The organism is Ruegeria sp. BHSC276 (genome assembly GCF_059612945.1).
The window spans coordinates 1-110,629 of the sequence record NZ_JBXWRP010000011.1 but is presented as its reverse complement, the minus strand read 5'-3'; the positions used below and the strand labels follow the sequence as shown (position 1 = coordinate 110,629).

118 protein-coding genes, 1 tRNA gene and 1 other RNA gene (1 of these 120 cut by a window edge) are annotated in these 110,629 nt (G+C 62.2%); 48 read left to right on the top strand and 72 right to left on the bottom strand.

What is annotated here, in order from left to right:
- Positions 1–221, bottom strand: the 5' end (the start) of a protein-coding gene (locus AC2FMD_RS17000; protein WP_496795269.1) for a phosphotransferase. 817 nt of this gene lie to the left of the window's left edge; the window shows 221 of its 1,038 coding nt (coding positions 1–221); it begins with the start codon at positions 219–221; the stop codon falls past the left edge of the window.
- A 24-nt stretch (positions 222–245) separates the two neighbouring features.
- Positions 246–1,064 carry an SDR family NAD(P)-dependent oxidoreductase gene (locus AC2FMD_RS16995; RefSeq protein ID WP_496795268.1) on the bottom strand — a complete coding sequence of 273 codons (819 nt, stop codon included), beginning with the start codon at positions 1,062–1,064 and terminating at the stop codon, positions 246–248.
- Between the two features lie 151 nt (positions 1,065–1,215).
- On the opposite strand from AC2FMD_RS16995, the gene AC2FMD_RS16990 reads away from it, so the two are divergent.
- The 3 genes from AC2FMD_RS16990 to AC2FMD_RS16980 all read left to right on the top strand — a co-directional run bounded on the left by AC2FMD_RS16990 (position 1,216) and on the right by AC2FMD_RS16980 (position 3,542).
- Complete coding sequence (locus AC2FMD_RS16990; RefSeq protein ID WP_496741168.1) at positions 1,216–2,217, top strand: NADPH:quinone oxidoreductase family protein; 1,002 nt, start codon at positions 1,216–1,218, stop codon at positions 2,215–2,217.
- Positions 2,218–2,343: 126 nt separating this feature from the next.
- Entirely contained in the window at positions 2,344–2,793 is a 450-nt protein-coding gene (gene aroQ, locus AC2FMD_RS16985; protein ID WP_496741170.1) for a type II 3-dehydroquinate dehydratase, read from the top strand.
- Positions 2,790–3,542, top strand: a complete 753-nt coding sequence (locus AC2FMD_RS16980) for a helix-turn-helix transcriptional regulator (RefSeq protein WP_496741172.1) — start codon at positions 2,790–2,792, stop codon at positions 3,540–3,542. The genes aroQ and AC2FMD_RS16980 overlap by 4 nt, the downstream gene beginning before the upstream one ends.
- Positions 3,543–3,887: 345 nt before the next feature.
- Here the strand turns inward: AC2FMD_RS16980 and tsf are convergent, their stop codons facing one another.
- The 5 genes from tsf to AC2FMD_RS16955 all read right to left on the bottom strand — a co-directional run bounded on the left by tsf (position 3,888) and on the right by AC2FMD_RS16955 (position 7,676).
- Positions 3,888–4,763: a translation elongation factor Ts gene (gene tsf / locus AC2FMD_RS16975; protein ID WP_496682959.1), complete on the bottom strand. Its 876-nt coding sequence runs from the start codon at positions 4,761–4,763 to the stop codon at positions 3,888–3,890.
- Positions 4,764–4,840: 77 nt separating this feature from the next.
- The gene (rpsB, locus tag AC2FMD_RS16970) at positions 4,841–5,620 is read right to left on the bottom strand and encodes a 30S ribosomal protein S2 (RefSeq protein WP_496741174.1); all 780 of its coding nucleotides are present in this window, start codon (positions 5,618–5,620) and stop codon (positions 4,841–4,843) included.
- 168 nt (positions 5,621–5,788) lie between these two features.
- A complete protein-coding gene (gene olsA, locus AC2FMD_RS16965; RefSeq protein ID WP_496795267.1) occupies positions 5,789–6,643 on the bottom strand; it encodes a lyso-ornithine lipid O-acyltransferase in 855 nt (284 codons plus the stop codon).
- On the bottom strand, positions 6,630–7,385 hold the full coding sequence (gene olsB / locus AC2FMD_RS16960; RefSeq protein WP_496741178.1) for an L-ornithine N(alpha)-acyltransferase: 756 nt from the start codon (positions 7,383–7,385) through the stop codon (positions 6,630–6,632). Before olsB ends, olsA begins: the two co-directional genes overlap by 14 nt.
- A gap of 108 nt (positions 7,386–7,493) precedes the next feature.
- Entirely contained in the window at positions 7,494–7,676 is a 183-nt protein-coding gene (locus tag AC2FMD_RS16955) for a DUF3553 domain-containing protein (protein WP_496682951.1), read from the bottom strand.
- 46 nt (positions 7,677–7,722) lie between these two features.
- On the opposite strand from AC2FMD_RS16955, the gene AC2FMD_RS16950 reads away from it, so the two are divergent.
- A complete protein-coding gene (locus tag AC2FMD_RS16950; protein WP_496741180.1) occupies positions 7,723–8,319 on the top strand; it encodes a histidine phosphotransferase family protein in 597 nt (198 codons plus the stop codon).
- Positions 8,320–8,328: 9 nt separating this feature from the next.
- On the opposite strand, the gene AC2FMD_RS16945 is transcribed toward AC2FMD_RS16950, so the two are convergent.
- The 9 genes from AC2FMD_RS16945 to AC2FMD_RS16905 form a co-directional block, all read right to left on the bottom strand.
- Entirely contained in the window at positions 8,329–9,591 is a 1,263-nt protein-coding gene (locus AC2FMD_RS16945; RefSeq protein WP_496741182.1) for a glutamate-5-semialdehyde dehydrogenase, read from the bottom strand.
- Between the two features lie 51 nt (positions 9,592–9,642).
- Positions 9,643–10,749, bottom strand: a complete 1,107-nt coding sequence (gene proB / locus AC2FMD_RS16940; protein WP_496741184.1) for a glutamate 5-kinase — start codon at positions 10,747–10,749, stop codon at positions 9,643–9,645.
- On the bottom strand, positions 10,737–11,771 hold the full coding sequence (obgE, locus tag AC2FMD_RS16935) for a GTPase ObgE (RefSeq protein WP_005983058.1): 1,035 nt from the start codon (positions 11,769–11,771) through the stop codon (positions 10,737–10,739). Before obgE ends, proB begins: the two co-directional genes overlap by 13 nt.
- A gap of 37 nt (positions 11,772–11,808) precedes the next feature.
- The gene (locus tag AC2FMD_RS16930) at positions 11,809–12,345 is read right to left on the bottom strand and encodes a GNAT family N-acetyltransferase (RefSeq protein WP_496741186.1); all 537 of its coding nucleotides are present in this window, start codon (positions 12,343–12,345) and stop codon (positions 11,809–11,811) included.
- Positions 12,342–12,950 carry a LysE family translocator gene (locus AC2FMD_RS16925; RefSeq protein WP_093962047.1) on the bottom strand — a complete coding sequence of 203 codons (609 nt, stop codon included), beginning with the start codon at positions 12,948–12,950 and terminating at the stop codon, positions 12,342–12,344. The genes AC2FMD_RS16930 and AC2FMD_RS16925 overlap by 4 nt, the downstream gene beginning before the upstream one ends.
- Positions 12,951–13,045: 95 nt before the next feature.
- Positions 13,046–13,315, bottom strand: coding sequence for a 50S ribosomal protein L27 (gene rpmA, locus AC2FMD_RS16920; protein ID WP_005983052.1), 270 nt, complete (start codon positions 13,313–13,315; stop codon positions 13,046–13,048).
- A gap of 11 nt (positions 13,316–13,326) precedes the next feature.
- Positions 13,327–13,938, bottom strand: coding sequence for a 50S ribosomal protein L21 (locus AC2FMD_RS16915; RefSeq protein WP_496682937.1), 612 nt, complete (start codon positions 13,936–13,938; stop codon positions 13,327–13,329).
- A gap of 209 nt (positions 13,939–14,147) precedes the next feature.
- Entirely contained in the window at positions 14,148–14,957 is an 810-nt protein-coding gene (locus AC2FMD_RS16910) for a DUF2059 domain-containing protein (protein ID WP_496682934.1), read from the bottom strand.
- Positions 14,957–15,799, bottom strand: a complete 843-nt coding sequence (locus AC2FMD_RS16905) for a DUF2059 domain-containing protein (protein WP_496741189.1) — start codon at positions 15,797–15,799, stop codon at positions 14,957–14,959. Before AC2FMD_RS16905 ends, AC2FMD_RS16910 begins: the two co-directional genes overlap by 1 nt.
- 123 nt (positions 15,800–15,922) lie before the next feature.
- Here AC2FMD_RS16905 and AC2FMD_RS16900 point away from each other — a divergent pair.
- The 10 genes from AC2FMD_RS16900 (at position 15,923) to AC2FMD_RS16855 (ending at position 24,671) form a co-directional block, all read left to right on the top strand.
- Positions 15,923–16,012: transfer RNA gene (locus AC2FMD_RS16900), tRNA-Ser, on the top strand.
- A 35-nt stretch (positions 16,013–16,047) separates the two neighbouring features.
- Positions 16,048–16,179, top strand: a complete 132-nt coding sequence (locus AC2FMD_RS16895) for a hypothetical protein (RefSeq protein ID WP_496795266.1) — start codon at positions 16,048–16,050, stop codon at positions 16,177–16,179.
- A 44-nt stretch (positions 16,180–16,223) separates the two neighbouring features.
- Positions 16,224–16,742, top strand: a complete 519-nt coding sequence (locus tag AC2FMD_RS16890) for a hypothetical protein (RefSeq protein WP_496741191.1) — start codon at positions 16,224–16,226, stop codon at positions 16,740–16,742.
- Between the two features lie 228 nt (positions 16,743–16,970).
- The gene (locus AC2FMD_RS16885; protein ID WP_496741193.1) at positions 16,971–17,999 is read left to right on the top strand and encodes a zinc-binding dehydrogenase; all 1,029 of its coding nucleotides are present in this window, start codon (positions 16,971–16,973) and stop codon (positions 17,997–17,999) included.
- Between the two features lie 79 nt (positions 18,000–18,078).
- Entirely contained in the window at positions 18,079–18,954 is an 876-nt protein-coding gene (locus AC2FMD_RS16880; RefSeq protein WP_170450009.1) for a branched-chain amino acid ABC transporter permease, read from the top strand.
- A 4-nt stretch (positions 18,955–18,958) separates the two neighbouring features.
- On the top strand, positions 18,959–20,056 hold the full coding sequence (locus AC2FMD_RS16875; RefSeq protein ID WP_496741195.1) for a branched-chain amino acid ABC transporter permease: 1,098 nt from the start codon (positions 18,959–18,961) through the stop codon (positions 20,054–20,056).
- A complete protein-coding gene (locus AC2FMD_RS16870) occupies positions 20,053–20,817 on the top strand; it encodes an ABC transporter ATP-binding protein (RefSeq protein WP_496741197.1) in 765 nt (254 codons plus the stop codon). The genes AC2FMD_RS16875 and AC2FMD_RS16870 overlap by 4 nt, the downstream gene beginning before the upstream one ends.
- Positions 20,814–21,587, top strand: a complete 774-nt coding sequence (locus AC2FMD_RS16865) for an ABC transporter ATP-binding protein (RefSeq protein WP_170418921.1) — start codon at positions 20,814–20,816, stop codon at positions 21,585–21,587. Before AC2FMD_RS16870 ends, AC2FMD_RS16865 begins: the two co-directional genes overlap by 4 nt.
- Before the next feature lie 5 nt (positions 21,588–21,592).
- Positions 21,593–23,479, top strand: a complete 1,887-nt coding sequence (locus AC2FMD_RS16860) for an AMP-dependent synthetase/ligase (protein ID WP_496795265.1) — start codon at positions 21,593–21,595, stop codon at positions 23,477–23,479.
- Between the two features lie 31 nt (positions 23,480–23,510).
- Positions 23,511–24,671 carry an ABC transporter substrate-binding protein gene (locus tag AC2FMD_RS16855; protein ID WP_496741201.1) on the top strand — a complete coding sequence of 387 codons (1,161 nt, stop codon included), beginning with the start codon at positions 23,511–23,513 and terminating at the stop codon, positions 24,669–24,671.
- Positions 24,672–24,741: 70 nt separating this feature from the next.
- On the opposite strand, the gene rpsI is transcribed toward AC2FMD_RS16855, so the two are convergent.
- The 3 genes from rpsI to AC2FMD_RS16840 form a co-directional block, all read right to left on the bottom strand.
- A complete protein-coding gene (rpsI, locus tag AC2FMD_RS16850; RefSeq protein ID WP_149775125.1) occupies positions 24,742–25,227 on the bottom strand; it encodes a 30S ribosomal protein S9 in 486 nt (161 codons plus the stop codon).
- Positions 25,228–25,233: 6 nt separating this feature from the next.
- Complete coding sequence (gene rplM / locus AC2FMD_RS16845; protein ID WP_068344207.1) at positions 25,234–25,692, bottom strand: 50S ribosomal protein L13; 459 nt, start codon at positions 25,690–25,692, stop codon at positions 25,234–25,236.
- 165 nt (positions 25,693–25,857) lie between these two features.
- The gene (locus tag AC2FMD_RS16840) at positions 25,858–27,261 is read right to left on the bottom strand and encodes an aminotransferase-like domain-containing protein (RefSeq protein ID WP_496741203.1); all 1,404 of its coding nucleotides are present in this window, start codon (positions 27,259–27,261) and stop codon (positions 25,858–25,860) included.
- 98 nt (positions 27,262–27,359) lie between these two features.
- On the opposite strand from AC2FMD_RS16840, the gene AC2FMD_RS16835 reads away from it, so the two are divergent.
- Positions 27,360–27,587: a DUF1127 domain-containing protein gene (locus AC2FMD_RS16835; protein WP_496682912.1), complete on the top strand. Its 228-nt coding sequence runs from the start codon at positions 27,360–27,362 to the stop codon at positions 27,585–27,587.
- A 61-nt stretch (positions 27,588–27,648) separates the two neighbouring features.
- On the opposite strand, the gene AC2FMD_RS16830 is transcribed toward AC2FMD_RS16835, so the two are convergent.
- Positions 27,649–28,092 carry a PaaI family thioesterase gene (locus AC2FMD_RS16830; protein WP_496741205.1) on the bottom strand — a complete coding sequence of 148 codons (444 nt, stop codon included), beginning with the start codon at positions 28,090–28,092 and terminating at the stop codon, positions 27,649–27,651.
- Between the two features lie 58 nt (positions 28,093–28,150).
- Here AC2FMD_RS16830 and AC2FMD_RS16825 point away from each other — a divergent pair, with 58 nt between their 5' ends.
- From AC2FMD_RS16825 to gluQRS, 4 genes are all read left to right on the top strand, one after another.
- On the top strand, positions 28,151–28,936 hold the full coding sequence (locus AC2FMD_RS16825) for an enoyl-CoA hydratase (protein WP_496711116.1): 786 nt from the start codon (positions 28,151–28,153) through the stop codon (positions 28,934–28,936).
- Between the two features lie 272 nt (positions 28,937–29,208).
- Complete coding sequence (gene trmFO / locus AC2FMD_RS16820; RefSeq protein ID WP_496741207.1) at positions 29,209–30,576, top strand: methylenetetrahydrofolate--tRNA-(uracil(54)-C(5))-methyltransferase (FADH(2)-oxidizing) TrmFO; 1,368 nt, start codon at positions 29,209–29,211, stop codon at positions 30,574–30,576.
- A gap of 9 nt (positions 30,577–30,585) precedes the next feature.
- Positions 30,586–31,200, top strand: coding sequence for a class I SAM-dependent DNA methyltransferase (locus AC2FMD_RS16815; protein WP_496689247.1), 615 nt, complete (start codon positions 30,586–30,588; stop codon positions 31,198–31,200).
- Positions 31,197–32,102, top strand: a complete 906-nt coding sequence (gluQRS, locus tag AC2FMD_RS16810; protein ID WP_496795264.1) for a tRNA glutamyl-Q(34) synthetase GluQRS — start codon at positions 31,197–31,199, stop codon at positions 32,100–32,102. The genes AC2FMD_RS16815 and gluQRS overlap by 4 nt, the downstream gene beginning before the upstream one ends.
- Positions 32,103–32,112: 10 nt before the next feature.
- On the opposite strand, the gene hisI is transcribed toward gluQRS, so the two are convergent.
- Positions 32,113–32,502, bottom strand: a complete 390-nt coding sequence (hisI, locus tag AC2FMD_RS16805; RefSeq protein WP_496741209.1) for a phosphoribosyl-AMP cyclohydrolase — start codon at positions 32,500–32,502, stop codon at positions 32,113–32,115.
- Positions 32,503–32,550: 48 nt separating this feature from the next.
- Here hisI and AC2FMD_RS16800 point away from each other — a divergent pair, with 48 nt between their 5' ends.
- Together AC2FMD_RS16800 and AC2FMD_RS16795 are read left to right on the top strand one after the other, a co-directional pair.
- The gene (locus AC2FMD_RS16800; RefSeq protein ID WP_496741211.1) at positions 32,551–33,003 is read left to right on the top strand and encodes an iron-sulfur cluster assembly scaffold protein; all 453 of its coding nucleotides are present in this window, start codon (positions 32,551–32,553) and stop codon (positions 33,001–33,003) included.
- Between the two features lie 57 nt (positions 33,004–33,060).
- Positions 33,061–33,699: a MarC family protein gene (locus AC2FMD_RS16795; RefSeq protein WP_496682892.1), complete on the top strand. Its 639-nt coding sequence runs from the start codon at positions 33,061–33,063 to the stop codon at positions 33,697–33,699.
- Positions 33,700–33,880: 181 nt separating this feature from the next.
- On the opposite strand, the gene AC2FMD_RS16790 is transcribed toward AC2FMD_RS16795, so the two are convergent.
- From AC2FMD_RS16790 to sciP, 5 genes are all read right to left on the bottom strand, one after another.
- A complete protein-coding gene (locus tag AC2FMD_RS16790; RefSeq protein WP_496741212.1) occupies positions 33,881–34,003 on the bottom strand; it encodes a hypothetical protein in 123 nt (40 codons plus the stop codon).
- Between the two features lie 112 nt (positions 34,004–34,115).
- The gene (recG, locus tag AC2FMD_RS16785) at positions 34,116–36,206 is read right to left on the bottom strand and encodes an ATP-dependent DNA helicase RecG (protein ID WP_496741388.1); all 2,091 of its coding nucleotides are present in this window, start codon (positions 36,204–36,206) and stop codon (positions 34,116–34,118) included.
- The gene (ligA, locus tag AC2FMD_RS16780) at positions 36,203–38,329 is read right to left on the bottom strand and encodes an NAD-dependent DNA ligase LigA (protein WP_496795263.1); all 2,127 of its coding nucleotides are present in this window, start codon (positions 38,327–38,329) and stop codon (positions 36,203–36,205) included. Before ligA ends, recG begins: the two co-directional genes overlap by 4 nt.
- A gap of 121 nt (positions 38,330–38,450) precedes the next feature.
- Entirely contained in the window at positions 38,451–39,167 is a 717-nt protein-coding gene (ctrA, locus tag AC2FMD_RS16775) for a response regulator transcription factor CtrA (protein WP_149775137.1), read from the bottom strand.
- 70 nt (positions 39,168–39,237) lie between these two features.
- The gene (gene sciP / locus AC2FMD_RS16770; RefSeq protein WP_496795262.1) at positions 39,238–39,546 is read right to left on the bottom strand and encodes a CtrA inhibitor SciP; all 309 of its coding nucleotides are present in this window, start codon (positions 39,544–39,546) and stop codon (positions 39,238–39,240) included.
- 130 nt (positions 39,547–39,676) lie between these two features.
- On the opposite strand from sciP, the gene mnmA reads away from it, so the two are divergent.
- Positions 39,677–40,822 (top strand): tRNA 2-thiouridine(34) synthase MnmA, encoded by a 1,146-nt coding sequence (gene mnmA, locus AC2FMD_RS16765; protein WP_496741216.1) that lies wholly within the window; start codon positions 39,677–39,679, stop codon positions 40,820–40,822.
- On the opposite strand, the gene AC2FMD_RS16760 is transcribed toward mnmA, so the two are convergent.
- From AC2FMD_RS16760 to AC2FMD_RS16675, 18 genes are all read right to left on the bottom strand, one after another.
- Complete coding sequence (locus AC2FMD_RS16760) at positions 40,816–41,400, bottom strand: hypothetical protein (RefSeq protein ID WP_496679958.1); 585 nt, start codon at positions 41,398–41,400, stop codon at positions 40,816–40,818. The genes mnmA and AC2FMD_RS16760 overlap by 7 nt on opposite strands.
- The gene (gene lpxB / locus AC2FMD_RS16755; RefSeq protein ID WP_496795261.1) at positions 41,400–42,557 is read right to left on the bottom strand and encodes a lipid-A-disaccharide synthase; all 1,158 of its coding nucleotides are present in this window, start codon (positions 42,555–42,557) and stop codon (positions 41,400–41,402) included. The genes AC2FMD_RS16760 and lpxB overlap by 1 nt, the downstream gene beginning before the upstream one ends.
- Positions 42,557–43,351, bottom strand: a complete 795-nt coding sequence (locus tag AC2FMD_RS16750) for an LpxI family protein (protein WP_496795260.1) — start codon at positions 43,349–43,351, stop codon at positions 42,557–42,559. The genes lpxB and AC2FMD_RS16750 overlap by 1 nt, the downstream gene beginning before the upstream one ends.
- Positions 43,352–43,355: 4 nt before the next feature.
- Positions 43,356–44,141 carry an acyl-ACP--UDP-N-acetylglucosamine O-acyltransferase gene (lpxA, locus tag AC2FMD_RS16745; protein ID WP_496679955.1) on the bottom strand — a complete coding sequence of 262 codons (786 nt, stop codon included), beginning with the start codon at positions 44,139–44,141 and terminating at the stop codon, positions 43,356–43,358.
- Positions 44,138–44,611 (bottom strand): 3-hydroxyacyl-ACP dehydratase FabZ, encoded by a 474-nt coding sequence (gene fabZ, locus AC2FMD_RS16740; RefSeq protein WP_496679954.1) that lies wholly within the window; start codon positions 44,609–44,611, stop codon positions 44,138–44,140. Before fabZ ends, lpxA begins: the two co-directional genes overlap by 4 nt.
- 72 nt (positions 44,612–44,683) lie before the next feature.
- Positions 44,684–45,268: an OmpH/Skp family outer membrane protein gene (locus AC2FMD_RS16735; RefSeq protein WP_496679953.1), complete on the bottom strand. Its 585-nt coding sequence runs from the start codon at positions 45,266–45,268 to the stop codon at positions 44,684–44,686.
- A gap of 5 nt (positions 45,269–45,273) precedes the next feature.
- The gene (bamA, locus tag AC2FMD_RS16730) at positions 45,274–47,634 is read right to left on the bottom strand and encodes an outer membrane protein assembly factor BamA (RefSeq protein ID WP_496711129.1); all 2,361 of its coding nucleotides are present in this window, start codon (positions 47,632–47,634) and stop codon (positions 45,274–45,276) included.
- Positions 47,635–47,758: 124 nt separating this feature from the next.
- Positions 47,759–47,887 (bottom strand): hypothetical protein, encoded by a 129-nt coding sequence (locus tag AC2FMD_RS16725; RefSeq protein ID WP_496688350.1) that lies wholly within the window; start codon positions 47,885–47,887, stop codon positions 47,759–47,761.
- Positions 47,888–47,975: 88 nt separating this feature from the next.
- Positions 47,976–49,328: an RIP metalloprotease RseP gene (rseP, locus tag AC2FMD_RS16720; protein WP_496795259.1), complete on the bottom strand. Its 1,353-nt coding sequence runs from the start codon at positions 49,326–49,328 to the stop codon at positions 47,976–47,978.
- A 4-nt stretch (positions 49,329–49,332) separates the two neighbouring features.
- Positions 49,333–50,505 (bottom strand): 1-deoxy-D-xylulose-5-phosphate reductoisomerase, encoded by a 1,173-nt coding sequence (dxr, locus tag AC2FMD_RS16715; protein WP_496688346.1) that lies wholly within the window; start codon positions 50,503–50,505, stop codon positions 49,333–49,335.
- Complete coding sequence (locus tag AC2FMD_RS16710) at positions 50,505–51,287, bottom strand: phosphatidate cytidylyltransferase (RefSeq protein WP_496741228.1); 783 nt, start codon at positions 51,285–51,287, stop codon at positions 50,505–50,507. Before AC2FMD_RS16710 ends, dxr begins: the two co-directional genes overlap by 1 nt.
- Entirely contained in the window at positions 51,284–52,015 is a 732-nt protein-coding gene (gene uppS / locus AC2FMD_RS16705) for a polyprenyl diphosphate synthase (RefSeq protein ID WP_496688342.1), read from the bottom strand. Before uppS ends, AC2FMD_RS16710 begins: the two co-directional genes overlap by 4 nt.
- 9 nt (positions 52,016–52,024) lie before the next feature.
- Positions 52,025–52,588 carry a ribosome recycling factor gene (gene frr / locus AC2FMD_RS16700; protein WP_496688340.1) on the bottom strand — a complete coding sequence of 188 codons (564 nt, stop codon included), beginning with the start codon at positions 52,586–52,588 and terminating at the stop codon, positions 52,025–52,027.
- Between the two features lie 180 nt (positions 52,589–52,768).
- Positions 52,769–53,764, bottom strand: a complete 996-nt coding sequence (gene acuI / locus AC2FMD_RS16695; RefSeq protein WP_496741230.1) for an acryloyl-CoA reductase — start codon at positions 53,762–53,764, stop codon at positions 52,769–52,771.
- 102 nt (positions 53,765–53,866) lie between these two features.
- Positions 53,867–54,970 carry a dimethylsulfoniopropionate demethylase gene (locus tag AC2FMD_RS16690; RefSeq protein ID WP_496679940.1) on the bottom strand — a complete coding sequence of 368 codons (1,104 nt, stop codon included), beginning with the start codon at positions 54,968–54,970 and terminating at the stop codon, positions 53,867–53,869.
- Entirely contained in the window at positions 54,971–55,498 is a 528-nt protein-coding gene (locus AC2FMD_RS16685; protein WP_496795258.1) for a DinB family protein, read from the bottom strand.
- Positions 55,498–56,127 (bottom strand): DUF1326 domain-containing protein, encoded by a 630-nt coding sequence (locus AC2FMD_RS16680; protein WP_005983316.1) that lies wholly within the window; start codon positions 56,125–56,127, stop codon positions 55,498–55,500. The genes AC2FMD_RS16685 and AC2FMD_RS16680 overlap by 1 nt, the downstream gene beginning before the upstream one ends.
- 17 nt (positions 56,128–56,144) lie before the next feature.
- On the bottom strand, positions 56,145–56,882 hold the full coding sequence (locus tag AC2FMD_RS16675) for a DUF2182 domain-containing protein (RefSeq protein WP_496795257.1): 738 nt from the start codon (positions 56,880–56,882) through the stop codon (positions 56,145–56,147).
- A 111-nt stretch (positions 56,883–56,993) separates the two neighbouring features.
- Between AC2FMD_RS16675 and AC2FMD_RS16670 the strand changes: the two genes are divergently transcribed.
- The 8 genes from AC2FMD_RS16670 (at position 56,994) to AC2FMD_RS16635 (ending at position 63,314) form a co-directional block, all read left to right on the top strand.
- On the top strand, positions 56,994–57,725 hold the full coding sequence (locus AC2FMD_RS16670; protein WP_496688332.1) for a FadR/GntR family transcriptional regulator: 732 nt from the start codon (positions 56,994–56,996) through the stop codon (positions 57,723–57,725).
- 127 nt (positions 57,726–57,852) lie between these two features.
- Positions 57,853–59,253, top strand: a complete 1,401-nt coding sequence (locus AC2FMD_RS16665) for a selenium-binding protein SBP56-related protein (RefSeq protein ID WP_496795256.1) — start codon at positions 57,853–57,855, stop codon at positions 59,251–59,253.
- Positions 59,254–59,266: 13 nt separating this feature from the next.
- Positions 59,267–59,917: a hypothetical protein gene (locus AC2FMD_RS16660; protein ID WP_496679931.1), complete on the top strand. Its 651-nt coding sequence runs from the start codon at positions 59,267–59,269 to the stop codon at positions 59,915–59,917.
- Positions 59,918–59,981: 64 nt separating this feature from the next.
- On the top strand, positions 59,982–60,344 hold the full coding sequence (locus tag AC2FMD_RS16655) for a DUF4345 family protein (RefSeq protein ID WP_496711138.1): 363 nt from the start codon (positions 59,982–59,984) through the stop codon (positions 60,342–60,344).
- A gap of 35 nt (positions 60,345–60,379) precedes the next feature.
- Positions 60,380–60,727: a transfer-messenger RNA gene (gene ssrA, locus AC2FMD_RS16650) on the top strand.
- A gap of 102 nt (positions 60,728–60,829) precedes the next feature.
- Positions 60,830–61,261, top strand: a complete 432-nt coding sequence (locus AC2FMD_RS16645) for an ester cyclase (protein WP_496688325.1) — start codon at positions 60,830–60,832, stop codon at positions 61,259–61,261.
- Positions 61,262–61,513: 252 nt separating this feature from the next.
- Positions 61,514–62,767 (top strand): chromate efflux transporter, encoded by a 1,254-nt coding sequence (gene chrA, locus AC2FMD_RS16640; RefSeq protein WP_496741239.1) that lies wholly within the window; start codon positions 61,514–61,516, stop codon positions 62,765–62,767.
- Between the two features lie 76 nt (positions 62,768–62,843).
- The gene (locus AC2FMD_RS16635) at positions 62,844–63,314 is read left to right on the top strand and encodes an SspB family protein (protein WP_496679924.1); all 471 of its coding nucleotides are present in this window, start codon (positions 62,844–62,846) and stop codon (positions 63,312–63,314) included.
- A 24-nt stretch (positions 63,315–63,338) separates the two neighbouring features.
- Here AC2FMD_RS16635 and AC2FMD_RS16630 read toward each other — a convergent pair whose 3' ends face one another.
- Positions 63,339–63,899, bottom strand: a complete 561-nt coding sequence (locus AC2FMD_RS16630) for a hypothetical protein (protein ID WP_496711141.1) — start codon at positions 63,897–63,899, stop codon at positions 63,339–63,341.
- A gap of 210 nt (positions 63,900–64,109) precedes the next feature.
- Between AC2FMD_RS16630 and fumC the strand changes: the two genes are divergently transcribed.
- From fumC to AC2FMD_RS16610, 4 genes are read left to right on the top strand one after another with little or no spacing between them, the layout of a single operon-like run.
- Positions 64,110–65,504: a class II fumarate hydratase gene (gene fumC, locus AC2FMD_RS16625; protein ID WP_496741241.1), complete on the top strand. Its 1,395-nt coding sequence runs from the start codon at positions 64,110–64,112 to the stop codon at positions 65,502–65,504.
- The gene (locus AC2FMD_RS16620; RefSeq protein ID WP_496741243.1) at positions 65,504–65,680 is read left to right on the top strand and encodes a DUF4169 family protein; all 177 of its coding nucleotides are present in this window, start codon (positions 65,504–65,506) and stop codon (positions 65,678–65,680) included. The genes fumC and AC2FMD_RS16620 overlap by 1 nt, the downstream gene beginning before the upstream one ends.
- A complete protein-coding gene (locus AC2FMD_RS16615; RefSeq protein ID WP_496711143.1) occupies positions 65,677–65,907 on the top strand; it encodes a ribbon-helix-helix domain-containing protein in 231 nt (76 codons plus the stop codon). The genes AC2FMD_RS16620 and AC2FMD_RS16615 overlap by 4 nt, the downstream gene beginning before the upstream one ends.
- A gap of 51 nt (positions 65,908–65,958) precedes the next feature.
- Positions 65,959–66,561 carry a DNA-3-methyladenine glycosylase I gene (locus AC2FMD_RS16610; protein ID WP_496741245.1) on the top strand — a complete coding sequence of 201 codons (603 nt, stop codon included), beginning with the start codon at positions 65,959–65,961 and terminating at the stop codon, positions 66,559–66,561.
- 2 nt (positions 66,562–66,563) lie between these two features.
- On the opposite strand, the gene AC2FMD_RS16605 is transcribed toward AC2FMD_RS16610, so the two are convergent.
- From AC2FMD_RS16605 to AC2FMD_RS16590, 4 genes are all read right to left on the bottom strand, one after another.
- Positions 66,564–67,445 (bottom strand): fructose bisphosphate aldolase, encoded by an 882-nt coding sequence (locus tag AC2FMD_RS16605; RefSeq protein WP_496741247.1) that lies wholly within the window; start codon positions 67,443–67,445, stop codon positions 66,564–66,566.
- A 72-nt stretch (positions 67,446–67,517) separates the two neighbouring features.
- The gene (locus AC2FMD_RS16600) at positions 67,518–68,867 is read right to left on the bottom strand and encodes a cytochrome P450 (protein WP_496795255.1); all 1,350 of its coding nucleotides are present in this window, start codon (positions 68,865–68,867) and stop codon (positions 67,518–67,520) included.
- On the bottom strand, positions 68,864–70,078 hold the full coding sequence (locus tag AC2FMD_RS16595; RefSeq protein WP_496795254.1) for a hypothetical protein: 1,215 nt from the start codon (positions 70,076–70,078) through the stop codon (positions 68,864–68,866). The genes AC2FMD_RS16600 and AC2FMD_RS16595 overlap by 4 nt, the downstream gene beginning before the upstream one ends.
- 78 nt (positions 70,079–70,156) lie before the next feature.
- Positions 70,157–70,909 carry a cytochrome c biogenesis CcdA family protein gene (locus AC2FMD_RS16590; RefSeq protein WP_496679909.1) on the bottom strand — a complete coding sequence of 251 codons (753 nt, stop codon included), beginning with the start codon at positions 70,907–70,909 and terminating at the stop codon, positions 70,157–70,159.
- A gap of 105 nt (positions 70,910–71,014) precedes the next feature.
- On the opposite strand from AC2FMD_RS16590, the gene AC2FMD_RS16585 reads away from it, so the two are divergent.
- Positions 71,015–71,248 carry a sulfurtransferase TusA family protein gene (locus tag AC2FMD_RS16585; RefSeq protein ID WP_496679907.1) on the top strand — a complete coding sequence of 78 codons (234 nt, stop codon included), beginning with the start codon at positions 71,015–71,017 and terminating at the stop codon, positions 71,246–71,248.
- A 44-nt stretch (positions 71,249–71,292) separates the two neighbouring features.
- On the opposite strand, the gene AC2FMD_RS16580 is transcribed toward AC2FMD_RS16585, so the two are convergent.
- The 6 genes from AC2FMD_RS16580 to purC all read right to left on the bottom strand — a co-directional run bounded on the left by AC2FMD_RS16580 (position 71,293) and on the right by purC (position 79,486).
- Positions 71,293–74,049, bottom strand: a complete 2,757-nt coding sequence (locus AC2FMD_RS16580) for an Rne/Rng family ribonuclease (protein ID WP_496741253.1) — start codon at positions 74,047–74,049, stop codon at positions 71,293–71,295.
- A gap of 502 nt (positions 74,050–74,551) precedes the next feature.
- Entirely contained in the window at positions 74,552–75,886 is a 1,335-nt protein-coding gene (locus AC2FMD_RS16575) for a sigma-54-dependent transcriptional regulator (protein ID WP_093961984.1), read from the bottom strand.
- A 13-nt stretch (positions 75,887–75,899) separates the two neighbouring features.
- Positions 75,900–77,672 (bottom strand): sensor histidine kinase, encoded by a 1,773-nt coding sequence (locus AC2FMD_RS16570; protein WP_496741255.1) that lies wholly within the window; start codon positions 77,670–77,672, stop codon positions 75,900–75,902.
- Between the two features lie 36 nt (positions 77,673–77,708).
- A complete protein-coding gene (purQ, locus tag AC2FMD_RS16565) occupies positions 77,709–78,377 on the bottom strand; it encodes a phosphoribosylformylglycinamidine synthase subunit PurQ (RefSeq protein WP_496688308.1) in 669 nt (222 codons plus the stop codon).
- 33 nt (positions 78,378–78,410) lie between these two features.
- The gene (purS, locus tag AC2FMD_RS16560) at positions 78,411–78,641 is read right to left on the bottom strand and encodes a phosphoribosylformylglycinamidine synthase subunit PurS (RefSeq protein ID WP_149775174.1); all 231 of its coding nucleotides are present in this window, start codon (positions 78,639–78,641) and stop codon (positions 78,411–78,413) included.
- An 89-nt stretch (positions 78,642–78,730) separates the two neighbouring features.
- Entirely contained in the window at positions 78,731–79,486 is a 756-nt protein-coding gene (purC, locus tag AC2FMD_RS16555; protein ID WP_496741257.1) for a phosphoribosylaminoimidazolesuccinocarboxamide synthase, read from the bottom strand.
- Positions 79,487–79,674: 188 nt separating this feature from the next.
- Between purC and AC2FMD_RS16550 the strand changes: the two genes are divergently transcribed.
- Positions 79,675–79,992: a DUF1476 domain-containing protein gene (locus AC2FMD_RS16550; RefSeq protein WP_496679965.1), complete on the top strand. Its 318-nt coding sequence runs from the start codon at positions 79,675–79,677 to the stop codon at positions 79,990–79,992.
- Between the two features lie 118 nt (positions 79,993–80,110).
- A complete protein-coding gene (gene bmt, locus AC2FMD_RS16545) occupies positions 80,111–81,124 on the top strand; it encodes a betaine--homocysteine S-methyltransferase (protein WP_496679895.1) in 1,014 nt (337 codons plus the stop codon).
- 3 nt (positions 81,125–81,127) lie between these two features.
- On the opposite strand, the gene AC2FMD_RS16540 is transcribed toward bmt, so the two are convergent.
- From AC2FMD_RS16540 to AC2FMD_RS16495, 10 genes are all read right to left on the bottom strand, one after another.
- Positions 81,128–81,904: an enoyl-CoA hydratase-related protein gene (locus tag AC2FMD_RS16540; RefSeq protein ID WP_496679892.1), complete on the bottom strand. Its 777-nt coding sequence runs from the start codon at positions 81,902–81,904 to the stop codon at positions 81,128–81,130.
- Positions 81,905–81,976: 72 nt separating this feature from the next.
- Complete coding sequence (locus tag AC2FMD_RS16535; RefSeq protein WP_496741259.1) at positions 81,977–82,432, bottom strand: cytochrome c-type biogenesis protein; 456 nt, start codon at positions 82,430–82,432, stop codon at positions 81,977–81,979.
- Entirely contained in the window at positions 82,429–84,393 is a 1,965-nt protein-coding gene (locus tag AC2FMD_RS16530) for a heme lyase CcmF/NrfE family subunit (RefSeq protein ID WP_496741261.1), read from the bottom strand. Before AC2FMD_RS16530 ends, AC2FMD_RS16535 begins: the two co-directional genes overlap by 4 nt.
- A gap of 74 nt (positions 84,394–84,467) precedes the next feature.
- Positions 84,468–85,043: a holin family protein gene (locus AC2FMD_RS16525; protein ID WP_496688301.1), complete on the bottom strand. Its 576-nt coding sequence runs from the start codon at positions 85,041–85,043 to the stop codon at positions 84,468–84,470.
- Entirely contained in the window at positions 85,034–85,645 is a 612-nt protein-coding gene (locus AC2FMD_RS16520; protein ID WP_496741263.1) for a holin-associated N-acetylmuramidase, read from the bottom strand. The genes AC2FMD_RS16525 and AC2FMD_RS16520 overlap by 10 nt, the downstream gene beginning before the upstream one ends.
- A gap of 130 nt (positions 85,646–85,775) precedes the next feature.
- On the bottom strand, positions 85,776–86,222 hold the full coding sequence (ccmE, locus tag AC2FMD_RS16515; RefSeq protein WP_496679880.1) for a cytochrome c maturation protein CcmE: 447 nt from the start codon (positions 86,220–86,222) through the stop codon (positions 85,776–85,778).
- A 7-nt stretch (positions 86,223–86,229) separates the two neighbouring features.
- The gene (argC, locus tag AC2FMD_RS16510) at positions 86,230–87,258 is read right to left on the bottom strand and encodes an N-acetyl-gamma-glutamyl-phosphate reductase (protein WP_496795253.1); all 1,029 of its coding nucleotides are present in this window, start codon (positions 87,256–87,258) and stop codon (positions 86,230–86,232) included.
- Positions 87,259–87,353: 95 nt separating this feature from the next.
- A complete protein-coding gene (locus AC2FMD_RS16505; protein ID WP_496711155.1) occupies positions 87,354–88,163 on the bottom strand; it encodes a glutamate racemase in 810 nt (269 codons plus the stop codon).
- Positions 88,164–88,171: 8 nt separating this feature from the next.
- On the bottom strand, positions 88,172–89,050 hold the full coding sequence (locus tag AC2FMD_RS16500) for a lysophospholipid acyltransferase family protein (protein ID WP_496741267.1): 879 nt from the start codon (positions 89,048–89,050) through the stop codon (positions 88,172–88,174).
- 76 nt (positions 89,051–89,126) lie between these two features.
- Positions 89,127–92,546 carry an indolepyruvate ferredoxin oxidoreductase family protein gene (locus AC2FMD_RS16495; protein ID WP_496795252.1) on the bottom strand — a complete coding sequence of 1,140 codons (3,420 nt, stop codon included), beginning with the start codon at positions 92,544–92,546 and terminating at the stop codon, positions 89,127–89,129.
- A 169-nt stretch (positions 92,547–92,715) separates the two neighbouring features.
- Between AC2FMD_RS16495 and AC2FMD_RS16490 the strand changes: the two genes are divergently transcribed.
- The 6 genes from AC2FMD_RS16490 to grxD all read left to right on the top strand — a co-directional run bounded on the left by AC2FMD_RS16490 (position 92,716) and on the right by grxD (position 100,505).
- Entirely contained in the window at positions 92,716–93,624 is a 909-nt protein-coding gene (locus AC2FMD_RS16490; protein WP_496741271.1) for a LysR family transcriptional regulator, read from the top strand.
- A gap of 260 nt (positions 93,625–93,884) precedes the next feature.
- Entirely contained in the window at positions 93,885–96,158 is a 2,274-nt protein-coding gene (locus AC2FMD_RS16485; RefSeq protein WP_496741273.1) for a mechanosensitive ion channel domain-containing protein, read from the top strand.
- Positions 96,159–96,242: 84 nt separating this feature from the next.
- The gene (locus tag AC2FMD_RS16480; protein WP_496711158.1) at positions 96,243–97,316 is read left to right on the top strand and encodes a BamA/TamA family outer membrane protein; all 1,074 of its coding nucleotides are present in this window, start codon (positions 96,243–96,245) and stop codon (positions 97,314–97,316) included.
- 88 nt (positions 97,317–97,404) lie between these two features.
- Positions 97,405–99,564: a phosphoribosylformylglycinamidine synthase subunit PurL gene (gene purL / locus AC2FMD_RS16475; RefSeq protein WP_496741275.1), complete on the top strand. Its 2,160-nt coding sequence runs from the start codon at positions 97,405–97,407 to the stop codon at positions 99,562–99,564.
- 139 nt (positions 99,565–99,703) lie between these two features.
- Positions 99,704–99,940, top strand: a complete 237-nt coding sequence (locus tag AC2FMD_RS16470; protein WP_149775191.1) for a BolA/IbaG family iron-sulfur metabolism protein — start codon at positions 99,704–99,706, stop codon at positions 99,938–99,940.
- A gap of 202 nt (positions 99,941–100,142) precedes the next feature.
- Entirely contained in the window at positions 100,143–100,505 is a 363-nt protein-coding gene (gene grxD, locus AC2FMD_RS16465; protein ID WP_496741277.1) for a Grx4 family monothiol glutaredoxin, read from the top strand.
- A gap of 9 nt (positions 100,506–100,514) precedes the next feature.
- Here the strand turns inward: grxD and AC2FMD_RS16460 are convergent, their stop codons facing one another.
- Genes AC2FMD_RS16460 through AC2FMD_RS16450 form a run of 3 tightly spaced genes read right to left on the bottom strand, consistent with a single transcriptional unit; the run spans position 100,515 to position 102,042 of the window.
- Positions 100,515–100,856: an MliC family protein gene (locus tag AC2FMD_RS16460; protein ID WP_496795251.1), complete on the bottom strand. Its 342-nt coding sequence runs from the start codon at positions 100,854–100,856 to the stop codon at positions 100,515–100,517.
- Positions 100,857–100,858: 2 nt separating this feature from the next.
- Positions 100,859–101,254: a cell division protein ZapA gene (locus AC2FMD_RS16455; protein ID WP_496679855.1), complete on the bottom strand. Its 396-nt coding sequence runs from the start codon at positions 101,252–101,254 to the stop codon at positions 100,859–100,861.
- Positions 101,254–102,042 (bottom strand): hypothetical protein, encoded by a 789-nt coding sequence (locus AC2FMD_RS16450; RefSeq protein ID WP_496741281.1) that lies wholly within the window; start codon positions 102,040–102,042, stop codon positions 101,254–101,256. Before AC2FMD_RS16450 ends, AC2FMD_RS16455 begins: the two co-directional genes overlap by 1 nt.
- 235 nt (positions 102,043–102,277) lie before the next feature.
- Here AC2FMD_RS16450 and tkt point away from each other — a divergent pair, with 235 nt between their 5' ends.
- Positions 102,278–104,299, top strand: coding sequence for a transketolase (tkt, locus tag AC2FMD_RS16445; RefSeq protein ID WP_496741283.1), 2,022 nt, complete (start codon positions 102,278–102,280; stop codon positions 104,297–104,299).
- 57 nt (positions 104,300–104,356) lie between these two features.
- Here tkt and AC2FMD_RS16440 read toward each other — a convergent pair whose 3' ends face one another.
- Complete coding sequence (locus tag AC2FMD_RS16440; RefSeq protein WP_496679849.1) at positions 104,357–105,328, bottom strand: DUF808 domain-containing protein; 972 nt, start codon at positions 105,326–105,328, stop codon at positions 104,357–104,359.
- 182 nt (positions 105,329–105,510) lie between these two features.
- On the opposite strand from AC2FMD_RS16440, the gene gap (AC2FMD_RS16435) reads away from it, so the two are divergent.
- From gap (AC2FMD_RS16435) to gap (AC2FMD_RS16425), 3 genes are all read left to right on the top strand, one after another.
- The gene (gap, locus tag AC2FMD_RS16435; RefSeq protein ID WP_496679847.1) at positions 105,511–106,512 is read left to right on the top strand and encodes a type I glyceraldehyde-3-phosphate dehydrogenase; all 1,002 of its coding nucleotides are present in this window, start codon (positions 105,511–105,513) and stop codon (positions 106,510–106,512) included.
- Positions 106,513–106,583: 71 nt separating this feature from the next.
- Positions 106,584–106,727 carry a hypothetical protein gene (locus AC2FMD_RS16430; protein WP_005983416.1) on the top strand — a complete coding sequence of 48 codons (144 nt, stop codon included), beginning with the start codon at positions 106,584–106,586 and terminating at the stop codon, positions 106,725–106,727.
- A gap of 92 nt (positions 106,728–106,819) precedes the next feature.
- Positions 106,820–107,824 carry a type I glyceraldehyde-3-phosphate dehydrogenase gene (gap, locus tag AC2FMD_RS16425; protein ID WP_496711164.1) on the top strand — a complete coding sequence of 335 codons (1,005 nt, stop codon included), beginning with the start codon at positions 106,820–106,822 and terminating at the stop codon, positions 107,822–107,824.
- On the opposite strand, the gene coaD is transcribed toward gap (AC2FMD_RS16425), so the two are convergent.
- From coaD to AC2FMD_RS16410, 3 genes are all read right to left on the bottom strand, one after another.
- Complete coding sequence (gene coaD / locus AC2FMD_RS16420; RefSeq protein ID WP_496679842.1) at positions 107,816–108,307, bottom strand: pantetheine-phosphate adenylyltransferase; 492 nt, start codon at positions 108,305–108,307, stop codon at positions 107,816–107,818. The genes gap (AC2FMD_RS16425) and coaD overlap by 9 nt on opposite strands.
- An 83-nt stretch (positions 108,308–108,390) precedes the next feature.
- Positions 108,391–108,828, bottom strand: coding sequence for a CBS domain-containing protein (locus tag AC2FMD_RS16415; RefSeq protein WP_496679841.1), 438 nt, complete (start codon positions 108,826–108,828; stop codon positions 108,391–108,393).
- Between the two features lie 62 nt (positions 108,829–108,890).
- Positions 108,891–109,793 (bottom strand): LysR family transcriptional regulator, encoded by a 903-nt coding sequence (locus AC2FMD_RS16410; RefSeq protein WP_496688282.1) that lies wholly within the window; start codon positions 109,791–109,793, stop codon positions 108,891–108,893.
- Between the two features lie 102 nt (positions 109,794–109,895).
- On the opposite strand from AC2FMD_RS16410, the gene AC2FMD_RS16405 reads away from it, so the two are divergent.
- Positions 109,896–110,629 (top strand): aldehyde dehydrogenase family protein (locus AC2FMD_RS16405; RefSeq protein ID WP_496795250.1); only part of this gene is annotated, 734 nt, incomplete at its 3' end.

The window sequence follows — 110,629 nt, the reverse complement described above, 5'->3', positions numbered from 1 at the left end:
ACCCGGTATTCGCGGTCAACGGCGTGGGCGGATTTCAGCAACGCGCCCGGCGGTTTGCGCCGCAGGACATAGCGCCGTTCCGGTGTCCGCAATTCGTAGGTCGGGTTGGATTGCCCGACCGCGAATTTGGTGGCGTCGAGCGGGCCGCGATAGCCCGGCAGATGCGCGCCGAGATAGGCATCGACCGCAGCGAGGTCCAGTTCGTTGGAGTCTTGGGTCATGTCACCCGTCCTGTTCCGCGACCGTTACATGGCTTCGGCAAAGATGTTCCCCCCGGTCAGAACGTTGATACCGCCCGAGACGGGAATCACGGCGCCTGTCACATAGCTGCCGCCGCGCCCGCACAGAAACAGCATCGATCCCGCGATGTCCTCATCACGACCCACACGGCCCAGCGGCACCGATTTCCCGACCTTCTCGCGTTTGTCCTCGTCCGCCGTAGCAAAGGCGGTCATCCGCGATACGAACGGCCCCGGTGCCAACGCATTGACGGTGACGCGGTGGGGCGACAGCTCTTTGGCGAGGATCTTGGTCAGGTGGATCACCGCCGCTTTCGAGGCCGAATAGCTGTAGGCGCCATCGCCCATCGGAACCTCGCCCATGACCGAGCCGACATTGACCACCCGGGCCGGGTCATCATCGGACCCGGACTTGATCAACAGCGGCAGCAGTTTCTGCGTCAGGTGAAACACACCGGTCACGTTCACCGACATGACCTTGTCCCACGCGTCATAGGGGAACTGCCCCAAAGGTGCGCCCCAGGATACGCCCGCGTTGTTCATCAGGATATCAAGACGTTGCGTTCGGGTGTTGACCTCGGATACCAGCGCGTCGATCCCGGCCTCGCAGCCGACGTCCCCGGCAAACCCTTCGGCGCGACCCGGCGCATCCAGCGCGTTGAGTTCATCGGCCACGGCCGCGCAGTCCGCGCCCTTGCGCGAGGCAATCAGCACGCGCGCGCCGGCGCGCACCAAAGCCTCGGCGGCCATGCGCCCGATTCCCGTGGCACCTCCGGTAACCAGCGCCATTTTTCCGTTCAGAGAAAACAGGTTGTCTGGTGTCATGGATCTCCTCCCCAATCCGAATTTTTCGATCCGTCCTGCCGATCGGCCGCGATCCGTTTCACTGTGCAGAATTGCATTTCACAACTTCCTTGACAACATCGCGCCGCAATCGGACCTTCAAGCCAACAGATGACGAGGATCGGAATACCAAATGCAAGCTTTACTCAGCGTCGCCCCGGGCGGTCCGGAAACCCTGAAACTGACCATCCTGCCCGATCCCGCGCCGAAAAAGGGTCAGATTGCTGTCCGCATCCGCGCCGCCGGCGTTAACTTTCCCGACACGCTGATCATCCGCGATCTGTACCAGATGAAGCCGCCCCGCCCATTTGCCCCCGGCGGCGAGATCGCGGGCGACGTGATCGCGTTGGGCGATGGCGTGTCGGATCTGGAGGTCGGCGACCGTGTGCTGGCCCTGACCGGGCATGGCGGCTTTGCCGAACAGATCTGCGTTTCGGCCGCCAGCGCCGTCAGGTTTCCCGATTCTATGTCCTACGAAGACGCCGCAGGCTTCATCTTCACCTATGGCACCTCGTATCATGGGCTCAAGGACCGCGCGGCGTTGCGGCCTGGCCAGACCCTGCTGGTGCTGGGCGCCGCGGGCGGCGTCGGTTCGGCGGCGGTGGAACTGGGCAAAGCCATGGGCGCACGGGTGATTGCAGCGGTGTCCTCGCAAGACAAGGCCGATTTCTGCCGCGACCTGGGCGCAGACGAAACCCTGGTCTATCCCCGCGACATGGATCGCGAAGCCCAAAAAGCCCTGTCTGCCGAGATCAAGAAACTTGCGGGTGGTGAAGGCGTCGATATCGTCTATGACGCGGTCGGCGGCGACTATGCCGAACCCGCCTTGCGGGCGATGGCGTGGAAAGGCCGGTATCTTGTGGTCGGGTTCCCGGCCGGCATTCCCAATATTCCCCTCAACCTGCCCCTTTTGAAGGGCTGCGAAATCGTCGGCGTGTTCTGGGGCGCGTCGGTGTTTCGTGACCCCAAGGGCCATGCGGAAAACGTCAACGAGCTGTTCGGACTGTACCTGGCAGGCAAGATCCGACCGCGTATAACCGCGAAATTTCCGCTCGAAGAGGCGGGCAAGGCGCTTGAACTGATCGAGGATCGTTCGGTGCTCGGGAAAGTTGTGGTCACGATGGAGACAGCCTGAACGCCTACGCGGCCATACCGAAAAACAAAAATGCCAGTGCGATTCTCCTTGTTCGCCTCATGCGAGCAAGCTTTGTAGACGCATGCGCGATTCAAGGTTATGAAAAGGCATGGGGACAGGATGATAATGCACAGTATTCTTGTATTGAACGGGCCGAATTTGAATCTGCTGGGCAGCCGGCAACCCGAGGTCTATGGCCATACGACCCTGCAGATGCTGGAAGACCGCTGCGTTGCGCATGGCAAAGCCATCGGCGTGACGGTCGAAACCTTTCAGTCCAACCACGAGGGCGCCCTGATCGATGCCATTCATGCCGCAAGCGGTGTCCATGACGGCATCATCCTGAACGCCGGCGCCTACACACACAGCTCGATCGCGTTGATGGATGCGATCTCATCCGTCCAGTTACCGGTGGTCGAAGTGCACATGTCCAACATCCATGCACGCGAATCCTTTCGGCACAGATCCTTCATCGCGCCGGTCGCGCTCGGGCAGATCTGCGGTTTCGGCGCACAGAGCTATGTTCTGGCTTTGGACGCCCTTGCCGGTCATTTGCAGGACACGGGGGGCGCATGAACCTAAGCGAGTATCTGAATTTCCTGAGCTATGTGAAAACCCTAGAAGAGCTCTGGGCCGCTCATACCGACCAGATGGAGCGATACGGGTTCGACCGGCTTCTGTATGGCCATACCCAATATCGCACGCCTACGTCGCTGGGAGATCCCGAAGATTTCGTGATCCTGACCAACCACTGCAAGGAATACATGGACGGGTTCCTGCGCGATGGGCTGTATTTCCACGCGCCGATGCTGAAATGGGCCCTGAATCACGAAGGTGCGGCCAGTTGGCGCATGATCCAGGATATGATGTCCAGCGGCACCATGACGGCCGAGGAGCGCAAGGTCTACGATTTCAACAAATCCAAGGGAATAACAGTCGGTTACACGGTCAGCTTTACCTCGGTGTCGGTTCGCTCGAAGGGTGCGATCTCGCTGGCCTCGCTGAGCCGCACGCAGGACGAATTGGACGCGATCTGGGCCGAGCATGGTGCCGATATCCTGCTCATGAACAATGTCGCGCATCTCAAGATCCTCACCCTGCCCTATGTTCCGCCGAACCGCGCGCTAACCAAACGGCAACGAGAGGCGCTGGAGTGGGTCGGAGACGGCAAGACGACGCAGGACATCGCGCTGCTGATGGGGCTGACCTCGGCCACGGTCGAAAAACACCTGCGTCTCGCGCGCGAGGCGCTATCGGTCGAAACCACGGCCCAGGCCGTGCTGAAGGCGTCGCTGCACAATCAGATATTCGTCATGGAAGCCTAACCTGCACACCCGCGCCCAACTTCAAGTTGACGCTGGGTAAGGAATACATGACTTTCCCGAACGCCCCCAAAATCGCACAGTGATATCGTTCCGTGAGTGGTGGCTTTGGCCAGGGAACATTGGGTCGGATCCTTGTATTTCCAAGGCAGTTCGACCACCGTCTGGCGACGGGCGCTTATTCGTCCGCGATCCGTTGTTGGTAATCACGGGGGGCCTCGTCCATCCCCATTAGTAGCGAGGCCTCCCGACATTCTTCTTCCGACTTTCGCACTAAAAAAACCGGCTGCGCGGGGCGCAACCGGTTCGGTCTGGTTGGCCCGGCACAATTGCCGGGCGCTGGCCGGGTCAGCCTTGCGCGGCCTTGGCGACCTCGGCGGCAAAGTCTTCTTTCTCGACCACGATGCCTTCGCCCACTTCCAGGCGCACGAAACCGGTGATGGTTGCGCCGGCTTCCTTGGCCGCGGCTTCGACGGTCAGGTCCGGGTTCACCACGAACTGCTGGTTCAGCAGGGTCGACTCGGCCACGAACTTCTTCATGCGGCCTTCGATCATCTTTTCGATCACCTGCTCGGGCTTGCCGGATTCGCGGGCGATGTCCATCTGAACCTGCTTTTCCTTCTCGACCACGGCCGGATCCAGATCGGCTTCAGACAGAGCAGCCGGGTTCACGGCGGCGATGTGCATAGCAATCTGTTTGCCGATTGCTTCATCACCACCCGACAGAGCAACCAGAACACCGATCTTGCCCATGCCGGGGTTTGCGGCGTTGTGCACATAGGACACCACGCTGTCGCCTTCGATCTTGGCCATCCGGCGCAGCGACATGTTCTCGCCGATCTTGGCGATCTTGTCGGTCAGGATGTCGGCAACGGTCTTGCCGCCCAGATCGGCGGCCTTCAGCGCTTCGACATCGTCGACATTCAGCGCCGCTTTTGCGATCTCGCCGACCATTTCCTGGAACTCGGCATTCTTGGCGACGAAGTCGGTTTCGGCGTTGACTTCGACGGCAACACCCTTGCCCCCATCGACGATGACGGCCACCAGGCCTTCGGCCGCGGTGCGGCCCGATTTTTTGGCCGCTTTGGCCAGACCCTTGGTGCGCAGCCAGTCGACGGCGGCCTCCATGTCACCATTGGTTTCGGTCAGCGCCTTCTTGGCGTCCATCATGCCTGCGCCCGTCGCGTCGCGCAGTTCTTTCACCAGTGCTGCTGTGATTGCCATGGTTCGGCTCTCCTCAATTCAAATGGGATTGGGGCAGGTCATACCCTGCCCCATATGTCAGTCATGTGACAGGCAGCTTACGCCTCGGCGGGGGCTTCGCTGGTTTCGGCCACGGCTTCTTCTGCCTGAGCTTCCTCCAATGCGCCCAGATCGACGCCAGCGGCACCCAGCTGCGCCGACATGCCGTCCAGCGCCGCGCGCGCAGCAAGGTCGCAGTACAGCGCGATCGCGCGGGCTGCGTCGTCGTTGCCCGGGATCACATAGTCCACGCCATCGGGCGAGCAGTTGGTGTCAACCACGGCCACGACCGGGATGCCCAGCTTGTTGGCTTCGGCAATGGCCAGGGCTTCTTTCTTGACGTCGATGACGAACAGCAGATCCGGAACGCCGCCCATCTCGCGGATACCGCCCAGCGAGGCCTGCAGCTTGGCCTGGTCACGCTCCATGCCCAGACGCTCTTTTTTGGTCAGGCCTTCGGCGCCCGATTCCATGGCTTCGTCGATCTGGTTCAAACGCTGGATCGACTGGGAAACGGTTTTCCAGTTGGTCAGCGTGCCGCCCAGCCAGCGGTGGTTCATGTAGTATTGGGCCGACTTCTCGGCGGCTTCGGCGATCGGGCCAGCAGCCTGACGCTTGGTGCCCACGAACAGAACACGCCCGCCCTTGGCGACGGTGTCACGAACGGCTTGCAGCGCCTGGTCCAGCATCGGAACGGTCTGGGTCAGGTCGATGATGTGGATACCGTTGCGCGCGCCGTAGATGTACGGAGCCATGCGCGGGTTCCAACGTTGGGTCTGGTGGCCGAAGTGAACGCCAGCTTCCAGCAGCTGACGCATGGTGAACTCGGGAAGAGCCATGCTGTGTTTTCCTTTTCCGGTTTACGCCTTGGCGGGGGTGAAAGAAGCGGTTGCTCCAACCGGCGGCCGTAATGAGGATGTCTCCCTCAAAACGGCCAAACCCCGCCTGCGGGTTTGAATGGCGCGCGTATACGGCAGGATATCGGGCAACGCAAGGGGTAAACGCCCCTATTTTTCAGGGCGCGCCCAGGCGTGCGCATGGCGGATGGCCTCTTCGCAATGGGCCGCCAGCGCCTTCCGGTCGGGAAAATCGCTGACCTTGGCCGGCGCGTGATAGATCAGTTCGACCCGCCCCTGACGCCGCGCGCCCAGTGTCTTGAGCAGATGCGGCCCGAAATCCATGTCGCCCCACCAGCCATAGAACCTGACCGGTTGCCCGGCTGGTGCATGATAGATCACCGTCACCGGCTGAACATACATGAAGTCACGCAGTTCCTCGGCGAAGAACGCCGCAAAAAGCGTTGTTTTGAAAGGCAGAACCCGCAACCCGTCGGTCGAGGTGCCTTCTGGGAAGAACAGCAGCTTGTGCCCGGCTTTCAGGCGCTCTTCGAACAGCTTGGTCTGCGCGTGGGCCTTTCTGCGGTCACGTTCGATGAACACGGTCCCGGCGGCGCGGGCTAGAAAGCCGATGCCGGGCCATTTGGCCACCTCGGCCTTGGACACGAAATACACCCGCTTTCGGGCATTGAGCGCGAAGATGTCCAGCCACGATGAATGGTTGGCCACAACCGCGCCGTGCTGTCGCATCAACGCGCCCGAGGTCTGGAAACCGATGCCCAGGATACGAAATGCGTTGCGCGACACGAATTGCGGGACATAGGCCGAAACCGGGCGGCGTATCCCGCATAGGGGGCGTTCGAACAGGCGGATGGTCAGCAGAACGATCAGCCCAACGAACACCAACAGCGCCAACGGCAGCCCGCGCACCAGCACCAGAACCCAGCCCAGCGGGCCCAGCCGGACCGGATCGGGGGCGTCGTCGCTGTACCAAAGCACCTGGTTCATCACGTCACGCTCCGCCATAGATGCGCCTCTGCCGGTCGTTCATGCGCGCGGTGTCAAGGATCAGGCAGACATCGGTGGTGTTGAAGGCGTGGTCGATGAAGGCCCCCTCCCCAACGAACCCGCCCAGCCGCAGATAGGCCTTGATCAGCGCGGGCACCTGCAACATCGCCGCGCGGCGGTCCAGCTTGTCGGGGGCGACCAGGTCCATGCTTTGAAACACGTCTGGTTGCGCCCGCACGCGCAGTTCTGGCGGGGCCAGGTGCTTGTGGTGCAGCATCGACAAGGGCTGCGCCAGCGCCTGCACGTCGGTTCCGTGGAAACTGGCGACTCCGAACAGAACCTCGATGTCCCGCTCGGCCACATAGCGTGCCAGCCCGTTCCACAGATGATACATCGCGGTTCCGCCGCGATAGTCGGGATGCAGACAGGACCGGCCCAGCTCCAGCAGCTTGCGCCCGCTGCGCTTCAGGTCCGTCAGGTCATATTCGTCTTCGGAATAGAACTGGCCCAGTTCGGCCGCCCGGTCTCCGGGCAGCAGGCGATAGACGCCGACAACCGCACCGGTCGAGTCGTCATAGGCCAGCATGTGATCGAAATACGGATCGAACCGGTCGCGCTCAAGGCGTTCGGCGTGATCGACCATCTCACCACCGCCGCCCAGTTCTCGCACGAAGACGTCATAACGCAGTCGCTGCGCCGCGCGCAGTTCGTCATCGGTTTCGGCAAGTTTGACTTTGAATGAAAGGCCTGCGTCCGGCATTTGGCAAGGTCGGTTTCCAGTTGCGATCTCAGCGCTGATACCGCAGCCGCACGGCGAATGGCAACACGAACCGGGTGGCGAGCACCGTTAACCTTTCCTAAACCAGTTTCAGGGATCAAGAACCGGCATCAAGGCGATGCGTGTTCCGTCAATCACCACTTTGCCCTGGTCGCGAAAGTTCACGGTGATCTTGCCCGCGATGTTGGACTGGACCTGTCCAACACCCCAATCGGGGAAATCGGGGTGGCGGACATACATGCCCGGTGCAAGAATGGCATTCATATCTGTCATGCGGCGGCTCCGGGTCGTGCATGGGCGGATATTTCAGGAGGTACGCATGGGCGACACTAACGTCAACCTGGCCGAGTTGATCGGCTCTCGGATCTGCCACGATCTGATCAGCCCGATCGGCGCGATCACCAATGGGCTGGAGCTGTTGGAAATGGTTGGCGGCACCCAAGGCCCCGAGATGGAGCTGATCACAGGCAGCGTCGGCAGCGCCGGGGCGCGAATCCGGTTCTTCCGCGTGGCCTTTGGCGCGGCCAGCGATCAGCCGCTGGGCCGCAGCGAAGTGACGGACCTGCTGCGTGATGTCGAGCGTGCGGGCCGTGTCCGGGTGCATTGGAACGTCACCGAGCCGATGCCGCGCAATCAGATCAAACTGGCCTTTCTGGCCATCATGTGCTGCGAAAGCGCCATGCCGATGGGCGGCGAGGTCAAGATCGACAGCGTGGGCGACAAATGGACGGTCACTGGTACGGCCGACCGCATGAATGTTGATCCGGACCTGTGGAAAAGCCTTCCGACCGGCACATTCGCCAACAAGGTTACGCCGGCGCAGGTGCAATTCGCCCTGCTGCCGCAGACGGCGGCCGCACAGGGCCGACGGGTCACGGCCGAGACGGGCGCGACCCGCGTGGTGCTGCGGTTTTGACGCGGCGACTCAGGCGCGCGTCGTGCCGTTGCCGCGCACCAGGTATTTGAAGCTGGTCAGCTGCGCCGCCCCCACCGGGCCGCGTGCGTGCATCTTGCCCGTGGCGATCCCGATCTCGGCGCCCATTCCGAACTCACCTCCGTCGGCAAACTGGGTCGAGGCGTTGTGCATCAAGATCGCACTGTCGAGCCGTTCAAAGAAGCGGTAGGCGGCTGACTGATCCTCGGTCATGATGCAATCGGTGTGGTTCGATCCGTATTGGCGGATATGCGCGATTGCCGCGTCGATATCGGCCACCGGTTTTGCGGCGATGATGCTGTCCAGAAACTCCTTGCCCCAATCGTCATCGCTGGCCGGCACAGTGCCTTCGGTGGCCAGCGCACCTGCGGCATGCACCTCGACGCCCGCGGCCAGCAGCGCCGCGATCACGTCGCGCCCCAGCGTTTCCGCGATATCCTGATGCACCAGCAGGCATTCTGCCGCACCGCAGATGCCGGTACGGCGGGTCTTGGCGTTCAGCACCACGTCCAGCGTTTTCTGCGGATCCGCTGCCTTGTCGATGTAGATGTGCACGATCCCTTCAAGATGGGCAAAAACCGGCACCCGCGCCTCGCGCTGAACCAGCCCGACCAGCCCCTTGCCGCCGCGCGGAACGATGACGTCGACATAGTCGGTCATGGTCAGCAATTCCTGCACCGCCGCCCGGTCACGGGTCGGGACCAGCTGGATCGCATCCTCGGGCAGGTTTGCGGCCTTCAGACCCTCGACCAGACAGGCGTGGATCGCGGTCGAGGAATGAAAGCTCTCGGATCCGCCGCGCAGGATCACGGCGTTGCCCGATTTCAGGCACAGCGCCCCGGCATCCGCGGTCACGTTCGGGCGGCTTTCATAGATCACGCCGATCACGCCAAGCGGGGTGCGTACCCGGCGGATGTTCAGCTCCGAGGGCATGTCCCAATCGGCCAGAACCTCACCCACCGGATCGGTCTGTTCGGCCACGGTGCGCAACCCGTCGACCATGCCCTGAATGCGCGCCTCGTCCAGCATCAGACGGTCCATCATGGCCGGGCTCAGACCCTTTTCGCGGCCATAGTCCAGGTCTTTCTTGTTGGCCTCGATGATCTGTGCGCGCTTCTTCCACACGGCTTCGGCGGCGGCCATCAACGCCGCGTGTTTGCGTTCGGCCGAGGCGAAGGCCAGGTCCCGAGACGCATCCTTGGCGCGCTTGCCAAGATCGGCCATCAGGGCGGGAATGCTGTCAAAGTCCTTCATGTCATCTGCCTTTCCGGTCGTCGGACCAGCCAAATCTATCAGTTTTCGCGGCTACAAAGCCAGATCGTCACGGTGGATCATCACCGCACGGCCGGGATAGCCGAGGGTGTCCTCGATCTCGGAGGATTTGCGACCCTTGATGGCGTCGGCCTCGTACGCGGTGTAGCGGCTGAGCCCCAATCCCATGCGTCGGCCCTCGTGGTCCTTGATGGCCACCGGGTCGCCCCGTCCGAAATCGCCCGTCACCTCGACGATGCCGGCAGGCAACAGGCTTTTGCCATTCTCCAGCGCGCGCGCGGCCCCTGCATCGACCGTGATCTCGCCCCGCGGCTTCATCGCCGAGATCCAGCGTTTGCGCGCCGCATGCGGGTCCAGCTTGGCCTTGAACCAAGTGCTGTTCGCGCCATTGTTCAGCAGTTTCAGCGGGTTCAAAGGCGATCCTTCCGTAATCGCCATGTCGCAGCCCGCCGCCGTCGCCATCTGCGCGGCCATCAGCTTGGTCTTCATGCCGCCCTTGGACAGCCCCGAACCGGCGTCACCGGCCATCGCTTCGATCTCGGGCGTGATCGCGTCGATCACGTCAAACCGGGTGGCAGAAGGGTCCTCGGCAGGGTTGCCGGTGTAGAATCCATCGACATCGGACAGCAGAATCAATTGGTCCGCACCGACGGTCACGGCGATCTGCGCGGCTAGGCGATCATTGTCGCCGTAACGGATTTCATCCGTGGCCACCGTATCGTTCTCGTTCACGATGGGCACAACACCCAACCCCAGCAGAGTTTCCAGCGTCGCGCGCGAATTCAAGTACCGGCGGCGGTTCTCGCTGTCTTCGAGCGTCACCAGAACCTGCGCCGTGGTGATGTTGTGCGGTGCCAACGCCTCTTCATAGGCCCGCGCCAGCCGGATCTGCCCGACGGCGGCAGCGGCTTGAGATTGCTCCAGCGACAGTGCGGTTGCGGGCAGGCCCAGAACACCGCGCCCCAGGGCGATCGAACCGGAAGAGACCAGAACCACATCCGTCCCCTGCCCTTTGAGCCACGCCACGTCCTGCGCCAGCGAATGCAACCAGTCCGAACGCAGCTTGCCGGTCGCACGATCGACCAGCAACGCCGAGCCGATCTTGACCACCAGGCGCTTTGCGTCGGTCAGGGCTGCCACGTCTCGCGCTCCTCGGTGGGTTTCTGGCGCAGGCGGTTCTCGTCGATCTGGGCGCGCAGGGCTCGCAGAACTTCGGTCACGCCCTGCCGGGCGACGCCCGACATGGTCATGACAGGGCCACCCACGGCCTCTTCCAGCTCGGCCTTGGCCAGTTCAAGCTGTTCTTCGTCCAACGCGTCAATCTTGTTCAGCACGGTGATACGGGGCTTGTCGGCCAGCGCGCCGCCATAGGCCTCAAGCTCGTGGATGATGGTGTGATAGTCCTGCGCGATGGTCTCAGACGTGCCATCGACCAGATGCAGCAACACCGCGCAGCGTTCGACATGGCCCAGGAAACGGTCGCCGATGCCGCGGCCTTCATGCGCGCCTTCGATCAGGCCGGGAATGTCGGCCACCACGAACTCTACGTTGTCCACGCCGACGACGCCCAGATTGGGGTGCAGCGTGGTAAAGGGATAATCGGCGATCTTGGGCCGGGCGTTCGAGGTGGCGGCCAGAAAGGTCGATTTGCCCGCATTCGGCAGGCCCAGCAGCCCCACATCGGCAATCAATTTCAGACGCAACCAGATTGTACGGTCTACGCCCGGCTGCCCCGGATTGGCCCGGCGCGGCGCCTGGTTTGTGGCCGATTTGAAATGCAGGTTGCCAAAACCACCATTGCCACCCCGCGCCAGCAGGACACGTTGCCCCACCTCGGTCAGGTCGGCGATCACCGTCTCCTGATCCTCGTCCAAGATCTCGGTTCCGACGGGCACACGCAGGATGATGTCGTCGCCATCCTTGCCGGTGCGTTGCTGGCCCCGGCCGGGCTGGCCGTTCTTGGCAAAGAAATGCTGCTGATAACGGAAGTCGATCAGGGTGTTCAGCCCGTCCACGACCTCGGCCCAGACGGACCCGCCCTTGCCGCCGTCCCCGCCATCGGGGCCGCCGTATTCGATGTACTTTTCGCGTCGGAAGCTGACGCACCCGCTACCGCCGGCCCCGGACCGGATGTAGACCTTTGCAAGATCGAGAAATTTCATGTCAGTCCCCTACTGCAAAGGCCCCATCGGCCACAAGTCAGAGTTTTTTGCTGTACGTCCAGGTGGGCACATTTGCGTCGCGCGCCACCGAGAAGCTTTCGGCATCGCCAAGATACTGGAACCCGCAATGGGTCAGAACACGCGCCGAGGCGGGATTGTCCTGAAACACGCTGGCAAACATCGTGGCGTTTTCCAGCGGGTTCGCCTGAACCAGCGCTTCCACCGCCAGCGAGGCGATGCCCGTGTTCCAGTACAAGGGCGCGACCCAATAGCCCACTTCGGACTGGTTGCGATCAAGCCGCTTGAGCGAGATCACCCCGATCAACTCGGGCCCGCCATCCTTGGTGGCGTCCATGGCCCAGACGTCCTCGTCCCGATCCTCGGCCATGGCGCGGGTTACGAAAGCCTCGATCGAACCGGGCGGCAAAGGGTGCGGGATCGACGTGGTCATGCGCGCCACGCGCTCGTCCCCTGCGTAATGCTCGATCAGGCCCATGTCCGACCGGCGCAGCGGGCGCAGGTCGAACCGCTCGGTATCAATGACCGGCTGATTTATGATTGCCTCAAGTTTCATTGGTGTGTTCCTCCTCCGAACAACACGAAAAGTACGGATGCAACAGTCAGACCCGCGAGAGTCCACATCAGATATTTTTCCGCCGGCCTTCCCGCAACCACGCGGGCAATTCTATCCCCCGCAAAGGTCCAGATCGGATGCAGGACCAACTGGCAAGTCAACAGAACGAGCGCGATCGTGAGCGTCGCACTCAGCACCGATGTCCCCGCCGCTACGAAACCGGTGAACCCCGCGATGATCATCGCCCACGCCTTGGGGTTCAGTGGATGCACCACCAACCCGGCCCAGAATCCGGGAACCGACTCGCCCGCGCCCTGATTGGACAGGCGAAGGTTGGCGATTTTCCACGCAAGCCAGCAAATATAAGCCGCCGAAGCGTATTTCAGAACTGCAAACGCGGTGGGGGCCTGTTCCGCCAGTTGCAGAAGACCAAAGCCCAACGGCCAGATGATCAGCTGCTTGCCCAGAATCACGCCCGCCACGAAAGGCAGTGCCGCGCGGAACCCATAGCGCGCACCCGTTCCCAACAGGACCATGTTGGCCGGTCCCGGCGTGCCGACCTGGCTGGCGGCAAAGATCAGGAAACTGGTGGTCGCAACGGGCATCGGGGTTTTCGATCACATCTGCGTCAAAACGAAAAAGGGACCGGCACTTTGTGCCGGTCCCCCATGAATTTTTCTTAAACCTTCTGGGTTTCGGCTTACTCTGCGGCCTCCGCCACTGGCAGGACCGAAATGAAGGTGCGGTTTTTCAGTCCCTTGTGGAACTTCACGGCGCCATCAACGGTTGCAAAGATGGTATGATCCTTGCCCATGCCAACGCCTTCGCCCGGCCAGAACTTGGTGCCGCGCTGACGCACAATGATGTTGCCTGCAACGGCAGCCTGGCCACCATACAGTTTCACGCCAAGGCGACGACCCGCTGAGTCGCGGCCGTTACGGGAGGAACCGCCAGCTTTTTTATGTGCCATTCTCTCTCTCCTTAGCCTTTGGCCAGCTCTTTGGCCTGCTCAACCCATTCGGGTTTCACTTTGACCGTTTCGATAGCAGCAATCTGCTCGTCCGACAAGGCGGCCAGAGCGGCAAAGCTTTCGATACCGGCTTCGGCCAGTTTCTTGGCAGCTGCGGGACCAACACCGGTGATCTTGGTCAGATCGTCAGCGGCAGCATCGGCCGGGGCCTCTGCCTTGGCAGCGGCTTTTTTGGCGGGTTTCGCTGCTTTCGCAACTTCACCTGCCGGTGCGGAACCGGTGGCGGCCTTTACGCCCGACTTGTCCGCGCCCGAGGGCAGGATGTCCGTGATCTTGACCAGGGTCAGCTTCTGACGGTGGCCAACGGTGCGCTTCGAGCTGTGCTTGCGGCGGCGCTTGACGAATTTGATGACCTTGTCACCTTTGATCTGTTCGATCACTTCTGCCTGAACGGCCGCGCCATCGATGAACGGCGCACCGACAACGGGGGCATCGCCACCCAGCATCAGAACGTCGTTGAATTGGACTTTTTCACCTGCGTCGGCAGCCAGTTTTTCAACGCGGAGCACGTCGCCCGCCTGAACCTTGTACTGCTTGCCGCCAGTCTTGAGGACTGCAAACATGCGTCTTTCCTTTTTCTACCGCGTTCTGTGGTCCCCGTCAGACGGGTGTTTCGGCCAAAGCCACCTCGAACAGCGCGCCCTTTTCGGGCGGATGAACGACCATCAGGGCGCACCCGTCCGGCCAGCAATAACGAGACCCGGCGCGGAGGTTCCGGCCGGGATGCGCGCTTATCCATGGATACCGGCCCAAAGTCAACACCAAACCGCGCCTAAAGATCTGATGCGTTCAGAACCTGCCCCACCGTAAAGCCAACCTGATAGGAAAGATCCTCGTACATGTCGCCAAGCCCCGCAAACAACGCGCGGTTCAGCGCCCGGCCGGCCTCGGTCCGGGAAAAAGCGATGTTTTCGCGCAGCTGCGCCGGATCAAGCGGACCATAGGCCAACATCAGGAACGAATACAGCCATTCGCGCGTGTCATCCTCGGTTTCTCCGGCCTGTTCGAGCAGTTGCGCCAGCATCTGGTCACTGTCCGCGACCACGCCCTGCCCGTCGGCGAGCCCGCGCAAAAACGCGTAATCCGCGCCGAGGGTGCCGGCGACATTCTGGTCCACTAGGTCATTGATCTGGACAAATTCGTCGATCAAGCGAAAGAACTCGGCCTCCTGATCCGCCCCGGCAAGGGCGTCCAAGGCCGCCTGCCGGATCGATTCTTCCGAAAAGGCCCGCCGGGCGGAATTCTCGAGCCGAACGACCGTCCGGCCGGTCTCGCCCTCGAAAAACACGGCCGCCTGTGTCATCTCGGTCGCGGTCATCCCGGCGGCCAGGGACTCGATCAGCCGATCATGCATCCACGCAGGGTCATAGAGGTCCTCGATCTGAGCCCGCAGATACGAGCCGCCCCGGCCCTCCAGCATGGCCGCGTCGATGTCACCGACTTGCTGAACGCCCTCGTTGCTGAGAATCTGCGCCACCTCGCGCAGGTGCAGCGCTGCAGCCAACCGCTCGGCCGTCTCGGACGTTGCCGCGGCGGCCGCCCATCCGGCGCAGATCAGCCACAGGGTCAGAACGACCCGCATCAGATGTCCTGAACCGGGCGCAGCTCGGCCATCCGCGCGGCCAGCGTCTCGAACCGAGTCGCCATGATCTCGTACTGCACCGCATTGAGCAGTTCATAGACCTGCTGCATCAACGGATGCTCGAGCGCGCGGGTGTAGGCCTCGAGATCGGCGTCCGAGAAGGTTTGATAAGTATAAGCGGCATTGGCCAACGCCGACTGCTGCATTGATTGGCGCATCTGGGTCTCGTTCGCCTTCATCATCGCGCGCAGGCCGTCGGCGTCGAGTTGCAGATCGATGACACCGGCCGCACTGGCAGCCAGAAGAAAACGCACCTGGATTTCCTGGACCGCCCGCAGCGCCGTTTCGCTGGCGTCGATCGCCCTGTTCATCCGCTTGAGGATCTCGACCCGCATCGACCCCTCTCGGACCAGATCGGCCACGATCCTGAGACCCTCGGCCTGCTTGGCGTCATCGTCCTCGATCATGTGCGAGGCGTTCTCCGCTTCGACCAGTCGCTGCCCCAGATCCGAGGCATAGAACTCGACCGCATGGGCCAGGGCCTCGTCGCTAAGCGTCTGCTCCAGTATGGACACAGCGGTTTCGCGCATCTTTTCGGTGTCGAACACCTCTTCCGACAACCGTGTCCATTGCGAACCGAACCCCTCGGGGTCGATCCCCACCATCTGAGGCGCCGAAGCGGACGCCAGCGCGATGCTCTCCAGCGCCACGTCGAATCCGGTGGTTTCGAGGAAGGCCTCAATCCGGTCTCGGCTTGCGGCCTGCGCCGCCTGCCCAAGCGCAAACAGCAGACCCAGCGAGAAAATAGCGATACGAGCGATGAAGGTAATGGTGTATTGCATGGGCTTCAGCCTAGGATATTTCATCGCTCAGGCAATGGAAAATCGGCCGGATGCGATATTGACGAATTTTCTGCTTGCACCCTCCGGCGATCATCACTAAATCCCCCCCTCACAGACCCCCGCGGAGAGGTGCCGGAGTGGTCGAACGGGGCGGTCTCGAAAACCGTTGTGGGTGCAAGCCCACCCAGGGTTCGAATCCCTGTCTCTCCGCCACTATCCCCATACATAATCGCATTGCAGTACGCGGCTTGGATGAATTCATCGCGCCGTTTTCCCGCGACGGCGTGATCTTGCCGGCCGAACTGCGTCGATCAGCGCCCGGCGGCTCAAACGCGGATCGGGGAAGGAAAACACGGGTTTTACCTTTTGAACTCAACTAGTTTGAGCACATCTCGATACCATGCATCCAAAGAGGAGACCCGTGATGTCCCGCCTGATCCTTATTGCCGTCATCGCCGTTCTAGGCGTCGGCGCCTACATGTATTTGAACCAACCCGAACCCACTCCGGCCGAGAAACTTGAATCGGCCGCGCAACAGGCCGGAGAGGCCATCGGCGACGCCGCGACCGCCGTGACCGAAGCCGCAGAGCAAGCACTTTCGGAAGCTGGAGATCAAGCCAGCGAAGCTGCGTCTTCAGTCGTCGAGCAGGCCTCGGAAACTGCCGAGCAGGCGGGTCAGGCCGCCACTGACCTTGCCGATCAGACCAGCGATCAGGTGGCTGCGCTGACGGCTCAGGGAAGCGAACTGATCAACGCTTGGGTTCAGGAGGGCATGCTGACCGCGGATCAGTTCGACTATGACAAGATGGTTGACGAGGTGCGCAACAGTCAGCTGAGCCAGGACATCCAGGCCAAGGTCATTGCCATTCTGGACGAGATCAAGGCGGCCCCGGAAACCGCCGCCCTGAAGCTGCAGGAATTACGCAACCTGCTGATCCAATGAGGTTTACCTGGGCCGCCCGGCAGCCTGGCCCAGGATGTCCGGCCATGCCGAGTGGCTTCCGTAACGTAACGGAACGGGTCGATTGACGGACAGGGCCGCATTTGCTTGGCTTGGCTTCAACAGGCTGCCCTGATCGGCTTGGGCCTTGGTTGATCCCAGCGTGCGGGCAATCCACCCGCTTGGGACGGGCCACAAACAATCGGGTAACGACCCAAGAGGAAGAGCAAAGTGACCGAGTTGCCCAAAACCATGTTCGCCGTGGTGCAGAAATTCGAAGGATACGCCAAAACCGCCACCGGACCTGTGATCGAGCAAGCCTCGGACTGGCTGGAAGAGGTCGAAATCCCGGTGCCCGCTGCGGGGCCCGGTCAGGTTTTGATCCGTCTGCGCGCCGCTTCGGTGAACCCGTCCGACATCCACTTCATCAAGGGTGAATATGGCCAGCCACGCGTCAAGGGCGCCCCGGCTGGCTTCGAGGGGTGCGGTGACGTGGTCGCCACCGGAAAAGGGGCCGAGGCGCTGATGGGCCAGCGCGTGGCTTTCGTCGCCTCGGGTTCGGGGGCCTGGGCCGAATATGCGCTGACCCAGGCACAGATGTGCATCCCGTTGCGCGCCGAGATTTCGGATGACGACGGGGCCGCGCAGATCGTGAACCCGCTGACTGCGATGGCGATGGTCGATATCGCCAAATCGGCCGGAGAGTCCTTTGTCGTATCGGCGGCAACCAGCCAGTTGGGCAAGCTGATGTGCGGGTTGGGGCGTGATCTGGGGCTGAAGCCCATCGCCATGGTTCGCCGGGCCGAGGCGGTCGAATTGCTGAAATTCCACGGCGCGGCCGAGGTTCTTGTGACCACCGACAGCGATGTTGTCGAGAAATTCGCGCAGACCAGCGCAACCCTGAAACCGCGCGTGTTTCTGGATGCGGTCTGCGACCAACTGTCCGAGCAGATCTTCTGCGCCATGCCCAACGGCGCGCGCTGGGTCAGCTATGGCAAGCTGAGCACCGAGGCCCCGCGACTGACCCAGATGGGGCAAATGATTTTCATGAGCAAGCGGATCGAAGGGTTCTGGCTGACTCAGTGGATGATGTCCACGCCGCCCGAGGACCAGATGCGCGTGGTGGCCGAAGTGCAGGCCCGGTTTGCCGACGGACGCTGGAAAACCGACGTGTCCGCGCACCTGTCGCTACGGAACATCCTATCGGGCCTGGCCGATGCGCTGAAAAAGAGTGACGGGAAGGTCATCATCACGCCATAGTAGAATAAGCCCCCCGGAGATTGGAGGAGATCCGGGGTGCGCAAAAGACGCCGGGCCAACCGGCAATTGGGAGGAGAATTTGGACAACGCACAGCTGCTGATCAGCGGGCTGGCGAATGGCTGTGTCTACGGCCTGATCGCGCTTGGCTTCGTGCTGATCTACAAGGCGACCGAAGCGGTGAACTTCGCCCAGGGCGATTTCATGATGCTGGGCGCCTTCGTCACCATCGGGTTGACCAATACCGAATATATGGGCCTGCCCTTCTGGCTGGCCCTACCCATCTCGCTGGGGATCATGGGCGCGCTGGGGTATCTGCTGGATCGGCTGATCATCCGCCGCCTGTTCGGAGAAAGCCAGACCGCCGTGGTCATCCTGACCATCGCCCTGGGCTTCGTGATCCGCTTTGTCGCCGGGCTGATCTGGGGCCACGAGCCGCAGACGTTGGAAAATCCGCTGGCCGGCAAGGAGGTCCGCTTTGGCGGCCTGGTTCTGGGGATGGAGGACGTGGCGGTCATCGTCGTGACCGTGCTGCTGACCTGGGCGCTCTACGTGTTTTTCAGCAAGACCAAGCTGGGTCTGGCGATGCAAGGCGCCTCGCAGAACCAGCTGGCGGCCTATTACATGGGGGTGCCGGTCAAGCGTGTGCAGGGTTTCATCTGGGGGCTGGCCGGTGTCGTGGCCGGGATCGCGGGCATCCTGTTTGCCGCCAAGGGCTCGGTCGATCCAACCACCGGGCTGCTGGGGATCAAGGCCTTTGCGGCGGCGGTCATCGGCGGGTTCGGCAGCCTGCCCGGAGCCTTGGCGGGCGGCCTGATCGTCGGCGTGATCGAACCCTTCGCCAGCCGCTACATCGCCGCGGGCTACAGCCAGATCGCGCCTTATGCGCTGTTGTTGGCGGTGCTTATCTTCCGTCCGCACGGCCTGTTCAGCCAAGTCCGGGTCAAGAAGGTCTGAGCGTATGAGGATCGTTTTCAAAACCGACTACATGCAGGACATCCGCCCGTGGAAGGACGGATACCAGTTGTCGCTCTATCTGATCCTGCTGGCGGTAGTCATTGCCGCGCCTTGGTGGCTGGACGCGTTCTATCTGGGAGAGCTGACGAACGTTCTGATCTGGGCCATCGCCGGGCTGGGCTTGATGATCCTGACCGGGCATACCGGCCAGGCCAGCCTGGGCCACGCGGCGTTTCTGGCCTTTGGCTGTTATGCCAACGTGATCCTGATCGAGGCCGGCGTGCCGTTTCTGGTGGCATTTCCGCTGGCCGGCATTCTGACCGGCATCGCCGGGGTCACGGTCGCCATTCCTGCCCTGCGGCTGCACGGCATCTATCTGGCGATCTTCACCCTGGCTCTGTCGATCCTGATGGACGACCTCATCGTTCTTGCCGAACCAATCACCGGCGGCGTGGCGGGCAAGTACATGGGCGGAGTCGAAATATTCGGCCATCTGGTCGATCGTTGGGGCACGCCCGAGCAGTTCTACTGGCTGGTGCTGGCCGTCACGGTTCTGGTCACGCTGGGCTATATCAACCTTTTGCGTACGCCGCTGGGGCGCAGCTTCATCGCGGTGCGCGACTCGGAAGTGTCCGCGCAGGCGATGGGCATCGACATCGCGCGCACCAAGACAGTGTCCTTCGCCCTGTCTTGCGCCGTTACCGGATGGGCGGGTGCGCTGATGGGCCTCTATGCCGGGGCCTTCAACAACGAAACCTTCAGCGTGGTGATCTCGATCCAGCTGCTGATGATGATCGTGATCGGCGGGCTGGGCTCGATCCACGGCGCGTTTCTGGGCGCCATCGTCATCGGGTTTCTGCCGCAGTTCCTGTCGATCGCCAAAGAATATGCAGGCGCCCTGTTCGGTGGCGGAACCGTCGCCATTCCGGGGCTGGAATTCGGCATCTTCGGCATGATCCTGATCGGGTTCATCCTGTTCGAGCCGATGGGCATCTATGGTCGCTGGCTGAAGATCCGCACCTGGTTCGAGCTGTTCCCCTTCTACCGCAAGGACATGTTCAAGCGGCAGAAATCCTATCTCAAGACGGAGCGCCTGAGATGAGCCTGCTGGAATTCGAGAACGTCACCCTGAAATTCGGTGGCCTGACGGCGGTGAACGATCTGTCCTTTTCGGTCGAGGAAGGCGAGGTCTTTGCCATCGTCGGCCCGAACGGGGCGGGCAAATCCACGGTGTTCAACCTGATCTCGCGCTTCTACGACCCATACGCGGGCCAGATCCGGTTCGACGGGCACGATCTGCTGCAGGTCAAGCCCTCGGGCGTGGCCGCCTATGGCGTGGCGCGCACCTTCCAGAACATCGAGCTGTTCGAACATGCCACCGTGTTGCAGAACCTGCTGGTCGGGCGGCACCGCCACCGGCGGACCAATCTGCTGTCCGACGTGTTTTTTACCCCCTCGGCCCGCCGGCAAGAGCTGGAGAACCGCGAGAAGGTCGAAGAGATCATCGATTTCCTCGACCTGCAGGCCTATCGCGACAAGATGATCGCCGGCCTGCCCTACGGCGTCCGCAAGGTGGTCGAGGTCGCGCGCGCGCTGGCCACCGACCCCAAGCTGCTGCTGCTGGATGAACCGGCCTCGGGGCTGTCGGTCGAAGAAACCACCGACATGCGCTGGTGGATCGACGACATCCGGCGGCAGATGGGGATCACAGTGCTGATGGTCGAACATGACATGGGGCTGGTATCGGGCGTGTCCGACCGGGTGCTGGCCATGGCCGATGGGGCGAAACTGGCCCTAGGGACACCGGCGCAGGTGCAATCGCACCCCGCCGTCGTCGAAGCCTATCTGGGGAAAGCCTCATGAGCGCACCGATTCTGAGCATCCGCAACATCGAAAGCTTCTATGGCCCGATCATGGCGATCCGCGGCGTGTCGCTGGACGTGCACCCGGGCCAGATCGTCTCGATCCTGGGCGCCAACGGGGCGGGCAAGACGACGCTGATGAAGACCGTCTCGGGCGTGATGGACCCGGAAAAGGGAACCATCACCTTCGACGGCGAGGAAATCCAAGGGTTAGAGCCGCACAAGATCGTCCAGAAGGGCATCGTGCATGTGCCCGAGGGGCGCGAGGTGTTCCCGCTGCTGACGGTGAACGAAAACCTCAGCCTGGGGGCCTATACCCTGCACGACAAGGCCCAGATCGAGCGCGACCGCGAGTTGGTGTTTTCTTACTTCCCGGTCCTGAAGGAACGCCGCAATCAAGAGGCCGGCACTTTGTCGGGTGGGCAGCAGCAGATGCTGGCCATCGGCCGCGGCCTGATGGCCAACCCGCGCATCATGCTGCTGGACGAACCCTCGCTGGGCCTGTCGCCGCTGCTGGTCCAAGAGATCTTCGGCATCCTCAGACGTTTGAACGACGAGCAAAACATGACCATGATGCTGGTCGAGCAGAACGCCAACGCCGCGCTGGAACTGGCCGATCATGGTTATGTCATGGAGGTCGGGCGCATCGTGATGGACGGCCCCGCCGACGTGCTGATGCGGTCCGAGGACATCCAGAACTTCTATCTGGGCGTGCAGGAGGAAGGCGCGCGGGAAAACCGCCGCTGGAAACGCAAAAAGACGTGGAGGTGAGCCGGATGAACATGACCACCCTGCCCCCGCAGACCAACATCAACGGCGTTCAATTCAACGCCACGCCCGGCCAGCGCCCCGTGAGGGTCGATGGCTGCGTTACCATCCCCGAGCTGTTCCAGAAACGCTGCGCCGCCCTGGGCGACCGCACCGCGCATCGGGAAAAGGATCTGGGCATTTGGAAATCCTATTCCTGGGCCGACTACTGGCAGCACGCCAAATGGATCGGGCTGGCGCTGCGCAATCTGGGACTGCAACGCGGTGAGGTCGTCTCGATCCTGTCCGAGGACCGCAAGGAATGGGCCTGGTTCGATCTGGGCATCCAATGCGTCGGCGGCATCGCCTCGGGCGTCTACACCACCGATTCCGCCAGCCAGCTGAAATACCTGGTCAATGACAGCAACAGCCGCTTTCTGATCGTTGAGGACGAGGAGCAGCTGGACAAGTTTCTGGACATTGAAGACGAGGTGCCCGGCCTGTTGAAGGTCATCATCCTTGAAGACGAAGGCCTGCACGACCTGGCCCATCCCCGCTGCATGATGATCAAGGATCTCTATGCCCTCGGCCGTGAGGCCGAGCGCGAAGAGCCGGGCCGATTCGAAGCCGAAATCGCGCTGGCCACGCCGCAGGACACGGCGCTGCTGATCTATACCTCGGGCACCACTGGTATGCCCAAGGGCGCGATGCTGAGCAACGAAAACATCATGGCCGCGATCGAATGCGGCGCACGCTGCCTGCCCGCGCTGGAGACGGATGAGCAGCTCTGCTTTTTGCCGCTGTGTCATATCCTGGAACGCGATGTTTCGATTTATTTCCCGCTGGCCTCGAAATGCACGGTGAACTTCGCGGAAAGCCCCGAGACGGTCTTTGCCAACCTTCAGGAAGTGTCGCCCTCGACCTTCACCGCCGTTCCGCGCGTGTGGGAGAAGATCTATTCGCACGTGCTGATCATGGCGCAAGAGGCCACCCCGGCCGGGCGTGCCGCGTTTGGCATGGCGCTGAAGGCCGGGATGAAACGGGCCGAGTACATCCTGCAGGGCAAACCGGCGCCGCCGGCGGTGGCCGCGAATTTCTGGCTGTGGGACCGGCTGGTGCTGCGCAACCTGCGCCGGATGCTGGGCATGGACCGGCTGCGGCGCGGCGGGTCGGGCGCGGCCCCGATCTCGCCCGAGCTGCTGAAATGGTACTGGGCCATCGGCGTGCCACTGGTCGAGGGCTTTGGCATGACCGAGACCTCGGGCATCGCCACGCTGAACACGCCCGAGGCCAACCGCATCGGCACCATCGGCAAGCCCGCACCGGGGATCGATCTGCGCATCTCGGACGGGGACGAAATCCAGATCCGCGGCCTGAACGTGTTCCAGGGCTATCGGCGCAACAATGCCAAGACTGCCGAAACCTTCACCGCCGATGGCTGGCTGCGCACCGGCGATATGGGGCACGTGGACGCGGACGGCTATGTAACCATCACCGGCCGCCTCAAGGACATCATCATCACCGCCGGCGGCAAGAACATCACCCCGGCCGAGATCGAAAGCCGGTTGAAGTTCTCGCATTACATCTCGGACGCGGTGATCATCGGCGACCGCCGCAAGTACCTGACGGCGCTGGTGATGATCGATCAGGAAAACGTCGAGAAGTTCGCGCAGGATCGCAAAGTGCCGTTCTCGAACTTCGCTTCGCTCTGCGCTGCAGCCGAGGTGCGCGAATTGATCGGCGCGGAAGTGGCCGCGGTGAACAAGGAATTCGCGCGGGTCGAACAGATCAAGGATTTCCGCCTGATCGACGTGCTGCTGACCGCCGAAGATGACGAACTGACCGCGACGATGAAACTGAAACGCAGCCTGGTGGAAAAGAAACACGCGCATCTCATTGAAGACATGTACAAATAGAACAGGGATCAACCCTAAGGGAGGAAGACACATGACCAAAGCAATCAGACGGCTGGCGGCGGCAACCGCCCTGTCCGCCCTGGCCTCGATGGGCTGGGCCGAAACGCAAGGCGTGACCGACGACGAAATCGTCATCGGGTCGGTCAATGACCTAAGCGGCATTTTTGCCGCCGTCGGGGTTCCGGCCACCAAGGGCGCGAACGTGGTGTTCGACCGGGTCAACGCCAATGGCGGCGTGCATGGCCGCAAGATCCGCTATGTGGTCGAAGACAACGGTTACCAGATGCCGCGCGCGATGCAGGGCTACAACAAGCTGCTGAACCGCGACAAGGTGTTTGCGATGCTGCAATCGCTGGGCACGCCGATGAACCTGGCCGGGTTCAAACTGCTGGACCCAAAAGGCATTCCCAATGTCGCCCCCTTGTCGGCCGCGCGGCAGATGCTGCAGGAACCGATGAAGAACAAGTTCACCTCGTTTTCCAGCTATTATGACCAAGCGCGCGTGGGCGTGAAATATCTGGCGCAGGAATTCGGCGGCGACAAGGTGTGCACGATGTATCTGCCCACCGATTTCGGCAAGGAAATCCTGGAAGGCAGCCAGGAAGGCGCCAATGAATCCGGCATTACCTTTGCCGCGGAAACCACTCACAAACCTGACGAAACTGATTTCGTGGGCTCGCTGAGCAAGCTGAAGGAAGAAGGCTGCAACATCGTCACCATCGCGCTGGGCGTACGGCAGGCCATCACCGTGGTCGGTACCGCCAAGAAGATGGGCCTGACCGACATGAAATTCCTGGGCACCTCGGCCAGCTTCCTGACCGTGGTGGCACAGGTGCCGGGTGGCGTGACCGACGGCTTCTACGCCGCCGCCTCGTGGCAGGATCTGTGGGCCCGCGCGGATGAACCCGCCCCCAAGGCCTTCATTGAGGAATACAAGGCCGCCACCGGCGAAGACCCGGTGGGCTTTTCGATGCTGGGCTATGCCGCGGCCGAAATGATGGTCAAGGCGCTGGAGGCCGCCGGCCCCGAGCTGACACATGACAGCTTTATCGCTGCGATGGAGTCACTGGATTATCAGGATGATCTGGTGGGCAACCACATGACCTTTGGCCCCGACGACCATCAGGGCGCCGATACGGTCTATGTCAGCGTGGTGGAAAACGGGGCGTGGAAGAAGATGCACGAGGAATAACACCAACTTCCGACCACGAAAAAAGGGCTCGCGGATGCGAGCCCTTTCCATTTTGTGCCCTCGGCAGCGATTAACGCTTCGAGAACTGGAACGAACGGCGGGCTTTGCGCTTGCCGTATTTCTTCCGTTCCACGACGCGGCTGTCGCGGGTCAGGAAGCCCGCGGCCTTCAGGGCACCGCGCAGGCTGGGATCGTACAGCTGCAGCGCTTTCGAGATGCCGTGCTTGACCGCACCGGCCTGACCGGTCAGACCACCGCCTTTGACGGTTGCGACCACGTCGAATTCACCTTCGACACCGGCAACCTGGAACGGCTGGCGCAGGATCAGCTGCAGAACGGGCCGTGCGAAATACACGTCCTGGTCTTTGCCGTTCACGGTGACCTTGCCGGAGCCCGGCTTGATCCAAACGCGGGCAACAGCGTCTTTACGCTTGCCGGTTGCATAGGAGCGACCCAGCTCGTCACGCACGGGCTCGCGCACGACGGTTTCTTCGGCCACGGTTTCAACGCCTGCGACGGCGCTCAGCTCTTCGAGAGTATTGATCTGATCAGCCATCGGTCATTAGCTCCGGGTGTTTTTCTTGTTCATGGACTTAACATCCAGAACTTCGGGGGCCTGGGCTTCGTGCGGGTGCTCGGCACCGGCATAGATGCGCAGGTTGGTCATCTGCTTGCGCGACAGACGGTTGCCCGGCAGCATGCGCTTGACGGCCTGGTAGACCACGCGCTCGGGGTGCGCGCCTTCCAGGATCTGCTGCTTGGTGCGCGACTTGATGCCACCCGGATGGCCGGTGTGCCAGTAGAAGTGCTCGTCGCGCTTCTTGCCGGTCATCTGGACCTTGTCGGCGTTGATGACGATGACGTTGTCGCCCATGTCCATGTTCGGGGTGAACGACGGCTTGTGCTTGCCACGCAGGCGCATGGCGACGATCGAGGCAAGACGGCCCAGAACAACGCCCTCGGCGTCGATCAGGATCCACTTCTTGTCGATGTCTGCAGGAGTTGCAGAGAAGGTTTTCATGTCAGGACAATCCTGTTTGATGTGAAAGACCGCCCCTGCCGAGGCGGCCCGAATTCGATGAATGGGTATCTAGACGCAAGGAAACTTCAGGTCAAGCGCAACCAAAGTGTTTTAAGCGTTTATTTTCAATGAGTTGCAAAATAGGTATTTATTTACCCCACAAAGTCAGACGCTGATTTGCTCGGGTGGATTGTCCAGCAGGATACGCAGGCGCAACATTGCTTCTTCGAATTTCCGCAGGGAGACGTGTCCGTTCATCGCGATTCGCACAGCGTTTGGTGCGCGCCCGTCCCGCAGGGCGAATTCATCGGCGGATCGAATCTGAATCCCCTCACGCTCGGCCGCGCGACTGAAAGCAGCGGCGCGCCAGCCTGACGGCAGGTGCAGCCACACAAAGGGAATTTCCGGATCCCAACTCAAATCGAACCCGCCCAGAGCATTTACCGCCACACGCACATACTCCCCCATCTTCACCCGCACATCCCGCGCCAGTCGACGGGCCGCGGGATCGGTAAGCAGCAGACGGGTCAGCTCGGCCAATGGCTGGGCAAGGCCGAAATAGCCGTATTCGGCCGACCGACGTAGATCACTGCCGCGGTCACGCGGAGCGATAGCAAAGCCCACACGCAGGGCCGGTGTCAGGGTCTTGGAAATGGACGAGACATGCCAGCCGCGCTCGGGCGCCAGCGCCCGATAGCTGGGCGCACGCGCCTCGCCCATGCGATAGCAATCGTCCTCGATGATCTGCAGGTCGTGCCGTCGGGCGATCTCGACCACTTCCAAACGCCGCTCCAGTGGCGTGTGGCTGCCGGTCGGGTTCTGCACCTCGGGCGAGACGCAGATCGCCTGCGCCGGAGTCTGGCGCAGGACATGTTCCAGTGCTTCGGGGTCGATGCCCCACTTGTCCATCTTTACCCCGACGACCTCGGCCCGCATCAGTTCACCGGCGCGGCGGAACCCGGCATAGGACAGGTCCTCGACCAGAACCACGGGTTTCGGCCCGCGCAATAGGGTCTGGAACACAACGCACAACCCGCTTTGGCCACCATGGGTCAGCACGACGTCGTCGGCGTTCAAAGCGCCAAGCGGCAGGTCGGAAAGCCAGTCGACCACCGCCTGCCGCACGCCCTGATAAGCGTCGCGGGTGGGATAGTTCATGAACAGGGCCGGATCGCTCTGCGCCACGCGGGCAAGGCAGGACCGGATCAGGGCCACCTGCCCCACATCCGGCAGACGGGGACTGAATAGGCTCACATTCTTTTCGTATTTGTCATCGCGCAAATGCAACTGCCGCGACCATACGTCATCCAGCAGAGGCGTCTTGGGCGGCGCCACGAATGTACCACGTCCGACCTCGGCGCTCAGCAATCCCTCGTCGGTCAGGATTGAATAGGCTCGCGCCACCGTACCGGGTGTGATCTTCAGCCGATAGGCCAGGTCGCGTACCGGCGGTAGTTTCGCTCCAACCTTTAGCGTGTTGTTTTCGATGGCCCTTCGGATCGTGTCAGCCACAAGAGTGTATTTGGGCCCCTTGGATTTTGGCAGCTCCTGCAGCCAAATTGTATCCATTACAATTCTTCCTTTGCCTCAACACAATCCTGTGTGTACTGCGGTGAATGTACCGAACATTTTATTATTGTGTCAATACAATTTGAAAGGATACCCGGATGACACGCGCAATGCACACCTCCGCCCTTCTGCTGCTGAACGACAGCCCGCGGCTGCCGTTGGTCGCCGCATTGGCCGTACGGTTTGCGGCGACTGTCACCAAATGGGAACGCCGGCGCCGCAGCCGCATCAATCTGGGCAAGCTGGATGATCGCCTGCTGCGCGATGTCGGGCTGAACCGTTTCGAGGCGGACCGCGAAAGCCGACGCCATTTCTGGATCGAATAAAGCATCCCCAGTCCCGTTCGCGGGACCTCTTCCTGGGCCGGGGTCAGTCCCCGGCCTTTTTTCATCCAAACGCCGCCGCGGCCGAGCCTTCGGGGGGCAGCGAATAGGTCATGCTGGCCCGGGCGCAGGGGGCATCGGCCCCGTCCGAATACATCAGCACATCTCCCACGGCCAGCGACCGCCCCAGCTTGAGCAACCGGCAATGCGCGATCAGATCGGTGCCGCCTTCGGGCTTGCGCAGGAAATCCATAGAACTGTTGGTGGTCACCGCCAGCGATTGCCGCCCCTTTCGCGCCAAAACCATCGAATAGACGCACACATCGGCCAGGGCGAACATCGAGGGCCCGGACACGGTGCCGCCCGGGCGCAGGTGCCGGTCTTCGACAACCAAGCGCATGGTGATCGTGTCCTCGGTCAGGGCTTCGACCACGAAATCCCTGTGTACCTGCGGAAAGACCTGCGCCAGGTACTGCGACAGTTCTTCCTTGTTCATTGCCAATGACATGCTTCCCCTCCTCGATTTGCCGACCTAGAGTTGGCCCGACAGCCAGCGGGAGGGCAAGATGGCAATTTTGGAACGTAGCGACACCGGGGCGATCGCCCATCTGAAACTGAACGCGCCCGAGCGACTGAACGCCCTGAGCGACGAGATGCTGGCCGCGATGCAAACCGAACTGGACGCTCTGCGCGATGACCGGTCCATCCGCGCGGTGATCCTGTCGGGCGCAGGCAAGGCTTTCTGCGCCGGCCACGACCTGAAACAGATGACGGCGGGCCGTCAGGCCGAGGACGGCGGCAAGGCCTATTTCACCGACCTGTTCAACCGTTGCGCGCGGATGATGATGTCGATCCAGTCACTGCCCCAGCCGGTGATCGCGCAGGTTCACGGGATCGCTACCGCAGCGGGATGCCAGTTGGTGGCGACCTGTGATCTGGCCATCGCGGCAGACAGCACCCGGTTCGGTGTGAACGGCGTGAATATCGGCCTGTTCTGCTCGACGCCGATGGTCGCGCTCAGCCGCAACATCCCGCGCAAACAGGCCTTTGAAATGCTGACCACCGGCGACTTCATCCCGGCCCAACGCGCAGCCGAGTTGGGCCTGATCAATCGCGCGGTCCCCGAAACCGAGTTACAACAGGAAACATGGGCCCTGGCCGAAAAGCTGGCCTCGAAACTGGGGGCTGCCGTCAAGATCGGCAAGCAGGCGTTCTATGAGCAGATCCAGATGCCGCTGGAACAGGCCTATGCCTATACCGGAGAGGTAATGGCACAGAATATGATGCATCGCGACACCGAGGAAGGAATTTCCGCCTTCATCGAAAAACGACCGCCCAATTGGACGCAATGACGCAAAGGTGATGAACAAAATTCTCGAATGTTCGCATTTTTTCACTTTCCAAAAGGGCAACTCTGTGGCAATGCTGGGACAGAGCCGAGGCTCTGACATTCTTTTGGGTCGCCGTGGGCGGAAGGTCCCTCCAGCCGGTCTCTCTCACTGGCGCTAAGATTCCCGCAGCGGCGACCCCAAGATTTTCCCTTTTTTCAATGGCTTGCCGCAGCAGTGCGTGTAACTGTGGCTGACCGTTGCGCAATCGGCCCGCGTGGCTTATGTGAACGCGCATGACACAGAAATTGCATATCGTGGGCGGCGGCATGGCCGGATCCGAGGCCGCATGGCAGGCCGCCGAGATGGGCGTGGACGTCGTGATTTACGAAATGCGCCCCGAAACTGGCACCTTTGCGCACCAGACCGGCAACCTGGCCGAGATGGTGTGTTCGAACTCGTTCCGGTCGGACGATGACGAGCAGAACGCCGTCGGCCTGCTACATTGGGAGATGCGCGCGGCCAACGGGCTGATCATGGCCAGCGCTGATGCCCACCGCCTGCCCGCCGGCGGTGCCTTGGCCGTCGACCGTGAGCCTTTTGCCGAGACCGTCACCGCGCGCCTGAAAGCGCACCCCCGGGTCAGCGTCAGCCATGAAGAGGTGACAGAGCTGCCGGACCAAGGCCACTGGATCTTTGCCACCGGCCCTCTGACCTCTCCCGCCCTGGCTCAGGCAATCCAGCGCGAGACCGGCGCCGAAGCGCTGGCCTTTTTCGACGCGATCGCCCCGATCGTCTATGCCGACACGATCGACATGAGCAAGGCGTGGATGCAGTCGCGCTATGACAAGGGCGAGACCGAGGAAGAACGAACCGCCTATCTGAACTGCCCGATGGACCGCGACCAGTACGAAGCTTTTATCGATGCGCTGCTGGCCGCCGACAAGACCGAGTTCCACGAAGGTGAAACCGCCGGCTATTTCGACGGCTGCCTGCCGATCGAGGTGATGGCCGAACGGGGCCGCGAGACCCTCCGCCATGGGCCGATGAAACCGGTGGGCCTGACCAATCCGCACCAGCCGGACGTCAAACCCTATGCGGTGGTACAACTGCGCCGCGACAACGCTTTGGGCACGCTGTTCAACATCGTGGGATTCCAGACCAAGATGAAATACGGCGCGCAGACCGAGGTGTTCCGGATGATTCCGGGGCTCGAGAATGCCAGCTTTGCCCGGCTGGGCGGCATCCACCGCAACACGTTCATCAACTCGCCCACCCTGCTGGACGCGCAGATGCGGCTCAAAACCAGGCCGAACATCCGGTTCGCCGGACAGATCACAGGGGTCGAAGGCTATGTCGAAAGCGCCGCGATGGGTCTGCTGGCCGGACGTCTGGCGGCTGCCGAGGTTCTGGGCCACTCCCTGCCCCCGGTTCCGCAGGACAGCGCCATGGGCGCGCTGATCCATCACATCACCGGCGGGGCCGAGGCCAAGACCTTTCAGCCGATGAACGTCAACTTCGGCCTATTCCGGCCGGTCGACGGGTTGAAAGGCGGACGGCGTGGCCGCAAGGACCGCTACAAGGCCTATACCGACCGCGCCAAGGCCGCATGGCAGGCGTGGCTGGCCCAAGCCGACTGGACGCAGGACGCCGCGCCCGCCTAGACTGAGCGCATGAGCAAAAAATACCTCGACAAGACCTATGAGCTGAATTCGCCCCAGGAAACGCAGGCGCATTATCAGAAATGGGCCGCGTCCTACGAGGATGAAGTGGCCGAACACGGCTATGCCACTCCGGGCCGCGTGGCCGAGGCGCTGTGGGACAGGTTTCCGCACCCGCAGGAACCCGTACTGGATTACGGATGCGGCACGGGTCTGTCGGGCGTTGCGTTGCACAAGGCCGGATTTCGCGTGATCGACGGTATGGACCCGACCCCGCGCATGTTGGAGGGGGCCGAGGCCAAGGGCGTGTATCGCAGCCTGACCCCCTTCGAGATTACCGACCCCAGCCCCGTGCAAACCGGCGCTTATCGCGCCATCACGGCCATCGGTGTGATCGGCGCAGGCGCAGCGCCGCCCGAAACCTTCGACATGCTGATGAAGGCCTTGCCCAAAGGGGGCCTGCTGGCCTTTTCGTTCAACGATCACACTCTGCAGGACCCGGCCTATACCGTCCGCCTGAGCGAATGGCTGGACATCGGCGCCGCGCGGCTGCTGTTTCGCGAACACGGGCCACACCTTCCGGGTCTGGATTTGAAGTCCGACGTTTATATCGTTGAAAAACTGTGACATTCATCACCCGTTTCGCCCCATCTCCAACCGGCCCCCTGCATCTAGGGCACGCCTATTCCGCGCTGCTGGCCCATGACATGGCCCACGCCAGGGCCGGGACGTTTCTGCTGAGGATCGAGGACATCGACCAGAGCCGCGCCCGCCCCCATTGGGAGGCGCAACTGAAAGACGATCTGGCTTGGCTGGGCCTCAGCTGGCCCGAACCGGTCATGCGGCAATCGGATCGGCTGGACCTGTATCACCGCGCGTTGGACGCAATGTGGGCGCGCGGCCTGCTGTATCCCTGCACCTGCAACCGCCGCGACATCGCCGCGGCCGCCAGCGCGCCACAAGAAGGCCAGCCGATGCTGGGCCCGGACGGGATCGTCTATCCCGGAACGTGCCGCTCACGCTGGACCCCCGAGGCCGCGCGCCAGCCGCGACCGACCGACCTGCCCTTGCGCCTGAACATGGCCGAGGCCTTGAAACAGATCAACTCCGCCCTTCAACCATCTGCTAAAACGACTAATGCAGCGCTGGCATTCATCGAGCAAGGTCACGGTCCCGGCGGAGAGACCGGGGCTATCACCATCGAGGCTGATCAACTGCGCAGTGCCGTCGGTGACGTGGTTCTGTCCCGACGCGGAATGGGCACCTCGTATCACCTGTCGGTGGTTCTGGACGATGCCGCGCAGCAGATCACCCATGTGGTGCGCGGGCAGGATCTGTTCGAGGCCACCTGCATCCACGTTGTGCTGCAACGTCTTCTGGAACTGCCGACGCCGATCTATCACCATCACCGCTTGATCCGCGATGACACGGGCAAGCGGCTGGCCAAACGCGACGACGCCCGCGCAATCGCGAAATATCGGGAGGAAGGCGCCTCGCCGCAGGACATCCGCGCAATGGTCGGGTTGTGAGGCACCGCCGTCAGGCCAACGGCGCCATCAATTCGACCTCATCACCATCGCGGACGGCGGTGTAGAAGCAGCTGCGCCGATTGGTGTGACAGGCCGGGCCGGTCTGATCGACCAGAACCAGCAGGCAGTCGCGGTCGCAATCCACCCGCAGATCGACCAGCTTTTGCACATGGCCCGAGCTTTCGCCCTTGATCCAGAACGCTTGGCGCGAGCGAGACCAATAGGTCACGCGCCCGGTCTCCAGCGTCTTGCGCACGGCCTCGGTATTCATCCAGGCCATCATCAGCACCTCTCCGGTGTCGTGCTGCTGGGCGATGGCGGGGATCAGCCCCGTTTCGTTGAATTTCAGCGTTGACGGGTCAAACGAGACGGCGCGCGACATGGCAAAAACCTTTTGCATCCCAGAACATGGCCACTATGTATGGGGAACACGCAGCGAGGGGAACCCATGTCCGGCGAAACCGATCTGATCAAGCTTTATTCCGGCCGCATTCTCGAACTGGCCGCCGACATCCCGCATCTGCAGCGCCTGGAAAGCCCCGGTGCAACCGTCAAGAAACGCTCGCCCCTGTGCGGGTCGACCGTCACCGTGGACGTCAATGTGAAGGATGGCCGGGTTTCCGAGTTCGGGCAGGATGTGAAAGCCTGCGCGCTTGGCCAGGCCGCGGCCTCGGTGGTCGGCGGTGCCGTGATCGGTGCGACGCGCGCTCAGATCGAGCAGGCGCGCGATCAACTCAAGGCCATGCTCAAACAGGACGGCCCCGCCCCTGACGCGCCTTTTGACGGGCTCGAGGTGCTGATGCCCGCGCGCGACTACAAGAACCGCCACGCCTCGATCATGCTGGCGTTGGACGCCACCGCCGAGGCCATGGCGCAGGCGGAACAGGCCAATTGCGCCTGAACATGGCATTTTCAGCACGTTGCATTTAACCTCCGGCCATATTTGCCGGAGATTTCAATGGAAAACCTGCTCGAACATTTCGTGACCCTGTGGGTCGTCATCGACCCGATCGGCACCATTCCGGTTTTCATCGCCGTAACCGCCGGCATCGATGTCGCCGCGCGCAGACGGACCGCCCTGCAGGCGGCCCTTGTCAGCGCGGGCGTCCTGCTGTTCTTCCTGGTGTTCGGCCAATTGTTGATCGAGGCGCTCGATATCGGCCTGAACTCGTTCCAGGTGGCTGGCGGAATCATCCTGTTTTTGTTCGCCCTGTCGATGATCTTTGGCGAGAGCAAACCCGAGGTCGACCAACGCGTGGCCGAGGAAGACCGGCAGGACCAGCTGCACCAGCACAACCCCGCAATCTTCCCGCTGGCGGTGCCGTCTCTGGCCTCGCCCGGAGCGATGCTGGCCATCGTCATCCTGACCGACAATCACCGCTACAGCTTGGTCGATCAGGGCATCACCGCGCTGATCATGCTGACGGTGCTGGCGGCCGCCTTTGTATTGATGCTGCTGGCCGAGCCGATCATCCGCCTGATCGGCCATTCCGGCGCTGCCATCATCAGCCGCGTGATGGGCATGATCCTCGCCTCGGTTGCGGCCAACTCGGTTCTGTCGGCGCTGCTGGAAATCATCAAGACGGGACAATTATAAAAAACCGCCGCTCCTTCCGGGCGAAAGGGCGGCGGCAGTCATGCGTGTCTCGTGTGGGGTCCGGGTTCCGCGCGGGGCCGAGGCACGGCCCCTTCAAGGGGTTTGGGACAGGCAGGTCACCCTTGACTGAGATGGGGATGAGCGCGCGGTGCTATCGGCACGAGATCGCAGGCAGAAAGGGTCAGAACCCGACAGGCAGATGCAGCGCCACCATCAGCATCACGATCAAGCACGCCGCGCCAGCTGCATCTTGCAGCAGCGTGCTTTGCGAACGGCTGATTGCGGTCTTGATCTGGCTCAGCATGGCGTCTCCTCCGGTCTGGCTTTAATGCTTTGTTGACCTTTTGTTCTCATATTTCTCCGAGTCGGTAAAGAACTTTTTGAGAACATTTGTGAACTATTCGGGGGCTGAGTCCCTAACCCACTGAAATCAAACGGATCGCTTGATCCTGTTTCATCAGCCACAGAAGAACGCGCGCCGCGTTGCCGCGCTCGGTGGTCAGCTTGGGGTCGATGGCCAGCAATGCACGGGCATCCGTCTGGGCGATTTCCATCAATCCTGCCTGCCTCTCCAGGTCGGCGATCTGAAACCGGGGCAAGCCGGATTGCGCCGTCCCGATCAGGTCGCCCGCTCCGCGCATTTCAAGATCGGTCTGCGCGATGCGGAATCCGTCCTCGGTTTCGCGCAGCACTTCCAGCCGTCTGCGACCGCCCTCGCTCAGCGGGGCTTGGTACATCAACAGGCAGGTCGAGGCCCCCTCGCCGCGCCCGACCCGCCCACGCAGCTGGTGCAGTTGCGCCAGGCCAAAGATCTCGGCGCGTTCGATAACCATGATTGTGGCATTGGGCACGTTAACGCCGACCTCGATCACCGTCGTGGCCACCAGCACCTTGGTCTGCCCCGCCTGAAAGGCCGCCATGGCCGCGTCTTTCTCGGACGGAGGCATCTGACCATGCACCAGCCCGACCACGCCCTCGCCAAACTGCGTCCGCAGATGTTTGAACCGCTCCTCGGCGGCGATCAGATCCGAAACCTCGGATTCATCCACCAGAGGGCAGACCCAATAGCACTGCCGCCCCTCGCCGATCGCACGTCGCAGATGGTCCACAACCTCGTTCATGCGTTGCGTGCTGACGATCGCGGTCTTGACCGGTTTGCGCCCGGGCGGCTTTTCATCAAGCACCGACACGTCCATGTCGCCGTATTGCGCCAGCGCCAGGCTGCGGGGGATCGGCGTGGCGGTCATGACCAGAACATCGGCACCCCTGCCCTTTTCCGACAGTTCCATCCGCTGGCGCACCCCGAACCGGTGTTGTTCATCCACGATGGCCAGCCGCAGATCCTTGAACGCGACATCGCTTTGGAACACCGCATGGGTTCCGACCAAAATCTGGATGTCCCCGGCCTGTAAGGCCGCCAGTTTCGCGCGCCGCTCGGCGCCCTTGTCGCGCCCGGTCAGGATCTCGAGCACCACACCGGCATCTTCGGCCAGCGGGCGCAGCCCTTCCAGGTGCTGACGGGCCAGAATCTCGGTCGGCGCCATCATCACACCCTGACCGCCGGCCTCGACGGCGATCAACAAGGCCATGAAGGCCACCAATGTCTTGCCCGCGCCGACATCGCCCTGAAGCAACCGGTTCATCCGCGCGTCCGAGGCCATGTCGGCCGCGATCTCGCGGATTGCGCGCTGTTGTGCCTGCGTCGGTTGATAGGGCAGTTTTTTCAGCACCTTCGACTGCAAAGCGCCGGTGCCGACGCTGACGATCCCGCGCGACTTGCGCTCACGCTGCCGCGCCAGGGCAAGGGTCAGTTGGTGGGCGAAAAGCTCATCATAGGCCAGACGCTCGCGTGCGGGTGCGAATGGGGCAACGTCATCGGCACCGCGTGGATTGTGGGCGTCGCGGATCGCTTCGGGCCATCCCGGCCATCCCCGGCGCTGAACCAAGGCCGGGTCCGCCCATTCTGCAAGATCCGGCACCCGGGCCAGCGCGCTTTGCGCCGCCTTGAAGGCGGTTTTCTGCGTCACCCCCTGGGTCAAGTGATAGATCGGCTCGAATTCCGGGATCGACCCGGCCTGATCGATCGGCACGACATGATCGGGGTGAACCATTTGGGCCGTACCGTCAAACAGTTCCAGCTTTCCCGAAATCACCCGCCGCGCCCCTTCCGGCAGGATTTTCTTCAGGTAGTCGCCGCGCGCATGAAAGAACACGAGTTGGAAATCACTCTGGCTGTCCTGCACAAACACCCGATAGGCGCCGCCCCGGTTGCGCGGCGGACGATGGGCACCCACGGTCACTTCGACGGTCAGGGTCGCCGGCAGGTCAACGCCGTGGATCGTGTCACGTCTGCGCCTGTCGATCACCGCATAAGGCAAGGCGAACAGCAGGTCGCGCGGCGTCTCAAGCCCAATCTGCCCCAACAGACGGGCCGTTTTGGGGCCGACGCCGTCCAGCGTCTCGGGTCCCGCAAACAGCGGGAAGAGCTGCTCGGGGCGCCCGCTCATGCGTCCCCGATCAGGTGCAGCCATTCGTCTTCATCCAGGACCTTGACTCCAAGTTCGGCCGCCTTTCTGGCCTTGGACCCGGCACCCGGACCCGCAACCACGATATCGGTTTTCTTGCTCACCGAGCCGGACACCTTGGCACCCAATGCCTCGGCCCGGGCCTTGGCCTCGGCGCGGGTCATTTTCTCGAGCGTTCCGGTAAACACGATGGTCTTTCCCGCGACCGGGCTGTTGCTTGTATCGGGCCGGACCGCATCCAGCACGTTCAACTGCGCCACCAGGTCGTCAATGGTTTTCCGCTCGGCCTCTTGCGCGAATGTCGAAACCAGGGTGCGGGCCATTACCTCGCCCACGCCATCGATACTTAGCAGTTCCTGCCATTCGGGGCCCTCAAAATCGGCGGCGGCGGTCATCGCTTTTTCAAACGCCTCCCACGAGCCATAGTGGTTGGCCAGCAGGTTCGACGCAGCCTCGCCCACATGGCGGATCCCCAGTGCAAACAGCAGCCGGGCCAGCGCAACGGTGCGCTTTTCGTCGATCGCGGCCCACAATTTGGCGACGCTCTGCCGGCCCCAGCCCTTGCGGTTGGCCAGTTTGTTCAAATTCTTCGCGTCGCGTTGCTGCAGCGTGAAGATGTCCACCGGAGTTTTCACGGGCAGATCAGGATCGTCATAGAACATCTCGATCTGCTTGGCGCCCAAACCTTCGATGTCGAAAGCCTTGCGCGAAACGAAATGTTTTAGCTTTTCCACGGCCTGCGCCGGGCAGATGACCCCACCTGTGCAGCGGCGCACTGCGTCGCCCTCCTCTCGGATGGCATCGCTGCCGCATTCGGGGCACTTGGTCGGAAACTCGAAAGGCACGGCCCAGTCGGGGCGTTTGCTCAGATCGACGTCGGCGATCTTTGGAATCACGTCACCGGCACGATAGACCTGCACCCAGTCGCCGACGCGGATATCCTTTCCATCGCGGATCACGTTACTCTTGGCGTCACGCCCGGCGATATAGTCTTCGTTGTGCAGCGTGGCGTTCGATACAACCACGCCCCCCACGGTCACCGGGTGCAGGCGCGCAACCGGGCTGAGCGCGCCAGTTCGGCCGACCTGAATGTCGATTGCTTCGAGCCCGGTCCAGGCCGTTTCGGCCGGAAACTTGTGCGCGATCGCCCAACGCGGCGTTGTCGAGCGAAAGCCCAACCGCGCCTGCAGCGCCAGGTCGTTCACCTTGTAGACCACGCCATCGATGTCATGGCCCAGTGTCGCGCGCTGCTCTTCGATCACCCGGTAGTGGGCCAGCATCTCATCAACCGAGCGGCACAGTTGCGTCAATTCGTTGGTGGCAAACCCCAAGGCGGCAAGCCGGGACAGGCCATCGACCTGGGTACGCCCCAGCGGTTCGGACAGCTCGCCCCAAGCATAGGCGAAGAACCGAAGTGGGCGCGAACGGGTGACTTCGGGGTCCAACTGGCGCAGCGATCCCGCCGCCGCGTTTCGGGGATTTGCAAACAGCTTGCCCCCGATTTCCGTTTGTTTCTGGTTCAGCCGGGCGAAATCCTCATGCGACATGTAGACCTCGCCCCGGACCTCCAGGATCTCGGGCGCATCGGTGAGAGTTTTCGGAATGTCGCGAACGGTCATCGCGTTGGCAGTGACGTTCTCGCCTACCTCACCATCACCGCGGGTCGCGGCCTGAACCAACGTGCCGTTTTCATAGCGCAGGGACAGGGACAACCCGTCAATTTTCGGCTCGGCGGTAAATTCAGGCACTTTGTCTTCTTGGAGCCCCAGGTATTTCTGGACCGACCGAACGAAGTCCCGCACATCCGCCTCGTCGAAAGCGTTGCCCAGCGACATCATCCGAACCGCGTGACGAACCTTTTCGAACCCGTCCGACGGGCGAGCCCCGACCTGTTCGCTCGGGCTGTCCGGGCGTTTCAGATGCGGAAACCGCGCCTCGATTTCCTGATTTCGGCGCTTCAGCGCATCATATTCCGCGTCGGAAATCTCTGGAGCGTCCTCACCGTGATACAAATCATTCGCCCGCGTCAACTCGGACGCCAGGCGCGCCAGCTCCTCCTTGGCCTGGTCTTCGGTCAGGTCTTGCACGGGAATCGGATTGCTCATGGCCTCGCCCTGTCATGTCTGGTTGGCACCAGTGATAGGGCGAGGCCATGGCCAGGTCCAGACGTGCTGAGCCGTGAGTGGAATTGCCGCCCTGGACCTCCGGCGGCGTGCTCGAGGCCGATCAGGCGCCGACGGCCAGGCGGTTTTCCTCGATACCGTCCTTCTGGGGGTCGCGCAGCACGTATCCCCGCCCCCAGACCGTCTCGATATAGTTGTCGCCACCGGTGGCATTGCTGAGCTTCTTGCGCAGCTTGCAGATGAAGACGTCGATGATCTTCAGTTCCGGCTCGTCCATCCCGCCGTAGAGGTGGTTGAGGAACATCTCCTTGGTCAGGGTCGTACCCTTGCGCAGGCTGAGCAGTTCTAGCATCTGGTATTCCTTGCCGGTCAAATGAACCGCCTGCCCGTCCACCTCGACGGTCTTGGCATCCAGGTTCACCGCGATCTTGCCGGTGCGGATAATCGACTGCGAATGCCCCTTCGACCGTCGGATGATTGCGTGGATCCTGGCCACCAGTTCTTCGCGGTGGAACGGTTTCGTCAGGTAATCATCGGCCCCGAAACCGAACCCTTTGATCTTGCTTTCGGTATCATCGGCCCCCGACAGGATCAGGATCGGCGTTTCAACTCGGGCGATGCGCAGCTGGCGAAGCACTTCATGACCGTTCATATCCGGCAGATTCAGGTCCAGAAGGATCAGATCATAGTCATACAGTTTCGCCAGATCGATCCCTTCCTCGCCCAGATCCGTCGCATAGACGTTCAGGTTGGCGTGTGTCAGCATCAGTTCGATGCTTTTCGACGTTGTGGGATCATCCTCGACAAGAAGTATGCGCATTCTGCTGCTCCAGTTCAGGTCTGTTCATTCCGGTTTGATCAGAGCCTGACCACAAATGGTTAATCTGACGTTACCGTTGATTCATTTTTTCGCTTTCGCCTTTAGGTTGTCTATATTTTTTTAAGGCCGTCACCTTCAGCGCATCGATTCCGTGTTCGGCCACCGCCGCAACCCAGCTGTTGAACTCCTCGTCGCTCAGCCCATAGCGTTTCTTGGCGTCCGACAACGTGATCAGGCCATACAGTACGCCGCGCACCACCATGGCCTTCCTGGAGGCGACCCACCGACTGGTATCGGGCGGCGGCAGATCGGCCCGCGACAGAACCGTTCCATCCGGCAGGGTTATCGACCTTGGTCCCTCAACTTTGTGCAAATACATCCTGCGACCCTTTTTCTTTTGTCACAAAGCTGGCGTCAGTCTACTTAATGCGGCGTGAAACCGCCTCTTGAGAGTGCGTAGAATTTTCTTATATTCTGCCGGTCTTTCTTAACCCGGACTGGAACAGCCCATGGCCCTCGACACCGAGACTCCTCTGAACTCGCTTGGCTTTGCCAAACCCCCGTCGGAAACGCGGGTGGTCGTTGCCATGTCGGGCGGTGTCGACAGCTCGGTTGTGGCGGCTTATCTGGCGGATCAGGGCTATGACGTGGTCGGTGTGACGCTGCAACTGTATGACCACGGGGCGGCGCTGGCCAAAAAGGGCGCTTGTTGCGCCGGGATCGACATCCACGACGCCCGCCGCGTGGCCGAGGAGCGCGGCTTTCCGCACTACGTTCTGGATTATGAAAACATCTTCAAGGACGCCGTGATCGACGAGTTCGCCGACAGCTATCTGGCCGGCGCGACTCCGGTGCCCTGCATCCGCTGCAATGAGCGCGTCAAGTTCAAAGATCTGCTGGAAACGGCCAAGGATCTCGAGGCCGACTGCATGGCCACCGGCCACTACATCCAGCGCAAGATGGGCCCCAATGGCCCCGAATTGCACTGCGCCGAAGATGCCAACCGCGACCAGTCCTATTTCCTGTTCTCGACCACGCCCGAGCAGTTGGAGTTCCTGCGCTTCCCTCTGGGGCACCTGCCCTCGAAGGACGCGACCCGGCAAATGGCTGCGCAATACGGGCTGAGCGTGGCGGACAAGCCCGACAGCCAGGACATCTGCTTCGTGCCCAACGGCAACTATGCCAGCGTGATCGAGAAACTGCGTCCCGGCGCGGCCGAACCCGGCGAGATCGTTCACGCCGACGGCCGCGTTCTGGGTCAGCATGAGGGCGTGATCCACTACACGATCGGCCAGCGACGCGGTCTTGGCATCGGCGGGCTTAGTGAGCCGCTCTATGTCGTCAAGCTGGACGTGGACCGCAAACAGGTCGTCGTCGGCCCCAAAGAGATGCTGGCCACCCGCACCATCCCCGTGCGCGAGATCAACTGGCTAGGCGATGCGCCCTTCACCTCGCAGAAGGAATGGCACGTCTCGGTCAAGGTCCGCTCGACCCGCCCCCCGCGCGAAGCGATTATCCGTCCGCTGACCGAAACCACCGCCGAAGTCGAATTGCTGACGCCAGAGGAAGGTGTTTCTCCCGGGCAGGCCTGCGTGTTTTATGAAACTGGGGGCAGCCGCATTTTTGGCGGTGGCTGGATCTGGCGCGGTTACTGAACCGCGTCGGTCCACGAGTTGCTGAGGATATAAAGCCCGGCGCAGATCATGACATAGGGCACAAAGTATTCCAGACGTTGTGCCAGACGTCCCGTCATGATCTGGGCGCGCCCACCGATCAGCCCCACAACCGCAAGAAAGAGAGCGGCCAGGCCGGCCCCTAGCACACCTGCCAGCCGGAAATCGGGGGTCGAGTCGGCCAGCAAGGGGGCGAGGACCGCAAACGTGTCCATCGAAAGACTCGTGAACACCAGCATGGTCACCAGTGCCGAGGCGCTGCCCGGCACAGCGGGGGCGGCCTGCGCCTTTGCACCGCGAAGCTGTCGAAAGGCTCCGAAAAGCCCCAAGGCCAGAGGGATGGTGCCGAGGTAGCCAGCCCGGTGCGGCACCACATCCTCGACCCCCAGTGCCAGCAGGAAGGCCACGCCGATCACCAGCCCCTGTGCCAGCAGGAACCCCAGAACGGCGCGCTGCGGACCGGTGACGATCATCAGGGCGACCAGAGCCATGAGGTTGTCGAGATTGGTCAGAACCTGTGCCATGAAGGCCGAGGCCGCAAAGACCACATGGTCCAGCATCACGGCTTCATCCGCTCCAACACCGCGCGTGCAGCCCGAAAACCGGGCGCTTCGCCACCGCGGCCTAGACGTTCCATCGTGACGGCCATTGCCTGTTCCTGCGCGCCCGGCGCGGCCGACACGGCGCCAAGTGCGGCGGCGATGGTTTCGGGCGTGCAATCATCCAGCAGGCATTCCGGCACCGTTCGGGTCTCGGATACGAGGTTGACCAGTGTGACCGTATCCAGCTTGACCATGCGCTCGGCGATCTTCTGGGTCAGCCAAGTCAGCTTGTAGGCAATCACCATCGGCGTAGATTGGGCCGCCAGTTCCAGCGAGACCGTGCCGGACGCGGCCAGGGCGATCTCGGCTGCGGCAAAGGCCGCGCGCTTGCTGGCCACCGCCTGATCCGTGTCGATGTTGCGGGGGTCCACCACGACCGGTTGACCCGGCCAGGACCGGACATGGGCGGCCACGGTATCGGCCACATGCGCGACCGCAGGAACCACCACCCGCATGTCGGGGCGGTCTTTCAGGTATAGTTCAAGCGCCGCGCCGAATACGGGCGCCAGCCGATCGACCTCACCACGGCGCGAGCCGGGCAAGGCCAGCAGGATCGGCGCGTCGCCAAGACCGTGATCGGCGCGGAACTGCGCGATCTGCGCGTCGGTTGCAACCGGCTCGCTGGCCACCGGGTGGCCGACGAAGTCGCACTCCATTCCGGCGTTTTCCATATAGGGCGGCTCGAACGGCAGCAGGGCCAGAACATGGTCGATGACCTTGGCCATCTTGTCCGCCCTCTTGGGGCGCCAGGCCCAGACGCTAGGCGCGACATAGTGCACGGTCCGTATATTGCTGCGCGCCTTGACCTGCTTGGCCACGCGCAGCGAAAAGTCGGGGCTGTCGATGGTGATCAGAACGTCGGGCTGGGTGTCCAGAACGGCCTGCGCGGTTTCGGCGATGCGGCGCTTGAGGTGAAAGAACTTGGGCAAAACCTCGACCAGGCCCATCACGCTGAGCTCGGACATCGGAAAGCGGCTGACCAGACCCTGGGCCTTCATCAGCGGCCCGCCGACCCCGTCGAATTCGACATCCGGAACAAGGGTCTTCACCCCCTCCATCAGCGCACCGCCGAGACGGTCGCCCGACGGCTCACCGGCGACCAGAAAGACACGCATCACATTGCCCGCTCGTGCACGTGCAGAAACAGGCCCAGGCGGTCGCATTCCGCGATCACTTGGGGCCGGTCCAACACGATCACCCCGCCCTTTTCGACGACGATACCGGTCAGGCCAGCCGCAACCGCGCCGGTCACCGTGTCTGGCCCGATGGCGGGCAGATCGGCGCGCCGGTCCTGACCGGGTTTGGGCCCCTTGAACAGAATGCCGCCGCCGGCATCGGGGCGCGCAGCCAGCGACTGCAGCATCCACGCCGTACCGAATGCGCCCTCGACCGCCAGAACCTGCCCTTGATGCACCACGCAGGCCTGCCCGATATCGGCGGCCCCCATCGCCCGCAACACGCCGACGGCCCGGTTGGCATCGTCCAGCTCGGCCTCGGTCGGTTGCGCCTGGGTCAGGCATCCCAGAGGGGGCAGCAGGTCGGGCGCGATCTGGTGCGCGGCCTGCACCTGCAGACCGGCATCCTCGAGAACACCGATCACCGCCCGCAACGCGCCATCATCGCCCGACACCAGCGCCTGCTGGATGATCGGAACCAGCGGCGCGGTCTGCGCGTCGATGCGGCCCGGGTCGATTTTTGGGCGGCGCACCGCACCGGCCATGCAGATATTGGTCACGCCGCGCGCCTTCAGCTCGGCAATGAAACTGCCGAGATGCTCCAGGGGAAAGGTGATGTCGGGGCGCAACCTGTCGGGCTCGAACCCCTCAAGGGCGCAGATCAGCGGACGTTCGGCCAGATGCGAGACCAGTTCATCCGGCAAAACGCCCGTTCCCGCGATCAAGGCCAGCATCGGCTCATTTCCTCGGCGTCAGGAACGACCGGTCGGACTCGCCGGTCACGAATTCCACGATCCGGCGGACATAGTCGCTGTCGGTGTCGTCCCCCAGCCGCTTGACGCGGTCCAGGAACGTTCCGTCGCCTTGCGCCATCTCGCGGAACGCGGCACGCAGGGCCGAGATGTCCGCCCGCGGTACCCCGCGCCGCTTGAGGCCCACCAGGTTCAGACCTTCCAACTCGCCCCGCGGAGCTTGAACCAAGCCATAGGGGATGACATCGTTGGGCACCATGGTCAACGCGCCGATGATGGCGCCGCGGCCCACGCGCACCCATTGATGCAAGCCGGAAATGCCACCGATGATCACGTCATCCTCGATGATGCAGTGACCGGCGGCGCCGGAATGGTTCACCATGATCACCCGGTTACCGATCTGTACGTCATGGGCCACATGAACTCCGGCCATCAGCAAGCAGTCATCGCCGATACGGGTCACGCCGCCGCCGCCCTCGGTGCCGGTGTTGATCGTCACGTGCTCGCGGATGCGGTTGCGTTTGCCGATCTCCAGCCGCGTGTCCTCTCCGCCGAATTTCAGATCCTGCGGGATTTCACCGATCACAGCGAAGTTGAAGATTACGCAGTCCTCACCGATCGAGGTGTCGCCGGTCACGACCACGTGCGATTTCAACTCGACCCGGTCGCCCAGCCGGACCTTGGGGCCGATATGGCAGAACGGACCGATCACGCAATCCTGACCGATCTGCGCACCGTCTTCGATGATGGCACTGGGATGAATGCGGCTCATGCTGTCTTTTCCATGTCCCAATCGACATAGGCCGAGAACTCGGCTTCGGCCGCCACTTCACCGTCCACGGTCGCGCGGCCGCTGAACTTGAAGATCTTGCCGCCTTTCTTGCCGCGCACGGTTTCCACATGCATCTTCAGCACGTCGCCCGGCACTACCTTGCGGCGGAATTTGCACTTGTCGATGTTCATGAAATAGATCAGCAACTCGCTGTCGATCACGTCCATGCCGACACCCAGCATCACGCCAGCGGTCTGGGCCATCGCCTCGACGATTGTCACGCCGGGCATGATCGGCGTTCCGGGGAAATGACCCTGGAAATGCGGCTCGTTCATGGTGACGTTCTTGATGCCGACCGCCGACTGATAGCCGTTGATCTCGACAACCTTGTCAACCAGCAGGAACGGATAGCGATGCGGCAGGATCCGTTGGATCAGCTGGATGTCGGCGCTCTTGGTGTCCGTGGTCATGTTCCGGGTGTCCTGTTTTCGAGGTGTGGTTTCCGCGTGGTTAGCAATACCACCGTGCGAGAGCAAGCCGCGCTAGGGTTCGTCACGCTCTTCCAGCCCGGCACCGTCGCCGATGGCCGCGTCGATCCGCCGGATGGCCACATCGGTGATATCCGAGGCATCCGAGCTGAGAAAGACGTTCGCGCGTTCGATAATGATCGACGCCCCCGTATCGCGCAGCAGATCGATTAGAACAGGGCGTGACAGTTCGACAAACCTGACCCGCGCCTCTTCGCTGCGTCGCGACAGCGCATCCAGTTTGGCACGCTGGCTTTCGCGGTGCGACTGCACTTTCTGGTCGAACGCTTCGGCCAACGGTTGAAACTCGTCCGGGGTCAAGACGCTGCGTTTGTCGGTCAGCTCCTTTTCCTCGCGGCTCAGCTCGGCCACGATGCGTTCGTTCTCCTCGGCCAGTGCACGGCTTTCCGCCTCGATCTCGGCCCGGATCCGCTTGCCGAAGGCCGACTCGGCGAACATCCGGTCACTGGATATGGTCAGCACCCCCGATTGCGGAATGCCCAACTGCTGAGCCGATGCGGGGCCCGCCGCCAAAGCGAATGCCAAAATGCACAGGGCCCGAAGAGGGCCCTGCACTGTTCTGGATATGTGTTTCAGCATGAACGTCAGAACCGCGCCTGAATGGTGAAGTCAAAGTTCTGTTCTTTGTCGAAGTCTTCCTTGACCAACGCTTTCGAGAAGTTGAAGCGCAAGGGGCCAAACGGCGTATCCCACAACAGCGACACGCCTATGACATGGCGGAGCGACCCGTCGGCGCCGACGATATTGGCCCCGGTCGTGTCGACATTGTCGATGTCCCAAAGGTTGCCGACGTCATAGAAGACACCGCCGCGCAGGCCCAGTTCCTCGGGCAGGCCCAGCGGGAAATCGGACTCGAAGCGCGCCACCCAGTAAAGGTTGCCGCCGATCGCGTCGTCCTGGCCGTTCGACAGATCCCGTGGGCCCAGACCGGCGGGTTCGAACCCGCGGAAGATGTTGGGCCCCAGAACATAGCGGTCGAGGGTTCGGCTGAAGTCGTCTCCTTGCCAATGCAGGGCGCCGGCCTCGAACGAAGCGCGCAGGGTCATCTCCTCGTTCAGCACCTTGGTCTGGGCGATGGCGCGGGCGGAGGTCTTGAGGAACTTGTTGTCCCCGCCCAAACCGGCGGCATCCACGCCGACTTCGAACAACGCACCCGCGTTGGGGTTCAACCCGCCGATCCGGCTGTCATAGACATAGGACAGGCCGAGCGAACTGGTCGACCGCTTGCCCTGGGCGATTTCCGAAGCGATCACCGCCCCGTTCACCTGGCTGTCCTGCTGCGTCATCTCGCTGTCGTTCCAGTTGTAGCGCAGCTTCAGCGCCGACAGCTCTCCGATCGCATAGCTCAGCTGCGGGTTGAAGAACACGGTCTTGGTGTCATAGCTGGCAAAGCTCGAGTTTGTGGAGGACAAACCAAGCCCCAGATCGAAGCGCAGTTTGCGGCCCAGAAGATAGGGTTCGGTGAAATTCAGGATATACTGTTCTGAATCCTGCGCCGTCGACAGCGTCACACCCAAAGCCTGCCCTCGGCCCAAGAAGTTCCGTTCTTCGAGCCCGATCGCGATGCCGAACCCGTCCGAAACCGAATAGCTGCCGCCCAGGCTCAGCGAGCCGGTGGGTTGCTCCTCGACATCGACATCCACGATGACCTGACTGGGGCTGGACCCTTCGCGCGTGTCCACGTCGGCGACCGCAAAGAAGCCCAGGGCACGAATACGCTCGGCGCTCTGGCGGATTTCACGCGGGTTGAACGGATCACCCTCGACCGTGTCGAACTGGCGCCGGATCACCCGATCCAGCGTTGTTGTGTTGCCTTCGATGTCGATGCGTTCGACAAAGATGCGCGGCCCCTTGGTCAGGACAAATTCGACATCCAGCGTCAAGTCGCGGTTGTTGCGGGTCACCCGCGGCTCGACCCGTAGGAAATCGACGCCGTTTTTCAGGCCCAACCGCTCCTGGCGGGTGATCGAATTCTCGATCAGCGTGGGCGAATAGGTCACGCCGGGCTTGATCTTCAACGCGGCTTGATAGGGCGCTGCGTCGACACCGGGAATCTCGCTGACGGTCGTCACCTTGCCGAACGAAAATTTCTGTCCTTCGGTGATATTCATCACCAGATAGAACGCATCCCGTTCGCGGGTAAATTCGACATTGGCGCTGTTGACGCGAAAATCTATGTAGCCGCGCGACAGGTAGAAATCACGCAGAACCTGCTTATCGAACTCGATACGGTCGGCGATGAACGTATCGCCGCGCAGGAAGGTCCGAAGGATGTTGGCCTGTTTGGTTTCCAGCACGCGCCGAAGGCGGCGGTCGGAATAGGCGCGGTTGCCCACGAAGCTGACGCGCTCGATCTCGATCGTGGTGCCTTCGGCGACCTCGAACACCAGATCGACGCGGTTGTCGCTGCGACGGATGATGCGCGGAATGACGGTGGCGGATACCCTGCCCTGCGCCGAGTAGATCTCCGCGATCACGTCGGCATCAGCCTCGGCCACCTGCGGGGTGAACACTCGGCGCGGCTGCGACGAAATCGCATCCAGCAGGACGTCATCCTTGACCCGCCGGTTGCCCTCGATGCTGATGCGGTTGATCGTCGGGTATTCCTGGACCTTGATCGCAAGCGTGCTGCCGCGCGGGGTCAGCTCGACTGTCTCAAAAACACCACTGTCAAGCAAACGCTGATAAGCGTCGTTCAGCTGGCCCGCCGTGACGGTCTGACCGGGCGTGATTCCCGTCCGGCTGATGATCGTCGAGGTTTCAATACGCCGGTTGCCTTCGACATCGAACGAATTGAACGTGTACGACTGTGCCCAGGCGGATTGCGAAAATACCGCAAGCCAAAGCGCTGAAACGAGGAAAAAACCCGATAGAAGCTGCCACAAAATGTTGGTTTCGGGCTCGACTGCACCGCAGGATATGCCCGCGTCTTCCCTGTATGCCATGTTTATCTCTGCCTGGTTCTGGGACTTTGAATTTGAGTACCGTTAATGGCACATCTTGTCAAAAGCCCAAAAGCAAAACGCGGCCGCAAGGGGCCGCGCAGCTAGAACCGGTGCTGGTAAAGAATCACAAAGAGGCCAGAAATGCCCCGCCCGCCAAGGCCAGCGCGGTGATGCCAAAGCTGAGCAGAAAATCCCAGTTCAGGACGAACAGGAAGTTGACCCCCTGATATGATTTTCGCAATGCACCTGTCATGATCTTCAGCCCGCTTCGTTGGAAACGAGTATCACCTACGTCGCAATTGAGGCGAATTTGCGGCGCCCGGAAGGCGCCGCTGCCTCAATCAGCAAAACAGATCGTTGCCGAGCGCGAAGATCATCAGGGTCAGGATCACTGTCACGCCGATGCCCATCATGATCTGGAATACCCGCTCGCTGGGCGGCTTACCCGAAACCGCCTCGTAAGCGTAGAACATCAGGTGGCCACCATCCAACGCGGGGATCGGGAACAGGTTCAACAGGCCCACGGCGGTGGACAGCACCGCGATGAACGACACGAAATTCTGCGCCCCCTGGCTGGCCATGTCGCCCGAAGTTTCGGCAATGCCGATCGGCCCCGACATGTTGCAAGTGCTGATGGCCCCGGTGATCATGTGCCAGATGCCCGAAAGCGAGCCCTCGATGATTCGCCAAGTCTGTTGCAGGCCGGCACCTGCAGCCTCGAACAGCCCCGCCGGTTCGGTGGCCGGCTCCAGCATCAACCCGCCGACGATCCCGATCCGCCAATGGGTCTTGAAACCACCATCGGGCTGCGGTTCGTCGGTCCGGCGCGGGGCCAGCGCGAATTCAAGCTCGGCCCCATCGCGCCAGACATCCAGCAACAGCACCTTGCCGTTCGAGCTTTCGACCTTGTCCTTCAACTGATCGAAAGCAAAAATCGGCTCTCCGTCCACTGCGGTGATCACGTCGCCGGGCGCAAGCTGGATATCCATCGCCGCGCTTCGCGGTGCGACCCGGCTGATCAGCGGCGGAAACAGGTATGGCGCCTCGACATCGATGGTCTGTCCGTCGCGCTTTACGGTGTAGGTCAGCACGGGCTCTTCGGGCAGTGCATCGGTGAAATCGGTCCAGGCGTCCTCGGCGTCGAAATCCGGCACCGGGATTCCCTCGATCGCCAGGATCTCATCCCCTTCGCGCAGCTCTTGCACGGTTCCCGGCAGCGGTTTCAGCGTGCCCGCGGTCAAAGGTTCGCGGGTCACCCCCTGCGACCAGAAGATCGCCGCGAATACCAAAATCGACATGACAAAGTTAAACACCGGTCCGGCCGCCACCGTTGCCGTGCGCGCCCACAGCGGCGCTCCGTGCATCGTATGACGCAGTTCTTCGGGGCTTTTACTGGCGATCGCGTCAATTGCCGCCGAATCCTTGCCCGACGCCGCGTTTGAATCGCCCAGGAATTTGACGTAGCCCCCAAACGGCAGCACCGCGATCTGCCAGCGCGTGCCGCGCTTGTCCACGCGGCTCCACAGAACCGGGCCGAACCCGATCGAGAACACCTCGGCATGGATCCCCGACCAGCGCCCGACGATATAGTGGCCGTATTCATGCACGGCGACGATCACCGACAGGGCCACGACGAAGGCAGCGATCGTGTAGATCAATCCACCAAATTGCGGGATCAGCGAGAGTATGTCCAAAAGTCTATCCTGCTCTTCTCAGTACGGCGTCATCCACCCATTGACGTGCCAGATGGTCCGCTTTCAACACGTTATCAAGGGTCATCGGGGCATCAATGAGGCCGCCTGCGTCCTCGAACCGGTCCAGAACCGCCGCCACCGCGTCGGACATGTCCAGAAATCCGATGCGCTGGCCGATGAAGTGATCCAGTGCACGTTCCTTGGCGGCGTTGAACACTGCACCAGACAGACCTCCGCGCGCCATGACCTCGCGCGCCAGCCGCAGCGCCGGATAGCGCGCCGGGTCGGGGTCACGGAACCGCAACTGTCCCAGACGGGCCAGATCCAGCCGGGGTACCGGCAGCTCGCGCCGCTCGGGCCAGTGCAGCGCATAGCCGATCGCGTGGCGCATGTCGGGCGCGCCCAGATGCGCCATCACCGCCCCGTCGCGAAACCCGACCAACGCGTGAACGATCGATTCGGGGTGGATCACGACCTCGATCCGGTCGGGCGCGATACCGAAGAATTCCTTTGTTTCAATGACCTCCAGCGCCTTGTTGAACATCGAAGCGCTGTCGATGGTAATACGCTGACCCATGTCCCAGTTCGGGTGGCTCGACGCCTGCTCGACCGTCGCCTGCGCCAGCCGCTCGACCGGCCAGTCGCGAAACGCCCCACCGCTGGCGGTTATGATGATGCGCTCGACCGCGGCCATGTCCTCGCCCACCAGCGCCTGGAACACGGCGGAATGCTCGCTGTCCACCGGCAGCAGGCGCGCACCATGCCGCCTTGCTGTCTCAAGCACCAGAGACCCGGCACAGACCAGTGTTTCCTTGTTGGCCAGCGCCAGCGTCGCCCCCTGTTCCAGTGCCGCCAGCCCGGGCGCCAGACCCGCCGCGCCGACGATGGCCGACATCACCCAGTCGGCCGGACGCGCCGCGGCCTCGACCAGCGCGGTCGCCCCGGCCGCTGCTTCGATTCCGCTGCCTTCCAACGCGGCGCGCAGGTCTTCCAACCTGTCGTCGAACGCGGTCACTGCGACCTGCGCGCGCAGGCGCCGGGCATCCTCGGCCAGTTGCCGGATATTCGCGCCACCGGTCACGGCCACCACGTCATAGACGGTCGGGTCCCGCGCGATCAGGTCGATGGTGTTCTGCCCGATGGAACCGGTGGCGCCAAAGATGGAGACCTTGCGCATCACATCTCTCCGGGGGCGTAGAACAGACTTGCAATCAGAACCAGCAGCGATGCCCCCATCATGCCGTCGAACCGGTCCAGAAACCCGCCGTGGCCCGGAATCAGGTCCGAACTGTCCTTGACTCCGAATTTCCGCTTGGTCGCGCTTTCCACGATGTCTCCCGCCTGGCTGGCCATCGAGGCCAGAACCGAGATCAGAACCAGCCCGGGCCCGAGGCTTGCATAAACCGCGAACGCGGCGCCCACCAAAGCAGCGGCCACCCAGCCGCCCACCGTACCCGACCAGGTTTTCTTGGGGCTGACCTTGGGCCAGAATTTCGGCCCGCCGATGGCCTTGCCCGCGAAATAGCCCGCCACGTCGGTGGCGACGACGACCGCGATCAGCCAGATCATCCAGCCAAAGCCCATGTTCGCGCGGATCGAGATGAATCCGAAACCCGCCGCCGCGATCCAGATCGCAAACAGAGCATAGATCCCGCGCGCGCGCTCTACCTGCCCGGCTCCGACAAGCGCCGGCGCGATCAGCACCGGCAAAGTGGCCACCGGCGGCAGATAGGTGGCCAAAAGAACCGCCACGCCGGTAAGCACGGATAATTGCACCGCAACTCCGGCCCGCTGCGGGTCAACCATGCGGACCAGTTCCCAGATCATGATACCGCAGGCCGCGGCGATGAAGGTCTCGAACCACAGCCCGCCCAGCCAAACCTCGACCGCGCCGATTGCCACCAGAACCACCGCCGACAGAACGCGGACGGTCAGATCGGACCAACGCCCGTCACTCATGCGGGGACGGCTCCGAACCGGCGTTCACGCGATCCGTAGCTTTTGCACAGTCGCTCAAGCTCCGAGGCCGTGAAATCCGGCCACAGCGTTTCGATGAACTCGTATTCCGAATAGGCCGACTGCCACAGAAGGAAATTCGAGATCCGCGCCTCGCCACTGGTCCGGATCACCAGATCAGGATCGGGCAGAACCCGCGTATCCAGGTATTTCGGCAGCGTCTCCTCGTCCACGTCGTCGGGGCACAGCTTGCCTTCGGCGACATCCCTGGCCAACCGTTTGGTTGCGCGAGCTACCTCGTCCCGGCCTCCGTAGTTCAGCGCCACGGTCAGATGCACCAGGTCGTTGTCGGCAGTTTCCCGTTCCAGCTGGTCCATCAGCTCGATCAGCTTGGCATCCAGCCGGACCCGGTCTCCAATGAACCGGACCCTGACACCGCTTTCGGCAAGCGTCCGGGTTTCCTTTATGATGTACCGTTTGAACAGGCTCATCAGGCCCGCAACTTCAACCTGAGTCCGCTTCCAGTTCTCGGTCGAAAAGGCAAAGATCGTCAGGTATTTGATCCCCAGCCCCGGGCAGGCTTCGACCACTTCGCGCACGCGCCGCGCCCCGGCATGATGCCCGTACAGACGCGGACGGCCACGGGCCTGAGCCCACCGCCCGTTGCCATCCATGATGATGGCCACATGGCGCGGCCCGCACAACTCGCCGATCAGGGGATCCTTGGGCATCTCCGCGTCTCAGACCTGCATGATTTCCGCCTGTTTCGCCTCAAGCGCGGCGTCAACGGCCTTGATCATCTGATCCGTCAGTTCCTGCACCTCGCTCTCCCAGAATTTCTGGTCATCCTCGGACAGGCCGTCAGCCTTGGCCTTTTTGATCTGGTCCATCCCGTCACGGCGCACATTGCGAATGGCCACGCGGGCATGTTCGGCATACTGGCCGGCCACCTTGCCCAGTTCGCGCCGGCGTTCCTCGTTCAGCTCGGGGATCGGCAGCATGATGATGGTGCCGTTCAGTTGCGGGTTGATGCCCAGACCGCTCTCGCGGATTGCCTTTTCCACCTTGCCGACCAGCGACTTGTCCCACACGTTGATGGTGACCATGCGCGGTTCGGGGACGTTAACGGTGCCCACCTGGTTGATCGGAGTCATCGACCCATAGGCGTCAACCATGATCGGATCCAGCATCGAAGCCGAGGCCCGGCCGGTGCGCAGCGACGCAAACTCGGTGCGCAGATTGGCCATGGCGCCCTCCATGCGGCGCTTCAGATCGTCGGTATCCAGTTCGAAGTCATCAGACATGCTGCTCACTCCCCTTATTCAGGTCTGTTTGCTAGGGTCATAAGCCATCGCAAATGGGATGTATAGCAATGATGATCGTCAAATGCCTCGACAGCAGGACACCGTTTGCCCCCGTACGTCGATACGTGAACAAAAACCGGCCCCAATGAGGCCGGTTCCGATTTGACGACAATCCGCCCGTCAGGCATTCACGTCCAGCACGACGCGACCCTTGACCCGGCCTTTCAGAATGTCTTCGCCCAGTTTGGGCAGATCCTTCAGCGTTGCCGGCTGGATCATCGAATCCAGCTTGTCCATCGGCAGGTCCGTCGCGATCCGTTTCCACGCGCGTACGCGATTGTCGTAGGGCTGCATCACGCTGTCGATTCCCAGCAGGTTCACCCCCCGCAGCAGGAACGGAATCACCGTTGCCGGCAAAGCCGCGCCCCCCGCCAACCCGACGGCAGCGACCGAGCAGCCATATTTCATCTGTCCCAGCACACGCGCCAGCATCGAACCACCCACTGCATCGACACACCCGGCCCATGTCTCGCTCTCAAGCGGGCGTTTGGTGGTCTCATTCAACTCCTCGCGCGGCACGATGGTCGCAGCGCCCAGAGATTTCAGATACTCCCCGGCCTCCGGGCGCCCTGTCACGGCCGCGACTTCGTAACCCAGATTCGCCAGGATCGCGGTCGCGACCGAGCCCACGCCACCGGCCGCACCGGTCACCAGAACCGGACCTCGATCCGGCGTCAGACCATGATCTTCCAGCGCCATGACCGCCAGCATCGCGGTAAAACCGGCGGTTCCCACCGCCATTGCCTGGCGCGTGCTCAACCCCTGCGGCAGAGGCACAAGCCAATCGGCCAGCGCGCTGGCTTTCTGGGCATACCCGCCCCAATGTGCCTCACCCACGCGCCACCCGGTCAACACCACCTTGTCGCCGGGTTTGTACCTGTCGTTCGAGGAGTCTTCTACCGTTCCCGCATAGTCGATCCCCGGCACATGCGGATAGTTGCGAACCAGACCACCGCCTTTGGGTGACATGCACAAACCATCCTTGTAGTTGACGGTCGAGTACTCCACGGCCACCCGCACATCCCCATGCGGCAGATCGTCTTCCGAAATCTGCTTGATCACCGGGGTTGCCAGCCCGCTTTCTTCGTCCTTCTCCATTACCAAAGCGTTGAACATGCTCACATTCCTTTCCTTCCTCTCGGCCAGACGACTTCTTCATCTGGCCCCAAATATCCCGGGGGAGTCGCGCAGCGACGGGGGCAGAGCCCCCTTCCCGGCTCAAATCCAGAACTTCGCCTGCACGACTGCATCCCGCATGCCGTCCGGTGTCTCGACCTCAATCCGTGTTCCCGGATCCCAGTGGCTCAGCCGCAGCATACCGATCGACACGTTGGTTTGGAAATCCGGCGACCAGGTGGCCGAAGTCACCTGACCCACGCGCTTGCCGCCACCATATACCGGCCACGGCCGATCACATGGTGGCACCGCTTCACCCTCGATCGCGATCGGGCGGATTTGCTGAACCGGCCCCTCCTTGGCCACCCGCAACAGCGCATCCCGCCCGATGCAGCCAATGGCCGTATGCGTGTTGCAGAACTTGCCCAACCCGCACTCATGGGGCGTGTTGTCGTCAGTCATGTCATTGCCGTAAGACAGCAACCCGCCTTCGATCCGCTCGATCAGGTTGGGGCAACCCGCCCGAACCTGCAGGTCCTCTCCGGCGGCAAACAGGGCGTTCCACAAGGGCATGCCGATGTCGCCGCCCTCGACATAGATCTCGAACCCGCCCTGTTTGGAATAGCCCGACCGCGCAATCGCCAGATCACGCCCCTCGAACTGGAACATGTCGAACTTGAAGAACCGGATATCGCGCACCCGGTCGCCGAAGACCCGCGCCATCAGGTCATCCGACTTGGGTCCCTGCACTGCCAAGGGCGACACGTCCGGCTCGTCCACCAGAACATCCAGTCTATACCCGTTGGCCAGGCCCTTGACCCACAAAAGCAAGTCGCTGTCTGCGATCGAGATCCACCAGCGGTCATCCGCCAGTTTCACCGCCACGGGATCGTTCAGCATGCCCCCTGTTTCGTCCACGATCGGCACATAGTAGCATTGACCCGGCAACATGCCGCGCAGGTCGCGCGGGGTCAGCATCTGCATCAGCCGCGCCGCATCGGGGCCGCGCAGTTCGACCTGCCGCTCGCAGGCCACATCCCAGACCTGCACATGGGTCTTGAGATGCCGATAGTCGGCCTCCACGCTTTCAAACACCGTCGGCAGCAACATCCGGTTGTAGACGGTATAGCCTTTGACACCGGCCGCCTCGACCCCGTCAGAGAACGGCGTGCGCCGCAGCCGGCGCGACAAAGAAATCTGTGGCACTTAGACCTCCTCGGGCAAGAAAACGAGATCACTGACCGGAGCCCCAGAACCGGCCTCGGTCAGCATTTTGTGGATTTGTCCCCGGTGATGAGTTTGATGATTGAAAAAATGCATCACGCACACGGCGTAAGGCATTGTAATATTTTTCTCTTTCACTCCGGAGTACCAAGTGAGCAACCCACTGATCGGGTCATCTCCCAGGGTATCCGCCCAGGCGCCGATCCGCGCGTCGATCGTTTCGCGCAGCGGCAACCAGTGAGCCAGATCGGGGCACAGATGGACGCTCTCATGGATACCGCCGCCTTTGCTGTCCGGGGGGCTGTTCGGGCCCGGACCCGCGTCGAACCGCGACATCCAGATCCAGTCGCCCCAAAGCAGACGGTTCGCCGTGCCCAGGATCGACCCAAAAAACGCGCCGCATTCCCGGGTCAATTCCACGGGCGAAAGCTCATGAAGAAAGCCCGCCAACTGGCTGTTTTGCCAACGGTTATAGCGGGCCATTCGCCGGGCAAAGGCGCCGGTGATCATTACCGGGGCCCGTGCCAGTCGATCTGACAGATCTCGGCCGAACGGCCGTCGAAATCCCAGACCCGACCGAAGGCGCGCACCTTGCCCTTTGTCGCGGTCGCCACTGTGATGTCCGGGCCCATCCAGTATTCGGTATTGGTGACGACGATTTCCTTGCCGTCCTTGCCCTCGACCGGGACCACCGCGCCCTGGATCTTTTTGCCGACCATCAGGCGGCGTTCCTTGCCTTCGGTTTCGAAATGCACCGGCGACCGCTCGGCCCCCAGGAACTCGCTGACCAGAACCGAGAACAGCCCTGTCGTACCGCGCGCCGCGCCCGAGAAGATGTTGACCAGCCCCTCATAGGCCGCCTCGGACGCGCGGTCGTCGATGAAGGCCGCAGCCTTCCAGTTGCCGCGCCCCATGTTGCCGGGGATTTCCAGGAACAGGCCCACGTTCAGACCCGACAGGTCCTCGTCGCCATATTGGCCCTCATCGATGCGGATGCCCGCCCAGGCCTGGCAGTAGCCCTCGGTCGGCGGATGCTTCCCAAGGCTGACCACGCAGGGGCAGAACACCGTGCAGTTGCAGTTCAGGATCAACTCGCCCTTGATGGTCCAGGGCACCGTGCCCACCGTATCCAAAGCCATGTCTGTCTCTCCTCTTGTCAGACTGTCGTAAACGCGACCCAGGCGGCCCCGATCAGCAACGCCACGCCCAGCGGGCGGGTCACCAGTCGGCCCAGGTCGGGCAATTTCTCGAAAACCATCAACAGCGTCGCCAGCCCCATGAAGGCCAGGTTCATCACGCCGCCCACGAAGGCCAGCAGCATCAGCGCCCAGCAGCAGCCCAGGCAGACCAGCCCCAACCGCAGACCGTTGCGCCAGGGGCCTTCCTCCCAGTGCTGGATGAAGAAGGTCAGCGGATGGCGGCACTTGCTCAGGCAGGCCTCTTTGATGGCCGAAAACTGGTACAGGCCTGCGACAGCCAGAAGGCCGGCGGACAGCAGCCCCGAGACGCTTTCGCCCAACCCGTTCAGCGCACCCGCCCGGAACAGCGCCATTTGCGCCAGCGCGGCCAGAACGGAAAAGCCAAACCAGACCGTCAGATACCCCGCCAGCAAATGCCCGAACCTTGTGCCCTGCGCGGCGTGGGACAGGTCGTCATAGGTGGCAAAGGCCGGCAAAGCCGTCGGCGCCATCATCGCCGCCGACATCAACGCCCACATGGCCACCATCTTCAGCAGCCCTGCCGCATCAGGGGTTACCGTGCACAGGCTGCGCCAGAAATCCTCGCCGTATACCGCACCAAGGGCGCGCATCTCGGCCGGCACCGCCATCAGGTACAGCGCCCCCCAGGCCAACAGGATCGCGGCGAACAGGGCCAGCCAATGCGGTGCTGTCATGGCTCTTATCCGGTCCACGGTCACGGCCCTCCCTGCGACTCACTCCTTGCTTTTCAAATGTCAGACTTTTAAATGTCAGACAAATAAATTTTTCACGGTGACCCCCAGAAGATGAAGATCGACCCGCAGAAAAGCACCGACCTTTCCGCCCAGATCGCCCAGGCCATCCGCGATGCGATCGTATCAGGAGAGCTGATCGTGGACGAACGCCTGCCCTCGGAATCCGAGCTGGCGGATCAGTTCCAGGTGTCGCGTCCCACCGTGCGCGAGGCGCTGAAGCGGCTGGCGGCACAGTCGTTGATCCGCACCCAGCGCGGCGCGACCGGAGGTGCGTTCGTCAACCGGTTGAGTTTCCAGGACGCCTATTCCCAGCAGATCACGACTTCGACGCTGCTGCTGTCGATGAACGAGGTCAGCTTCGACACCGCCTGCGAGGCCCGCTATGCGTTGGAACGGGCCTGCGCGCCCCTGTCGGCGCAGCGGCGCACCGCAGATCAACTGGCCACCATGCGCGCGGAAATTTTCCGCCAGGCGCAACCCGGTTTGACGGATGAGGCCTTCTGCGCCTCGGACGTGGCTTTTCACCGGGCGCTGGTCGATGGTGCGGGCAACCCTGTCCTGTCCTATCAACTGGCCGGCGCGGTCGAAGCGATGCAGCCCCTGATGAACATGATCACCTTTACCGCCCGCTCGCGCGAGGAGATCATCCGCCTGCACAGCAAGATCGCCGACGCGCTGGAGGCGCAAGACGCCGAGACCGTCGACGCAGCGCTGGTCGAGCTGGAAACCTACACGCGCCACCTTGCCCATGACGTGGCTGAACGTCGGCGGAAACCGGCCTGAGCGCCGCTTGAATAATTCTTGACGCATCACATCAACGGAAAGGACACTCGAGCAGGCAGACCATCATCCGGCGGGAAGACCGGCACTCTCAATAAAATTGATTTTCAATGACTTACGGGAGGACGTTATGAACAAAAGACCGGATCCGACATTTTATCCATCCGCCAAACTGGCCATGGAGGCCCCGCCCGAGACCCTTGCCTTCACGCTGATGCTCAGCCCTGATTTCTCGCAGCCCGACGGTTTGGCCGTTGTAAACGTCGACCCAACTTCGGGCGACTACGGCAAGATCGTTCACAAGGTGATGATGCCCAACAAGGGCGACGAGTTTCACCATTTCGGATGGAACGCTTGTTCCTCGGCCCTGTCGCCGCTGACCGGCCACGCCTTCCTTGAGCGCCGGTACCTGATCATCCCCGGTATCCGCTCGAGCCGAATCTATGTCATCGACGTGAAGGACCCGCTTCAGGCCTATATCCACAAGATTATCGAACCCGAGGAAGTCTTTGCAAAAACTGGATATTCCCGCCCGCACACGATCCACTGCGGCCCCGAAGGCATCTATGTCAGCACCCTGGGCGGCGGCGGCGAAAAGGGCACTGACGGTCCACCGGGCATCTTCATCATGGACTGTGAAACCTTCGACATCATCGGGCGTTACGAGATCGAACGCGGCGTGCAGGACAAGCATTATGATTTCTGGTGGAACCTGCCGCGTGACTACATGGTCAGTTCCGAATGGGGCCTGCCGCCGCAATTCGAGAACGGCCTGCTACCCGAGGACCTTCTGTCGAACAAATATGGCCACCAGATCCATTTCTGGAACCTGCGCGACCGCACCAACATCCAGACCATCGACCTGGGCGAGAACCACCAGATGGCGCTGGAAATCCGGCCTGCGCACGATCCTGTCAAGGAATACGGGTTCTGCGGCGTGGTGGTCGACACCACCAACCTGCAGGGCGCGATCTTTACGTGGTGGCGCGACAAGAAAGGCAAGTTCCACGCCAAAAAGACCATTACGATCGACCCCCAACCCGCTGATCCTGCTGATCTTCCCGAACTTCTTAAAGGGTTCTCGGCGGTGCCGCCGCTGGTCACCGACATCGACCTGAGCCTGGATGACAAATACCTTTACGTCGCGTGCTGGGGTACCGGTGAAATGCACCAATACGATGTCTCGGACCCGATGAAGCCCAAACTGGCCGACAAGGTCGAGATCGGCGGAATCGTCAAGAAGACCAAGCACCCCAACGGCAAGGACTTTGGCTATGGCCCGCAAATGGTCGAGATCAGTCGTGACGGGAAACGCGTCTATTGGACCAATTCGCTCTATTCCACCTGGGATGATCAGTTCTACCCCGGCGAGCGCGGCGCGGCGATGGTCAAGGCGGATGTCGGCAAAAAAGGCGGCCTGAAGCTCGACAGGAACTTCTGGGTCGAATTCCCCAAAGGTTATCGCGCCCATCAGATCCGGCTTGAGGGGGGAGACTGCTCCACCGACAGTTTCTGCTACCCTTCGGTCTGAATTGGACGTCTTGATGACATCGACGGCCGGCCTCTGGCTGGCCGTTTTGCTGAGCGGCGCCTATCACGGGCTGAACCCCGGCATGGGCTGGCCGCTGGCAGTGTCGGCTGCATTGATGGAGCAACGTCAATCCGCCTTGTGGCGCGCGTTAGCAGCCTTGGCGGGCGGGCATTTCTTGGCGATGCTGGGCGTACTGCTGCCCTTTGCGGTGATGACCATCCTCGTAGACTATCAGCGCGAAATCCGGATCGGAGCAGCCCTGATCGTGATCGCCATGGGCCTCTACATCGCGATCACCCGTCGGCATCCACGGTTCCTGGCGCGCGTGCCGCCCAGTAGGCTGGCACTGTGGTCTTTTCTGGTGGCGCTGGCGCATGGTGCGGCGCTTATGCTTGTGCCGATCTATCTGGGCCTGTGCGGACTGGACGAGCTGGATACCGGCCACAGAGCCGTGTCAGAGATCATGGGCACCAATGGCCTGCTGGTTCTGACGGTGGCCGCGGTCCATACCGGCGCGATGATGCTGGGTGGCGGCGCGCTGGCGTTCGCGGTCTATCGCTGGCTGGGCCTGCAATTCCTTTCGCGCAGCTGGTTCAACCTGGAAATGGTCTGGGCGCTCAGTCTGATCCTCGTGGGCGTGCTCGGCCTGTGGGCCGCAATCTGAGGTCTTCCCCCTGCCCCAAAACAGATTAGGTTCGATTGGCAGGCATTTGAAACGCGAGGCCCCCATGACCGGAACACTCAACATCATCGCAGCCCTTCTGACCATCGGCTTTGGCCTGTTCGGCTTTCTGGCTCCGGCCTGGACGGCAGCCTCGCTGGACCTTGCGCCCACCAACAGCACGATGGGCCTCAGTGAAATGCGCGCCTCGGTCGGCGGACTGTTCGTCGTGACCGGAATCGCGGTATTGTGGCTGAACCACCCGATGGCCTACGCGATGTTGGGCGTGATCTATGCGGGCGCGGCGCTGGGTCGGTTCGTGTCCGTTCTGCTGGACAATCCGCCCTTGGCCAAGGCGTTGACCTTCGGTGGTATCGAGCTGGTGCTGGCAATCTGGCTGATCGCCGCCAACCTGGCGAAGCCCGCGTGATCGGTTGAAAAAATCGCCATGATCCCGCGCCTTGGGGGTTTGCATCCGCAAAAATCCTCACCTATATAAGTCCTGTCCTTCGGGACTATGGACATAAACGCGCTCGTAATAAGCGGATCGGACCCGGGGGCGGTACCCGGCGGCTCCACCATATATCCTTCATTTGGGGATCATGGGGCCGAAACAGGATCGACGAACGTCTAAAGGGGTTAGCTTTGTCCCGGCTGTCTGCCACCGTTACCGGCGAAAACAGTACAATTGCAAATGACAATCGTGCTCCGGTTGCCGTTGCTGCGTAAGCAGTAACCAGACCGAAACTTAAGTCCTTGCGCCTAGCCGCGTAAGGCGGGGTTCGCAGGTACCTGGCAACAGAAACCTGCACTTTCCCAACCATTTGTCTGCGTTTTTTGCCCAGATCCTGACGGCGTTCAGGGTTTCTTCACCTCTATGCGCCAGCCTCTCCTCAGCTAGACAGGAGAGATGGGATGACTCATGCAGAGATTCTTCGGGCCTGGTACTCGGAGGTTTGGGAAAAAGGCAATGTTGACGCGATCGACGAATATTTCGCGCCCGAAACGATGGCCGAAGGGCTGATACCGGAAATGCAGGTCGGCGTGGACGATTTCCGCGATCTGGTGATGGCCTTCCGTCATGTGCTGGGCGACATTCAGGTGGACCTGCCGAAAATCATCGAGAGCGGCGACTGGGCCTCGGCGGTCCTGCACGTACGGACATCGCGTGCCGACAATGGTGCGCCGCTTGAGGTCACCGGACAGGTCATGGCGCGGTTCAAGGGTGACAAGATGGTCGAAGCCTACAATCAGTTCGATTTCGTGTCGCTGTTCGAACAACTAGGCCAGTTTCCGCAGGACACGCTGCCCGTATGCATGACCGGACAACGTCTCGATTGGGCCTGACCGGTTCTTGACCGCACAGGCAAAGCCCGCATAGCAAGGACCGAGACCTGCAACGCTCCCGCCCAGGCAGGACGCGGATTGCCACATCTCGAAATGCGGAAGGGCGTGTTCCATGGCGGGGCCGGTGTTTGGGGATTACTATCAAATGCAGGGTCGAATTCCCCCGCCGGGCATGCGGCCTCTGGTTGAGCACACGCGCCTGCGCACGCCGACCCTCGGCACTCCGGCAGTCGCCTCGGTCATGGCCTGCGGATGAGCCCCTCGGTCGCGGATCTTATCCGGGTGTTCGGCCGTATCGGAGTGTTGTCCTTTGGTGGGCCGGCCGCCCAGATCTCGCTGATGCACCGGGAACTGGTGGATCGCCGTGCCTGGCTGGATGAGCCGACATTTCTGCGCGCCCTGTCGCTGTGCATGCTGCTGCCCGGCCCCGAGGCGATGCAACTGGCCACATATGCCGGCTGGCGCCTGCGCGGCGTGCCCGGCGGGCTGATCGCGGGCGCGCTTTTCGTTTTGCCCGGCGCAATCGTGATCGCTGCGCTGGTGATGCTCTATGCCGCCTATGGCGACCTGCCGCCTGTCCAGGCGGCTTTTCTGGGTGTCAAGGCGACCGTCATTGCAATCGTGCTGCAGGCCGTGATCAACCTGTCGCGCAAGACCCTCTCGGGGCTGCAGTCTCGCGTTATCGCGGGGCTGGCTTTTCTGGCCATTTTTGCACTAAACCTGCCCTTCCCGCTGATCGTCCTGGCGGCCGGTTGTTGGGGGTACGTTATGTCCCGCACGACACATCCGCCGTCCGATCCGGGTCGGCTCCCAGCGGAAAGGCACGCGATACGCACCGCCTTGGTCTGGATGACGCTTTGGCTTTTGCCGCTGGCTCTGCTGACGGCGTCGGGTCAGACGCTGCTGGCCGATCTGGGCTGGTTCTTTGCCAAACTGGCGGTTGTCAGCTTTGGGGGCGCCTACGCGGTGCTGTCCTACATGACCCAGACGGTGGTGGCGCAGCATGGCTGGATCTCGGCCGACCAGATGATCGATGCGCTGGGCCTAGCCGAGACAACTCCGGGGCCTCTGATCCTGGTGACGCAATTCGTGGCCATGCTGACCGGTCAGATCGCCGGTGGCCCCGGTTTGGCCCTGTCCGCAGGCGCGGTCGCACTTTGGGCGACTTTCGTCCCCTGCTTTCTTTGGATCTTCCTGTCGGCCCCATATCTGGATCACATCGCCCGGAACCCGCGCTTGTCCGGCGCCTTGAGCGCAATCTCGGCGGCTGTCGTCGGGGTGATTCTCAACCTTTCGGTGTGGTTCGCGCTGAACGTGATTTTTGCAGACGTGGCCCGATACGGCCTTGGCCCCATCTCAATCCCGATACCCGTTCCATCCAGCCTGAATTTTCAGGCGCTTGCACTGACAGTTGCCGCCGGGCTGTTGATATTCCGACTGAAATCTGGTTTCGGGGTCGCGTTGGCCGCCATGGCCGCAGCAGGTTTGGCCCTGCATTTTCTTTGAACAATCCGGCGCTGCCGGGCCTTTCGTTTCCGCCCGAATCCCTTATGCTTGGGGCAACCACTTTCGAGGACAAGACATGTCGCAAGGCATCGACTACGGCAACCTAATGCACACCGCCATGCGCGGCCTGATCAAGACCGTTCTGCAACGGGTCTCGGAGTCGGGGCTGCCCGGGGCGCATCATTTCTTCATCACATTCGACACCCGCACACCCGGTGTTGAAATTGCCGACTGGTTGCGCCAGCGCTACCCGGATGAAATGACGATCGTGGTGCAGCATTGGTTCGAAAACCTGAGCGTCGATGACGACGGCTTTGCCATCACGCTGAATTTCGGAGATTCGCCCGAACCGCTGTATATCCCCTTTGCGGCAATCCAGACCTTCGTGGACCCGTCGGTCGAATTCGGGCTGCGCTTCGAGGGCCCCGAAGAAGACGAAGAGGAAATCGCGGCGACCGAAGAGGACTCGATCGAAGTCGAGCCCGAGGACAAGCCGCACCACGACGCCGACATCGTATCGTTGGACAGTTTCCGCAAACAGCCCTGATCGGCCGATTGTAGGGCTGAAACGCTATTTCCTGCGCAGGAACGTATCCACTGACCGCGCCTCGCGCCCGTCGCTGAAGCGCGAGAAGGACAGGTTCAGCCCGCCTTCGGCCAGCGTTCGGTCATATTGCTGCAGTTCATAGTCGCCTTCGTGGTCGATAAACAGGGAAAACACGGTCAGCGTGTCGCCGACTATGCGGCCCCATACGAAGGGTTCACCCTTCATTGGATCCAGCGGCACTTCGTGGCCGAACACGTTGCGTTTCATCGCCGCCGAATAGATCTGAGGGCGGTCCGACGGCCGGAAGTCAACCGAGAACGACTGCTCTTTCACCCGGCCATCCGCCTTATATGTCACTGTTGTCCAACTGACATTGAACCCGTCATCGGTTTCGGAGATGCGCACGCTCATGTCGCGCGGGGTCGCGGTTCCGTCCGCATCCACGACCTGGGCCGACCCGACATAGTCACCGACAAAGGGCCCGATATCCGCTGCGCCGGCCTGAACTCCGATCAGCATCGCCACGACAGCCGCCCAAACCCGCATCTGCGCAAACTGTGATTTTTTCAGCCCCAAACGAAACATCCCGACCTCTCCGTTTCCCGCCCTTCGCATTCTAGACACGCGGGCCACCGGCACAATGGCAGATGGGACGACCACCCGAAAGAAAAATGACGCACCTCGCCCGGCTATACCTTTTCTGCCCATCAGATTAAGGTGCGCGCAACTGGCCGATTGCGCCGCGGCGTGGCTGCGGCTAAACGGCATGCGACTGCATACCAGACGGAGTGACAGATGTCTCAGACCCGCACCGAATCCGACAGTTTTGGCCCGCTCGAGGTTCCGGCCGACAAGTACTGGGGGGCGCAGACGCAGCGCTCGATCATGAACTTCCCCATCGGCTGGGAGAAACAGCCCGTCGCCATCATCCGCGCGCTGGGCGTGGTCAAGAAGGCCTGCGCGATGCAGAACAAGGCAACGGGCAAGCTGGACGCACGAATCGCCGACGCCATCATCCAGGCCGCCGGAGAGGTGATCGAGGGCAAGTTCGACGACAATTTCCCTCTGGTCGTCTGGCAGACCGGTTCGGGCACCCAGTCGAACATGAACGCCAACGAGGTCATCGCGAACCGCGCGATCGAGATTCTGGGCGGCGTGATCGGTTCGAAGGACCCGGTGCACCCGAACGATCACTGCAACATGGGCCAGTCGTCGAACGACACCTTCCCAACCGCGATGCACATCGCCACCGCAATGAGCGTGCACGACGTTCTGCTGCCGGGGCTGGAAAAGCTGGCCGCCGGGCTAGAGCAGAAGTCGGCAGAATTCAAGTATATCATCAAGATCGGCCGCACCCATACCCAGGACGCGACCCCGCTGACCCTGGGCCAGGAATTCAGCGGCTACGCCCACCAGATCCGTCAGGGCATCGCCCGTGTGAACGCCGCCATGCCCGGCATCTACGAGCTGGCGCAGGGCGGCACCGCCGTGGGCACCGGGCTGAACACCCAGAAAGGCTGGGCCGAGGCCGTTGCGGCCAACATGGCCGAAATCACCGGCCTGCCCTTCGTCACCGCGCCCAACAAGTTCGAAGCGTTGGCCGCCCACGATGCGATGGTATTCCTGTCGGGTACTTTGGCCACGGTCGCGGGCAGCTGCTACAAGATCGCCAACGACATCCGCTTCCTTGGCTCGGGGCCGCGCTCGGGTCTAGGCGAACTGATCCTGCCGGAAAACGAGCCCGGTTCGTCGATCATGCCGGGCAAGGTCAACCCGACCCAAGCCGAGGCGCTGACCCAGGTCGCGGCCCACGTCATGGGCAACGACGCCGCGATCAAGTTCGCCGGCAGCCAGGGCCATTTCGAGCTGAACGTCTACAACCCGATGATGGCCTACAACCTGCTGCAGTCGATCCAGCTGCTGGGCGACGCGACCGACAGCTTCACCGAGCGCATGCTGCTGGGTATCAAGGCCAACGAGGCGCGCATCGACAAGCTGATGAAGGAATCGCTGATGCTGGTGACCGCCTTGGCCCCCACCATCGGCTATGACAACGCCACCACGGTCGCCAAAACCGCGCACAAGAACGGCACCACGCTGAAGGAAGAGGCCATCAAGCTGGGCTTTGTCGATGAAGCGACCTTTGACGCCGTCGTGCGCCCCGAGCAGATGATCGGGCCCAAGGACTGATGGGCAAGCCGGTCAATCTGAACCGGTATCGCAAGGAAAAGGCGCGGGCCGAGAAAAAGGCCCGCGCCGACCGGAACGCGGCGGCGTTCGGGCGCAGTAAAGCGGAAAAGCAGCTGGACAAGGCCCGTACGGACAAAGCTCGCGGAGATCTGGAAAATCACGAGCTGGATGAATGAGCGGCCGGCCCGTCAAACGCTCGCTGACCCTCCAGGGGCACCGTACCTCGGTCTCGCTCGAGGATGAGTTCTGGCAGGCGTTTCGGGACATCGCCAAAGCAAAAGGTTTGCCGATCAATGTTTTGGCCTCGGAAATTGATGCCGTGCGCGACCCTGAGACCGGCCTGGCGTCGGCCATTCGTGTCTTTGTTCTAAACTGGTACCGGTCATCCGATCGCACCCCTTGATCTGATCCCCGTCGGTGTCTAGGCTGATTGTGAACAAAAAGGGTACACTTGATGCGCGATCTCGTGACCGGCCCGGATGGCCAACCGCGATGCGGCTGGTGTCAGGCCGCGCCGGAGTTTTTCGACTATCACGACAAAGAATGGGGCTATCCGGTGGATGACGACCAGCGCCTGTTCGAAAAGCTCTGCCTTGAAAGCTTCCAATCCGGCCTCAGCTGGCGCATCATTCTGGCCAAGCGCGAAAACTTCTGCAAAGCCTTTTCCGGATTTGATTTCAACGTGATGGCCGGCTTTTCTGAAGCGGATGTCGAGCGCCTGCTGCAAGATGCCGGCATCATCCGCCATCGCGGCAAGATCGAGGCGGTAATCAACAACGCCTGCCGCGCGCAGGAGCTGGTGGCCGAAACCGGCTCACTGGCGGCCTATGTCTGGAGGTTCGAGCCCGAGACCCCTCTTGCGCCGCAGACGGCGTCGACTTCGCCCGAGTCGGTCGCCATGTCCAAGGATCTGAAAAAGCGCGGGTGGAAATTTGTTGGCCCCACCACGGTGTTTGCCTTCATGCAGGCAATGGGGCTGGTGAATGACCACGCCAGCGGCTGCGCCATGCGCGAAAAAGCGGCGCAGATGCGCCGCTCATTCACCAAACCGGTCTGACGTCAGACCGAGGCGCGGTAGATCTTGTCGATATTGCTGCCCAGGGCCGCGTTGAACTCGGCATCCGACTGCTGTTTCGACAGCCCCTCGGTCAGCGCACGCGAGAAAGAGGCGATCATCTTGCCGTTCTGCGCCAGCAGGTCACAGGCCTCGTCGGTCGAATAACCGCCCGACAGCGCCACCACCCGCAGAACACGCGGATGATCGGCGGCCTCGTCATACAGATTGGCCTTGCTGGGCAGTGTCAGCTTCAGCATGACGTCCTGCCCCTCGCCCAACTCGTCGAGGTTCTTGAGGATTTCGGCTTGCAGGATCTCTTCGGCTTCGGCCTTGGTGTCCGACTTGATGTTCACCTCGGGCTCGATGATCGGAACCATGCCGGCGGCGATCACCTCGCGGGCCACGTCGAATTGCTGTTTCACCACGGCGGCGATGCCCTCGGCATTGGCCTCGTGGATGACCGAACGTTCCTTGGTGCCGAACACGCCTTCGGCCTTGGCCAGCGTCTCGGCCAGACCCGGGATGGGCTTCATCAGCTGTACACCGTTGGCGGTGTCCTCCAGCCCTTTGTCAATCTTGAGGAACGGCACGATGCCTTTGATCGACCACAGGTAATCGGCCACCTTGCGGCCCTCGATTTCCTCGCCCAGCGTGCGTTCGAACAGGATCGCGCCGATCACCTTGTCGCGGGTAAAGTCATCGGCCAGTATGATCCGGGCGCGCATCTTCTGGATCTCGGCAAACATTTCCTCGTCCGAGCCATAGTCGGACGGCTGCACCCCGTACAGCGCCAGCGCCTTGGGCGTCGAGCCGCCGCTCTGATCCAGAGCCGCGATGAAGCCCGCACCGTTGATCATCTGTTCGCGCTGTTCAGCCTTGGACATAACACTTTCCCGTTCAGTAATGATTCCGCCTTTCCAATCGCATACAGCATGGCGCGGGGCGATGATAGTTTGTTAGCGCTCAACCACGCGCAGCCAGATTCCGTCGCGCGACCGGACCGTCAGATGCGCCACCGGTACCGGGGTGCGGCCCTCAACAGGTTCGAACCGGTACCGGCGCAGCAGGATCGACAGGATCAACGGCCCCTCAACCATCGCAAACCCCGCCCCGGTGCAGACGCGCGGCCCGGCCGAAAACGGGATGAACGCCGCACGCTGGCAGGCTTTGCCGTTTTCGGTCGCCCAGCGGGCCGGGTCAAAGCCGTCGGGGTCTTCCCACAGCCGCTCATGGCGGTGCAGATGCCATGGGCTGAGTACGATCTGCGCGCCCTTGGGCACGTCGCGGTCGCGGAAGCGTTCGGGGCATGTGGCCTCGCGCACCATCATCGGCACCGGGGGATAGAGCCGCAGCGCCTCGCGGAACACATCGCGGCTGATGCGCAGTATGGACATGCTGGCAAAGCTGATTTTGTCCTGCGCGCCAGCTTCCTCGGCCACGCGTTCCTGCCAGTCGGGATAGGCGGCCATCAGGTACAACGCCCACGCCAAGGCCGAAGCGCTGGTTTCGTGCCCGGCCAGAAAGAAAATGGCGACCTGGTCGATCATCTCGTCGGTGTTGAAACACTGTCCGGTCAGGGGGTCGGGCGTGGTCATGATCTTGGTGGCCAGATCGTCGGGCGCAGTGCCGGCGGCGATCTGCGCGGCCCGCTCGCGGGTCAGGCGGGCGATCAAGGCGCGGATTTCGGCCGCCGCACCGCGGGTCTTGCGCGCGTGGAACCGGGGCACCCAGTCGGGCAGCGGCACGAAAGCCGCAAGGTTCAGCAGCGGTTGCTGCCGCTGATAAGCGCGGAATTTCTCGAACACCTGTGCGGCGATCTCGTGCTCGATCGGCACTGAGAACAGGGTCCGAAAGATCACATCGGCGGCGGCATGGCTAGTGACCTCCTCGATCTCGACCGGTACGCCTGTCTTGTCGCGCAGGCGTTCGGCGCAAGCTTCGGCAGAGGCCAGCATCGCGGGAAAGGTTTGCTTCAGCCGTCCGCCCTCGAAGGCCGGGTCGATGATGCGGCGCTGGCGCTCCCAGGTCGCACCATTGGTCAGGAATACTGATTGGCCCAACAAGGGCCGCAGGCCTTCGCTGATCCGGCCGGATTTCGGGAAATCCTGGGGGCGGTGTTTCAGAACCCGGTCGATCAGTTCGGGCTGGTTGATCAGATAGGACCGGAAGAATGGGGTCCGGAACTCGGCCATCCAGGCGCGGTACAGGCGTTGCGGCTGGGCCGACAGGATGTCACGCCGGAACAGACGCAGGTATTGCCACAGCGATACCTTGTCAGGTCTGACGGGCGGCTTGGGCGGGGTCATGCGCGCACCGTTCGGTATTTGGACACCGCCCGCTCGATCCGCGACTTCGACGGGGCACGCCCGGCGAACCGCGCGCCCAATGTCTGCGGCCCGGCGGTGATGCGGAAATAATCATAATCGCCCGGCCGGTCGAACGCGCAAAGATACTGGAAATGCAGACGGAAGAACCGCCAGCGCAAAGCTCCCCAGCGTTCGGGCGACAGGGTTTGCGTGAAAGCGGCTGACAAAACCAGCGGCCAGCGTTTGCCCGGCCCGGCAACGCCGCTGACCGCAACCGGATCACACAAGGCAAACGCGCAGCCATCCCCGGGCGCCGAGACATCGACCCATGTCAACTGCTCGGTCTGCGACAGCAGCTGCAGGTCGGCCCGCAACCGATCGGCCCGCGGCAGGAATGACACCATCGGCACCACCTGCCCCAATGTCAGGAAGGACAGGACGGGGCCATCCGGCGGCACATCGCCCCGCCGCAGCATGTCGGCCAGAACCGAAACCCCCAGATGCGCGCCGGAACTGTGGCCTACCACCAGAACCTCATCGACCGGCGAATGCAGAGCCGCCGCGATAGTGGCACGGAATTCGTCCAACCGGGCCTGCGACTCGGGCGGCGTTTCCCCGCGCAGCCGCGCTGAATAGGCATAGTCGTGCATTAGGTAATAGGCGAACAGACGGTTGTCGATCTTGCGAAACCAGCGCAGGACCACCACCAAAAGCGCCAGCGCTGGCGGAAGCGCCAAAACCCCGACCCACGGGAACAGTAACGCCACGAGGCCCCATCCCAGTGCCACTGCCGCCGCCAGTTGCACCAGCAACATCCCCACTGGATACAGCGCAGCGATCACCGGGCCCTTGCGCAAGCCCATCAGCCGCCACAGCGTGCCGGTCGAAATGTAGACCCACGCCGTGCGCAGCAATTGCCAATAGGTCGCCGGGATCGAGCTGTCCATGCTGTCGCGTACGATGTCGGACCAGACCAGAACCTCGACATCCGTCTGCACCTCGGCCCCGTCCTGCACCGACCGGACAAGCCACCCATAGGGGCCATCGCCCGTCTTGGCCGAGACCTCCAACTGATACCCAGAAATCCCTGATTGCGTGCGCCCTTCTTTCCGATAGAGTTCGCGATAGCGGCGGGGATGGATCGGATCATAGCCGGGGATATAGAACACCCGGCGTCGTTGTACCCCAGATTGCGGAACCTGACTGCTCATGCCTCTGCCCTTGTTGCAGGCAGGTTAGCGCAGCGGTGTGGCCAAGGTAAGGCCCGATCATCGCGGCCGGGCGCCGCGTCAGCCCAGAGTGGCCAGCGCCGGGAATGTTTCCAGCAGCCACCAACTGAACTGGCTGAACAGGCCCGTCACCAGCATGATGCCGACCACCAGCAACAGGCCACCCATGACCTTTTCGATCGTGCCCATATGCGGCTTCAGCTTGTTCATCACCGACATCGACCGGTTCAGGAACATCGCCGCCAGCAGGAACGGAATGCCCAGGCCTGCGGCGTAGACGCCCAGCAGCAGCGTACCCCGCGCTACCGAGGCCTCGGACGCGGCCAGCGACAGGATCGCGCCCAGCTGGGGACCGATGCACGGGGTCCAGCCGAATGCGAAGGCCAGCCCCAGGATGTAAGCCCCGAAGACCGATCCGCCTGCGTCCCCGGTCTCGACCCGCGCCTCACGGTCCAGGATCGGAATGCGGAACACGTTCAGGAAATGCAGGCCGAAAACGATCACCACCAGACCCGAGGCCTTAGCGAACAGCTCCTGGTTCTGCAGCACGAAGGCGCCAAAGGCCGAGGCCGTGAAGCCTAGCAGCAGGAACACCGTCGACAGCCCCAGCACGAAGAACAGCGCAGACAGGGTCGCCTTGCGCCGGGCCTGCGCCTGATCCTGCATCTCGTGGATGGTCACGCCGCTCATATAGGCCAGATAGGGCGGCACGATCGGCAACACGCAGGGCGACAGAAAGCTGATCAACCCGCCGACCAGCGCGATGAACATGGCGGGCAGCAGCCCCGCGTCGATGATATCGATTCCGAACATGACACTGCAGATAGGGTATCCGAACGGCCGCGTCACGGGGCCATTCGGTCACATCCTCGTGGCTGCATGCTGGACAGAGCGCTTCGCGGCAAATATCTGAGGCACATGACTCATGAAGCCGAAACCCTTGACGCGCTGGGCCTTTTGTGTCCCCTGCCCGTTCTGAAAGCCCGCAAAAGGCTGAAATCCATGCCGGCGGGGTCTATTCTGCGCCTGCTGGCCGATGATCCGGCCGCCGTCGTCGATGTTCCGCATTTCTGCGCGGAATCCGGTCACGAACTTGTTGGGCGACAGGACATGCCCGATCACCAAGTCTATCTGATCCGAAAAAACGCGTGATGCCCCAAGAAAAAAATGGCGGGCCGATTGGCCCGCCTTTTCGTTCAGCTTCCCAGCGACCACCACCCGCGTTTTTTGGGCTTGGCCGGGGCGGGCGCGGGTTGTTCCGTAGCCACTTCAAGGACCGCGCCGCTGTGCGCCTCCTCTGCGGGCTCAGCGGGTGTTTCGGTCGCGTCAACGCCTTGGTCCGCAGGTGATGCATCCGCTTCGGCGGGCGACAGGGCGACGGTTTCGACAGCCTCAACCTGGCTTTCCTCCGAAACGACCGGCTCACTCGGTGCCTCCGCTACTGCGGTATCGGTCTCGTGCTGAACCTCAGCAGTCGGCGTCTCGTTTGACGCCCCCTCATCGGTTACAGCCGGTTCGGACAGAGCCTCCTGCGCCGCCGGAGCATTCTCTCCGGCTTCACTCTCATCGGTCGGCTCAGTGGCTGCCACCTCGGCCTCGGCGGTCTTCTTCCGCCGCGGTGCCCGGCGCCGTTTCGGCTTGGCGGATTTTTCCTCCTCGGCCTTCTCCACCTCGGCTGCTTGTTCCGTCTCGGCAGTCTCGTCCCCTGTACCGTCCTCAGATGCGGTCACGGCGTCCTTCGACTCTTCCGCCGCAGAATCTTCCGTCACGGTGTCGGATTTGTTCTCCGCCTGGGCGCCCTCGGGCTGCTCGGCATTTCCGCCGTTCTTCTTGCGACGCCGACGACGACGCTTGCGCTTGGGCTTTGCCTCCTCCTCGGACGTCTCCTGAGCGTCGGCATCGTCCGCGACCTCCTCCTCGGAGTCGACCAGATCCATCAACGACGCCGAGGCCGAAACCACCGGCGCCGAGACCTCGGGCACCGCCCGGGTCGCGGTCTTGAACTTCTCCATCGAGAAATCGGGGCTGACCAGATGAACGTCGCCCTCGACCCGGACCGACAAGCCATAGCGGGACTCAATCTGGGCGATGTGCTCGCGTTTCTGGTTCATCAGATAGTTGGCGATGCTGACCGGGCAGCGCACCAGAACCTCGCGCGAGCGGCGGCGGGTGCCTTCTTCCTCGATCTGGCGCAGGATGGCCAGCGCCATGTTGTCGTCCGAGCGGATCAGCCCGGTGCCGTGGCACGACGGGCAAGGCTGCGTGGTTGCCTCGAGCATGCCGGGGCGCAGGCGCTGTCGGCTCATCTCAAGCAGACCAAAGCCCGAAATCCGCCCTACCTGGATGCGCGCACGGTCCGTCTTCAACTTGTCCTTCAGGCGTTTCTCGACGGCCAGGTTGTTCTTGCGCTCGTCCATGTCGATGAAATCGATGACGATCAGACCGGCCAGATCGCGAAGGCGCAGCTGGCGTGCCACTTCCTCGGCGGCCTCGAGGTTGGTCTTGAGCGCGGTTTCCTCGATCGAGCCTTCCTTGGTGGCCCGGCCCGAGTTCACGTCGATGGCCACCAGCGCCTCGGTCACGCCGATCACGATATAGCCGCCCGACTTCAACTGTACCGTCGGGTTGAACATCGAACTCAGGTAGCTTTCCACCTGATAACGCGCGAACAGCGGCAGCTGGTCCTCGTACCGTTTCACGTTCTTGGCGTGCGACGGCATGATCATCTTCATGAAGTCCTTGGCGATGCGGTACCCGGCCTCGCCCTCGACCAGAACCTCGTCGATCTCCCGGTTGTACAGATCCCGGATCGACCGCTTTATCAGGTCCCCTTCCTCGTAGATCTTCGCCGGCGCGATCGACTTGAGTGTCAGCTCGCGGATTTGCTCCCACAACCGCTGCAGGTACTCATAGTCGCGCTTGATCTCGGATTTGGTGCGTTTGGCACCCGCGGTCCGGATGATCAGGCCCGCGCCGCTGGGCACGTCGATCTCCGACGCGATCTCCTTCAGCTTCTTGCGATCCGCGGCGTTGGTGATCTTGCGGCTGATGCCGCCGCCACGCGCGGTGTTGGGCATCAGCACGCAGTAGCGGCCCGCCAGCGATAGATATGTCGTCAGCGCCGCGCCCTTGTTGCCGCGCTCTTCCTTGACGACCTGCACCAGCAGGATCTGGCGCACCTTGATGACTTCCTGGATCTTGTAGCGACGCGGACGCGGCTTGCGCGGCGGCCGTATATCCTCGCTGTCGTCGTCATCGGCCACCGACTCGATCGACTCGTCCTTGGCGGCTGCGTCAGGCTTGGCGGGCGCTTCGTCATCCGCGCCGTTCTCACCATCGTCAGCTTCCACCTGACTCGCAGGCGCGTCGGTCTCGGCTTCTGTGTCACCAACCGCGACGGGTTCATCCACCGCCGGTTCATCCGGCTCCTCAACGGGCGTCTCTGCCACCGTCTCCATCGGCGAGGTGCCCTCGGGCACAGGCAGGTCCGCAATGCTCCCATCCACGTAGAGGTCGATGGTTTCCATGCCGGTCGGCTCGCTGGAAACCTCGAGGGTTTCCACCGGGTCATCCGACTTGGCCGACGCCGCCTTGGACCGCGACCGCGAACGGCGCTTCTTCGGACCGCTTTCGTCCGCCTCGTCACGCGCCTTCAGCGCCTCGACATAGGCCCGTTCCTCTTCCATCAGCGCTTCGCGGTCGGCGACCGGGATCTGGTAGTAATCCGGGTGGATCTCGGAAAACGCCAAGAATCCGTGGCGATTTCCACCATAATCCACGAAGGCTGCCTGCAGCGAAGGCTCGACGCGCGTGACTTTTGCTAGATAGATATTGCCGGCAAGCTGGCGTTTGTTCTCGGACTCAAAATCAAATTCCTCGACCTTGTTTCCGTCCACCACCACGACGCGGGTCTCTTCCGCGTGGGTGGCATCGATAAGCATTTTCTTTGCCATGTGTCCTTGATGCACCGCACCAAACGCGCTGTCCTGACCTGTCCAGGCGGACAGGCGCATCTGGGGTGGTGTCTTGTCTGGGCGATTTCGGACGGCGCGCGGCAGGGATCGGCAACTCGCCACCCTGCTCTTACACTCAATCGTTGCGCGCGCGTCATCGCGGTTCTTCTCCGACAGGCGCGACCATGCCGCTGCCTGCCCATTATTCCTTTTGCCCGATGAAAGGGCTCAGGTGCTCTACTGCCCATTGCTGGGCACAATCTGCATGCTTCACCCGGAGAGATGGGTCACCATCCGCGGCCAAGCAGCGAAACTCAATGATCCGGGACACGTCAGCCCCAATTCAGGCCGGGTCCGTCCTGACACATTAAAAGCAGTCCTGTGGAAAACACAATGGGCAAACTGCACGGCCCATGTTCAATTGTCGCCTGATCTTCATTTGGCCGCAAATATCCCGGGGGAGAATTGGCCATAAAGGCCAAGAGGGTGCTGGCCCCCTCCCTCACAAATAATCTGCCCGTTGCAGCCCGTATTTGGCCATCTTCTCGTTCAGCGTCCGGCGCGGCAGGCACAATTCCTCCATCACCGAGGCGATCGACCCCTTGTGCCGCCGCATGGTGTTGTCGATCAGCATCCGTTCGAACGCCTCAACGTATTCCTTCAGCGGCTTGCCCTCGGTGGTCATTACCGGCTGCATCTCTTCATGATCGGACATCAGCAGCGACGCGATGGTGCCCGAACCGCGCCGCGACTGCAGAACCGCGCGTTCGGCGATGTTGATCAACTGGCGCACGTTGCCCGGCCATGGGGCCTGCAACAGCTGCGCGGCCTCCTGGGCGCTGACTTGCGGCGCCTCACAACCGTATTCTTCGGCAAACTGCTCGCTTAGCCGGGTGAACAGGGTCAGGATATCCTCGCCCCGCTGCCGCAGCGGCGGCATGGTGATCCGCAGCGCCGCCAGACGATAGAACAGATCGGGCCGCAGCACGTCCTCGCTGGTCTTGCCCGCTTCCTGCAGGTTCGAGATCGCAACGATCCGGGTTTCGGCCGGTGTTCCCTGCTCGTTCATCACGCTCAGCAACCGCGCCTGCAGCGTGTCGCTTAGCGCCTCTATATCCTCCAGCACCAGAGTGCCGCCCCGGGCTTCCTCGATGGCGGGCAGTTGCGTGTCCTCGGGCATCATGGGTCCGAACAGCCGCTTGGCCAGCGCCTCTTCCTCGAGCGCGGCACAGGAGACCAGAACGAATTTCTTGCCCGCCCGGCTTCCCACTGCATGCAGCGCGTGCGCCACGAGGGTCTTGCCGGTGCCGGTTTCGCCGTCGATCAGCACATGCCCGTCGGCCTGGCCCAGGTCCAGAATATCCTCGCGCAGGCGCTCCATCACCGGGCTGGCGCCGATCAGCTTGTTCATGATCTGGGTGCCGCCCGACAGCTCGCGCCGCAGCGCCCGGTTGTCCAGAGTCAGCCGTCGCGCGTTACTGGCGCGTTTGGCCAGTTCCGACATCCGATCGGGGTTGAACGGCTTTTCCAGAAAGTCGAACGCCCCCACCCGCATCGCCTCGACGGCCATCGGCACATCCCCGTGCCCGGTAATCATGATCACCGGCAAGGTGCTGTCGGCGCCCATCAGCTTTTTCAACAGCTGAATGCCATCCATGCCGGGCATCTTGATGTCCGAGATCACGATCCCCGGATAATCCGGCCCCAGAACCTTCAACGCATCTTCGGCGCTGGCGAAGGTCTCGGTGTCGTACCCGGACAGCGCTAACCACTGGCTGATCGACTGGCGCATGTCCTGTTCGTCATCCACGATGGCAATCTTCATGGCCTGTGCCATAGCTAGATCCTCGTCATTCTGCGGCCTCCAGGCCGTCTTGCCCCAAGATGGGCAGTTGCATCTCGAACACCGCGCCGCCGTTCTGGCCGTTGCGCGCGGTCAGCCGTCCGCCATGGTCGTTCACGATACCCGACGAGATGGCAAGCCCCAAGCCGACCCCGTCACCGGCGCGTTTCGTGGTGTAGAAGGGTTCGAACAGGTTCTCGATATTCTCGATCCCATGGCCGTTGTCGCGTACCGCCAGCACGGCGGTTTCGCCCGCGGCCAGTATGATCTCCACCTCGGGCTCCACCACGGATTTGGTGGCGTCCAGCGCATTGCGCAAGAGGTTCACCATGACCTGCTCCAGCCGCATCCGATCGCCCATCACGATCACCGGCTCTTCAGGCAGGATCTGGCTGATCTTGACGTGGCGCTGACGCAGTTGCGGCTCCATCATCGACAGCGACGAAGCCAGCGCCTCGCCAAGATTCACGGGCGAAAACGCATCCGCCCCTTTGCGAGCGTAAGACTTGAGCTGCCGCGTGATCGCGCCCATCCGCTCGATCAGACCGTCGATGCGGCCAAAGCTGGCCAACGCCTCTTCTGGGCGGTTGCGGCGCAGCAGCAGCCGTGCGCCCGCCAAATAGGTCTTCATCGCCGCCAGCGGCTGGTTCAGCTCGTGACTCACCGCCGCCGACATCTCGCCCAAAGCGGCCAGCTTCGAGCTTTGCGCCAGCGTCTGTTCCGCCACTTCCAGCGTCTTTTCAACCCGTTCCCGCTCGGCGATTTCGCGCTGCAGGCGGGCATTCAATGCGCGAAGCTCCGCCGACTCGCGCTGGAACAGCGCCATGCGAAAAGTCGCCCTGCGGCTAAGCGCATAGAAGGCCAGCGCCAGCAGAATCGCAAAGCCCATGATCTCGAGCGCCAGAACGCTGTTCACTTTTTCGCGGATCGAGGAATAGGTCGTGAACGAGGTCATCTTCCAGCCGCGGAACGGAATCCGCGTCTCCATTCGCATGACCGCTTCGCCCTGCAGGTAGGCGTCGGGCGGCAGTGCCGTCCAGTCGGCGGTGGCCCGTATGGCGCGCTCGATGGCCCCCTGCGGGTGCTGCCGCAACAGCGCCTCCTGCTCGTTCAACCCACGCCACTGAGGTTCGGTCGACAAGATGATCGTGCCAGTGCTGTCGGTCACCATCACGGCATCCGAAATCCCGGCCCACGCGCTTTCGAATTTCTGCAGGTCCACCTCGACGACGATCACGCCCAGAATCTCGGCGCCGGCTTCAAGCCGCCGCGAATAAACGAAGTGATAGCCCCCGGCCTCACGCGGGATGACCGAGAAAATCGTTGAATTGGACCGGATCGCCTCCACAAAATAGGCCGCGCTGCGGTGCCCTTCGCCCAACCGGTTGCGGTCGGTCGCGGCGACCGCCCGGCCGTCGCGGTCCAACAGCATCAGCGACGCCGCGCCGATTTCCTCGACGAAGGACAGCAGGCGTTGCGTCGACAACGAGAAATCGCCCGACTGCAAGGCCGAGATCAACGTCGGATCCCGCGCCAGCAACTGCGGCACGATGGCGTTGCGGCGCAGCTCGCTCAGCAGGTTGCCGGAATACAGCGTCAGCCGCAGCTCAGCCCGATTGCGGGTGGATTCGGTGAACCGGTCGGTCAGCAGGCTGTTGGTGACCCACACGGTCGCGGCCGCGGCCAGCAACAGGCCGAATACCGCCAGCCGCAACCGCCACCCCAGCGGGGCGACGTTGCCGAAGATCGATTTCCAGCCTTTTTGCGCGTCAGATGTCATGAGCCGAAGCTACGCGCCGATGCACCTGACCTCAAGTCACGCAGGCGTCAGCACCCCCGACAATGCGCGGAAGAGCGCCACCCCGTCGGTGCCGCCATGCGCAGGATCCGCCGCACGCTCGGGATGGGGCATCATACCCAGCACGCGCCGGTTGTGCGACAGGATACCGGCAATATCACCGCGCGAGCCGTTCGGGTTGTCGACATAGGTGAACGCGATTCGGTCCTCGTCTCGCAGGCGGCTGATGGTGTCGTCATCGGCAAAATAGTTTCCGTCGTGATGCGCGATCGGAATGCGGATCACGTCGCCGGCGTCATAGCCCTGGGTAAAGGCGCTGTCGGCGGTCTCGACCTTCAACTCCACGGTGCGGCAGATGTATTTCAACCCGGCATTTCGCAGCAGCGCGCCTGGCAGAATGCCGGTCTCGGTCAGAATCTGGAACCCGTTGCAGATGCCGACGGCATAGCCGCCGCGTTCGGTATGTTCGACCACGGCCTTGCAGATCGGCGATTGCGCGGCGATCGCGCCGCAGCGCAGGTAGTCGCCATAGGAAAAACCGCCCGGAACGCCCACGATGTCCACGCCCTGCGGCAGTTGGGCATCCTTGTGCCAGACCATGTCGACCTGAAACCCGACCTGTTCGAAGGCAACGGCAAGATCCCGGTCACAGTTGGACCCGGGAAACACGACAACGGCAGCGCGCATGGCAAACCCTCCTTGGGGAAACGGCTGGAAAACTCAGACCAGTTCGATCTCGTAACGTTCGATGACCGTGTTGGCCAACAGCTTTTCGCACATCTCGGCCACGTCGGCCTCGGTTGCGCCCTCGGCCAGTTCAAGGTCGATCACCTTGCCCTGACGCACGCCTTCGACCTTGTCGAACCCCAGGGCGCCCAGGGCATGGCGCACGGCCTCGCCCTGCGGGTCCAGAACCCCGTTCTTCAGCATAACGTGCACTCGTGCCTTCATCTCAGGTCGTCCTCTGGTTCACTTGCGAAACCGTGTGGCCTCGCCATTTCCAAATCCTTGTTGCCGCTGCCCCTGGTTGGGCCTCGGCGTCAGTTGATCAGCGTGGGTTTTGTCACGTTGCTTTTGGGCAGAACGCCCAGCCGCCGCGCAACTTCTGAATAGGCGTCGGTCAGGCTGCCCAGATCGCGGCGGAACACGTCCTTGTCCAGCTTTTGCCCTGTCTCGATGTCCCACAGGCGGCAGCTGTCGGGGCTGATCTCATCCGCGACGATCAGGCGCTGGAAGTCACCCTCGTAGACACGACCGATCTCGATCTTGAAGTCGACCAGTCGGATACCCACGGCCAGCATCACACCGCTGAGAAAGTCGTTCACCCGCAGCGCCAGGCTGAGAATGTCGTCCATGTCCTGCTGGCTGGCCCAGCCAAAGGCGGCGATGTGTTCCTCGGTCACCAGCGGATCACCCAGCGAATCGTCCTTGTAGCAATACTCGACGATCGGACGCGGCAGCTGCGTGCCCTCGGCAATACCCAGCCTTTTCGACAACGACCCGGCGGCATAGTTGCGGACGATCACCTCCAGCGGGATGATCTCGCAGCTGCGCACCAGTTGTTCGCGCATGTTCAGGCGGCGGATAAAGTGGGTCGGCACGCCGATCTGGTTCAGGCCGGACATGAAGAATTCGCTCAGGCGGTTGTTCAGGACCCCTTTGCCGTCGATCACGTCCTTCTTTTCGGCGTTGAACGCGGTGGCATCATCCTTGAAATACTGCACGATCGTGCCCGGTTCGGGGCCTTCATACAGGATTTTGGCCTTGCCTTCGTAAATCTTCTTGCGACGCGCCATGTGCGACCTTTCCAGCGTGGGGCGAGGGAATGAGTCCCTGCGCTCTGGCGCTCTCATAGTGCAAGCCCCCCTTTCCCGCAAGTTCATGCATCCGAGAGGCTTTGATGCAGCGCAAATACCTTGCACCCGACCGCGCGTATGGTCATATCATCATCAAACGCAACACTACCCGAAGAGGCCCGACACCGATGACTACGTTCGACGACCGCGAAAACGCCTTTGAAGCAAAATTCGCCCATGACGAAGAAATGCAGTTCAAGGCGCAAGCCCGTTGCAACAAGTTGCTGGGCCTGTGGGCTGCTGAAAAACTGGGCAAAAGTGGCGATGAGGCCGCCGAGTACGCAAAATCCGTGGTAATCGCCGATTTCGAAGAAGCCGGCCACGAAGACGTGGTGCGCAAAGTCGCCGCCGATCTGGGCGATCTGTCCAGCCCCGAGGAAATCCGCGCCAAGATGGCGGAACTGCTGCCAGTGGCAAAAGCTCAGGTGATGAGCGAAGCCAACTGAGGCACGCCGTCCACCTCATGATCTTCATGAGTATTATGAATTTGATTTGACGTCCCGGTCATGCGACACGGGGCGTCTAAATTTTTGGCCCTCGGGGCCACAACTCCGGACATCTCCAATGACCAATGCGCTGACCAGACTGCTGGAAACGAAGGACGCCATTCTTGCTGACGGCGCCACCGGAACGAACCTGTTCAACATGGGGCTGCAATCGGGTGACGCGCCCGAGCTGTGGAACACCGACCAGCCCGACAAGATCCGCGCCTTGTATCAGGGGTCGGTGGATGCGGGCAGTGACCTGTTCCTAACCAATACATTCGGCGGAACCGCTGCACGTCTGAAATTGCATGATGCGCATACCCGCGTGGCCGAGCTGAACCGCATCGGCGCCGAACTGGCGCGCGAGGTGGCGGATTCCGCCGGGCGTCCGGTCGTGGTTGCAGGATCGGTCGGCCCGACCGGCGAAATCCTGGAACCAGTGGGCAGCCTGACCCATGCCGAGGCGGTTGAGATGTTCCATGAACAGGCCGAGGCGTTGAAAGCCGGCGGCGTCGACGTGCTGTGGCTGGAGACCATCAGCGCCCCCGAGGAATTCCGCGCCGCGGCCGAGGCCTTTGCCCTGGCCGACATGCCTTGGTGTGGCACCATGAGCTTTGACACCGCCGGGCGCACCATGATGGGCGTCACCTCGGCCGATCTGGCGCAGCTGGTCGAAACCTTGCCCAACCCGCCGATCGCCTTTGGCGCAAACTGCGGAACCGGCGCTTCAGACATTCTACGCACAGTTTTGGGTTTTGTTGCTCAGGGAACCGAACGCCCCCTGATCTCCAAGGGCAATGCGGGCATTCCGAAATATGTCGATGGCCACATCCACTATGACGGCACGCCCGAGCTGATGGGCCGTTACGCCGCCATGGCGCGCGACGCCGGGGCTACCATCATTGGCGGCTGCTGCGGGACCATGCCCGAACACCTGCGCGAAATGCGCAAGGCGCTGGACACCACGCCAGGCGGCGCGCGTCCGACACTGGACCAGATCACCGATGCGCTGGGACCGTTCTCGTCCGCCAGTGACGGAACCGGCGACGAGGCTACGCCCGAACGGCGCACACGCCGGCGCCGCCGGGCCTGAAGGTCAGCGTCCCTCGAACCGGGGGACGCGTTTTTCCAAAAAAGCCACCACGCCTTCGGCAAAGTCCCGTGTGCGCCCGCATTCGCCCTGCAGATGGGCCTCGACCTGCAGCTGCTGTTCCAGCGAATTTTCCCACGTGCCGCGGATCGCCTTCTTGATCGCGCCGAAACCTGCGGTCGGACCCTTGGCCAGATACTCGGCGCGCTTGCGCCAATGGGCCTCGAATGCGTCATCTGCCACGGCTTCGTAGATCAGGCCCCAGTCATCGGCCTGACGGGCGCTGATCTTGTCAGCGAACAGTGCCGCCCCCATCGCTTTGGCCATCCCCATCTGGCGCGGCATGAACCAGGTACCGCCGGCATCGGGCAACAGGCCGATCTTGGCGAATGCCTGCAGAAAATAAGCGCTTTCGGTCGCGATCGTCACATCGGCACACAGCGCCAGGTTGGCCCCGGCCCCGGCAGCCGGACCGTTGACGGCGGCGATCGTCGGGACCGGGCAATCCCAGATTGCCTTCAGCATCGGCTCGTATTCGTCCCGCAGCGTGCCTTCCAGGTCGATCTTGCCGGTGCTCGAGGCATCGCCCAGATCCTGGCCGGAACAAAAGGCCTGCCCCGCCCCGGTCACGACCACGGCCCGCGCGTCATGGGCGGCCTGTTTCATCGCGTGGGTGATCTCGGCCCGCATCTGGGTTGTCAGCGCGTTCATCTTGTCGGGCCGGTTCAGCGTCAGCACCGCCAGACCGTCCGTGATGTTCAAAAGCACCGTTTCGTATTCCATGAAGTCCTCACCTGGCACAGATTTTCCCGAACCCTGACGCAATTGCCCGGCAAGGGAAAGTCAAACCACGCGTCAGTCTTCCAGAATACGGCGCAGCCGCTCCTGCTCTTCCTCGCTCAGAGCGTCGGTTTCGGCCGTTGCGGCGCTGCGGGCGCGGCCGCGCAGGAAACTCCAGCCCATGATTGCCGCGATCAGAAACATGATCGGCCCGGCCAGCCACAGCAGCAGGTTCACACCCGTGGTCTTGGGCTTGAGCAGAACATATTCGCCATAGCGGTCAACGATGAAGTCAACCGCCTCTTCGTCCGTATCGCCGGCCACCAACCGTTCCCGAACCAGCAGGCGCAGGTCGCGCGCCAGTTCGGCGTTGCTTTCGTCGATGCTTTCGTTGCGGCAGACCAGACATCGCAGCCCGGCGCTGATCTCACGCGCGCGCTGTTCCAGAACCGGATCGTCCAGCACTTCGTCCGGCTGCACCGCCAGCACGGGCGTGGCCAGCAACATCAGAACAAGGATCAGGCGTTTCATTCCGCTGCAACTCCTGCGGGCATGTTTTTGCGCGCCCCCGCCGCCACGCGGAACCGGCGGTCGGACAGGCTGAGCAGCCCACCCAAGGCCATCAGGATGCAGCCCCCCCAGATCCAATTTGCCAGAGGCTTGATATACGTCCGAATGACCCAGCCGCCGTCATCCTGCTGGTCGCCGATCACAACATAGACGTCACGCAGAAAGCGGTAGTCGATCGCCGCTTCAGTGGTGGGCATCGCCGCCACCGGATAAGTGCGTTTTTCGGGGTTCAGGGTTGCGACGGTTCGGCCATCTTTTTCCACGAGGACATCCGCCATGGTCGAAAAATAGTTCGGGCCCTCGACCTCGCGCACCCCCTGCAGGGTGAAGGCAAACCCTCCGACCTCGAATGTCTCGCCCACACGGGCGACGCGGATGTCTTCGACCTCCCAAGCGGTCAGGCCGGCGATGGCGAACATCGTGATGCCCAGCCCGGTGTGGGCCACAGCCTTACCCCAATCTGCCCCCGGCAGACGCATCAGGCGCGCCACGCTGCCCTTGCGGCCCGTTCGGCTCCACAGGTCGACGATGGCGCCAAAGGTGATCCAGGCGCCCAGGAACAGCCCCACAGGCCCCAGCGCGCTGCGCCCCGTCTGTACCACCCAGACGAGGATCGCCAGCGACACAGCCAGAACGAAGGCATAGCGCAACTGCCACGCAACCCGGCCCAGCTTGCCCCGCTTCCACGGCAGCATAGCGCCCAGGGGCAGCACGATCCCCAATACCACCATGAACGGCGTGAACGCGGCGTCAAAGAACGGCGGCCCCACCGACAGTTTCCGGTCGAACATCATCTCGGCCAGCATCGGCCACATGGTGCCAACGAACACGACAAAGCTGCTGACGGCCAGCAGGATGTTGTTCAGCACCAGCGCGCTTTCGCGGCTGACCATGCCGAAAACCCCTTTGGCCTCCATCGCCTGCGCCCGCGCGGCGAACAAGGTCAGCGCGCCGCCGACGAAGACCACAAGGATCAAGAGGATGAACACCCCGCGCTCGGGGTCATTGGCGAAGGCATGGACCGACGTCAGAAGGCCCGAGCGCACTATGAAGGTTCCGATAAGCGAGAAACCAAAGGCGATGATGGCCAGCAGGATGGTCCAGCTTTTCAGCGCCTCGCGCTTTTCGACCACGATAGCCGAATGCAGCAGCGCGGCGGCCAGCAGCCAGGGCATGAACGAGGCATTCTCGACCGGGTCCCAGAACCAGAACCCCCCCCAACCCAACTCGTAATAGGCCCACCAGGACCCCAGCGCGATGCCAATGGTCAGGAAGATCCACGCCGCCAGCGTCCACGGCCGCACCCAACGGCCCCACGCGGCGTCGATGCGCCCCTCGATCAGGGCCGCGACCGCAAAGCTGAACGCCATGCTTAGCCCCACATAGCCCAAGTACAGGAATGGCGGATGGAAGGCCAACCCCGGATCCTGCAGCAGCGGGTTCAGGTCGCGCCCGTCAAACGGGGCCACGGGCAGCCGGTCGAACGGGTTCGAAGTGAACAGGATGAAGGCATAGAATGCCACGCCGATGGCCCCCTGCACCGCCAACACCCGCGCCTTCAGCGTAGGCGGCAGGCCGCCGCCGAAAAAGGCCGCCATGGCGCCAAAGATCGCAACGATCAGCACCCACAACAGCATCGAGCCCTCATGGTTGCCCCAAGTGCCGCTGAGTTTGTACAGCATCGGTTTGGCCGAATGGCTGTTCTCGACCACGATCCGCAATGAAAAGTCCGACGTCGCGAAGGCCCAGACCAACGCGCCGAAGGCGAACCCGGTCAGCAGAAATTGCGACACCGCGGCCGGTTCGGCGAAAAACATCCACGAAGGCCACCGCTTTGCCGCGCCGATCAACGGCACGACACTTTGCGCAATGGCCACCAGAAAGGCGAGTATAAGGGCGAAATGTCCAAGCTCGGTAATCATGCGCCCGGTATACCCTCGCCCCGTGCCGAGCGCCAATCACTTTCGCCGCCCTTACGCGCACATAGTGTCGCGCCTCAGGCCCGCAGACGCCGCCAGTCGTCCAGCGCCGGGTTGGGGTCCGGGGCGGTCAGTTGGGCCGTCAGTTCCGCATCCGTGCCCGGGTCGGCTGCGCCGGGGCTGTCCGCCCGCATCTGGCGCAGCGTCTGCAGGTTGGCCATCACCTGCGGCGCGCGCATCATCGTGACCGAGATGTCGCGTTGCAGATCCTGCACCTTGGCCTGATGCCGCGCCCCGAAATAGAAGGACACGATCACGCCCAGTAGCCACCACAGCGGCTCGGGCACCAGCGCGATGCCCTGCATCCGCGCCGCAAACCACAACGGATCGACCATCGCCGCAACGAACAGCCCCAGCGTGCCCAAGGCCAGCGCCGGGCGTGGAAGCCGGTTCAGCCCGTCCATGAACCGGTCGAATCCGCCTTTGCGCGGCACCGCAAATTCGGCGCCGAACTGGCTCATGGCCTGCCCGCGCATCTCGACGTCGCGCACGGCGCCGGCCTCGGCATTTTCTCGGAAAACTTCGGCTGTTTCGCGCACCACGTTGCGTCCGCCCCCGAACAGCAGATCGAAAATTCCCGCAATCAACCCCATACTGCGACCCTTTCGTGAAACTCCGATTCACTCAGATGGTAGGACGGAGACAGAAACGCCTCGGCCCGACGGATCCATCCGCCCTTGCCGCCGGTCCGGCTACGCACATATTTGCGCGAGGCCGGTCGCCGGTCGGCCAGCCGGAAATAATAGTTCCGCCGCGCCACCCCGTAGGCATCGCGCAGCGCCATCGGATCGGGTACGGCGGCCTGCGCGCAAGCCGCGGCGGTCTGTAGCCCCATCACCCCGTCAACGATCACCGCGAACCCCATCTGCACCAGCAGGCGCTGCAGAATGCGTACGGACTGGGCCCCAGCGTTGACATACATGTCGAACAGCGACGGCTGCAGCGCCTCGGGGGCAAGCCCAAGCCGGGGTTTCCGGAAATAATGCGCGATGAATATCTCGACCGCATGTTCCCGGCTCAGCGCCATCACGTCGCGCCGGTCAACCACGCCATCATCCGTCAGGTCGACCCCAAGGCGGCGCATCGTGTGGATGGTGACGCCGTATTTCGTGGCCCCGCCCGGGTCATCCGGGTCATCGACGAACCCACCTTCGCGGGCCACGATCTCCCACGCGATCTGCCGAACCGTCTGCATGCTGCACCTCTGTGTTCTCGTGCAGCCAAAACTCGGCCAAAAGATTTAATGCCTTGAAGCGACAGCGGGCGTTGCCCGGCCCTACCGCGCAACGCCCGCCTCGATCAACCACCGTGCGGCAGTGCCAGGATCAGCTCTCGCCGGCCTCCTTGTATACACCCTGCTCTTTCAGGGCGTCCATGACCTCTTTGGGCATGTAAGTCTCGTCGTGTTTCGCGAGGATTTCGGTAGCCTGGAAAACGCCGTCGACATAGCTGCCGGTGCCGACCATGCCCTGGCCCTCGGAAAACAGGTCAGGCAGCACTCCGGTGAACGACACCGGAACGCTTTCACCGCCATCGGTCACGACAAAGCGCACCGTCTCGCCCTGCCCGCGCACGATTGACCCTTCTTCGACCAGCCCGCCGATGCGGAACACCTCGTTCGGCGCCGGCGGTTCGGCGATCACCTGGCTGGGCGAGCGGAAATAGTTGATCCCGTCTCGCATTGCATAACCGATCAGGCCCGTCGCCAGGGCCAAGGCGACGAAAGCCAACAGAATGATCTGTACACGACGACGTTTCTTCAGCGTCTTCATCTCGCCCTCATGGGAACAGTGGGGCCATCATCAGCCCCGTCGTTTCAGGTTCACCTAACATCAGGTTTGCGTTCTGCAAGGCCTGCCCACTGCTACCTTTTGTCAGGTTATCCAGCGCCGCGATCACGATGGCACGGCGTTCGATCCTGTCAGCAACGACGCCGATATGGCAGTAGTTCGACCCGCGCACATGGTGGGTCGAAGGCGTCTCGCCAAAAGGCAGCATGTGGATGAAGGGCTCGTCCGCATAAGTCGCACACAGCGTTTCATATACGCTCTGCGGGTCGCCCTTTACATACGAGGTCGCCAGAATGCCCCGGTTCGCGGGGATCAGGTGCGGCGTAAACTGGATGTGAACCGCACGGCCGGCCAGCTTCGAGAACTCCTGATCGAACTCGCCCAGATGCCTGTGGGTCCCGCCGACGGCATAGGCGTTGGTGCCTTCGCTCAGCTCGGCGTGCAGAAGGTTCTCTTTCAACGCCCGCCCTGCCCCTGAGACAGCGCATTTCATATCAAGAATGATGTCATCCAAATCGATCACCCCGGCCGAGATCAGCGGCCGCAGCACATATTGCCCCGTCGCCGCGTTGCACCCGGTGCCTGCAACCAACCGGGCGGTGCGGATCTCGTCGCGGTAGAACTCTGTCAGGCCGTAGACAGCCTCGGCCTGCTGTTCCAACGCGACATGCGGGTTGCCATACCATTTCTCGTATTCCGCCGGATCGCTCAGCCGGAAATCCGCCGACAAATCAACGACTTTCAGGTCAGAGGGCAACTCGCGGATCACTTCCTGGCTGGTCTTGTGCGGCAGCGCGCAAAAGCACAGGTCGATCTGGCCAAAGTCTATTTCCGAGATCTTGCACAGGCGCGGCAGGTCCAGATGGCGCAGATGCGGAAACACCTCGGCCATGGTCTGCCCGGCCTTGCGCTCGGCCGCCAGAGCGGTGATTTCCATGTTCGGGTGTTCGGCGATCAGCCGCACCAGTTCGGCACCGGTATAGCCCGAAGCGCCCAGGATTGCGATTTTGTGGGTCATGTCAGACCTCGTTCCTTAATGTGTCACGACTGGCAACCATCGCATGGACGGTTCCCCCGAATAAATCCGCGCGCCGCCCCGGTCATTGACCGAAGTCAGGCGGCCTGAAAGGTGATTTGTCGTCGCAGAAACTGCGTTGCCCGGTCGCTGACCTTCTTGGGATCGCCCGTGGTCAGGAACCCGGCCTCACCGGTGCCCAGCATGCCGGGGTGCCGCTTCAGATAGTCGGCAAGGCTTTCGGCAACCAGGTCACCCTGGCTGAACACCTGCACGTCCGGCCCCAAGGCCGCCTGAAAGGCCTCGGCCATCAGCGGGTAGTGCGTACAGCCCAGAATCGCAGCCTGCGGATGGGGCATCTTTCGCTTCAGCGCGTCCACATGGCTCCGCACCAGGGCCTCGGCCAGGATCATGTCGCCTTCTTCGATGGCATCGACCACGCCACCACAGGCCTGCGCCTCGACATCCACGCCGATGGCGCGGAACGCAAGTTCACGCTGGAACGCACGGCTGGCCACGGTCGCCGGCGTGGCGAACAGGGCCACGTGCTTGACCGCCACTTCGCGCGGGGGGCTGTTGTCGCCCCACTGGCGCTCGGTCAGCGCCTCGATCAGCGGGACGAACACACCCAGAACGCGCTTGCCCTGGGGCACGCCCTCTTCCTGCATCCGCCGCAGCGCCGCGGCGCTTGCCGTGTTGCAGGCCAGAATCACCAGATCGCAGCCGCGCGACCACAGGTCCTGCACCGCGTTTCGGGTCAGGTTGTAGATATCCTCGGCGTCGCGCACGCCATAAGGCGCGTGCGCGCTGTCTGCGTAATATAGGAAATCCACCTCCGGCAGACGTGTCTGCGCGGCGTTCAGGACGGTCAGCCCGCCCAATCCGGAATCAAAGATGCCTACTGCCATTTGCCCCTTCAGGCGCGATGCCGTTCCTCGAATTCATAGCCATAGTCATACGACTTCAGCGGCTTCGGAGACAGCTCATACGTGGCTTTGCGCAAGAAATCCATCATCTTGCGCGTATCGCCGGCCAATGGGTCCAGAACGTCGCGGCCGATGGGCTGCCCCACGACCACATCAACCGGGGTATCGACGCGCTTTCTAAACTCTTTGATCAGCAAACCCATGCGCAGCGTCACATGCAGATGGCTGGCAATCTGAAACAGCCGCGAGGTGTGCCCATCGAAGAACAAAGGCACCACGTTGGCGTTTGATTTGGCCACCATCCGCGCGGTGAAACCGCGCCAGCCCGGGTCCATCGGGTGCGCGAACGGCCGGGCCGCCGTACTGACCGTGCCACCGGGAAAAATTCCGATTGCTCCACCCTGCCCCAGATAATCCAAGGCGGTTTTGCGAGTCTGCAGGTTCAGCCGCATCGCCTCTTTGGTCTGATCGAAGGATATCGGCAGGATAATGCGGTTCAGGTCCTCGGCCTTGTGGAACACATGATTGGCCAGAATCCGGAAATCTCCACGGATCTGGGACAGCACATGCCCCATCATCAATCCATCCAGAATGCCGTAGGGATGGTTGGCGATCAGGATCAGCGGGCCGTCCTTGGGGATGTTGGACAGCGCCCCGCCCACCACATTCAGGCTCAGCCCGTAGCGTTCGACCATGACCGACCAGAAATCGCGGCCATTGGCGACCTCTCGCTCGTAACCATCCGCGCGCCGGATCAGGCGCAGCCGACCGGTCGTGTTCTCCATCAGTTTGATGACCATGCGCCCACCCCGCGTTTCAGCAGAATGGGCGTAGGAAATATCCCGAGCGACTTGGCGACGTGATTTCATCACGGGTCTCCGGTGTGGCCGTCACGGGACGGCGCGGACACTGATCCTACCGCGCCTCCGTGACACCGATGTGACGTTACTCGGCCGCGGCCCGCGTCTCGGTCCCTCCCTGCCGGATCACGGCTAGAAGTTCCTCACGCCGCTTGGCGGCCTTGGCTTCGTTGGCGGCCAATACCGGACCGAAACCGCGGATGTCCAGCGGCAACCGCGCCAGCGCGACAATCGCATCGCGGGTGTTGTCATCCAGCTTGGGCAGGACCTCTTTCATGTCCTTCTCGTACTGACGGACCAAGGCCCGCTCCATCCGGCGCTCGGCGGTATAACCGAAGATGTCCAGCGGCGTGCCACGCAGCCCCTTAAGCTTGGCCAGAACCTTCATCGGCCCCAGAAGCCATTCGCCGAATTGCCGTTTGCGCGGACGCCCGTCCGACCCTTTGCCACCCAGAATCGGCGGCGCCAGGTGGAAGGTCATCTTGAAATCGCCGTCAAATTCGGCGGCGGCCTTGTCGCGGCTGTCCAGCAGCAGGCGGGCCACTTCATATTCATCCTTGTAGGACAATAGCTTGTGATAGCCACGCGCGACGGCATCCCGGACCTTCGGGTCTTCGATCGACTCGACCAGCTTGAGATAGCGTTTGGACAACCGTTTGCCCTGATAGGCCACAAGATGATCGGCGCGGAAGGCGATGGCCTGATCGGGCGTCTTGGGCAACTCGGTCACCGTGGGGGCCACGATGCGCGCCACTTCCTCGGGGTGAAGAACCGCCCATCGGCCGACCTCGAAGGCGCGCTTGTTGCGCTCGACCGCGGCGCCGTTCAGCTCGATCGCGGTCATGATCGCCTCATGGCTGACCGGCAGCAGACCGCGCTGCCACGCCGCCCCGAACACCATCATGTTGGAATAGATCGAGTCGCCCATCACCGCGCGTGCCAGCTCGGTCGCGTCGAACAGGGCCAGCCCGTCCTTCAGCCGCGCCTCGAGCGCCAGTTCCAGCCGGTCGACCGGAATGTGGAACTCGGTGTTGCGGGTGAAATCGCCAGTGATGATCTCGTGGCTGTTGACCACCGCGCCGGTCTGACCAGTGCGCGTCAGCCCCAGCGTCTTGGCCCCGGCCGACACCACGAGGTCACCGCCGATCAGCGCATGCGCCTCGCCGGTGGCCACGCGAATGGCGCTGATGTCCTCGGGCTTGTTGGCCAGGCGACAGTGGATATGCACCGCGCCCCCCTTCTGCGCCAACCCGGCCATTTCCATCATGCCCGCGCCTTTGCCGTCGATCTGCGCGGCCTGCGCCAGAACCGCCCCGATCGTCACGACTCCGGTGCCGCCGACGCCCGTGATGACCACGTTATGCGTGCCCTCGATCTGCGGCAGAACCGGCTGCGGCAGATGGGGGATGTCGATCTCGGTGGTGGCTTCCTTGCGGATCTTGGCACCTTCCAGCGTGACGAAGGACGGACAGAACCCGTTGAGGCACGAGAAATCCTTGTTGCAGCTGGACTGGTCGATCGCCCGCTTGCGTCCCAGCTCGGTTTCCTTAGGCACGATCGAGACACAGTTCGACTGCACCCCGCAATCGCCGCAGCCTTCGCAGATGTCCGAGTTGATGAAGACACGCTTGTTCGGGTCCGGGAAGGTGCCGCGCTTGCGGCGGCGGCGTTTCTCGGCGGCGCAGGTCTGGACGTAGACGATGACCGACACGCCTTCGATCTCGCGGAACTTGTTCTGAACCGCCATCAGCTCGGCCCGTTCGTGGATTTCCACGTCGCCGGGCAGCGCCTTGAAGTTCACGTCTTCCTTCTCGTCATAGACGACGGCCACATGCTGGACGCCCATGGCCTTGACCTCGCGCACAATGCGCTCGGCGGTCAAATGGCCCTCGTTCTCCTGCCCGCCGGTCATGGCGACCGCATCGTTGAACAGGATCTTGAAGGTGATGTTGGTTCCGGCCGCCAGCGCCGCCCGGATCGCCTGAACGCCCGAATGGTTGTAAGTGCCATCGCCCAGGTTCTGGAACACGTGTTTCGTAGTCGAGAACGGCGCCTCACCGATCCAGTTGGCGCCTTCGCCGCCCATCTGGGTAAAGCCGGTGGTCTCGCGATCCATCCACTGCACCATGTAGTGACAGCCGATCCCGGCGTAGGCCCGGCTACCTTCGGGCACCTTGGTCGAGCTATTGTGCGGACAGCCCGAGCAGAAATAGGGCAGCCGCGTCGCGATCTCCTGCGCGTTGTCGTTGCGGCGGGCCTCGTGCAGGCTGGCCAGCCCTGCGCGGATCCCGTCGGTTTCGCGACCTTCCTCGATTAGGATCTCGCCCAGCTTCTCGGCGATCATGATCGGATCAAGCGCCCCACGTGTCGGGAACAGCTCTTCGCGGTGCAGCGTGCCTGCCCCGCCCTTGTACCAGCCGTACACACGACGTCCGCGACGGTCATCAAAGATCGCCTCTTTGACCTGCACCTCGATCAGTTTGCGCTTTTCTTCGACGATGATGATCAGGTCCAGGCCCTCGGCCCAGTCATGGAACCCCTTCATGTCCAGCGGGAAGGTCTGCCCGATCTTGTAGGTGGTGATACCCAGCCGTTCGGCCTCGGCCTCGTCGATGTTCAGCAGCGACATGGCGTGCACCAAGTCCAGCCAGTTCTTGCCCGCCGCGGCAATGCCGATCTTGGCCCCGGGCTTGCCCCAGACCCGCCGGTCCATCCGGTTGGCGTGCGAGAACACTTCGGCCGCGAACCGCTTGTAGTCGATGATCCGCGCCTCCTGCAGGTGCGGCGTGTCGCCCAGACGGATGTTCAGCCCGCCCTCGGGCATGTCGAATTCCGGCGTCACCAGCTGCATCCTGTCGGGCCGGCCATCCACGACCGAGGTCACCTCGATCGTATCCTTCATCGTCTTGAGCCCGACCCAGACCCCGGCAAACCGGCTGAGCGCAAAGCCATAGATTCCATAGTCGAGTATTTCCTGCACCCCGGCCGGGCTGACCACGGGCATGTACATGTCGACCATCGACCATTCAGATTGGTGCAGCACGGTCGAGCTTTCGCCGGTGTGGTCGTCGCCCATCGCCATCAGAACGCCGCCGTGCTTGGCGGTTCCGGCCATGTTGGCGTGACGCATGACGTCGCCCGACCGGTCCACACCCGGCCCCTTGCCGTACCACAGGCCGAACACGCCGTCATACTTTCCATCGCCGCGCAGACCCGCCTGCTGGCTGCCCCACAGCGCCGTCGCGGCCAGGTCCTCGTTCAGGCCGTACTGGAACACCACGTCGTTTTCGGCCAGCTGCTTCTGCGCACGAGACATCTGCAGGTCGACCGCCCCCAAAGGCGAACCCCGGTAACCAGTGACCAGACCGGCAGTATTGAGGCCCGCCGCCCGGTCGCGTTCCTTCTGCATCAGCATCAGGCGCACCAGCGCCTGCGTGCCGTTCAGCAGAACCGGGCTTTTGGTCAGATCGAAACGGTCGTTGAGCGAAATCTTTGGCTGACTCATCAGACGCCTCCCCACGTCGGAACAGTGTGCTGCATTTGCCGTCATTTTAGGTCACTATTTCTGACCTGTATAGGAAAATCCCCCTGCAGCGTAACGATTTCCGCCTTTGAATGTGGAACTTGCTACCTGTTTCATATAGTTCTGCGAAAACATAACGAAAGTTGCGACGATGAATTGGGACAAGCTCAGAATCTTTCACGCGGTGGCGGATGCCGGCAGCCTCACGCATGCCGGCGACAGGCTGAACCTGTCCCAATCCGCCGTCAGCCGCCAGATTCGTGCCTTGGAAGAGGCGTTGGGCGCCACGCTGTTTCATCGCCACGCGCGCGGCCTGATTCTGACCGAACAGGGCGAGCTTTTGTTCGATGCCACCACCGCCATGTCCAAGCGGCTGGAAACTGCCGCCGCCCGCATCCGCGACAGCGAAGAAGAGGTGTTTGGCGTCCTGCGCGTCACCACCACATTCGGCTTCGGCACGCTGTGGCTCGCCCCACGCCTGCCGAAACTGTACGAACAATACCCCGATCTCAACATCGATTTGATGCTGGAAGAGCGCGTCCTCGACCTGCCTATGCGCGAGGCCGATGTCGCGATCCGCATGAAGGAACCCAGCCAGGCCGATCTGGTGCGCAAACGCCTGATGACCGTTCGGATGATGCTCTATGCAACGCCTGAATACCTCGAGATGCACGGCGGAGCGCCACAAACGCTGGAAGACATTTCCAAGCACCGTCTGATTTGCCAGACACCCTCGGCCCCGCAAGTTGGCGTCGGAGCCACGATGGTCAGCCATCTTATGACGTATGAGCCCAGTTCGTTGCTGACCGTAAACAACTATTTCGGCGTCCTTCAAGGTGTGCTGAACAACCTTGGCATTGGTGTTTTGCCTGACTACGTAACCGAAGATTTTCCCAACTTGGTTCCAATTCTGTCGGATATCGAAACCGCCGAGGTGCCTGTCTACCTGGCGTATCCCGAGGAACTACGTCACTCGAAACGGGTCGCAGCTTTCCGTGACTTCGTGCAGGAGGAGATCATCGCGCACCGCAAGCATCTGAAAGAGCTGGGAAAGCTTTAGCCATGCACGAATCGCATAGCGGCCATGAAGACTCACGTGCAAAAAATTCTTGATCGTTCACAAACTGATCCCTAAATGACCACTCGAAGTCGATGATGCTGAAACGCTCATCATCTTCATACCTCCCTGTTGGACTACGGCCGAGCTTAGTGCTCGGCCTTTTTTTTCATCAACGCCGCATCCGGTCGCGTTTTGTTTGTAAAATGCGCTCTGCGCTGCCTATGATCGCGAAAAACAATCATTTTGTGATCGAGGGAATAATGGCAACACATTTCTTGCGTATTCTGATGGCGGCGGTTTCGGCCCTCATGCTGACCCTACCCGCAGCGGCCCAAGAGACCGGCAGTTCCGCCGCCCCGGTGTCGATTCCCGAAGATCTGACTCCCGAACAAGTCGATGACTTGGTCGCCCGTATGTCCGACGACCAGGTGCGCGCCATCCTGCTGGAACGGTTGGACGCGGTCGCAAGGCAGCAAGCCGAACAGCAGAGCACAAAGCGCGGCCTGATTCAGACCATTTCGGACTCAGCCAGCCAGATGGCGGCATCATGGATGGACGTGATCCGCAAGGTCCCGGTTCTGATATCGGCCCAGGTCGAGGCCTTCTCCAATTTCGGCAACAAATTCGGCGCAAACGGCCTCATGACCCTGTTCGGGTTCACCTTTCTGGCGCTTGCGATCGGGTATGCGGCTGAAAAGCTGTTCGGCCTGTGGACCCGCCGCTGGATCCGGCTGATCCCCGAAGACGCGTCCTCGGACCTCAAGGGCGCAGTGCTTTACCTGTTCAAACGCTTCTGCGGCGAGTTTTTGGGCCTGCTGGTCTTTTACTACACGCTGGTTTTCGTTGGCCGCCGATTTCTGGACGATGCGCAAATCGAACAGGCGGGGCCCTTCGTGTTCTATCTGATCTGGTTCCCGCGGCTGGGGGCGGCGATCTCGCGGTTCATCCTTGCCCCACAGCAGCCCCGGCTGCGGCTGGTCAGTATCGACGACAAATGGGCCAAGTACCTGCATCGCAACCTGATCGGTCTATTTCTGCTGATCGGCTTCACCATGTTCATCCTGGATTTCAACATGATGAACGGCGTGCAGCCGGGCGAGTCGCGGCTAGGGTTCTGGCTGAACACCTCTATCCACATCTACATCGCCGTAATGGCCTGGACGGCCCGCGAAGGGCTGACCGAAATGATGCGCGGCTCGGACCCAGATCGCACACAGTTCGACGAAGAGGTGGCGCGTTACTATCCCTATTTCGCCATTGCCGTTTCCATCGGCACCTGGCTGCTGGTCGAATTCCTCGCCGCGCAACGCGACCCGCGGGTTTTCGCCCTGCTGGCGGGGGGCGCGCATTACGTCACCATGTTCTGGCTGCTGATCGCGCCGGCGCTCGATACCTTTATCCGCGGACTGACCCGCCATCTGTTGCCGCCGATGATCGGTGACGGGCCGGTCGCTGAACGCGCCTACAGGGCAACCAAGCGCAGCTATATCCGCATCGGGCGCGTTCTGGCCGGCGTTTTGGTCGTCCTGATGATCGCCAACGCATGGGATCTGGACCTGCAGGAAATCGCGGGCGGAGATTCTGAAACGGGCAGCAAGCTGGTTCAGTTCTTCATCATCATCGCGGTCGGCTACATCCTGAACGAGGTGGTCTCGCTCTGGATCAACCGCCGCCTGGCCAAGGAGCAGACAGCCTCGGAGCAGAGCCCCGACGAGGAAGCCGGCGAAGGCGGCGGCGCCGGCGGCTCGCGCCTGGCCACGGTTCTGCCTTTGCTGCGCGTGACAGCTCAGGTCGCGATCTCGGTGATCTTCGTCCTGCTGGCGCTGGGCGCGCTGGGCCTGGACATCACGCCGCTTCTGGCTGGTGCCGGTATCCTGGGTCTGGCTATCGGCTTTGGCGCGCAGAAACTGGTTTCGGACATCGTGGGCGGCATCTTTTTCCTGATCGACGATGCTTTCCGAGTCGGTGAATACGTCGATGTGGGCGGCACCACCGGCACGGTCGAAAAGATCTCGATCCGCTCGATGCAACTGCGCCACCATCGCGGCCCGGTGCACACCATTCCCTATGGCGAGATCCAGAAACTAACGAACTACAGCCGCGACTGGGTCATCATGAAGCTGAAGTTCACCGTGCCCTTCGACACCGATCCGAACAAGGTAAAGAAGATCTTCAAGAAGATCGGTGCCGAGATGATGGAGGACCCAGTCCACAAGGACGGTTTCCTGCAGCCCTTCAAATCGCAGGGCGTGTTCGATTTCGACGATGTCGGCATGATCATCCGCGGCAAGTTCATGGCCAAGCCAGGCAAGCAGTTCACCCTGCGCAAGGAGATCTTCAATCGGGTGAAGGCCGCCTTCAACGAAAACGGCATCGAGTTCGCCCGCCGCGAGGTCCGCGTTGCGATCCCGGGCCTGGAGGAGACGGAACATCTTTCAGATGAACAGAAAGCGGCCATCAGTGCGGCTGCCGGTGAAATCGCAACTCAGCAGGCCGAACAACAGGCCGAGCAGCAACAGCAGGGAAAGAAATAGGACTGTGTGCCCAAGCGCAAAGACAGTGGTGTCCGCGTGTTGCGATCGCTAGTCAGGCCGCTTCTCGCAAGCGCAGGCGTCGCCTTGGCAAGTGCAGCGGCGGCGCAGGACGCCAATAGTGTCCTCGAAAAGAACCTCGGAGTTCTGGACGACTACACCGAAGACGAAATCGTCGGATTTCAGCGAGGATCGATCGTCGTCGCCCCAATTCCTTTTTCGAACCCTACAATCGGTTCCGGCCTCATTCTGGGCGCTGGGTATCTTTTCCAGATGGACGAAGGATCCAACCCTTCGGTGATAGGTGCCGGTGGATTGCGCTCCGGCAATGGCAGCATGGCCGCAGCCGGTGCATTCAAACTCAATATGGACAACAACCGTTGGATCATCGAGGCACTCTACGGGACAGCAGACGTCCAATACGACCTTTTCACCGGGGTTGGTGTGATCCCCATCCGTCAGGACGGTTTTCTGGGTAGGCTCGGGCTGTCCTATGGGGTAACGCCTGACCTGTCCTTCGGCGTGACCTTCCGGTATCTCGACACGACCATCACCCCCGCCTTTGCGGGACTGCCGCCGATCCCACCTCCCTTCGACCAGTTTCTGAATGTCGAGGTTGGGAATTTGGGCCTGGTGTCCGACTGGGATACACGGGATGACACGATTTACCCGACCAGCGGCCAAGTCCTGCATTTCGAAGCATCACAGGGCTACGGGCTCAGCGGGCTGGTGCAGGATTATTCCAAGTCCTACCTCAACTACACGTTTTACCTGAGCCCCTGGGCCGACGGTGTCATCGCCAGCCGGCTATCTGTGTGCGCCGCTTCGTCCGAGACACCGTTCTTCGATCAATGCGGCATCGGAACGGTGGATGCCTTCCGCGGGTTTTCGGCAACCCAGCTTCTCGATCTGCGCTCGGCTTCTCTGCAGGTCGAGCTTCGCCAGCGGGTGGGCGAGCGCATCGGCCTCATCGCCTTTGCTGGCGTGGGACAAACCGGCCAGAGTTTCAGCGATCTGAGCGACAACGGCACCAATTCGGCCTACGGGATCGGCGCGCGTTACCGGGTTTCCAAGAAATTTCCGCTCGATTTCTCGATAGATGTAAGCCGCAACGACCAGCAGGAGGACAACCTCTACATCTATGTCGGACAGCGGTTCTGACACGGCTGCGCGTTCTTGGCCCTTTCCCCCGGCGCGCCCTTGCCCTAAAAGGCGCGCAATATCGGCCAGCTTGGGGACAGGACAGACAATGCAAGAGCCCGCCATCACACCGGAACTGATTGCCGCGCACGGGTTGAAGCCCGAAGAATACGACATGATCCTCGAGATTATCGGGCGCGAGCCGACCTTTACCGAGCTGGGGATTTTCTCGGCCATGTGGAACGAGCACTGTTCCTACAAGTCCTCGAAGAAATGGCTACGCACCCTCCCTACCTCGGGCCCCCAGGTGATCTGCGGCCCGGGTGAAAACGCCGGTGTGGTCGATATCGGCGACGGGCAGGCCGTGGTCTTCAAGATGGAAAGCCATAACCACCCCTCCTACATCGAACCCTATCAAGGCGCGGCAACCGGCGTGGGCGGCATCCTGCGCGACGTGTTCACCATGGGCGCACGGCCCATCGCGGCGATGAACGCGCTCTCCTTCGGTGAACCCGACCACCCCAAGACCCGCCAGCTGGTCAACGGCGTGGTGGAAGGCATCGGTGGCTACGGCAACTGTTTCGGCGTGCCGACCGTAGGCGGCGAGGTGCGGTTCCACCCGGCCTATAACGGCAACTGCCTAGTGAACGCCTTTGCCGCCGGGCTGGCCGATGCCGACAAGATCTTCTACTCTGCCGCGTCGGGCGTGGGCATGCCCGTTGTCTATCTGGGCGCCAAAACCGGCCGCGACGGCGTGGGCGGCGCCACGATGGCCTCGGCCGAATTTGACGACACGATCGAGGAAAAGCGCCCGACCGTGCAGGTCGGTGACCCCTTCACCGAAAAACGCCTGATGGAGGCGACGCTGGAACTGATGCAGACCGGCGCCGTGATTTCGATTCAAGACATGGGCGCGGCTGGTCTGACCTGTTCCGCGGTGGAAATGGGCGACAAGGGCAAGCTGGGCATCAAGCTCGACCTCGACCGCGTGCCCCAGCGCGAAGAGAACATGACCGCCTACGAGATGATGCTGTCCGAGTCCCAGGAACGCATGCTGATGGTGCTGAAGCCCGAGCTCGAGGCCGAGGCTCGGGCCGTATTCGAGAAATGGGACCTGGATTTTGCCATCGTTGGCGAAACAATCGCCGAGGACCGTTTCCTGATCATGCACGGAAACGAGATCAAAGCCGACCTGCCGCTTTCGCCGCTGTCGGGCCGTGCGCCGGAATACGACCGTCCATGGGTTCCGACCCCTGTCGCCGAAGAGATGGCCGAAGTGCCGCAGATCGACCCGATTGACGGGTTGCGCGCACTCATCTCCTCGCCCAACTACGCGGCCAAGCAGTGGGTCTATGAACAATACGACACCATGGTCATGGCCGACACAGCCCGAACCCCTGGCCTGGGCGCCGGCATGGTCCGCGTGCACGGCACGGACAAGGTGCTGGCCTTCACCTCGGATGTGACGCCCCGCTATGTGCGCGCCAACCCCGAAGAAGGCGGCAAACAGGCTGTGGCCGAAGCCTATCGCAACCTGACCGCCGTGGGCGCCAAGCCGCTGGCCACCACCGACAACCTGAATTTCGGCAACCCCGAAAAGCCCGAGATCATGGGCCAGTTCGTTGGCGCTATCAAAGGCATCGGCGCGGCCTGTTCGGCGCTCGACATGCCGATCGTTTCGGGCAACGTGTCGCTGTACAACGAAACCGATGGCCAGGCAATTCTGCCCACGCCGACTATTGGGGCGGTCGGCCTTTTGCAGAACGCCGACGAAATCATCGGCACCGAAGTTCGCGAAGGGCATGTGGCGCTGGTGATCGGTGAAACCAAGGGGCATCTTGGCCAATCCGCCCTACTGGCCGTAGTCTTCAACCGCGAAGACGGCGACGCCCCGCATGTGGATCTGGACGCCGAGAAACGCAACGGAGATTTCATCCGCGCCAACCGTCACCTGATCAAGGCCTGCACCGACCTCAGCGACGGCGGGCTGGCGCTTGCCGCTTTCGAACTGGCCGAAGGGTCCGGCGTCGGCGTGCATCTTGAGGACGCTTCGACAGAATTCCTGTTTGGAGAGGATCAGGGCCGGTACCTTGTGGCCTGCAATTTCGATCAGGCCGAAGCTCTGATGATCGCCGCAGGCCAGGCCGGTGTGCCCATCACCAGCGTCGGCCGCTTTACCGGCGACACCGTGCGCATCGGCTCGTCCGAGGCCCCTTTGGCCGAGTTGTCGACGATCTATCGCACCAGCTTTGCCGAGGCCGTAGCCTGAGCCTCGTTAACACCCTTTACGCTCCGAACCCTGCGCCTGCCGAACTGGCGCAGGGTGCTTGTTTCGCCTTTGCCCGCGCCCCCTTGCACGGGCTTTGGCATCGCTCTACATCTTGGGAAAGACCTTCAGGAGAACCTACATGCCGATGAGCGCTCATGAAATCGAAACCCTGCTGCGCGAGGCCTTTCCGAACGCGGACATCAAGGTCGGGGGAAGTGACGGCGTGCACATGTCCGCGATGGTCGTGGACGAGAGCTTTCGCGGCAAGAACCGGGTGCAGCAGCAGCGCGCCGTCTATGCGGCGCTTAAGGGCAAGATGGATGGCCCTGACGGAGAACTTCACGCGCTGGCCCTGACCACCCGCGCACCGGAGTAACCCGGAGCAAACGCAACAAGACCCGTCGACTGGTCTGATGCAGAAAGTACCGAGAAACCTTCCCGGGAATCGGGCGAAATGACGAAAGCCAATGAACCGAACCGGGAGCCCGTCAAGAACCTGAAAGCCGACAAACGGTGGAGCGACCACCACGTAAAATGACTGCCCGCCGCCGCGGCGGGCCCAGCCTAGGAAACGCGAAATGACCGACGTGAAGACCCAGATCGATGAAACCGTCAAGAACAACGACGTGGTGCTGTACATGAAGGGCACCAAGGAGATGCCGCAGTGTGGGTTCTCCTCGCGCGTGGCAGGCGTTCTGAACTACATGGGCGTGGATTACATCGATGTGAACGTTCTGGCCGACGAGACCATTCGACAGGGCATCAAGGACTATTCAGACTGGCCGACCGTTCCGCAACTGTATGTCAAAGGCGAATTTGTCGGCGGCTGTGACATCGTCACCGAAATGACCCTGTCGGGCGAGTTGGACACCCTGTTCGATGAAAACGGCGTGGCCTACAACAAGGAAGCCGCCGACAAGATCCGCGAAGCCAACGCCTGAGCCTGCGGCTTAGCGGCTTGTACAGCCCTTCAGAACATCGGTTTCGCTGCCGGCCCCGGCCGCGGCGAAACTGATAACCGCATCCCAGCCTTTGGACCGCAGAACATAGGTCCCCTGCCCGCCGACCGACTCGTATCGGATACCCGATCCACTCGGAACCTGCCGCAAGGCGATCAACTGACCGTCCACTACCATGGCTGCTGCCCCGTCACCCTCGGGCGGGTTGAAATACGTGACAGCAAGTTCGACCCCACCTTCGCAGGTGAAGGTGACCGGCAAGATGTCGATCTGAGCCTGCGCCATGGACGCGCACAGTGTAGCCATACCGGCCAAAACAGTCAGGCGGCCCATTTTCATTTCCCTGACTTCTCGGCAACCATTTCCGCCAGTGACTCGGCACGCGCCGCCAACTCGGCAAGTGTGTCCGTCACCGAGGGCGGCACAACGGCCACTTCGACCCGCTCGGGTTCGGGCGGCGGTGCGTTGCGCAGACTGTCCAGTTCCGCCTGCGCCTCGGCCAGTTGCGCCTCCAGCGCCTTGATCCTGTCATCGGACGCCGCAGCCTTGTCGGCCAGCATCAGCCCCGCCATCAACAGCATGCGGGATTCCGGCATGCGTCCGATCTGGTCGGTCAGAACCTGCGCTTCATCATCCAGCAGCTTGGCTGCGGCATGCAGGAACGGCTCTTCCCCGTCCCGGCACGAGACTTCGAAACCGCGCCCGCCGATATGAATGGTCACTTCCGGCATTACTCCACCTCTCCTTCGGCAAGGTTGGCATGGGTCAGCAGCGGCTCGAGCCGGGCCAGAACCGCGTGGGCCTCAGCCGCATCCGTGGCCCGCGCGGCGCGGATTGCTTCAAGCTCGGCCTCGGTCGCGCGGTTCAGCAGCTCGGCATCGGGCAACCCGTCCGCGACTGCCTTGCGCAGCTCTTCCACGGTTTCCTGCAACTGCGCGTTGGCCTTGCGCAGACGCTGAAGATCGTCATCGAGGCGCGACATCGCCGCGCCGTGGCTCACCCGCTCGGCGCGCAGCATCTCGAGCTCGGCGTTCAGCTCGGCCACACGTTCGCCGTCGGCCAATTCCGCCTTGAGCCGGGCGATCTCGCTCCGCATCACCTCGACCTTTTCTTCTGATGGCTTCAAGCGCTCGACCTCGGCGCGTAGCTGGGCAAGTTCCTCGCTGTCATCCGGGCGGGTACGCTGGCTCTCGATCTCGGATTTCAACGCCGCCAGTTCATCCTGGTTCTCCAGCGCGGCCTTGGCCTCGGCCAGTTCGGCCCGCGCGGCTTCGACCGCCGCAAGCTGGGACTTGGCCTCGCCCAGTTGCCCGCGCAAGGCGTCGATTTCCTGCTCATAGCGCTCCTTGACGGATTTCAGGCGTTCCTCTAACTGCGCGTTGGCCAGACGCTCTTCGTCCAGCGCGACCCGCAATTTGCCGTCGCCGCCATCCCCTCCGGCCTGCATCGCCTCGATCCCGGCACCGATCCGGTCCATCGCGGCGGTGATGCGTCTGTGAAGGTCTTCGATCTGACTCATTGCCCCTGTTGCCCTTTTGCCAAGGTTCGCTCTGTTCTTACGCCGGCCGAATCAAGCCGGCTCGATCTCAGTCATAGTCTAGCGGAATGTGCGCCAAAATACCCAGTGTTTGCTTTCAACCACTTGGACAACACAGTTCAACCGCGCCCCCGGCGCCACGGCCAGTTCCGCTTGCACTTTGAGGGGTGAATGGTATTCAGCGCGCAATCTGCCCGTAACCCAAAGGAAAACATCCGTGGACCTGACAGCGCTGCGCAATGCCAACCCTGAACACTGGGCCAAGGCTGCGGCCATCCGCACCCTGACCCTCGATGCCGTCGCGGCCGCCAATTCCGGCCATTCGGGAATGCCGATGGGCATGGCCGATGTCGCGACCGTTCTGTTTGAAAAGCATCTGAAATTCGACGCATCCGCCCCCAAATGGCCCGACCGCGACCGGTTCATCCTGTCGGCCGGCCACGGCTCGATGCTGATCTATTCGCTGCTGTATCTGACGGGCTACGAACAAGTCACGCTGGACGAGATCAAGAACTTCCGCCAGTTGGGCGCCAAGACGGCTGGCCACCCGGAAAACTTCCTTTTAGACGGCGTTGAAACCACCACCGGCCCGCTTGGGCAAGGGATCGCCAACGCCGTGGGCTTTGCCATGGCCGAGGAGATCCAGCGCGCGCATTACGGCAAGAAGGTCGTCGATCACTATACCTATGTGATCGCCGGGGACGGCTGCCTGATGGAAGGCGTCAGCCAGGAGGCGATCACCCTGGCCGGTCGGCACGAGCTAAGCAAGCTGATCGTGTTCTGGGACAACAACAATATCACCATCGACGGCACCGTGGACATTGCCGACCGCACCGATCAGGTGCGCCGGTTTGCGGCCTCGGGCTGGAATGTAATCGAGATCGACGGTCACGACCCCGAGGCCATTGACGCGGCCATCACCGAGGCGAAGGCGTCGAAAAAGCCGTCGATGATCGCCTGCAAGACCCATATCGCCTTGGGCCATGCCGCGCAGGACACCTCGAAAGGTCACGGTGCTCTGACCGATGCCGAGCAGCTGAAAGCCGCAAAAGAGGCCTATGGCTGGCCCTACGGTCCGTTCGAAATCCCGGCCGAGGTCAAAGCGGCCTGGGAAGCGATCGGTGCTCGCGGCGCTGCGGACCGCGCGGCCTGGGAAGAGCGTTTCGCCCAACTGTCCGAGCGCAAGCAGGCCGAGTTCAACCGTGCCCATGCGTTCGAGGTGCCGAAGAAGCTGGCCGGCGCGATCCGCGCACTGAAAAAGCAGATCTCTGAAGACCGGCCCAAGCTGGCCACCCGCGCCTCGTCGGAAAAGGTGCTAAACGTCGTGAACCCGATCATGACCGAGACGGTTGGCGGCTCGGCGGACCTGACCGGGTCGAACAACACCAAATCGGCCGATATGGGCGTGTTCCTGCCGGAAAACCGCAAGGGCCGCTATATCCACTACGGCATCCGTGAACACGGCATGGCCGCGGCGATGAACGGCATGGCGCTGCATGGTGGCATCCGCCCCTATGGCGGCACCTTCATGGCCTTCACCGACTATGCGCGTCCGTCGATGCGCCTGGCCGCGTTGATGAAGATCCCCAGCGTTTTCGTGATGACCCATGACTCGATCGGTCTGGGCGAAGACGGCCCGACGCACCAGCCGGTCGAGCATCTGGCGATCTCGCGCGCGACGCCGAACACCTATGTGTTCCGCCCCGCCGATACCGTCGAGACTGCCGAGGCCTGGGAACTGGCGCTGACCTTCAAGGACAGCCCCTCGGTTCTGTCGCTGACCCGCCAGGGCGTGCCGACCGTGCGCACCCAGCATAAAGCCAAGAACCTGACAGCCCAGGGCGCCTATGTTCTGGCCGAGGCCGAGGGCAAGCGTCAGGCGATCCTGATCGCGACCGGGTCCGAGGTGTCGCTGGCCATGGAGGCAAAAGCGATGCTCGAGGCCGAAGGGATCGGTACCCGGGTCGTTTCGATGCCCTGTATGGAGCTGTTCGCCGAGCAGGACGAAGCCTATCGCAAGAAGGTCCTGCCTGCCGGGCCCGTCCGCGTCGGCATCGAGGCCGCCGTCCGTGCCGGCGGCTGGGACCGCTGGCTGCTAGGCGAGCGTGGCCGCGAGGCCAAGGCCGGTTTCATCGGTATGTCGGGCTTTGGCGCGTCTGCTCCCGCCGGCGAACTGTACAAGCATTTCGGCATCACCGCCGAAGCAACGGTTGCCAAGGTCAAGGAATTGCTGGGCTGATCCAGCCGAACCAAGCATTCAAGGGGCGGCCATCGTGCCGCCCTTTTCTTTTGGGCTTCAATGGTCCGCTTTCTGCTCTGGCTTATTGGGCCACAGCGGCGCGATGACCTTGGTCGCCAACGGTATCAGAACGAACCCCCAGGCCAGCCCGAACACGCCATCCATTGCGGCCTTGCTGATCCACTCCACCGCACCGGCCCATTGATCGGGCACGGCATGACCGGCCGCATAAGCCCAATCGTGGATATGGTGTGCCAACCAGCCAAAGCCCAGCACCTCGAGCCCATGGATCATGATCGAGCCGCCAACCCATAGCATCGCCGCCGTACCTACGACCGACAGGGTCTTCATGACCTTTGGCATCGCCTTGACCAGCCCGCGGCCCAACCCGCGGCCGACCGACGTCAGCGCGTTCTTGGCCAGATAAAGCCCGACATCGTCCATTTTGACGATCAATGCGACCGAGCCATAGACGGCCACCGTGACACCGATCCCCACAACTGCCAGCGTCGCCGCCTGCATCCAGACATTTGGCGCCTCAATTGCAGAAAGCGCGATGGTCATGATTTCGGCCGACAGGATGAAATCAGTCTTGATGGCACCCTTGATCTTCTGCTCCTCCAGATGACCCGGATCACGGACGTTCATGTCTTCTTCGATGACGTGGCTGCCATGCGGGAACAGCACGTGGAAGATCTTCTCGGCCCCCTCGAAGCACAGGTATGACCCACCAATCATCAGCAAGGGCGTGATCATCCATGGTGCGAAATTCGCAAGCAGCAAGGCCACCGGCAGAAGCAGAATGACCTTGTTGAAAATCGACCCCCGTGCGATGCGCCAGATGATCGGCAACTCTCGCGCGGGGGCAAAGCCCTGGACGTATTTCGGCGTGACGGCCGCGTCGTCGATGATCACGCCCGCGGTCTTGGCCCCCGCCTTGCCGGCGGCCGCCGCCACATCGTCGACCGAGGCCGCCGCCACTTTGGCGATTCCCGCCACATCGTCCAACAGGGCCAGCAAACCGCTCATGCCGCATCCTTTCCGTTCATCCGTCGCACTTTGGACCCTAACCGATCCAACAGCTAGCGCAAGCGTTAGCGCAACCACACCAAGTTTGCGCTAACACATTGCAAATATGACATTTTCTACCTTTTTTGATGGACCGATCATCGCTATATCGCCCAGAACACAAGCGGATTTGGAGACGTCTCATGACCATCAAGGTCGGCATCAATGGTTTTGGCCGCATCGGCCGCTGTACCCTGTCGCACATCGCCGCGTCAGGCCGCAACGACATCGAAGTGATCAAGGTTAATGCCACCGGACCGCTTGAAACCTCAGCGCATCTGCTGAAATACGACAGCATCCACGGCCGCTTTCCGCGCGAGATCTCGATCAGCGGCAACACGATGGACCTGGGCCGCGGGCCGATGCAGATGTTCTCGACCTACGACATGAACGAGCTGGACTGGGAAGGCTGCGACGTCGTTCTGGAATGCACCGGCAAGTTCAACGACGGGCTGAAGGCCAAAACGCATCTTGAGCGTGGCGCGCAGAAGGTTCTGCTGTCGGCCCCGGGCAAGAACGTGGACAAGACGATCGTATTTGGCGTCAACCACAACAGCCTGACCGCCAACGATAGGATGGTGTCGAATGGCTCGTGCACCACGAACTGCCTTGCTCCGCTTGCCAAGGTTCTGGACGAAGGTATCGGCATCGAAAACGGCATCATGACCACGATCCATGCCTATACCGGCGACCAGCCGACGCTGGACCGCCGTCACAATGACCTGTACCGCGCCCGCGCCGCCGCCATGTCGATGATCCCCACAAGCACCGGCGCTGCCAAGGCCCTGGGCGAGGTTCTGCCGAACCTCAAGGGGCGTCTGGACGGGTCGGCCATCCGCGTACCCACGCCGAACGTATCGGCCGTTGACCTGACTTTCCGAGCCGCGCGCGAGGTGACCGTTGATGAGGTCAACGCCATCGTCGCCGAGGCCGCCAAGGGGCCGATGCAGCGCGTTCTGGGCTATGAACCTGCCCCGCTGGTGTCGACCGATTTCAACCACACCGAAGAAAGCTCGATCTTCGCACCCGACCAGACCCGTGTCGTCGATGGCCGCATGGTCCGCGTGCTGGCTTGGTACGACAACGAGTGGGGCTTCTCGGTGCGCATGGCCGATGTGGCCGTCGCCATGGGGCGCCTTAACTGACATCGCCAAGTAAGCTTGCGCGAAAACGCCCGCTCAGGTTATCTGGGCGGGCGTTTGCGTTCGGAGCGGCAATGACAAACCAAATCGCGATCTGGCTTGGCGTGCTCATTCTGGGTGGACTGATGCTGGATTATGCCCTTGTCGGAACCGAGCATCTCCTATTCCTCGGCAAGAAGTTCTATGACCTTTTGGATTGGGTCGCGTTCTGGCGCTGACAGAGGTTTTGCTTGACATTTTCGCCTGACTGCCTTTGTTAGCGCTAACTAATTTCAATCGCGGCTTAGCGGCCATTCAGACGGAGCGCGACATGACACTCAAACTTGCAATCAACGGATTTGGACGGATCGGGCGCGGCGTCCTGCGCGCCCTGATGGAAAGCGGTCGCACTGATGTGCAGATCGTGGCAATCAACGACCTGGCCAAGCCGGAAATGAACGCGCATCTGTTCGAGTTTGACAGCGTGCATGGCCGCTACGCCAAGCCGGTCACCCTGACCGAGGCCGGGCTGGACGTGGGCGCCGGCCCGATCCGGCTGACCAGCGAGCGTGACCCCGAGGCGCTGGACTGGTCGGACGTGGACGTCGTTCTGGAATGCACCGGCGTATTCCGCACGCGCGAAGCCGCGTCGCGTCATTTCAAGAACGGCGCGAAAAAGGTTCTGATCTCGGCGCCGGCGCGCGGGGATGGCGAGGTGAAGACCGTGGTGTTCGGCGTGAACGAACACGAACTGACCGCCGCCGACACCGTGGTTTCAAACGCATCCTGCACCACCAACTGCCTGTCGCCCGTCGCTGCCGCATTGGATGCGGGCCTGGGTATCGTGCACGGCAACATGACAACAGTGCATGCCTATACTGCCAGCCAGCCAGTGCATGACACCGCCGGCAAGGACCCGTACCTGTCGCGCGCGGCTGCCCTGTCGATGATACCGACCACCACCGGCGCGGCCTCGGCCGTGGGGCTGGTTTTGCCGCAACTGCAGGGCAAGCTGACCGGTCAGGCGATCCGGGTTCCCACCCCGAACGTCTCGGTCGTCGATCTGGTGGTCGAAGTATCGCGCCCCACCACCGAAGACGAGGTCAACGCCCTGTTCACCGAGGCAGCGGCAAAGATCCCGACCGTTCTGGCCGCGGAAACCCGCCCGTTGATCTCGATCGACTTCAACCACGATTCCCACAGCTCGACCGTGTCGCTGGCCGAAACCAAGGTGACCGACGGCACGCTGGTCCGCGTTCTGGCCTGGTATGACAACGAGTGGGGTTTCTCGAACCGGATGCTGGATACGGCCGCCGCGATGGGCGCCCTAGCCTAACCGCTCTTTCAGCGCGATATTGACCTGGGGCGTGACGAATTTCGACACGTCCCCTCCCAGCCGGGCGATTTCCTTGACCAGCTTCGAGGCAATCGCCTGGTGGCGGGCCTCGGCCATCAGAAAGACGGTCTCGATGGAATCATCCATCGCCCGGTTCATCCCCACCATCTGGAATTCATACTCGAAATCCGCCACCGCGCGCAGGCCACGCACAATGATCTGGGCGCCCACGTCCCGGGCGCAGTCGATCAGCAGGTTCTCGAACGGATGCGCGACGATCTCGGTGCCGGTCTGCGCGGTCAGATGGGCGCATTCGGCCTCGATCATGGCCACCCGTTCTTCCAAAGAAAATAAGGGCCCCTTGTCGCGGTTGATTGCAACGCCGATCACCAGCTTGTCGACCAACATCGCCGCCCGACGGATGATGTCGATATGACCCAAGGTGATCGGATCAAAGGTTCCGGGATACAATCCAACCCGCATCTGGGCCTCCTGAGCAAGAAAATTTCTGCGCAAGCAAACACAAGTTTTCCGCAGCTGCAAGAGGCCGCATCATTAGCGTAGGGCTAGTGGCCCATGATCATGCCCTGCAGGGCATCCTTTTCCATCGCCAGTTCCGACAATTGTGCCTTGACCACGTCACCCAGCGTCACGATGCCGACCAACTGGCCGTCCTCGACGATCGGCATGTGACGAAAACGGCCTTCGGTCATGCGGGCCAGTACGTCCTGCACCTTGTCCTGTTTGGTGGCGGTAACCAGCTTTTTGGTCATGTAGGCGATGACCGGCTGGGTCAGGCAACCGCTGCCGCTGGCGGCCAGCTCGCGCACGATGTCACGTTCCGACAAAATCCCAACGGCGGTCTTGCCCCCGTCCTCCGAGACCACGACGGTCCCGATGCGCTTTTCGGCCAGGATCTTAGCTGCGTCGGAAACGGTCGTCGAAGGCGCCACCGTCACGACCCCGTCCGTTGCCTTCGAACTCAGAATGGCCTGAACAAGCATGGGCAAAACCTCCGACAATAATCTTCCCGTATTCCAAAGCGTTGCCGGAATACTCGACCCTGTCAAGCTTGGGCTTCAGCTTCCAGCCGCGCAATCTCGTCGCGGATGCCGCGACTCAGCGCGTCAGCAAAGCGGTTGAGGCGTTCATTGCGCTGATCGCCCTGATGGCGCACTAGGTAGAAGCTGCGGGTCAGACTTACTTGATCCGTCAGGATTTTCCGCAACCCCGGATGGAACGGAAGCGTAAAGTCATGGGCCACGCAGACCCCGGTGCCCAGCGATGCCTGCCGCAACTGGACCGAGACCGAATTCGATGCAAGCGCGACACGGTCAATACCGATGTCGTTGAGGTAGTCCAGCTCGCGATCGAAGATCATGTCCGGGATGTATCCAATCATGCGATGCCCCTGCAGATCCTCGAGAGTGCGGATCGGGGCATGGCGCGCCAGGTAATCCTCTGTCGCGACCATATGCAGGCGATAGTCGCTGACCTTCTGCACCAGCAACTTGCCGGCGGTGGGCGCGCTGACGGTCAGCGCCATGTCGGCCTCGCGCCGCGACAAATTGATAATGCGCGGCAGGGCAAGAATCTGAATGTCCAGATCCGGGTTCGCATCGCTGATGCGGGCACAGACCTGCGGCAGCAGATAGTTCGCACTGCCATCGGGCGCGCCGATGCGGACCTGACCGCTCAGCGCCTTGGTCGACCCGTCCATCGCCCCTGCTGCCGCGCGCATCGCCTCTTCGGCGGATTGGGCGTGTTCGAACAGGCGCTCTCCGGCCGAGGTCAACAGATAGCCTTGGGGCGATTTGGTGAACAGCGGCGCCTTCAGCGCCGTCTCCAGCCGCGCGATCCGGCGCCCCACCGTGGCCGGATCGATCTTCAGCCGCCGCCCTGCCGACGACAGGCTTTCCTCGCGCGCGACGGCCAGAAACACGCGCATGTCGTCCCAATTGGGGGTCATCCCTCACCTTTGCATTTTTGCAAAACTCTTTTGAGACATTGCCCCTGTTCAGGTGATTTATGCAAGCCTATGCTGCGCCCAAATTCTGCGGAGGAGTTTGCAATGCAAGACCTGACCCATTTCATCAACGGCGAATACACCCCCGGCACCTCGGGCCGGTTCGATGATGTTTACAACCCCGCCACCGGCGAGGTTCAGTACAGATGCCCGATGGCCAGTGCCGCCGAGACCACGGCCGCCATCGAACACGCCGCCGCAGCCCAGCCTGCCTGGGGTGCAACCAACCCGCAAAAGCGCGCCCGCGTCATGATGCAGATGGTTCAGCTGATGAACCGCGACATGGACAAACTGGCCGAAGCACTGAGCCGCGAGCACGGCAAGACCCTGCCCGATGCCAAGGGCGATCTGCAGCGCGGGCTCGAGGTGATCGAATACTGCATCGGCGCCCCGCAGATGCTGAAGGGTGAGTTTACCGACAGCGCAGGCCCCGGCATCGACATGTATTCCATGCGCCAGCCGCTGGGTGTTGTCGCCGCCATCATGCCGTTCAACTTCCCGGCCATGATGCCCCTGTGGCATGTCGGCCCGGCGCTGGCCTGCGGCAACGCTGTGGTGCTGAAACCCTCGGAACGTGATCCATCGGTGCCGCTGATGCTGGCCGAACTTTTCGTCGAGGCCGGTCTGCCCAAAGGCGTGTTCCAGGTTGTCAACGGCGACAAGGAAGCCGTGGATACCCTGCTGGACAGCGAGATCATTCAGGGTGTTTCCTTCGTCGGATCGACCCCGATCGCGCAGTACATCTATGCCCGCGCCACAGCGAACGGCAAACGCGCCCA

Coding starts and splice junctions, on each gene's coding strand:
- AC2FMD_RS16995 (WP_496795268.1), bottom strand. CDS start 1,064: ATGACACCAGACAACCTGTTTTCTCTGAACGGAAAAATGGCGCTGGTT.
- AC2FMD_RS16990 (WP_496741168.1), top strand. CDS start 1,216: ATGCAAGCTTTACTCAGCGTCGCCCCGGGCGGTCCGGAAACCCTGAAA.
- aroQ (WP_496741170.1), top strand. CDS start 2,344: ATGCACAGTATTCTTGTATTGAACGGGCCGAATTTGAATCTGCTGGGC.
- AC2FMD_RS16980 (WP_496741172.1), top strand. CDS start 2,790: ATGAACCTAAGCGAGTATCTGAATTTCCTGAGCTATGTGAAAACCCTA.
- tsf (WP_496682959.1), bottom strand. CDS start 4,763: ATGGCAATCACAGCAGCACTGGTGAAAGAACTGCGCGACGCGACGGGC.
- rpsB (WP_496741174.1), bottom strand. CDS start 5,620: ATGGCTCTTCCCGAGTTCACCATGCGTCAGCTGCTGGAAGCTGGCGTT.
- olsA (WP_496795267.1), bottom strand. CDS start 6,643: ATGGCGGAGCGTGACGTGATGAACCAGGTGCTTTGGTACAGCGACGAC.
- olsB (WP_496741178.1), bottom strand. CDS start 7,385: ATGCCGGACGCAGGCCTTTCATTCAAAGTCAAACTTGCCGAAACCGAT.
- AC2FMD_RS16955 (WP_496682951.1), bottom strand. CDS start 7,676: ATGACAGATATGAATGCCATTCTTGCACCGGGCATGTATGTCCGCCAC.
- AC2FMD_RS16950 (WP_496741180.1), top strand. CDS start 7,723: ATGGGCGACACTAACGTCAACCTGGCCGAGTTGATCGGCTCTCGGATC.
- AC2FMD_RS16945 (WP_496741182.1), bottom strand. CDS start 9,591: ATGAAGGACTTTGACAGCATTCCCGCCCTGATGGCCGATCTTGGCAAG.
- obgE (WP_005983058.1), bottom strand. CDS start 11,771: ATGAAATTTCTCGATCTTGCAAAGGTCTACATCCGGTCCGGGGCCGGC.
- AC2FMD_RS16930 (WP_496741186.1), bottom strand. CDS start 12,345: ATGAAACTTGAGGCAATCATAAATCAGCCGGTCATTGATACCGAGCGG.
- AC2FMD_RS16925 (WP_093962047.1), bottom strand. CDS start 12,950: ATGCCCGTTGCGACCACCAGTTTCCTGATCTTTGCCGCCAGCCAGGTC.
- rpmA (WP_005983052.1), bottom strand. CDS start 13,315: ATGGCACATAAAAAAGCTGGCGGTTCCTCCCGTAACGGCCGCGACTCA.
- AC2FMD_RS16915 (WP_496682937.1), bottom strand. CDS start 13,938: ATGTTTGCAGTCCTCAAGACTGGCGGCAAGCAGTACAAGGTTCAGGCG.
- AC2FMD_RS16910 (WP_496682934.1), bottom strand. CDS start 14,957: ATGCGGGTCGTTCTGACCCTGTGGCTGATCTGCGCCGGATGGGCGGCC.
- AC2FMD_RS16905 (WP_496741189.1), bottom strand. CDS start 15,799: ATGCAATACACCATTACCTTCATCGCTCGTATCGCTATTTTCTCGCTG.
- AC2FMD_RS16890 (WP_496741191.1), top strand. CDS start 16,224: ATGTCCCGCCTGATCCTTATTGCCGTCATCGCCGTTCTAGGCGTCGGC.
- AC2FMD_RS16875 (WP_496741195.1), top strand. CDS start 18,959: ATGAGGATCGTTTTCAAAACCGACTACATGCAGGACATCCGCCCGTGG.
- AC2FMD_RS16870 (WP_496741197.1), top strand. CDS start 20,053: ATGAGCCTGCTGGAATTCGAGAACGTCACCCTGAAATTCGGTGGCCTG.
- AC2FMD_RS16865 (WP_170418921.1), top strand. CDS start 20,814: ATGAGCGCACCGATTCTGAGCATCCGCAACATCGAAAGCTTCTATGGC.
- AC2FMD_RS16860 (WP_496795265.1), top strand. CDS start 21,593: ATGAACATGACCACCCTGCCCCCGCAGACCAACATCAACGGCGTTCAA.
- AC2FMD_RS16855 (WP_496741201.1), top strand. CDS start 23,511: ATGACCAAAGCAATCAGACGGCTGGCGGCGGCAACCGCCCTGTCCGCC.
- rpsI (WP_149775125.1), bottom strand. CDS start 25,227: ATGGCTGATCAGATCAATACTCTCGAAGAGCTGAGCGCCGTCGCAGGC.
- rplM (WP_068344207.1), bottom strand. CDS start 25,692: ATGAAAACCTTCTCTGCAACTCCTGCAGACATCGACAAGAAGTGGATC.
- AC2FMD_RS16840 (WP_496741203.1), bottom strand. CDS start 27,261: ATGGATACAATTTGGCTGCAGGAGCTGCCAAAATCCAAGGGGCCCAAA.
- AC2FMD_RS16835 (WP_496682912.1), top strand. CDS start 27,360: ATGACACGCGCAATGCACACCTCCGCCCTTCTGCTGCTGAACGACAGC.
- AC2FMD_RS16830 (WP_496741205.1), bottom strand. CDS start 28,092: ATGTCATTGGCAATGAACAAGGAAGAACTGTCGCAGTACCTGGCGCAG.
- AC2FMD_RS16825 (WP_496711116.1), top strand. CDS start 28,151: ATGGCAATTTTGGAACGTAGCGACACCGGGGCGATCGCCCATCTGAAA.
- trmFO (WP_496741207.1), top strand. CDS start 29,209: ATGACACAGAAATTGCATATCGTGGGCGGCGGCATGGCCGGATCCGAG.
- AC2FMD_RS16815 (WP_496689247.1), top strand. CDS start 30,586: ATGAGCAAAAAATACCTCGACAAGACCTATGAGCTGAATTCGCCCCAG.
- hisI (WP_496741209.1), bottom strand. CDS start 32,502: ATGCAAAAGGTTTTTGCCATGTCGCGCGCCGTCTCGTTTGACCCGTCA.
- AC2FMD_RS16800 (WP_496741211.1), top strand. CDS start 32,551: ATGTCCGGCGAAACCGATCTGATCAAGCTTTATTCCGGCCGCATTCTC.
- AC2FMD_RS16795 (WP_496682892.1), top strand. CDS start 33,061: ATGGAAAACCTGCTCGAACATTTCGTGACCCTGTGGGTCGTCATCGAC.
- AC2FMD_RS16790 (WP_496741212.1), bottom strand. CDS start 34,003: ATGCTGAGCCAGATCAAGACCGCAATCAGCCGTTCGCAAAGCACGCTG.
- recG (WP_496741388.1), bottom strand. CDS start 36,206: ATGAGCGGGCGCCCCGAGCAGCTCTTCCCGCTGTTTGCGGGACCCGAG.
- ligA (WP_496795263.1), bottom strand. CDS start 38,329: ATGAGCAATCCGATTCCCGTGCAAGACCTGACCGAAGACCAGGCCAAG.
- ctrA (WP_149775137.1), bottom strand. CDS start 39,167: ATGCGCATACTTCTTGTCGAGGATGATCCCACAACGTCGAAAAGCATC.
- sciP (WP_496795262.1), bottom strand. CDS start 39,546: ATGTATTTGCACAAAGTTGAGGGACCAAGGTCGATAACCCTGCCGGAT.
- mnmA (WP_496741216.1), top strand. CDS start 39,677: ATGGCCCTCGACACCGAGACTCCTCTGAACTCGCTTGGCTTTGCCAAA.
- AC2FMD_RS16760 (WP_496679958.1), bottom strand. CDS start 41,400: ATGCTGGACCATGTGGTCTTTGCGGCCTCGGCCTTCATGGCACAGGTT.
- lpxB (WP_496795261.1), bottom strand. CDS start 42,557: ATGCGTGTCTTTCTGGTCGCCGGTGAGCCGTCGGGCGACCGTCTCGGC.
- AC2FMD_RS16750 (WP_496795260.1), bottom strand. CDS start 43,351: ATGCTGGCCTTGATCGCGGGAACGGGCGTTTTGCCGGATGAACTGGTC.
- lpxA (WP_496679955.1), bottom strand. CDS start 44,141: ATGAGCCGCATTCATCCCAGTGCCATCATCGAAGACGGTGCGCAGATC.
- fabZ (WP_496679954.1), bottom strand. CDS start 44,611: ATGACCACGGACACCAAGAGCGCCGACATCCAGCTGATCCAACGGATC.
- AC2FMD_RS16735 (WP_496679953.1), bottom strand. CDS start 45,268: ATGCTGAAACACATATCCAGAACAGTGCAGGGCCCTCTTCGGGCCCTG.
- bamA (WP_496711129.1), bottom strand. CDS start 47,634: ATGGCATACAGGGAAGACGCGGGCATATCCTGCGGTGCAGTCGAGCCC.
- AC2FMD_RS16725 (WP_496688350.1), bottom strand. CDS start 47,887: ATGACAGGTGCATTGCGAAAATCATATCAGGGGGTCAACTTCCTGTTC.
- dxr (WP_496688346.1), bottom strand. CDS start 50,505: ATGCGCAAGGTCTCCATCTTTGGCGCCACCGGTTCCATCGGGCAGAAC.
- AC2FMD_RS16710 (WP_496741228.1), bottom strand. CDS start 51,287: ATGAGTGACGGGCGTTGGTCCGATCTGACCGTCCGCGTTCTGTCGGCG.
- uppS (WP_496688342.1), bottom strand. CDS start 52,015: ATGCCCAAGGATCCCCTGATCGGCGAGTTGTGCGGGCCGCGCCATGTG.
- frr (WP_496688340.1), bottom strand. CDS start 52,588: ATGTCTGATGACTTCGAACTGGATACCGACGATCTGAAGCGCCGCATG.
- acuI (WP_496741230.1), bottom strand. CDS start 53,764: ATGTTCAACGCTTTGGTAATGGAGAAGGACGAAGAAAGCGGGCTGGCA.
- AC2FMD_RS16685 (WP_496795258.1), bottom strand. CDS start 55,498: ATGATCACCGGCGCCTTTGCCCGGCGAATGGCCCGCTATAACCGTTGG.
- AC2FMD_RS16680 (WP_005983316.1), bottom strand. CDS start 56,127: ATGGCTTTGGATACGGTGGGCACGGTGCCCTGGACCATCAAGGGCGAG.
- AC2FMD_RS16675 (WP_496795257.1), bottom strand. CDS start 56,882: ATGACAGCACCGCATTGGCTGGCCCTGTTCGCCGCGATCCTGTTGGCC.
- AC2FMD_RS16670 (WP_496688332.1), top strand. CDS start 56,994: ATGAAGATCGACCCGCAGAAAAGCACCGACCTTTCCGCCCAGATCGCC.
- AC2FMD_RS16665 (WP_496795256.1), top strand. CDS start 57,853: ATGAACAAAAGACCGGATCCGACATTTTATCCATCCGCCAAACTGGCC.
- AC2FMD_RS16660 (WP_496679931.1), top strand. CDS start 59,267: ATGACATCGACGGCCGGCCTCTGGCTGGCCGTTTTGCTGAGCGGCGCC.
- AC2FMD_RS16655 (WP_496711138.1), top strand. CDS start 59,982: ATGACCGGAACACTCAACATCATCGCAGCCCTTCTGACCATCGGCTTT.
- AC2FMD_RS16645 (WP_496688325.1), top strand. CDS start 60,830: ATGACTCATGCAGAGATTCTTCGGGCCTGGTACTCGGAGGTTTGGGAA.
- chrA (WP_496741239.1), top strand. CDS start 61,514: ATGAGCCCCTCGGTCGCGGATCTTATCCGGGTGTTCGGCCGTATCGGA.
- AC2FMD_RS16635 (WP_496679924.1), top strand. CDS start 62,844: ATGTCGCAAGGCATCGACTACGGCAACCTAATGCACACCGCCATGCGC.
- AC2FMD_RS16630 (WP_496711141.1), bottom strand. CDS start 63,899: ATGTTTCGTTTGGGGCTGAAAAAATCACAGTTTGCGCAGATGCGGGTT.
- fumC (WP_496741241.1), top strand. CDS start 64,110: ATGTCTCAGACCCGCACCGAATCCGACAGTTTTGGCCCGCTCGAGGTT.
- AC2FMD_RS16620 (WP_496741243.1), top strand. CDS start 65,504: ATGGGCAAGCCGGTCAATCTGAACCGGTATCGCAAGGAAAAGGCGCGG.
- AC2FMD_RS16615 (WP_496711143.1), top strand. CDS start 65,677: ATGAGCGGCCGGCCCGTCAAACGCTCGCTGACCCTCCAGGGGCACCGT.
- AC2FMD_RS16610 (WP_496741245.1), top strand. CDS start 65,959: ATGCGCGATCTCGTGACCGGCCCGGATGGCCAACCGCGATGCGGCTGG.
- AC2FMD_RS16605 (WP_496741247.1), bottom strand. CDS start 67,445: ATGTCCAAGGCTGAACAGCGCGAACAGATGATCAACGGTGCGGGCTTC.
- AC2FMD_RS16600 (WP_496795255.1), bottom strand. CDS start 68,867: ATGACCCCGCCCAAGCCGCCCGTCAGACCTGACAAGGTATCGCTGTGG.
- AC2FMD_RS16595 (WP_496795254.1), bottom strand. CDS start 70,078: ATGAGCAGTCAGGTTCCGCAATCTGGGGTACAACGACGCCGGGTGTTC.
- AC2FMD_RS16590 (WP_496679909.1), bottom strand. CDS start 70,909: ATGTTCGGAATCGATATCATCGACGCGGGGCTGCTGCCCGCCATGTTC.
- AC2FMD_RS16585 (WP_496679907.1), top strand. CDS start 71,015: ATGACTCATGAAGCCGAAACCCTTGACGCGCTGGGCCTTTTGTGTCCC.
- AC2FMD_RS16580 (WP_496741253.1), bottom strand. CDS start 74,049: ATGGCAAAGAAAATGCTTATCGATGCCACCCACGCGGAAGAGACCCGC.
- AC2FMD_RS16575 (WP_093961984.1), bottom strand. CDS start 75,886: ATGGCACAGGCCATGAAGATTGCCATCGTGGATGACGAACAGGACATG.
- AC2FMD_RS16570 (WP_496741255.1), bottom strand. CDS start 77,672: ATGACATCTGACGCGCAAAAAGGCTGGAAATCGATCTTCGGCAACGTC.
- purQ (WP_496688308.1), bottom strand. CDS start 78,377: ATGCGCGCTGCCGTTGTCGTGTTTCCCGGGTCCAACTGTGACCGGGAT.
- purS (WP_149775174.1), bottom strand. CDS start 78,641: ATGAAGGCACGAGTGCACGTTATGCTGAAGAACGGGGTTCTGGACCCG.
- purC (WP_496741257.1), bottom strand. CDS start 79,486: ATGGCGCGTCGCAAGAAGATTTACGAAGGCAAGGCCAAAATCCTGTAT.
- AC2FMD_RS16550 (WP_496679965.1), top strand. CDS start 79,675: ATGACTACGTTCGACGACCGCGAAAACGCCTTTGAAGCAAAATTCGCC.
- bmt (WP_496679895.1), top strand. CDS start 80,111: ATGACCAATGCGCTGACCAGACTGCTGGAAACGAAGGACGCCATTCTT.
- AC2FMD_RS16540 (WP_496679892.1), bottom strand. CDS start 81,904: ATGGAATACGAAACGGTGCTTTTGAACATCACGGACGGTCTGGCGGTG.
- AC2FMD_RS16535 (WP_496741259.1), bottom strand. CDS start 82,432: ATGAAACGCCTGATCCTTGTTCTGATGTTGCTGGCCACGCCCGTGCTG.
- AC2FMD_RS16530 (WP_496741261.1), bottom strand. CDS start 84,393: ATGATTACCGAGCTTGGACATTTCGCCCTTATACTCGCCTTTCTGGTG.
- AC2FMD_RS16525 (WP_496688301.1), bottom strand. CDS start 85,043: ATGGGGTTGATTGCGGGAATTTTCGATCTGCTGTTCGGGGGCGGACGC.
- AC2FMD_RS16520 (WP_496741263.1), bottom strand. CDS start 85,645: ATGCAGACGGTTCGGCAGATCGCGTGGGAGATCGTGGCCCGCGAAGGT.
- ccmE (WP_496679880.1), bottom strand. CDS start 86,222: ATGAAGACGCTGAAGAAACGTCGTCGTGTACAGATCATTCTGTTGGCT.
- argC (WP_496795253.1), bottom strand. CDS start 87,258: ATGACCCACAAAATCGCAATCCTGGGCGCTTCGGGCTATACCGGTGCC.
- AC2FMD_RS16505 (WP_496711155.1), bottom strand. CDS start 88,163: ATGGCAGTAGGCATCTTTGATTCCGGATTGGGCGGGCTGACCGTCCTG.
- AC2FMD_RS16500 (WP_496741267.1), bottom strand. CDS start 89,050: ATGAAATCACGTCGCCAAGTCGCTCGGGATATTTCCTACGCCCATTCT.
- AC2FMD_RS16495 (WP_496795252.1), bottom strand. CDS start 92,546: ATGAGTCAGCCAAAGATTTCGCTCAACGACCGTTTCGATCTGACCAAA.
- AC2FMD_RS16490 (WP_496741271.1), top strand. CDS start 92,716: ATGAATTGGGACAAGCTCAGAATCTTTCACGCGGTGGCGGATGCCGGC.
- AC2FMD_RS16485 (WP_496741273.1), top strand. CDS start 93,885: ATGGCAACACATTTCTTGCGTATTCTGATGGCGGCGGTTTCGGCCCTC.
- purL (WP_496741275.1), top strand. CDS start 97,405: ATGCAAGAGCCCGCCATCACACCGGAACTGATTGCCGCGCACGGGTTG.
- AC2FMD_RS16470 (WP_149775191.1), top strand. CDS start 99,704: ATGCCGATGAGCGCTCATGAAATCGAAACCCTGCTGCGCGAGGCCTTT.
- grxD (WP_496741277.1), top strand. CDS start 100,143: ATGACCGACGTGAAGACCCAGATCGATGAAACCGTCAAGAACAACGAC.
- AC2FMD_RS16460 (WP_496795251.1), bottom strand. CDS start 100,856: ATGGGCCGCCTGACTGTTTTGGCCGGTATGGCTACACTGTGCGCGTCC.
- AC2FMD_RS16455 (WP_496679855.1), bottom strand. CDS start 101,254: ATGCCGGAAGTGACCATTCATATCGGCGGGCGCGGTTTCGAAGTCTCG.
- AC2FMD_RS16450 (WP_496741281.1), bottom strand. CDS start 102,042: ATGAGTCAGATCGAAGACCTTCACAGACGCATCACCGCCGCGATGGAC.
- AC2FMD_RS16440 (WP_496679849.1), bottom strand. CDS start 105,328: ATGAGCGGTTTGCTGGCCCTGTTGGACGATGTGGCGGGAATCGCCAAA.
- gap (WP_496679847.1), top strand. CDS start 105,511: ATGACCATCAAGGTCGGCATCAATGGTTTTGGCCGCATCGGCCGCTGT.
- AC2FMD_RS16430 (WP_005983416.1), top strand. CDS start 106,584: ATGACAAACCAAATCGCGATCTGGCTTGGCGTGCTCATTCTGGGTGGA.
- gap (WP_496711164.1), top strand. CDS start 106,820: ATGACACTCAAACTTGCAATCAACGGATTTGGACGGATCGGGCGCGGC.
- coaD (WP_496679842.1), bottom strand. CDS start 108,307: ATGCGGGTTGGATTGTATCCCGGAACCTTTGATCCGATCACCTTGGGT.
- AC2FMD_RS16415 (WP_496679841.1), bottom strand. CDS start 108,828: ATGCTTGTTCAGGCCATTCTGAGTTCGAAGGCAACGGACGGGGTCGTG.
- AC2FMD_RS16410 (WP_496688282.1), bottom strand. CDS start 109,793: ATGACCCCCAATTGGGACGACATGCGCGTGTTTCTGGCCGTCGCGCGC.